The 115,343-nt window shown below is 36.4% G+C and carries 103 protein-coding genes and 3 pseudogenes (2 of these 106 cut by a window edge); 32 read left to right on the top strand and 74 right to left on the bottom strand.

Going from position 1 to position 115,343, the window contains the following annotated elements; translation table 11 throughout:
* Both rfbB and rfbD read left to right on the top strand, forming a co-directional pair.
* Window positions 1-213, top strand: the end of a protein-coding gene (gene rfbB / locus ACPUVN_RS00765) for a dTDP-glucose 4,6-dehydratase (protein ID WP_426369750.1). It extends 849 nt beyond the left edge of the window; the window shows 213 of its 1,062 coding nt (coding positions 850-1,062); its start codon lies beyond the left edge, outside the window; its stop codon occupies window positions 211-213.
* 90 nt (window positions 214-303) lie between these two features.
* A complete protein-coding gene (rfbD, locus tag ACPUVN_RS00760) occupies window positions 304-1,164 on the top strand; it encodes a dTDP-4-dehydrorhamnose reductase (RefSeq protein WP_426369749.1) in 861 nt (286 codons plus the stop codon).
* Between the two features lie 159 nt (window positions 1,165-1,323).
* Here the strand turns inward: rfbD and wecA are convergent, their stop codons facing one another.
* From wecA to ACPUVN_RS00595, 33 genes and pseudogenes are all read right to left on the bottom strand, one after another.
* On the bottom strand, window positions 1,324-2,382 hold the full coding sequence (gene wecA / locus ACPUVN_RS00755; RefSeq protein ID WP_426369748.1) for a UDP-N-acetylglucosamine--undecaprenyl-phosphate N-acetylglucosaminephosphotransferase: 1,059 nt from the start codon (window positions 2,380-2,382) through the stop codon (window positions 1,324-1,326).
* A 195-nt stretch (window positions 2,383-2,577) separates the two neighbouring features.
* Complete coding sequence (locus ACPUVN_RS00750) at window positions 2,578-5,235, bottom strand: SLBB domain-containing protein (RefSeq protein ID WP_426369747.1); 2,658 nt, start codon at window positions 5,233-5,235, stop codon at window positions 2,578-2,580.
* A gap of 172 nt (window positions 5,236-5,407) precedes the next feature.
* Window positions 5,408-6,169: an MlaA family lipoprotein gene (locus ACPUVN_RS00745; RefSeq protein WP_426358481.1), complete on the bottom strand. Its 762-nt coding sequence runs from the start codon at window positions 6,167-6,169 to the stop codon at window positions 5,408-5,410.
* 152 nt (window positions 6,170-6,321) lie between these two features.
* On the bottom strand, window positions 6,322-6,711 hold the full coding sequence (locus ACPUVN_RS00740; RefSeq protein WP_426358482.1) for a DUF2802 domain-containing protein: 390 nt from the start codon (window positions 6,709-6,711) through the stop codon (window positions 6,322-6,324).
* A gap of 83 nt (window positions 6,712-6,794) precedes the next feature.
* Window positions 6,795-7,289, bottom strand: coding sequence for a chemotaxis protein CheW (locus ACPUVN_RS00735; RefSeq protein WP_426358483.1), 495 nt, complete (start codon window positions 7,287-7,289; stop codon window positions 6,795-6,797).
* A 54-nt stretch (window positions 7,290-7,343) separates the two neighbouring features.
* Window positions 7,344-8,141 carry a chemotaxis protein CheW gene (locus tag ACPUVN_RS00730; RefSeq protein ID WP_426369746.1) on the bottom strand — a complete coding sequence of 266 codons (798 nt, stop codon included), beginning with the start codon at window positions 8,139-8,141 and terminating at the stop codon, window positions 7,344-7,346.
* Between the two features lie 7 nt (window positions 8,142-8,148).
* Complete coding sequence (locus tag ACPUVN_RS00725) at window positions 8,149-8,922, bottom strand: ParA family protein (RefSeq protein ID WP_426369745.1); 774 nt, start codon at window positions 8,920-8,922, stop codon at window positions 8,149-8,151.
* A gap of 85 nt (window positions 8,923-9,007) precedes the next feature.
* Window positions 9,008-10,093, bottom strand: coding sequence for a protein-glutamate methylesterase/protein-glutamine glutaminase (locus ACPUVN_RS00720; RefSeq protein ID WP_426358487.1), 1,086 nt, complete (start codon window positions 10,091-10,093; stop codon window positions 9,008-9,010).
* A gap of 11 nt (window positions 10,094-10,104) precedes the next feature.
* Window positions 10,105-12,252 carry a chemotaxis protein CheW gene (locus ACPUVN_RS00715; RefSeq protein WP_426369744.1) on the bottom strand — a complete coding sequence of 716 codons (2,148 nt, stop codon included), beginning with the start codon at window positions 12,250-12,252 and terminating at the stop codon, window positions 10,105-10,107.
* Between the two features lie 10 nt (window positions 12,253-12,262).
* Complete coding sequence (locus tag ACPUVN_RS00710) at window positions 12,263-13,006, bottom strand: protein phosphatase CheZ (RefSeq protein WP_426369743.1); 744 nt, start codon at window positions 13,004-13,006, stop codon at window positions 12,263-12,265.
* A 39-nt stretch (window positions 13,007-13,045) separates the two neighbouring features.
* Window positions 13,046-13,429 (bottom strand): chemotaxis response regulator CheY, encoded by a 384-nt coding sequence (cheY, locus tag ACPUVN_RS00705; protein ID WP_426358490.1) that lies wholly within the window; start codon window positions 13,427-13,429, stop codon window positions 13,046-13,048.
* A gap of 57 nt (window positions 13,430-13,486) precedes the next feature.
* Entirely contained in the window at window positions 13,487-14,206 is a 720-nt protein-coding gene (locus ACPUVN_RS00700) for an RNA polymerase sigma factor FliA (RefSeq protein WP_426358491.1), read from the bottom strand.
* Between the two features lie 27 nt (window positions 14,207-14,233).
* Window positions 14,234-15,076, bottom strand: a complete 843-nt coding sequence (locus ACPUVN_RS00695) for a MinD/ParA family protein (protein WP_426358492.1) — start codon at window positions 15,074-15,076, stop codon at window positions 14,234-14,236.
* A gap of 198 nt (window positions 15,077-15,274) precedes the next feature.
* Entirely contained in the window at window positions 15,275-16,840 is a 1,566-nt protein-coding gene (flhF, locus tag ACPUVN_RS00690; protein ID WP_426358493.1) for a flagellar biosynthesis protein FlhF, read from the bottom strand.
* Window positions 16,841-16,878: 38 nt separating this feature from the next.
* Window positions 16,879-18,985: pseudogene (gene flhA, locus ACPUVN_RS00685) on the bottom strand (flagellar biosynthesis protein FlhA).
* 114 nt (window positions 18,986-19,099) lie between these two features.
* Complete coding sequence (gene flhB, locus ACPUVN_RS00680) at window positions 19,100-20,230, bottom strand: flagellar biosynthesis protein FlhB (RefSeq protein ID WP_426358495.1); 1,131 nt, start codon at window positions 20,228-20,230, stop codon at window positions 19,100-19,102.
* Window positions 20,230-21,012, bottom strand: coding sequence for a flagellar biosynthetic protein FliR (gene fliR, locus ACPUVN_RS00675; protein ID WP_426358496.1), 783 nt, complete (start codon window positions 21,010-21,012; stop codon window positions 20,230-20,232). Before fliR ends, flhB begins: the two co-directional genes overlap by 1 nt.
* The gene (fliQ, locus tag ACPUVN_RS00670) at window positions 21,012-21,281 is read right to left on the bottom strand and encodes a flagellar biosynthesis protein FliQ (protein ID WP_426358497.1); all 270 of its coding nucleotides are present in this window, start codon (window positions 21,279-21,281) and stop codon (window positions 21,012-21,014) included. Before fliQ ends, fliR begins: the two co-directional genes overlap by 1 nt.
* Entirely contained in the window at window positions 21,281-22,003 is a 723-nt protein-coding gene (gene fliP / locus ACPUVN_RS00665) for a flagellar type III secretion system pore protein FliP (protein ID WP_426360593.1), read from the bottom strand. Before fliP ends, fliQ begins: the two co-directional genes overlap by 1 nt.
* A 58-nt stretch (window positions 22,004-22,061) precedes the next feature.
* The gene (gene fliO, locus ACPUVN_RS00660) at window positions 22,062-22,526 is read right to left on the bottom strand and encodes a flagellar biosynthetic protein FliO (protein WP_426358498.1); all 465 of its coding nucleotides are present in this window, start codon (window positions 22,524-22,526) and stop codon (window positions 22,062-22,064) included.
* 10 nt (window positions 22,527-22,536) lie between these two features.
* Complete coding sequence (fliN, locus tag ACPUVN_RS00655; RefSeq protein WP_426360594.1) at window positions 22,537-22,902, bottom strand: flagellar motor switch protein FliN; 366 nt, start codon at window positions 22,900-22,902, stop codon at window positions 22,537-22,539.
* A gap of 103 nt (window positions 22,903-23,005) precedes the next feature.
* Window positions 23,006-24,073, bottom strand: a complete 1,068-nt coding sequence (gene fliM / locus ACPUVN_RS00650) for a flagellar motor switch protein FliM (RefSeq protein WP_426358499.1) — start codon at window positions 24,071-24,073, stop codon at window positions 23,006-23,008.
* A gap of 98 nt (window positions 24,074-24,171) precedes the next feature.
* Window positions 24,172-24,726, bottom strand: a complete 555-nt coding sequence (gene fliL / locus ACPUVN_RS00645; protein ID WP_426358500.1) for a flagellar basal body-associated protein FliL — start codon at window positions 24,724-24,726, stop codon at window positions 24,172-24,174.
* Window positions 24,727-24,804: 78 nt separating this feature from the next.
* The gene (locus tag ACPUVN_RS00640) at window positions 24,805-26,850 is read right to left on the bottom strand and encodes a flagellar hook-length control protein FliK (protein WP_426358501.1); all 2,046 of its coding nucleotides are present in this window, start codon (window positions 26,848-26,850) and stop codon (window positions 24,805-24,807) included.
* A 140-nt stretch (window positions 26,851-26,990) separates the two neighbouring features.
* Window positions 26,991-27,431: a flagellar export protein FliJ gene (fliJ, locus tag ACPUVN_RS00635; RefSeq protein WP_426358502.1), complete on the bottom strand. Its 441-nt coding sequence runs from the start codon at window positions 27,429-27,431 to the stop codon at window positions 26,991-26,993.
* A 72-nt stretch (window positions 27,432-27,503) separates the two neighbouring features.
* Complete coding sequence (gene fliI / locus ACPUVN_RS00630; protein WP_426358503.1) at window positions 27,504-28,859, bottom strand: flagellar protein export ATPase FliI; 1,356 nt, start codon at window positions 28,857-28,859, stop codon at window positions 27,504-27,506.
* Between the two features lie 29 nt (window positions 28,860-28,888).
* Window positions 28,889-29,668, bottom strand: coding sequence for a flagellar assembly protein FliH (gene fliH, locus ACPUVN_RS00625; protein WP_426358504.1), 780 nt, complete (start codon window positions 29,666-29,668; stop codon window positions 28,889-28,891).
* Window positions 29,668-30,726 (bottom strand): flagellar motor switch protein FliG, encoded by a 1,059-nt coding sequence (gene fliG, locus ACPUVN_RS00620; RefSeq protein WP_426369742.1) that lies wholly within the window; start codon window positions 30,724-30,726, stop codon window positions 29,668-29,670. The genes fliH and fliG overlap by 1 nt, the downstream gene beginning before the upstream one ends.
* A complete protein-coding gene (gene fliF, locus ACPUVN_RS00615; RefSeq protein ID WP_426358506.1) occupies window positions 30,719-32,452 on the bottom strand; it encodes a flagellar basal-body MS-ring/collar protein FliF in 1,734 nt (577 codons plus the stop codon). Before fliF ends, fliG begins: the two co-directional genes overlap by 8 nt.
* A gap of 48 nt (window positions 32,453-32,500) precedes the next feature.
* Window positions 32,501-32,845, bottom strand: coding sequence for a flagellar hook-basal body complex protein FliE (gene fliE / locus ACPUVN_RS00610; RefSeq protein WP_426358507.1), 345 nt, complete (start codon window positions 32,843-32,845; stop codon window positions 32,501-32,503).
* 314 nt (window positions 32,846-33,159) lie between these two features.
* Window positions 33,160-34,503 (bottom strand): sigma-54-dependent transcriptional regulator, encoded by a 1,344-nt coding sequence (locus ACPUVN_RS00605; protein WP_426358508.1) that lies wholly within the window; start codon window positions 34,501-34,503, stop codon window positions 33,160-33,162.
* Window positions 34,490-35,713, bottom strand: a complete 1,224-nt coding sequence (locus ACPUVN_RS00600) for a sensor histidine kinase (protein ID WP_426358509.1) — start codon at window positions 35,711-35,713, stop codon at window positions 34,490-34,492. Before ACPUVN_RS00600 ends, ACPUVN_RS00605 begins: the two co-directional genes overlap by 14 nt.
* Window positions 35,714-36,032: 319 nt before the next feature.
* Entirely contained in the window at window positions 36,033-37,496 is a 1,464-nt protein-coding gene (locus ACPUVN_RS00595; RefSeq protein WP_426358510.1) for a sigma-54 dependent transcriptional regulator, read from the bottom strand.
* A gap of 644 nt (window positions 37,497-38,140) precedes the next feature.
* Here ACPUVN_RS00595 and fliS point away from each other — a divergent pair.
* Together fliS and ACPUVN_RS00585 are read left to right on the top strand one after the other, a co-directional pair.
* Complete coding sequence (gene fliS, locus ACPUVN_RS00590; RefSeq protein ID WP_426369741.1) at window positions 38,141-38,539, top strand: flagellar export chaperone FliS; 399 nt, start codon at window positions 38,141-38,143, stop codon at window positions 38,537-38,539.
* Entirely contained in the window at window positions 38,539-38,880 is a 342-nt protein-coding gene (locus tag ACPUVN_RS00585) for a hypothetical protein (RefSeq protein ID WP_426369740.1), read from the top strand. The genes fliS and ACPUVN_RS00585 overlap by 1 nt, the downstream gene beginning before the upstream one ends.
* On the opposite strand, the gene fliD is transcribed toward ACPUVN_RS00585, so the two are convergent.
* The 15 genes and pseudogenes from fliD to ACPUVN_RS00510 all read right to left on the bottom strand — a co-directional run bounded on the left by fliD (window position 38,881) and on the right by ACPUVN_RS00510 (window position 58,227).
* Window positions 38,881-40,389, bottom strand: a complete 1,509-nt coding sequence (fliD, locus tag ACPUVN_RS00580; protein WP_426370591.1) for a flagellar filament capping protein FliD — start codon at window positions 40,387-40,389, stop codon at window positions 38,881-38,883.
* Window positions 40,390-40,479: 90 nt separating this feature from the next.
* Window positions 40,480-40,851 carry a flagellar protein FlaG gene (locus tag ACPUVN_RS00575; protein WP_426369739.1) on the bottom strand — a complete coding sequence of 124 codons (372 nt, stop codon included), beginning with the start codon at window positions 40,849-40,851 and terminating at the stop codon, window positions 40,480-40,482.
* A gap of 157 nt (window positions 40,852-41,008) precedes the next feature.
* Window positions 41,009-41,599 (bottom strand): flagellin, encoded by a 591-nt coding sequence (locus tag ACPUVN_RS00570; protein WP_426370590.1) that lies wholly within the window; start codon window positions 41,597-41,599, stop codon window positions 41,009-41,011.
* A pseudogene (locus tag ACPUVN_RS00565) lies at window positions 41,573-42,478 on the bottom strand (flagellin hook IN motif-containing protein); the annotation flags it as partial. The gene ACPUVN_RS00570 and the pseudogene ACPUVN_RS00565, both read right to left, overlap by 27 nt.
* A gap of 464 nt (window positions 42,479-42,942) precedes the next feature.
* Window positions 42,943-44,415, bottom strand: a complete 1,473-nt coding sequence (locus ACPUVN_RS00560; protein WP_426358515.1) for a flagellin — start codon at window positions 44,413-44,415, stop codon at window positions 42,943-42,945.
* Between the two features lie 153 nt (window positions 44,416-44,568).
* On the bottom strand, window positions 44,569-45,780 hold the full coding sequence (gene flgL / locus ACPUVN_RS00555) for a flagellar hook-associated protein FlgL (protein WP_426358516.1): 1,212 nt from the start codon (window positions 45,778-45,780) through the stop codon (window positions 44,569-44,571).
* 9 nt (window positions 45,781-45,789) lie between these two features.
* Window positions 45,790-47,781: a flagellar hook-associated protein FlgK gene (flgK, locus tag ACPUVN_RS00550; RefSeq protein ID WP_426369738.1), complete on the bottom strand. Its 1,992-nt coding sequence runs from the start codon at window positions 47,779-47,781 to the stop codon at window positions 45,790-45,792.
* Between the two features lie 51 nt (window positions 47,782-47,832).
* Window positions 47,833-48,849 (bottom strand): flagellar assembly peptidoglycan hydrolase FlgJ, encoded by a 1,017-nt coding sequence (flgJ, locus tag ACPUVN_RS00545; RefSeq protein WP_426369737.1) that lies wholly within the window; start codon window positions 48,847-48,849, stop codon window positions 47,833-47,835.
* An 18-nt stretch (window positions 48,850-48,867) separates the two neighbouring features.
* Window positions 48,868-49,971 (bottom strand): flagellar basal body P-ring protein FlgI, encoded by a 1,104-nt coding sequence (locus tag ACPUVN_RS00540; protein ID WP_426369735.1) that lies wholly within the window; start codon window positions 49,969-49,971, stop codon window positions 48,868-48,870.
* Between the two features lie 40 nt (window positions 49,972-50,011).
* Entirely contained in the window at window positions 50,012-50,695 is a 684-nt protein-coding gene (gene flgH, locus ACPUVN_RS00535; protein ID WP_426358521.1) for a flagellar basal body L-ring protein FlgH, read from the bottom strand.
* Window positions 50,696-50,764: 69 nt separating this feature from the next.
* Complete coding sequence (flgG, locus tag ACPUVN_RS00530; RefSeq protein ID WP_426358522.1) at window positions 50,765-51,553, bottom strand: flagellar basal-body rod protein FlgG; 789 nt, start codon at window positions 51,551-51,553, stop codon at window positions 50,765-50,767.
* 19 nt (window positions 51,554-51,572) lie between these two features.
* Window positions 51,573-52,316, bottom strand: a complete 744-nt coding sequence (flgF, locus tag ACPUVN_RS00525; RefSeq protein ID WP_426358523.1) for a flagellar basal-body rod protein FlgF — start codon at window positions 52,314-52,316, stop codon at window positions 51,573-51,575.
* 230 nt (window positions 52,317-52,546) lie between these two features.
* On the bottom strand, window positions 52,547-55,666 hold the full coding sequence (locus ACPUVN_RS00520; protein ID WP_426358524.1) for an efflux RND transporter permease subunit: 3,120 nt from the start codon (window positions 55,664-55,666) through the stop codon (window positions 52,547-52,549).
* Entirely contained in the window at window positions 55,666-56,706 is a 1,041-nt protein-coding gene (locus tag ACPUVN_RS00515; protein ID WP_426358525.1) for an efflux RND transporter periplasmic adaptor subunit, read from the bottom strand. The genes ACPUVN_RS00520 and ACPUVN_RS00515 overlap by 1 nt, the downstream gene beginning before the upstream one ends.
* A gap of 357 nt (window positions 56,707-57,063) precedes the next feature.
* Window positions 57,064-58,227 (bottom strand): flagellar assembly protein T N-terminal domain-containing protein, encoded by a 1,164-nt coding sequence (locus ACPUVN_RS00510; protein WP_426358526.1) that lies wholly within the window; start codon window positions 58,225-58,227, stop codon window positions 57,064-57,066.
* 531 nt (window positions 58,228-58,758) lie between these two features.
* On the opposite strand from ACPUVN_RS00510, the gene ACPUVN_RS00505 reads away from it, so the two are divergent.
* Together ACPUVN_RS00505 and ACPUVN_RS00500 are read left to right on the top strand one after the other, a co-directional pair.
* On the top strand, window positions 58,759-59,427 hold the full coding sequence (locus tag ACPUVN_RS00505; RefSeq protein ID WP_426358527.1) for a FlgO family outer membrane protein: 669 nt from the start codon (window positions 58,759-58,761) through the stop codon (window positions 59,425-59,427).
* Between the two features lie 12 nt (window positions 59,428-59,439).
* Window positions 59,440-59,904, top strand: coding sequence for an LPP20 family lipoprotein (locus ACPUVN_RS00500; RefSeq protein ID WP_426358528.1), 465 nt, complete (start codon window positions 59,440-59,442; stop codon window positions 59,902-59,904).
* Window positions 59,905-60,065: 161 nt separating this feature from the next.
* On the opposite strand, the gene ACPUVN_RS00495 is transcribed toward ACPUVN_RS00500, so the two are convergent.
* The 3 genes from ACPUVN_RS00495 to flgA all read right to left on the bottom strand — a co-directional run bounded on the left by ACPUVN_RS00495 (window position 60,066) and on the right by flgA (window position 61,674).
* Complete coding sequence (locus ACPUVN_RS00495; RefSeq protein WP_426358529.1) at window positions 60,066-60,497, bottom strand: flagella synthesis protein FlgN; 432 nt, start codon at window positions 60,495-60,497, stop codon at window positions 60,066-60,068.
* 113 nt (window positions 60,498-60,610) lie between these two features.
* On the bottom strand, window positions 60,611-60,916 hold the full coding sequence (gene flgM / locus ACPUVN_RS00490; protein WP_426358530.1) for a flagellar biosynthesis anti-sigma factor FlgM: 306 nt from the start codon (window positions 60,914-60,916) through the stop codon (window positions 60,611-60,613).
* Between the two features lie 74 nt (window positions 60,917-60,990).
* Entirely contained in the window at window positions 60,991-61,674 is a 684-nt protein-coding gene (gene flgA / locus ACPUVN_RS00485) for a flagellar basal body P-ring formation chaperone FlgA (RefSeq protein WP_426358531.1), read from the bottom strand.
* A 171-nt stretch (window positions 61,675-61,845) separates the two neighbouring features.
* Here flgA and ACPUVN_RS00480 point away from each other — a divergent pair, with 171 nt between their 5' ends.
* From ACPUVN_RS00480 to flgE, 6 genes are all read left to right on the top strand, one after another.
* Window positions 61,846-62,778 (top strand): chemotaxis protein, encoded by a 933-nt coding sequence (locus tag ACPUVN_RS00480; RefSeq protein WP_426358532.1) that lies wholly within the window; start codon window positions 61,846-61,848, stop codon window positions 62,776-62,778.
* A gap of 29 nt (window positions 62,779-62,807) precedes the next feature.
* Window positions 62,808-63,638, top strand: coding sequence for a CheR family methyltransferase (locus ACPUVN_RS00475; RefSeq protein WP_426358533.1), 831 nt, complete (start codon window positions 62,808-62,810; stop codon window positions 63,636-63,638).
* 122 nt (window positions 63,639-63,760) lie between these two features.
* Window positions 63,761-64,159 carry a flagellar basal body rod protein FlgB gene (flgB, locus tag ACPUVN_RS00470; protein WP_426358534.1) on the top strand — a complete coding sequence of 133 codons (399 nt, stop codon included), beginning with the start codon at window positions 63,761-63,763 and terminating at the stop codon, window positions 64,157-64,159.
* Between the two features lie 2 nt (window positions 64,160-64,161).
* The gene (gene flgC / locus ACPUVN_RS00465) at window positions 64,162-64,581 is read left to right on the top strand and encodes a flagellar basal body rod protein FlgC (RefSeq protein WP_426358535.1); all 420 of its coding nucleotides are present in this window, start codon (window positions 64,162-64,164) and stop codon (window positions 64,579-64,581) included.
* 20 nt (window positions 64,582-64,601) lie between these two features.
* Window positions 64,602-65,291 (top strand): flagellar hook assembly protein FlgD, encoded by a 690-nt coding sequence (locus ACPUVN_RS00460; RefSeq protein WP_426358536.1) that lies wholly within the window; start codon window positions 64,602-64,604, stop codon window positions 65,289-65,291.
* A gap of 32 nt (window positions 65,292-65,323) precedes the next feature.
* Window positions 65,324-66,715 carry a flagellar hook protein FlgE gene (gene flgE, locus ACPUVN_RS00455; protein WP_426358537.1) on the top strand — a complete coding sequence of 464 codons (1,392 nt, stop codon included), beginning with the start codon at window positions 65,324-65,326 and terminating at the stop codon, window positions 66,713-66,715.
* A 141-nt stretch (window positions 66,716-66,856) separates the two neighbouring features.
* On the opposite strand, the gene lysS is transcribed toward flgE, so the two are convergent.
* The 4 genes from lysS to dsbC all read right to left on the bottom strand — a co-directional run bounded on the left by lysS (window position 66,857) and on the right by dsbC (window position 72,527).
* Entirely contained in the window at window positions 66,857-68,431 is a 1,575-nt protein-coding gene (gene lysS / locus ACPUVN_RS00450; protein ID WP_426358538.1) for a lysine--tRNA ligase, read from the bottom strand.
* Window positions 68,432-68,691: 260 nt separating this feature from the next.
* Window positions 68,692-69,790 (bottom strand): peptide chain release factor 2 gene (prfB, locus tag ACPUVN_RS00445; protein ID WP_426369734.1). Its coding sequence is split into 2 segments (ribosomal slippage): window positions 68,692-69,714 and window positions 69,716-69,790, totalling 1,098 coding nucleotides; the frame shifts between segments, so codons are not numbered across the junction.
* Between the two features lie 164 nt (window positions 69,791-69,954).
* A complete protein-coding gene (recJ, locus tag ACPUVN_RS00440; RefSeq protein ID WP_426358540.1) occupies window positions 69,955-71,691 on the bottom strand; it encodes a single-stranded-DNA-specific exonuclease RecJ in 1,737 nt (578 codons plus the stop codon).
* 71 nt (window positions 71,692-71,762) lie between these two features.
* The gene (gene dsbC, locus ACPUVN_RS00435; RefSeq protein ID WP_426369733.1) at window positions 71,763-72,527 is read right to left on the bottom strand and encodes a bifunctional protein-disulfide isomerase/oxidoreductase DsbC; all 765 of its coding nucleotides are present in this window, start codon (window positions 72,525-72,527) and stop codon (window positions 71,763-71,765) included.
* Window positions 72,528-72,745: 218 nt separating this feature from the next.
* Here dsbC and fldB point away from each other — a divergent pair, with 218 nt between their 5' ends.
* Window positions 72,746-73,273 (top strand): flavodoxin FldB, encoded by a 528-nt coding sequence (gene fldB / locus ACPUVN_RS00430; RefSeq protein WP_426369732.1) that lies wholly within the window; start codon window positions 72,746-72,748, stop codon window positions 73,271-73,273.
* A gap of 58 nt (window positions 73,274-73,331) precedes the next feature.
* Complete coding sequence (gene srmB / locus ACPUVN_RS00425; protein ID WP_426358543.1) at window positions 73,332-74,576, top strand: ATP-dependent RNA helicase SrmB; 1,245 nt, start codon at window positions 73,332-73,334, stop codon at window positions 74,574-74,576.
* Window positions 74,577-74,780: 204 nt separating this feature from the next.
* Here srmB and yaaA read toward each other — a convergent pair whose 3' ends face one another.
* Complete coding sequence (yaaA, locus tag ACPUVN_RS00420; protein WP_426358544.1) at window positions 74,781-75,557, bottom strand: peroxide stress protein YaaA; 777 nt, start codon at window positions 75,555-75,557, stop codon at window positions 74,781-74,783.
* A gap of 257 nt (window positions 75,558-75,814) precedes the next feature.
* Between yaaA and ACPUVN_RS00415 the strand changes: the two genes are divergently transcribed.
* Both ACPUVN_RS00415 and ACPUVN_RS00410 read left to right on the top strand, forming a co-directional pair.
* The gene (locus tag ACPUVN_RS00415; protein ID WP_426358545.1) at window positions 75,815-75,976 is read left to right on the top strand and encodes a DUF3545 family protein; all 162 of its coding nucleotides are present in this window, start codon (window positions 75,815-75,817) and stop codon (window positions 75,974-75,976) included.
* A 76-nt stretch (window positions 75,977-76,052) separates the two neighbouring features.
* Window positions 76,053-76,607 carry a DUF6942 family protein gene (locus ACPUVN_RS00410; RefSeq protein ID WP_426358546.1) on the top strand — a complete coding sequence of 185 codons (555 nt, stop codon included), beginning with the start codon at window positions 76,053-76,055 and terminating at the stop codon, window positions 76,605-76,607.
* A gap of 180 nt (window positions 76,608-76,787) precedes the next feature.
* Here ACPUVN_RS00410 and parC read toward each other — a convergent pair whose 3' ends face one another.
* From parC to ACPUVN_RS00380, 6 genes are all read right to left on the bottom strand, one after another.
* Window positions 76,788-79,115: a DNA topoisomerase IV subunit A gene (gene parC / locus ACPUVN_RS00405; protein WP_426358547.1), complete on the bottom strand. Its 2,328-nt coding sequence runs from the start codon at window positions 79,113-79,115 to the stop codon at window positions 76,788-76,790.
* Window positions 79,116-79,454: 339 nt separating this feature from the next.
* A complete protein-coding gene (locus tag ACPUVN_RS00400; protein WP_426358548.1) occupies window positions 79,455-80,669 on the bottom strand; it encodes a GGDEF domain-containing protein in 1,215 nt (404 codons plus the stop codon).
* Window positions 80,657-82,435: a diguanylate cyclase domain-containing protein gene (locus ACPUVN_RS00395; RefSeq protein WP_426358549.1), complete on the bottom strand. Its 1,779-nt coding sequence runs from the start codon at window positions 82,433-82,435 to the stop codon at window positions 80,657-80,659. The genes ACPUVN_RS00400 and ACPUVN_RS00395 overlap by 13 nt, the downstream gene beginning before the upstream one ends.
* Window positions 82,436-82,698: 263 nt before the next feature.
* Window positions 82,699-83,910 (bottom strand): organoarsenical effux MFS transporter ArsJ, encoded by a 1,212-nt coding sequence (gene arsJ, locus ACPUVN_RS00390; protein ID WP_426358550.1) that lies wholly within the window; start codon window positions 83,908-83,910, stop codon window positions 82,699-82,701.
* A 9-nt stretch (window positions 83,911-83,919) separates the two neighbouring features.
* Window positions 83,920-84,939, bottom strand: a complete 1,020-nt coding sequence (locus tag ACPUVN_RS00385; protein WP_426358551.1) for an ArsJ-associated glyceraldehyde-3-phosphate dehydrogenase — start codon at window positions 84,937-84,939, stop codon at window positions 83,920-83,922.
* 38 nt (window positions 84,940-84,977) lie between these two features.
* Complete coding sequence (locus tag ACPUVN_RS00380) at window positions 84,978-85,322, bottom strand: metalloregulator ArsR/SmtB family transcription factor (RefSeq protein ID WP_426358552.1); 345 nt, start codon at window positions 85,320-85,322, stop codon at window positions 84,978-84,980.
* 197 nt (window positions 85,323-85,519) lie between these two features.
* Between ACPUVN_RS00380 and fdhD the strand changes: the two genes are divergently transcribed.
* Both fdhD and ACPUVN_RS00370 read left to right on the top strand, forming a co-directional pair.
* Complete coding sequence (gene fdhD / locus ACPUVN_RS00375) at window positions 85,520-86,383, top strand: formate dehydrogenase accessory sulfurtransferase FdhD (RefSeq protein ID WP_426358553.1); 864 nt, start codon at window positions 85,520-85,522, stop codon at window positions 86,381-86,383.
* A gap of 11 nt (window positions 86,384-86,394) precedes the next feature.
* The gene (locus ACPUVN_RS00370; RefSeq protein WP_426369731.1) at window positions 86,395-88,704 is read left to right on the top strand and encodes an FdhF/YdeP family oxidoreductase; all 2,310 of its coding nucleotides are present in this window, start codon (window positions 86,395-86,397) and stop codon (window positions 88,702-88,704) included.
* A gap of 341 nt (window positions 88,705-89,045) precedes the next feature.
* On the opposite strand, the gene ACPUVN_RS00365 is transcribed toward ACPUVN_RS00370, so the two are convergent.
* The 7 genes from ACPUVN_RS00365 to ACPUVN_RS00335 all read right to left on the bottom strand — a co-directional run bounded on the left by ACPUVN_RS00365 (window position 89,046) and on the right by ACPUVN_RS00335 (window position 95,583).
* Complete coding sequence (locus tag ACPUVN_RS00365) at window positions 89,046-90,029, bottom strand: MDR family oxidoreductase (RefSeq protein ID WP_426358555.1); 984 nt, start codon at window positions 90,027-90,029, stop codon at window positions 89,046-89,048.
* A gap of 59 nt (window positions 90,030-90,088) precedes the next feature.
* Window positions 90,089-90,739 carry a TetR/AcrR family transcriptional regulator gene (locus ACPUVN_RS00360; RefSeq protein WP_426358556.1) on the bottom strand — a complete coding sequence of 217 codons (651 nt, stop codon included), beginning with the start codon at window positions 90,737-90,739 and terminating at the stop codon, window positions 90,089-90,091.
* A 332-nt stretch (window positions 90,740-91,071) separates the two neighbouring features.
* Window positions 91,072-92,961 (bottom strand): DNA topoisomerase IV subunit B, encoded by a 1,890-nt coding sequence (parE, locus tag ACPUVN_RS00355; RefSeq protein ID WP_426358557.1) that lies wholly within the window; start codon window positions 92,959-92,961, stop codon window positions 91,072-91,074.
* An 86-nt stretch (window positions 92,962-93,047) separates the two neighbouring features.
* A complete protein-coding gene (locus tag ACPUVN_RS00350) occupies window positions 93,048-93,629 on the bottom strand; it encodes a YqiA/YcfP family alpha/beta fold hydrolase (RefSeq protein WP_426358558.1) in 582 nt (193 codons plus the stop codon).
* Between the two features lie 10 nt (window positions 93,630-93,639).
* On the bottom strand, window positions 93,640-94,422 hold the full coding sequence (locus ACPUVN_RS00345) for a metallophosphoesterase (protein ID WP_426369729.1): 783 nt from the start codon (window positions 94,420-94,422) through the stop codon (window positions 93,640-93,642).
* 15 nt (window positions 94,423-94,437) lie between these two features.
* Window positions 94,438-94,893 (bottom strand): DUF1249 domain-containing protein, encoded by a 456-nt coding sequence (locus ACPUVN_RS00340; protein WP_426358560.1) that lies wholly within the window; start codon window positions 94,891-94,893, stop codon window positions 94,438-94,440.
* A gap of 48 nt (window positions 94,894-94,941) precedes the next feature.
* The gene (locus tag ACPUVN_RS00335; RefSeq protein ID WP_426369728.1) at window positions 94,942-95,583 is read right to left on the bottom strand and encodes an NUDIX domain-containing protein; all 642 of its coding nucleotides are present in this window, start codon (window positions 95,581-95,583) and stop codon (window positions 94,942-94,944) included.
* Window positions 95,584-95,968: 385 nt separating this feature from the next.
* On the opposite strand from ACPUVN_RS00335, the gene tolC reads away from it, so the two are divergent.
* A complete protein-coding gene (tolC, locus tag ACPUVN_RS00330) occupies window positions 95,969-97,294 on the top strand; it encodes an outer membrane channel protein TolC (RefSeq protein WP_426358562.1) in 1,326 nt (441 codons plus the stop codon).
* A gap of 129 nt (window positions 97,295-97,423) precedes the next feature.
* Here tolC and ACPUVN_RS00325 read toward each other — a convergent pair whose 3' ends face one another.
* The gene (locus tag ACPUVN_RS00325) at window positions 97,424-98,518 is read right to left on the bottom strand and encodes a glycosyltransferase family 4 protein (RefSeq protein WP_426369727.1); all 1,095 of its coding nucleotides are present in this window, start codon (window positions 98,516-98,518) and stop codon (window positions 97,424-97,426) included.
* Window positions 98,519-98,672: 154 nt separating this feature from the next.
* Here ACPUVN_RS00325 and lpxL point away from each other — a divergent pair.
* From lpxL to ACPUVN_RS00310, 3 genes and pseudogenes are all read left to right on the top strand, one after another.
* Window positions 98,673-99,612: pseudogene (gene lpxL / locus ACPUVN_RS00320) on the top strand (LpxL/LpxP family Kdo(2)-lipid IV(A) lauroyl/palmitoleoyl acyltransferase).
* A gap of 54 nt (window positions 99,613-99,666) precedes the next feature.
* Window positions 99,667-100,017, top strand: coding sequence for a hypothetical protein (locus ACPUVN_RS00315; RefSeq protein ID WP_426369726.1), 351 nt, complete (start codon window positions 99,667-99,669; stop codon window positions 100,015-100,017).
* Window positions 99,995-100,348 carry a TcpQ domain-containing protein gene (locus tag ACPUVN_RS00310; RefSeq protein WP_426369725.1) on the top strand — a complete coding sequence of 118 codons (354 nt, stop codon included), beginning with the start codon at window positions 99,995-99,997 and terminating at the stop codon, window positions 100,346-100,348. Before ACPUVN_RS00315 ends, ACPUVN_RS00310 begins: the two co-directional genes overlap by 23 nt.
* Before the next feature lie 100 nt (window positions 100,349-100,448).
* Here the strand turns inward: ACPUVN_RS00310 and glnE are convergent, their stop codons facing one another.
* Window positions 100,449-103,319 (bottom strand): bifunctional [glutamate--ammonia ligase]-adenylyl-L-tyrosine phosphorylase/[glutamate--ammonia-ligase] adenylyltransferase, encoded by a 2,871-nt coding sequence (gene glnE / locus ACPUVN_RS00305; RefSeq protein ID WP_426369724.1) that lies wholly within the window; start codon window positions 103,317-103,319, stop codon window positions 100,449-100,451.
* Window positions 103,320-103,665: 346 nt separating this feature from the next.
* Here glnE and ACPUVN_RS00300 point away from each other — a divergent pair, with 346 nt between their 5' ends.
* The 8 genes from ACPUVN_RS00300 (at window position 103,666) to ACPUVN_RS00265 (ending at window position 110,525) form a co-directional block, all read left to right on the top strand.
* Window positions 103,666-104,688, top strand: a complete 1,023-nt coding sequence (locus ACPUVN_RS00300; protein ID WP_426369723.1) for a hypothetical protein — start codon at window positions 103,666-103,668, stop codon at window positions 104,686-104,688.
* 23 nt (window positions 104,689-104,711) lie between these two features.
* Entirely contained in the window at window positions 104,712-105,614 is a 903-nt protein-coding gene (locus tag ACPUVN_RS00295; protein ID WP_426358569.1) for a DUF350 domain-containing protein, read from the top strand.
* A 115-nt stretch (window positions 105,615-105,729) separates the two neighbouring features.
* Window positions 105,730-107,442, top strand: coding sequence for a polyamine aminopropyltransferase (locus ACPUVN_RS00290; protein WP_426358570.1), 1,713 nt, complete (start codon window positions 105,730-105,732; stop codon window positions 107,440-107,442).
* Window positions 107,443-107,832: 390 nt separating this feature from the next.
* The gene (locus ACPUVN_RS00285; RefSeq protein WP_426358571.1) at window positions 107,833-108,246 is read left to right on the top strand and encodes a YjfI family protein; all 414 of its coding nucleotides are present in this window, start codon (window positions 107,833-107,835) and stop codon (window positions 108,244-108,246) included.
* A 29-nt stretch (window positions 108,247-108,275) separates the two neighbouring features.
* Entirely contained in the window at window positions 108,276-108,965 is a 690-nt protein-coding gene (locus tag ACPUVN_RS00280; RefSeq protein WP_426358572.1) for a PspA/IM30 family protein, read from the top strand.
* Between the two features lie 96 nt (window positions 108,966-109,061).
* A complete protein-coding gene (locus tag ACPUVN_RS00275) occupies window positions 109,062-109,703 on the top strand; it encodes a hypothetical protein (protein ID WP_426358573.1) in 642 nt (213 codons plus the stop codon).
* Between the two features lie 2 nt (window positions 109,704-109,705).
* Window positions 109,706-110,029 carry a hypothetical protein gene (locus ACPUVN_RS00270; RefSeq protein WP_426358574.1) on the top strand — a complete coding sequence of 108 codons (324 nt, stop codon included), beginning with the start codon at window positions 109,706-109,708 and terminating at the stop codon, window positions 110,027-110,029.
* 37 nt (window positions 110,030-110,066) lie between these two features.
* Window positions 110,067-110,525: a potassium channel family protein gene (locus tag ACPUVN_RS00265; protein WP_426358575.1), complete on the top strand. Its 459-nt coding sequence runs from the start codon at window positions 110,067-110,069 to the stop codon at window positions 110,523-110,525.
* A 61-nt stretch (window positions 110,526-110,586) separates the two neighbouring features.
* On the opposite strand, the gene ACPUVN_RS00260 is transcribed toward ACPUVN_RS00265, so the two are convergent.
* Window positions 110,587-111,072, bottom strand: coding sequence for a GNAT family N-acetyltransferase (locus ACPUVN_RS00260; protein WP_426369722.1), 486 nt, complete (start codon window positions 111,070-111,072; stop codon window positions 110,587-110,589).
* Window positions 111,073-111,230: 158 nt separating this feature from the next.
* Entirely contained in the window at window positions 111,231-112,736 is a 1,506-nt protein-coding gene (locus tag ACPUVN_RS00255) for a CYTH domain-containing protein (protein WP_426358577.1), read from the bottom strand.
* A gap of 230 nt (window positions 112,737-112,966) precedes the next feature.
* Between ACPUVN_RS00255 and ACPUVN_RS00250 the strand changes: the two genes are divergently transcribed.
* Both ACPUVN_RS00250 and ACPUVN_RS00245 read left to right on the top strand, forming a co-directional pair.
* The gene (locus ACPUVN_RS00250) at window positions 112,967-113,569 is read left to right on the top strand and encodes a TIGR04211 family SH3 domain-containing protein (protein WP_426369721.1); all 603 of its coding nucleotides are present in this window, start codon (window positions 112,967-112,969) and stop codon (window positions 113,567-113,569) included.
* A 114-nt stretch (window positions 113,570-113,683) separates the two neighbouring features.
* Window positions 113,684-115,177, top strand: coding sequence for a capsule assembly Wzi family protein (locus ACPUVN_RS00245; RefSeq protein ID WP_426358579.1), 1,494 nt, complete (start codon window positions 113,684-113,686; stop codon window positions 115,175-115,177).
* A gap of 36 nt (window positions 115,178-115,213) precedes the next feature.
* Here ACPUVN_RS00245 and ACPUVN_RS00240 read toward each other — a convergent pair whose 3' ends face one another.
* On the bottom strand, window positions 115,214-115,343 hold the end of the coding sequence (locus ACPUVN_RS00240) for a CDP-glycerol glycerophosphotransferase family protein (RefSeq protein WP_426360596.1). 353 nt of this gene lie beyond the right edge of the window; the window shows 130 of its 483 coding nt (coding positions 354-483); the start codon falls outside the window, past its right edge; its stop codon occupies window positions 115,214-115,216.

Genomic DNA, 115,343 nt, shown 5'->3' with positions numbered 1-115,343 from the left:
TTTAATGATCTCGTTACTTTTGTAAAAGATAGACCTGGACATGATGTACGTTACGCTATTGATGCATCTAAAATCAACAAAGAGCTAGGCTGGCATCCTGAAGAGACCTTTGAGTCTGGTATTAAAAAAACGATTGAATGGTATTTAACTTCGACAGAATGGTGTCAACATGTTCAAGACGGTTCGTACCAGCGTGAGCGGTTAGGTAACTAATTTTTTGTTAGCTTATATTTAAGCTCCCAAAGCCGTAGTTAACACTACGGCTTTATTTTAACTTTTGTTAAACAATTAAATGGTAATTCAGTGAAAATTCTTATTATCGGAAAAAGTGGACAGCTTGCAAATGAATTGCTTGTTGAAAAGCCACAACACTATGAAGTATTAACTTTAGGACGTAATGATGTAGATATTAGTGATCTAATAGCACTCGATAAAATGGTTAGTGATTACCAGCCTGCTGTGATTATTAATTCATCTGCTTATACTGCCGTAGATAAAGCAGAATCAGATATTGAAGCTGCTTATGCCATCAATCATATTGCGGTAGAAAACTTAGTTGCAGTAGCCAAGAAGTATTCTGCCAAATTAGTGCATGTATCAACAGATTTCGTCTTTAACGGTGAAAACACAACACCGTATAAGATTGATGATATTACATCACCTACAAGCGTATATGGAGCTTCTAAACGTGCAGGTGAATTAACTATTACTGATAAGTACCCAGAAAATTCAAGTATTATCCGAACTTCTTGGCTATATTCTACTTTTGGTAATAACTTTGTTAAAACCATGCTTAAGTTAATGGAAGAAAAAGAAGAATTAGGCATAGTTGATGATCAGATTGGCTCACCTACATCTGCCAAAGGCTTAGCAAAGTTTATTTGGGCTTTAATAGCTCAACCTAAAGCTGATTTGATCTATCATTGGTGCGATTCGGGAAGTACTAACTGGTATGACTTTGCTTTGGCTATTCAAGAGGAAGGATTAAAACAAGGCTTGTTATCCAAGAGAATCCCTATTAAAGGTATACCAAGCTCGTCGTACCCTACTCCAGCTAAAAGGCCTAAGTACAGTGTTTTAGATTGTATAAGTTCGCAAAAGATACTAGCTTCAACAGATTGGCAAGAACAGCTAAGTAACTTTATGGATGAATATAATAAATAAAGCAGAGTAGCTATTTAGTTTTACTTAATTAGTAAGCAAAAAAAAATAGCGAATATATTAAGTATATTTGCTATTTTTTTGTCTGTTTTTTTGTTCGTTTTTATCTACTTCTTAATAAATTCAATTTACTCTACATATCATATCTTAGCCTAGCTTAATTTAATCAGCTTTTAAGACTTTAGTAAATTTCCACGCATGTTGTAAGCCAAATGAATACACAACAAATAATGCAATGAATAATAAAAGCATAATCGACTCAGGTATTTCTAATAGCTCACCTAATATACCCACACTAGAAAAAACAATAGCAAGCAAACTTATAGCTAATAATGCTTGTCTCGACGTTAAGCCAAGTCGCATACAAATATGATGTAAATGGCCGTTATCTGCTTGAAATGGTGATACACCTTTTTTAATTCTACGTAACATAATCGCAAGCATATCAATAAGTGGCACAGCTATTATCCATAATGCCGTTACAGGCCTAAAAGCAGCTGTTTGTAATTCGTTGTCTTGTGAACCAATGGTTAATAACCATATAACCGTTAAGCCCATGAACATACTTCCTGCATCGCCCATGAAAATCTTTTTACCTTTAGTTTTTTGTCGTTTAACGTTATAAAACAAATAAGGTATGGTAGCGACCACTAAGATTAAAGGTAGTAGTATGTCTCTTTCGCCACCTGCAAGTAGTGTGAGAATTGCTATAGATAATACCGTAATAATACTCATAGAACCTGCTAACCCATCTATACCATCAATCATGTTAAAAGCATTAATAGCAGCAATTGCAGCTAACATAGTAAAAATAATACCAAAAGGACCTATATCTACATTACCTAAAGCAAAAACATTACCAAAGTCGCTAATATATATTCCACCGCCAAACACCATAATACTGGCTATAAGTGCTTGTGCTAGCATCCGTGGAGCAACTCTTAAATCATAAATATCATCCAAAGTACCAATAAACACTAAGATAGCTGAAGAGATTAAATATAAATTTAATAATTGGCTTTGCTGAATAAATAATGTAGAGGCAATTAATACGCCTGTAAATATTGAAATCCCTCCAATAAGAGGAATTGCACCATTATGATTTTTTCTATCGGTAGGGTAGTCAATCAATCCAATTTGTGGTGCTAAAGGAAGTAATACTTTTATTGTAAAAATAGAAGCTAAAAAAGCAACACACAATGCAGGAAGCAAGAAAATCATTCGAAATACCATTTAAATTTATAGTTTTTAGGTAACAAATACTTTTGTTACCTAAGCTCAGCTTCAAGGTTAATTTATTAAAATAAATCACTCTAAAGCTGTTTACGATTAAATATAACATCTATGTAAACAATACATTGCTAGATGAGTAAAGCTATAACCATATAGCTTTACTCATATAATTTTACCTAAATATTATAGTCCAGTTATTGCTGCAACGGCAATTGCCGATTGATATATAATTTGAGTAACAGTTTGCCACAAAGTTATATCTTCCATAAAGTAAGTATCTAATGGTACAACAACAGTATCACCAGGCTTTATTTCATTATTATTTGAAGCGAACCAGTTACTGCTCTCAGGTATATGCACTGCTCCATTAGCTTTAATGACATAAACACGGTCTTCATCCGCTTGAATTTTAAGACCACCGCTGAGCTTAATATAATCATTATGTGTTAAGTTATTTTCATATAAATGTGAGCCTGCTACTTGTACTTGGCCAACAACATTTATCGTATTTCGTTTACTAGCAACAAAAATACTATCACCATTTTCCATGGTTATATTGTTACTTTTTCCAGACAATAAACTAGGAAGGTTGATAACTAGGCGACCTATAGGTTTAACTTTAATTAAATCATTCAATAAATCATTAACTTGCTCATAATCAATAGTGCCACCACTACGTTGAGATAATGTTTTAGTTGCTATTTCACGTCTTAGTTCTTCAGTAACATCTAATATATTTTTACTTTCTAGCCGTTTTAAGCTTTCTCTCGTAAACAAGGTTGCATTAAGATCTGCATAATCAGTTAACCCACCAGCTCGATCAATAAGCTGTGATAAGGTTTCACCTCTGCGAACAATATACTTACCTGGAAACCTAAACTCTCCATTAAGGCTAACAACTTGCTCTTCTTGCCAATAAGGTATTTTGTTAACGTTTAATCTGTCTCTACTTTTTAGTAATATATTGTCTGTAGTGCTACTAAGAGCATCTTTTAAGTTAATAGCAATTAATTCTTTTCTTACTTCATTATGAGTTAAATCATTTCGTGATAATTCAGCATTACCTAAAAACGCTGATTCTGATAAACCACCAGCTGCCGCGATTAGATCTTTAATATGACCATTTACGGGTAAAGGATAAGAACCTGGATATTTTACTGCGCCAGCGACATCCACTATTTGAACAGAATTATTAGATGCAGCTTGTTGCGTTAGGTTGCGGATAACAGGTAATAATAGACGCTGTCTAGAGAAAAAGCTAAGTTCTCTCGGTTTAAGCTCATCTAATTCACTTTTTTCGTTTAAAGGATCATATTCATCGTCAAACTGTTGTTCACCAAACTCTAACCAAAATTCTTTATCACTAAACCTTTCTTTAGCTTTAGATCTCTCTTCGTTAAGAAGTTCATCTTCTGTCATAACTAAACTACTTAATGTATTAACTTTATTAGTAACGACATCTTGATTTGAAAAAACAAGGAGCTTATCAAGAGGCTTAAGTATCAAGTTATCTTCAGAGTTGTAATTAGCAAGCGCCTTTTTTAAACTAAATTGATGAACCTCAATATCTCTACCTAAGCCAGACTGTCTGATAACTAAACTATAAGTTAAGTCAGCATCCTCTAATAAATCAGCTTGGACGCTAGGTATTAAGTCTGAAATTCTTTGATTACTTTTCCACTGATAAATACCAGGTCGAGAGACAGCACCTATTATTGATATTGATTGTTGGAATGTTTCAGAGCTTTTCATAATACGAATTACATCGCCTGCTTTAACGTTTTTGCTTTTCTCTGAGCTTGACGATAAATCGACATTGATAATTGAGCGTAAACTTTTTTCATTGTAACGCTCAATAATTGTAGATGAAGCATAAGCTGAAGGTAACAAGCCCCCAGCCATAGATAAGACTTCTCCAATCGTTTCATTTGAAGTCAGTTCGTAGATAGCAGGCCTTTTCACCTCGCCTTCAACTGTAACTCTACTTCCTACTGACGCAACAAAAACCACATCGCCTGATTTAAGCATAATGTCTTTAGAAGAGTCACCTTTAATTAATAAGTCGTATAAATCGACTGTTTGTACAAGTTTGCCGGCACGCTTTACTTGAATATTACGTAAAGAGCCAATATCGCTAATCCCACCCGCTGTAAAAATAGCATGAGTGACTGTCGATAAAGAGTTTAAAAGATAATTACCTGGTTTGAATGCTTCACCTAATACAAAAACACGGATAGAGCGTAATTCACTTAGAGTAATTACTACTTCAACACCTATCACTTTCTTCTGAATTTCGTTTCTTAAATAAGCTTTAGCTTCAGAAAAAGTCATACCTGAAACATTGTAAGCACCTAACCTTGGAATTATAACTTTGCCTTCTCTTGAAACAGGCATTTCGTATTCATCATTTTCTTTACCGAATACTTTGATATTAAGTGTATCGCCGGTACCGATGATATAACTTTCTGGAATGGCTACATCGTTTATTGGAGCAAAAGAGCTAGGTGCATTAGCAAATACATCATAACCAAATGCTGTTACCTTTTTCTCATCCTTGATGTCGAAAGATGCTTTATCATTATTAGTTTCGCGAGGTGTGTATTGTTCAAGTTCAGTAGGTTCGTTTTTATTTGATGATGAAGATTTATTAATTTGAGATTGAATTGAACTTAGATCAACGCCCATACTACTTGCTAAAGCTTTTTGTTGAGTTGGACTTAAACTTTTAAATTGTTCTATTTGTGCTGACGAGATGTTACTAGGTAACTGTGCTGAAAATACTGAAAGTGAGGTACAAATAAAAAACACCGAAAGTGTTAATTTTTGAATAAAGTTTGTCATTAAAAGCCAATCCTAGTGTATTAATGTTTTTTAGGGATTGTAACTTTGTTTAGTTACAATCCTTTGATGCTGAATTCTAGCATTTTAGCAGCTCACCATAAAGTATCGATTTAATGCTTTACTGCTTAATACCTGTATTTAATTGATAGAATTTGTGTATTGAAGTTAAACGTTATTCGTCGATTTCATCGAGAAATGCTTCAAGAGCTGCTTCATCTTCTGCATTTACTTCAATAGGTGGATTACCATCATAAACTTTGAAGTTCATGTTTTGGAAGTATGCATTCTTAACAAACTCATATGAGTCGATAGATTCGTCAATAAGTTTTTCTTGTTGAGATAATGCCGCTCTTTGCTCCAGTCCTACCACTGCAACTCTAACAACGTTTGGCCAAAAATCTAATACAGCTAATGGCCAGTAATATTTATCAACATAATCACCCACCTCTTCTCTTACTGACGAAGGACCTAAGCCTGGAATAACGATATAAGGACCATCGCCTACACCATAAGTTCCGAGTACTTCACCAAACTCTTCTTGTTTTCTGCCCCAACCAAAGTCGCTAGCGGGATCAAAAAAACCTAATAAACCGATAGTTGAGTTGAGCAAGAATCGTCCTGTACTTTCAGCCGCATCAACAAATTTAGCTTGTAGTAAATTATTGATGATTGCTGAAGGTTCATTTAGGTTCATCGCCATGTTGTAAACACCAGAACGTAAGCCTGTTGGTACATATTCCGCATACGCTGAAGATGCAGGTCTAGCTACATACTTATCAGCGTAATCCCAAGTAAACGTCCAAAACGGTCTATTAATAGACTCAAGTGGATCTTTAGAATCACTATGGTTTGAAGGTGTTGAGGAACAACCTGAAATGAATAGCGTACAGAGCATAACTAAAATTAATGAGGATGTTTTTAATAAACTAACCATAAGACGTTCACTGTTCCAGAAATTAAAGGTTTTATAACACTTTATAAAGCGATATTTATATATCGCGGGATTTTAGCACAACAGGTATTTAAAAATAATAAATAATTTTGATATGAAATTGTTAAATAATGTAAAAGTGAGCAATAAAACAATTACAACGTACTTTGTTTTTGATGAATTGATATCAACATTTCGGCTTCTGCTCTCGGTATATCGCACTCTCTAACAAGTTCTTCCGCATCGGCACCTAGCTCAACCATCTTAAATGCTCGGCTATACAATTTGTCTTCAGGTTGTTGTGATTGGGTTTGTTGTAGTTTAGCAATGTCTTCTTGAATATTTTTGATTCTGTGCTCAAGTTGCTTTGTTACTTGATTCAATTCAGTACTTTCAACCACATGTTGGCTGTTTAATTCTTTTAAAGATTTATCTAAGGTAAGAAATAAGGTTTGTAACTGATTAACAAAAAGTTCGCCAGAAGCCATATTGGTTTCTGTTAAGCGAACTTTTTTTGATAATGAACGTACTGAATTAAACAGCACTATGATCACAAGGAATAGTAGTGTTATTACAATTGCGAGGATTAGAAATTCGGGTGAATTAAACATGGTTTATTATTAAGCAATTAAAATTGCTTAACTTCATCCCATTCATCGTCTGAAAGTAACTTATTAAGGTCAACTAAAATAAGTAATTCACCATCTCTATTCGTTACACCCTGAATAAATTTAGCACTTTCGTCGTTACCAACATTAGGAGCTACATCAATTTCTGAGGCTCTTAAATATACAACTTCAGCTGCACTATCCACTAAAATACCGATAACTTGTTTGTCTGATTCAATAATCACAACACGCGTATTATCCGTAACTTCACTTGATTCTAAACCAAAGCGAGATCGCGTATCTATCACGGTAACAACATTGCCACGTAAGTTAATAATACCTAAAACATATAAAGGCGCTCCAGGCACAGGTGCAATTTCACTGTAGCGTAAAACCTCTTGTACTTGCATCACGTTGATGCCGTATTTTTCCGAGTCTAACTTAAATGTAACCCATTGGAGAACTTCATCTTTATCGTTTTTAGCAGATGTTTCATTTGTTAATTCTTTAGACATCTAATATTCCTCAATTCTAAATATTTACTACTTTATAAAAGGTAAAAACAACTTCTATACTTGCTGTACATTAATGCCGTTATTTAATAATTCGATTAAGGCTTCAACATCTAAAAGTGCACACATTCTATCTTTAACTAAACCCGCTAACCACGGACGTTTCGAGGTTGCTTCAATCCATTTTACATCTTCAGGTTGCAAAGTAACCGTGTCTACTAGTGTTTCAGCTTGCAAACCCCAATTGCTATTACTTAACATGATAACAAATTGATAATTTAGAGATTCTTTCAATTCATCATTATATTTCTCTGGCATTACCCAAAGTGCTGTATCGACAACATTAATTTTTTCATCTCGGTGTAACATAACGCCATCAAACCAATCTGGTTTTCCCATTAAAGGCGTAGCTTTGGTAAAGTTATGAATACCACCTAGCTCAACCAAAGGTACTGCAATGGTAAGTCCTGCAACATCAAAAAACATGGCTTGAAAGCTACCTTTACGGTATTCAGCTGTATTACTTTTGGTTACTTTTTCGGTTTTAAGCTTAGTTGCCGATTCTATTTTAGGAACTGTAGGCTCTACTGTTGCTGTTTGTATTGGCGCTTTAGCTTTTAATTGGGTTTCAGTTATAACTTCTGGTAATTTGATATCGGCTGATTTAGTTGAAACTATAGTTTCTGGTTCAACATTCGTATTTTCTTCAGTAACGCTAACCGATTGTAGAAGTTTATTTAGCTTTTCAGTTTCTTCTGCTTTTTGTTCTTCTATTTGTTCGAAAGTCTCTTCAGTTAGAAGCTCTGATAAGTAACTTTTCATCAAGGTTTTGCTAGCAGCAAGCGGTTTATCCATTAACTTATCAACTCGTTTGTTGTGCATTTATTAAAGAATGTAGAAGCTTTTTATAAGCCACTACACCTCTAGAGCTACGTAAAAAATCTGAAGGAAGCTTTTGTGCTTGGCTAGCATTTCTAAAGTTAGTATCTATTGGAATAACACCTGACCAAACATTGCCAAAATATACATCTTGTAGCTTTCGATAAGTAATTAAAGACGCTTTAGTACGCTTGTCAAACATGGTTGGCACTATCGTATATTTAAACGGTTCAGCTTGCTCACCTTGCATTATATCTAAGGTGTTAACCATACGTTCTAAACCTTTCAATGCTAAAAACTCTGTTTGTACGGGTACAATAATTCGATCAGATGCCGCTAATGCGTTAACCATAAGTACACCTAAAACAGGTGGACAATCTATTAATACATAATCGTATTCGTCTGCTAATAGCTTCAGTGCTTTTTTAAGCACTAAGCCCATTCCACCCTTATTACCTAAAGCTCGGTCTAATGTTGCCAAGCCCATAGTCGCAGGAAGAATATCAATATGACTGTATTTAGTTGGGCATAGGCTTTGAAGTATTTGTTCTTTGGTAGAGGTTTCCATAAATAAATTATAGATGCTTAAATCAAGTTCTTCAGATTCAATACCAAAGTAATAGCTTAATGATGCATGAGGATCGGTATCAACAAGCAATACACGAAAACCTTGGTCAGCTAATATGCCTCCAAGGGTTATCGTGGTGGTTGTTTTACCAACACCGCCTTTTTGATTTGCAATCGTCCAAACTACCAATGAAATACCTTATAAACTGTAAAATTAGTTATTGATGTAAAAACACTGCTATTTAATGCTAGCGTATTTTTACGTTTTTTATGATTTAATTTAAGTTCAGTTCTTTTAAAATTGAAGACGCTATGTCATCTAAAGGTAAAGATTGATGTGATAAACCTGCATTAACTACAGATTGCGGCATACCATACACAACACTTGAGTCTTCATCTTGTGCCCAAATAGTTGCCCCTTTATCTTTTAATAAACGACAACCTTCCCTGCCATCAGAGCCCATTCCCGTTAATATAATAGCGAGAACATTATTATTAAAAATCTTAGCGGCTGATCCAAAAGTAATATCAACACTTGGCTTAAATGAAATTCGATCTGTGTTGTCTTCAATAATCTTTAACTTATTATTACTTCCTAAAATCATTTGTTTACCACCAGGCGCTACATAAGCACAACCTGGTTTTATTTCATCACCATTTTCAGCTTCTTTTACTGATATTTCACAAAGATTATTTAATCTATTAGCGAATGCTTTTGTAAATGATGCAGGCATATGTTGCACAATAAGAATGGGTAATGGAAAAGTTTTAGGCAGTTTAGTTAATACTTTTTGTAATGCCACAGGTCCGCCAGTAGAGGTACCTATGGTTAGAATTTTGTAATCTTTATTTGATCTTCTTATGATGGTTCTTTGTGGTTGAAAACTTGGCGTTACTTCTCTTTTGATCAGAGTAGGCTTAACTGGACGTTCACGTTCAATAACCCGACTTCTTAATCGAGGTTTTTTACGCGCTAACGTTATAACTCTTTGACGAAGTAAACTACCTGCATCAGATGCGTCTGATGCTATTTCGGTAAACTTTTTAGGTAAGAAGTCTAATGCTCCAGCATCTAAGGCTTCTAACGTTTTTTGTGCACCAGCATGAGTTAGAGAAGAAAACATAATGATAGATGTTGGCGCATATTTCATTATCTGTTTTACCGCGTCAATGCCATTTAATTGAGGCATTTCTATGTCCATGGTAATAACATCAGGCTTAAGTAATTTAGCTTTTTCTACCGCTTCAATACCATTTACAGCTACATCAATAACATTTAGCTCAGGATCAGCATTTAAAATATCGGTTACACGACGTCTAAAAAAACTTGAATCATCAACTACCAACACCTTATATGGCATTAATTCTCTCTTTATCTTGTACGCAATTTATTATGATTAATGCTAGATTTTTTTGCGTAGTACTTCAGTAAATTAGGAACATCAATAATTAATGCAATGCCACCATCACTTGTAATTGTTGCGCCTGCCATGCCTGGAGTACCATGTAAAAGTCGATCAAGCGGTTTAATAACAACTTCTTCTTGACCTATTAGGTTATCAACAACAAAACCTACTTGTTGAGCGCCTACTTGAACAATAACAACATGCCCTGCATCTTTTGTTTCATTAACTGGGTTTCTGACTAACCATTGATCTAAATAGAATAATGGAATAGCTTTTTCTCTAACAATAATCGTTAATTGCCCATCAACAACGTTAGTTTTTGTTAAGTCTAGATGGAATATTTCATTTACGGCTGCTAATGGTAAAGCAAAAGTTTGTTTGCCAATAATAACCATTAACGTAGGTAAAATAGCTAAAGTAAGTGGTACTTTAATCTCAAGTACTGTACCTATGCCTAATTCAGAATCTATGTTTACGGTACCGTTAAGCTGAGTGATTTTAGTTTTAACAACATCCATCCCTACTCCACGACCCGATACTTCAGAGATTTCTGTTTTAGTTGAAAATCCTGGAGCAAAAATAAGATTAAATGCTTCATTATCTGTCATGCGAGAAGCAGCATCAGCGTCTAATACACCACGTTCTATTGCGATTTCTTTCAGTTTTTCAGCATTCATACCCGCACCATCATCACGAATGGTTAGTAGAATGTGATCACCTTCTTGTGAAGCTGAAAGTATAATTGTACCTTCACGCTCTTTGCCGTTACTTTCACGAGAATCAGGGTCTTCAATACCATGGTCTACCGAGTTTCTTACTAAATGCACTAACGGATCGGCTAACGCTTCAACTAGATTTTTATCTAAATCGGTTTCTTCACCTTCTAGAATCAGCTTTATTTCTTTATTAAGGCTACGTGCTAAATCACGTACAACTCGAGGGAATCGACCAAATACCTTTTTAATAGGTTGCATACGCGTTTTCATAACCGCGCCTTGCAGATCAGTAGTTACTGCATCAAGATTAGAAACTGCTTTGGTAAGATCTTCATCATCTTTAGTAACACCTAAACTTGTTAAACGATTTCGTACAAGTACGAGTTCACCTACCATGTTCATAATTTGATCTAAGCGTTTAGTATCAACTCTTACTGTAGTTTCAGCTTGCGATACAGGAGTTGGAGTTGCTTTCTTTTCTTTTACTGGAGCTGCAGGCTTTGGAACAGCTTTAGCTACAGGTTGCGCAGCTGGCTTAGGAACGGGTGCTGGCTTAGGAATTGGTTTAGGTGCTGCAGCCGCTTTTGGCTCAACTTTAGGAGCAGCTTTAACGATAGAATTTTGAGGCGCTTTACCTTGGCCATGAAGCTCATCTAATAAGCTTTCGAATTCATCGTCATTTATTTCATCTGAGTTACTTGGGCTACTCTGTACTGGCTTAGCAGCTGCAGATTTAGCTTTGCTTGGTGACGAAAAAGAACCTTGTCCATGTAAATCATCTAATAACGATTCAAATTCATCATCTGTAATTTCATTACTGTCGTTTGATTGTACTGATGGTGCTGGAGCACTAACGGGAGCAATAGACTTAACCGCTCCTCCGCCATGTAATTCATCTAATAGTCTTTCAAATTCATCTTCAGTCATTTCTTCTGATGAGTCTGCAGCTAGCTCTTCTTGAACTTGTGCTTGTACAACAACTTCAGGTTGAGCAGGTGCATCTTGAGATTCTGGTACGCTTAAACGTGCTAATTCAGAGAGTAAGTCAGCGTCTGCAGGAATAAGTGCTTCGCCAGCTTGTACCAAAGCAAACATTTCATTAATAGAGTCGGTTGCTTGCAGGATAACGTCCATTAAATCAGACGTGATAGAACGTTGGTTAGTTCTTAGGAGATCGAATATGTTTTCTGCGCCGTGACAAACATCTACAAGTCCGGATAATGCTAAAAATCCAGCACCACCTTTTACCGTATGAAAGCCACGGAATATGGCATTTAATAAATCGGCATCATCAGGATTATTTTCAAGCTCAACTAATTGCTCAGATAAAGCTTCGAGAATTTCACCTGCTTCAATTAAAAAATCTTGTAAGATTTCTTCATCTTGTTCAAACGACATTAAATAACTCCTAGAACCCTAAACTTGATAAAAGATCGTCAACATCATCTTGATCTGAAACAACATCATCACGTTCTTTACTATTAACAATCGGACCTTCAACTAAATTGTCACCTACTGAAGGTTTAGCTTTAGTTTGAGTTGTATTTGAAGTTATATCGAATGCTGTAAGCATTCCAATCAAGCTATCTTCAACTTCTCTTACTAACTCAATAACTTTACGAATAACTTGACCTGTTAAATCTTGAAAGTCTTGTGCCATCAAAACGTCAGTCATTAATGTTCGTACAGTTTCGGTATCATGTTCAGTTGATTTTAATAATTTATCTATGTCTATACAGAGCGCTTTAAATTCAGGCAAAGCTAATTGATTATTCATCAATTTTGACCATAGAGGATTAACAGTTTCAACTTGTTTTTGGAGCGAGTCTACAACAGGAAAAATTGCTTCAACGGCATCCATTGTTTTATTAGCAGCATCTTCAGTACGTTCTATAACGTAATTTAAACGCTCTTTAGCATCAGGTATGTCAGCATTCGCTAGATCACTTAAACGCGGATCTATATGGAAATTATTTAATGAGTCATGCAACTGACGAGTTAACTTGCCTATTTCTGCAAAAAGCTCAATATTTACTGGGCTTTGAATTTCGGCAATAAGCTCATCAGCTTTTTCTTGCTGATCTGATTCTAAATATTCAACTAACAATTTAGCCTGTTCCAGCGTGACGCTGACTGTAGGTAAATTACTCATGAAAAACATCCTCTTTTAGGCTTGAAAAGAAAATTTCAATTATCCTAAACGTTCGAATATTTTATCGAGTTTAGTTTTTAATGTAGCAGCAGTAAAAGGTTTAACAATATACCCATTTACACCCGCTTGAGCAGCCATCACGATTTGTTCTTTTTTCGCTTCTGCTGTTACCATTAATACAGGAATGTGAGATAAAGTGTCGTCTGCACGTATTGCTCTTAATAGATCAATACCTTGCATTCCTGGCATATTCCAGTCAGTTACAACAAAATCAAATTCACTGGACTGAAGCATAGGTAAAGCTGTGCTACCATCATCTGCTTCTTGAATATTAGTAAACCCTATATCTCTCAACAAATTTTTAATTATACGTCTCATCGTTGAAAAATCGTCAACAACAAGAACTTTCATATTTTTATCCAAGGCACCCTCCGGTGAGTACATTAAAAATTTAAATTATTTATATTTAATTTTTTACTATTAGTGTTGCCAAGTTTGCATACGAGATTTTAATCGATGCATCGCTTGGCTATGAATTTGGCTAACTCTTGATTCACTTACATCAAGTACTTGACCAATCTCACGTAAGTTAAGTTCTTCATCATAATACAGGGAAAGCACTAAACTTTCTCGTTCTGGTAATGATGAAATACATTCTGCTAATGACTTTTTAAACACAACTTGTTCAATTTGGTCGTAAGGTTCGTCTACAGCATTATCTTTACTGCGACTGAAAGCATCCTCGCTTACACCTAAGTCATCTATTCCAATAATTTTACCTGAGCTAACATCATTAAGAATTTGATGATATTCATTTAAAGATAGTTCAAGTCTTTCAGCAACTTCTATATCGGTTACATCTCTGCCAAGTTCAGCTTCTAATGTTTTTATTGCTTCACTTATCATGCGACTGTTTTTATGAACAGACCTAGGCGTCCAATCACCACGTCGAATTTCATCTAACATGGCACCGCGAATTCTTATTCCAGCGAAAGTTTCAAAGCTAGCGCCTTTTGAATGGTCAAAATTACCTGAAGCTTCAAGTAAACCAATCATGCCCGATTGAATAAGATCGTCCACAAGCACGCTTGCAGGTAATCGAGCTAATAAATGATAAGCAATACGTTTAACAAGCACCGTATGCTGCTTGATTAACGCAGTTTTATCTATTTGAACACTGTAAGCATCTGCTTTTGACAAATCTATACACTCACTATTATGAACATATTAATGTTCTAATAATTGTTCAATAAAAAATTCTAAATGACCTGAAGGTTGATGTGGTACTGGCCATTTTGTAATTTTATTCGCTAAGTTTTTAAAACCAATTGCTGCTGGAGAATCAGGATATGCCTCAACAATTGCTTTTTGCTTGCGCACAGATTTTCGAATATTTTCATCGAAAGGTACAACGGCAACAAGATCTAAACTTACATCTAAAAATCGGTCACTCACTTTTGATAACTTTTCAAATAATTGCTGCCCTTCTCTTGGGCTTCTTACCATGTTAGCAACAACTTTGAATTTGAATATGCCATGATCTCGACTAAGAAGTTTCATCAAGGCGTAACAATCAGTAATAGATGTTGGTTCATCACAAACAACTAACATGACATCTTGAGAAGCTCGACAAAAGCTTAGTACCATATCGGAAATACCTGCAGCGGTATCAACAATAAGTACATCAAATTCGGTTCGCATATCACTAAAGGCACGAATTAGCCCAGCATGCTCACTAGGTGTTAAATCAACCATAGATTGTGAGCCAGAAGTAGCAGGAATAATTTTAATACCTGCTGGGCCTTCAACAATAATATCGTCTAATTCACACTCACCAGAAAGTACATGTGAGAGATTACGTTTAACGCGAAGTCCTAGCATAACGTCTACATTTGCTAAGCCTAAATCCGCATCTAAAACTAAAACCTTTTTACCTAATTGAGCCAATGCAATGGATGTGTTTAAAGACACGTTAGTTTTACCCACGCCGCCTTTGCCACCAGATACTGCTATTACTTTAATTTGTTGTAATTCATGCATTTTACGTAAACCACTCGCTTGGTCTATCATTTAAATCATCTCGTCACTATTACTTGCACCACGTCGAAAATATTTCGAATTATATGTATTATAGCTCAGTACATTTTAACTAGTGAAATTATAAGCGTTTTTTTTCAATATTGTTCAGTTCAACTAATTTAATTTAACTAATTTAATTTAACTAATTTAATTAATTTAAGCTAGCAAGATTTACCAATCACAATCAATTTATACTGTGGTTGCCTCTTTTTTAGGCATTGGACGCCAAGTACTTGCGTGTTGGTGATTTATTCTACTTGTCATCTTGTCTGCTAATGCAACTAATTTCTCAGCATTTGCAACTTTAATATCTTCTGGAACTCTTTGTCCGTCTGTTAAATAGCCAATAGGTAAACCGTTTTGGATTGACGTTGAAATGATTTCGCCAATACTAATACTTTCATCAAGCTTAGTATAAATACAGCCAGCAAGTGGTATTTTTTTGAAACGTTCTACATTCTCTTGCATCACTCGTTGTTGAGTATTTGCAGACAATACAAGGTAGTTACGAATTCTCACTCGAGCATTAGCAATTAAGTCTGTTAAATGCTGTGCTAAACGCATATCTCTTTGGCCCATACCAGCGGTATCAATTAAGATAAGTTTCTTATGACCAAACTGCTCTAGCAATGAATCTAAGGCTTCAGCATCGTTTGCCAGTTTTACTTGGCAACCGATAATACGACCGTAAGTAGCGAGTTGTTCAAAACCACCAATTCTAAAGCTATCAGTAGAAATTAATACTACTTCATCTGCGCCATGTATTTGAGCGAATCTAGCCGCTAACTTGGCGATAGTTGTGGTTTTTCCTACACCTGTAGGACCGACTAATGAAATAATTCCACCATGGTGAATAATATCGTTATTCGTTGTGTTTAATTGCTGAGTGATGAACTTTTTAGCTTGTTCCCACGCATCCTGTTCATTATGTTGAGGAGGAATAAAACCAGCAATTTGATCAGCCATATGGTCAGTTAATCCAAGCGCTACTAATTTATTTATTAATAAAGCTTTTTGTGGATTTTTTTGCGCCATATCTTGCCACATCAAACCCGATAACTGATGTTCTAATAAATGACGAATGGTGTGCATTTCTTTTTTCATGTTTTCAAATTCAACTGAGCTATTTTCAGCTGATGCATTGATTTGTGCTGCACCGTGATTTGTTGAATGCTTAGTTTCTTGAAATGCGCCATCATCATGTATTGATTGAATTGGAGAGCTAGTTTGTTGTTGCTCTTGCTCTGTATTTCTTTGTTGAGTTGTTTGCTGTAAACGGTCTGTGAAGTTTTTGAATTGTAATTCAATATCACTATTAGCAGAGGTACCTGTATTTATTGTACCGTTATCTACAGCTTGTGAAATTGATGACTCGTTAATAGACTCATTTTTTATTTCACTCTCATTAAAAGATTCAACTTTTGGTTCTTGTTGAACTTTACGGTTAAGCAATGCTGATAAACTATCAGGTGCTGCAGCTTCGTTACTTTCACTCGGCTTAACTTGTTCGGTTTGCGCTTTAGCATGTGAACTTAAGCTAACAACATCATTATTTAAATCTTCAGAAGCATTATTTGTTTGCTCAGGGGTCGCCTCAGTTTTAGTTTGTGAAGGGTAATAGTCGATAGCTGCCATAATTTCGACACCTTCAACAATCTTTTTATTCGACATAATAACGGCATCCGCACCTAACTCTTCTTTAATTTGAGCTAGTGCAGTTTTCATATCTACGGCAACAAAACGTCTGATTTTCACAATGGACCCCTTATTTTCTTTATCGCGACTGGCTAATCTTATGTATTGCCTATCACGCTAATGATCTTTATTTGTTTGTCGTCTGGTATTTCTTGATAAGAAATAACTCTTAAACCTGGAATCGTATATTTAACAAACTTTGATAATACTGTTCGTAAAATACCTGATGTTAGTAAAACAGGTGTATCACCAGCCATTTCTTGCTTTTGCGCACCTTCAATAAGTGAAGTTTGTAAACGCTCTGCTAAGCCTGGTTCAATACCGGCACCATCATCTCCAGCCATCTGCATAGACTGGTGCAACATCTGTTCCAACTCTGGTGACAATGTTATGACAGGTACTTCATTTGCTGATCCAATAAGCTCTTGAATGATGAATTTGCGTAAAGTAATTCGTACTGCAGCCGTTAGTACCTCTGGGTCTTGGCTCTTAGGTCCATACTCACAAAGTGTTTGAACAATACTGCGCATATCTCTTACAGGTACTCCTTCATTCATCAAGTTTTGTAATACTTTAACTAAACAGCCTAAGGTTAATGTGTCAGGAATAAATCCTTCTACTAACTTAGGATATGATTTAGCCAATATATCTAATAAGTTTTGTACTTCTTCATGACCTAACAGTTGAGAAGCGTTATTCGTTAATATTTGGCTTAAATGTGTCGCAAGTACCGTTGCACAATCAACCACGGTGTAACCCAAAGATTGCGCGTGTTCACGTTGAGATTGATTGATCCAAACTGCATCTAGTCCAAAAGCAGGGTCTTTAGTTGACGTACCTTCTAACTTCCCAAAAACTTGTCCTGGGTTTATCGCAAGTTCGTGGTCATGTCTTATCTCCGCTTCGCCTATCGTTACACCCATTAATGATATTTGGTAAGTATTAGGATCTAAGTCTAAGTTGTCTCGTATATGAACGGCTGGTACTAAAAAGCCAAATTCTTGTGATAGCTTTTTACGCACGCCTTTAATCCGATTTAATAATTCGCCGCCCTGTGCTTTATCAACTAACGGGATTAAACGGTAACCAATTTCTAATCCGATAATATCGACATGATTAACATCATCCCAACCTAAGTCTTTTACATCGGCTTTAATTTGTTGGTTTTCAACTTCTACGGCTTTATCTTTTTCAATAAGCTCAGCTGCATTTTTCTTTTTCAATTTTGAACCAAAAAATGCTCCAGCTAAAATAACTACAGCAAACGTTAAAAAAGCGAGATGAGGCATTCCAGGGATAACACCCATGATGAACATAACCCCGCCCGCAATATAAAGAGACTTTTTCTTGGCCTAGCTGAGAGCTAACTTGCTCACCCATATCTTGAGAAGTGTTTTGGCGAGTCACTACAATTGCAGTACCTACTGATAATAATAAACCAGGTATTTGAGCTACCAGGCCATCACCAATAGTTAATAAAGTATAAATTTCAACAGCGCTATCAAATGACAAGTCGTGTTGCACCATTCCAATAACCAACCCACCAATAATATTGATAAGTAGAATAAGAATACCTGCTATCGCATCGCCTTTTACAAACTTACTTGCACCATCCATCGAACCATAAAAATCAGCTTCGCTGGTCACTTCAATACGACGTTCTCTTGCTTGATCCGCCGTAATAAAGCCAGCATTCAAATCGGCATCAATCGCCATTTGTTTACCTGGCATAGCGTCTAAGGTAAATCGCGCGGTTACTTCTGAAATACGTCCCGCACCTTTAGTTATTACCATAAAGTTGATAATAATAAGGATTAAGAAAACCACTAAACCAACAGCATAATTTCCTCCGATAACTACAGAACCAAAGGCTTCAATTACCTTACCCGCAGCATCAGGACCTTCATGACCTTCAAGTAATACAATACGAGTACTGGCAACGTTAAGGGCTAAACGCAGAATAGTGGCGATAAGTAAAACCGCAGGAAAAGAGCCGAACTCTAAGGGCTTTAAAGTATATACCGTGATTAAAAGTACAATTAAAGACAAGGCGATATTAAAGGAAAAAAGCACATCCAGTAAAAGTGCAGGCATAGGAAGAATAACCATTCCTAAAGCTGCCATGACTAAAAATGGCGTACCAATACCTTTTAACTGGCTGAATTTTAATTGTTTTACTTGATTAATAGTTGATGATAATTGCATCTAAAGGCTGTTAATTAATTGACACATGCTAGTACTAGAGCAATATCCAGACCAATATAAGCATTAATTTACAACTGAGATAATTTAAATAACTTCAGAGCAGGAGAAATAGGGTTAATATTTGAATTCGTCGGGGATTGGAAGGTTTTTAGCAAGACCAGTAGGACGTTTACCCTTACCTTTTTTATGCTCATTTAATTGATAAATAAAGGCTAAGACTTGCGCAACAGCAGCAAACAACTCTTCAGGAATATTCTTATTCACTTCAGCCGTATAATATAGAGAGCGAGCAAGAGCCGGCGATTGTAATATTTCAACATTATGCTCTTTAGCTATAGTACGAATATGTATAGCCATTTCGTCTATACCTTTCGCTACTAACGTTGGAGCTCCGCCAGCAGCTGCATCATATTTAATAGCAACGGCATAATGTGTAGGGTTAGTAATAACAACGTCTGAATCGGGTACATCTTGCATCATTCGACGTTGAGACATTTCATATTGTGCTCGTCTTATTCTGCCTTTAATTTCAGGGCTACCTTCGGTATTTTTAAACTCATCTTTAACTTCTTGCTTGGTCATTTTTAATTGACGGTTATGCTCCCAAACCTGATAAGGCGCATCGATAGCCGCAATAATTCCAATTGAAAGAGCTAACGCTAAAAACATCCATAAAAGCATTGAAGTCGCGTGTTCAAAATTAATAGGCGTAGCTTCTAAACTTAAGCCTAATATTTCCTCGAACAAACCAGCCAGCAAAATATAAGCAACAATAAATACTACAAAGAATTTTAATAAAGACTTAACAAATTCAACCACAGCCTTTACGCCAAACATTCTTTTAAAGCCTTCAATTGGCGATAATCGGCTAGCTTTAGGTGCCATAGCTTCTGCTGAAAAGCTGATACCGCCTAACATGGTATTCCCCACAAAAGCAGCGAACACTATAATGACAAAAATCCACATAAGAGGAGCAATAATATCGGTAAGAGTTCCTTGTAATACACCAAACAAGGCATTCATATCTAAAGACTCTTCACGCGATAAAGTGAAAAGGCGTTTCATAATATGACTGAGTGATTCGACTAACGCGCTACCTACAACCATAAGGGCTACCGCACTACCAACCAGCACAAACATAGTACCTAAATCTTTAGAGCGTGCTATTTGACCTTTCTTTTTAGCATCGTCGAGTTTTTTCGCCGTGGGTTCTTCGGTTTTTTCACCACTATCAGACTCAGCCATTAGATCACCTGACAGTCTATAAGGTAGCAGCTAAACTCAAGCGCCCGCTGCCACTGAATTTGAAAGTGAGTAAAAAAGTTACCCATGGTTAGCCACATAATAAGTAAACCCGCACACATGGTTACTGGAAAACCGATAGCGAATATATTCAACTGTGGTGCTGCACGAGTCATAACCCCGAAAGAAAAGTTAATTAATAACATAGCAGTAAGCGGTGCGATAGAGAGCGATAAGGCACTCGCAAACATCCAACCGCCCCACTCAACCAGTTCTCTAAACTTAGTGCTATCGAAGCTTTCAGCAGGGATCGGTAGAGTGTCGAAGCTCGCGACAACAAATTGTAAATAAGCTAAATGACCATCCATTACCCAAAAAAGTAATGATGAAAGAATAAGAAAGAATTGACCAACTGCAGGAACATTCATACCACTGGCGGGATCCACCAAAGACGCGAAACCTAAACCTGTTTGCATCGCAATAATTTGACCTGCTAACACAAAGGTATTAACCACTAAGGTTGTAACAAAGCCCAACATAATGCCAATAATAACTTGCTCGGCAATTAACAGCCCAGTACCAAGCGAGAAAATATTCCCCACATTAGTTGGTGGAATAGCTGGCATTACCGCAACGGTAATCACAACAGATAAAGCTAATTTAATTTTGGTAGGAATAGTTCTAGCACCAAAGCCAACCATACTCATGATCAAAGCTGAAATGCGTGTAAAAGGAAGAATAAAATCTGCTATAAATTGATTAACAACAAGGTCGGTATATTCCATTAGCTGACCACACTGGGAATACTACCTATTAAGCGAATGGTATAATCCATTAATTGTTGTACTAGCCAATGACCGCCAATAATCAGAGATAATAAGGTAACCACTAAACGAGGTAAAAAACTTAAGGTTTGTTCGTTAATTGACGTTGCGGCCTGAAAAACAGCAACCAGTAAACCCACAAGTAAACTCGGTATTATTACGGCACAAACCAGTATAATAACCAAAAATAAAGCATCACTTAGAATGTCTACAAAAACCTCAGGATTCATCAGCCAGCTCCCATCCCATAGCTTGTCGCAATCGTACCTATAACTAAATTCCAACCATCCACTAATACAAAGAGCATTAACTTAAAGGGCAGAGAAACGATCATGGGTGACAACATCATCATACCCATTGCCATTAATATACTTGCCACCACTAAATCGATAATGAGGAAAGGTATAAAAAGCATGAAGCCAATTTGAAAGGCGGTTTTTAATTCGCTGATCACAAATGCAGGCACTATAACCGTCATCGGTAAATCAGTAGGTTCGTTAACTTGTTCAATCCCCGCCATCGCTGCCAAAGTATCTAAATCTTTTATACGCGTTTGCTCAAGCATAAAAGCTCTTAACGGTACTTTAGCTCTATCAATAGCTTCAACTGAGGTTAACTGATCTTGCAAATAAGGCTGTATCGCGCGCGCATTAATTTCGTTATAAACGGGGGTCATAATAAATAACGTCATAAATAAAGTTAAGCCAACAACCACTTGGTTAGAAGGTGTTTGTTGTAAACCTATGGCTTGTCTTAAAATTGCCATAACCACGAGTATTCGTGTGAAAGAAGTCATCATGATCACCGCAGCAGGAATAAAGCTGAGGGCGGTCATAAATATTAGAATTTGAAGGGTTACAGAATATTCTTGAGAGCCATCTGGATTAGTGGTCAGCTTTAAAGCCGACATACTTAGGTCTTCTGCATAACTAACGCCACTAAAAACCAGCATAGAGATGAGAACAACTACAAATAAAGCTAAACGTTGATTGAGCATTTTTGTCATAAGTTTAATCATTCTTTTTTAGGCTATTTTTTATCATTTTGAAAACAGACTTATCAAAAATTTCAGCAGTGGTTTTGCCTGTGTCTAATGGTGTGTCTAAGGTATCAAGTAAATTAACTTGGTTTGCAGTAACACCTAAAACCAGTTGTTTTTCTCCAACTTGTACAACAACAACTCGCTCTTTCGAGCCTAAATGAACGCTAGACACTACTTTTAAAGCTTGTTGACCGCCTTGAGCTGTTATTTGAAACTTTTTAAGAATATAAGCACTAACAATAACAACGAGTAATACGATCAATAATGACAAAATCATGGTAGCGGCATCAGTACTTGGAGAAACATGTTTCCCCACTTGTACTGTTTTTTCTACCATAGGTTCTACTATCTGTTCAGTTATCTGTTCTGCTGCTTCTTCAGCAAAACTAATCGCTGTAAAAAATAGGCCTATAAAGCCAAAAAGTGCTTGCATCAATAATCCATTATTTAAGTTTTTTAATACGCTCTATTTGACTGATAACATCGGTTAATCGAATACCAAACTTGTCGTTTACCACAACAACTTCACCATGAGCAATTAAGGTTCCATTAACCATAACATCTAATGCTTCACCCGCAACACGATCTAACTCTACAACTGAACCTTGGTTTAATTGTAGTAGATTGCGAATACTAATATTACTGCGCCCTACTTCCATTGAAATAGTAACAGGAATATCTAAAATAGCATCGAGTTTACGTTTTTCATCGCCTGTAATAGGCGCATCAGATTCTAATTCATCTAACTCAACAGGTTTGGCGCCAGCCGCTTCTGACTCTGCTTGCTCTTCCATTGCTTCGTCCCACATTCCTAAGTCTTCATTGTCATCGCTCATCGCCATTGACCTCTATAATATTTTTATTTAATTCTGTATTTACAAGTACATCAACATACGTGATGTACATATAAGGTTAATAATCTAAATCGTCTTCTAACAAGTGAAGCTCAGCATCACTATCTAAACGTTTACCACCCTTGGTTAGAATGGTTAATTCATTTTTAACTGATTCTGGACGTTTAATTTTAGATTCAATTTTTAAAGCTAGGTTTTCACGGCTACGACCGAGTTTAGCTCTAAAGCTTGGTAAGCTTTCTACTAATACGGTTACGTGCTCTGGCATCTCGATAGGAATAATGTCACCCGCTTCAAGTTCCATAATTTGTGATAAGGGTAAGTTTACTTCGATAAATTTAGTAGATATTTCAATTGGCACATCCATAATTTCATCACGTAATGCTTTAGACCAACGCATGTCGGTATCTTCTTTATCACTTTGAACACCAGCGTCTAACAGCTCTCGAATAGGTTCAAGCATGGAGTAAGGTAAGGCAACATGAAAATCACCTCCACCACCATCTAGTTCAATATGAAATGAGCTAATAACAACAACTTCTGTAGGGCTGACTATGTTCGCCATTGATGGGTTTACTTCTGAATCTAAATATTCAAAAGAAACATCCATAACAGGTGACCAAGCTTCTTTATAATCTTCAAATATTAATTTAAGTAACATTTGAATAATTCGACGTTCAGTTGGAGTAAATTCTCGACCTTCAATCTTTGCATGATAACGCCCGTCACCACCAAAAAAGTTATCAACTAAAATGAAAACCAATCGAGCTTCCATGGTAATTAACGCGGTACCTTTTAAAGGACGAAAACGCACCATATTTAAGCTTGTTGGAACAAATAAGGTATGAACATATTCGCCAAACTTGATCATTTGAATACCGTTAATTGAAACCTCGGCAGTTCTACGCATCATGTTAAATAAACTAATACGCATATGACGAGCAAAGCGTTCATTAACCATTTCAAGCGTAGGCATACGCCCACGAACAATTCTATCTTGTGATGAAAAATCGTAGTCAGACATACCGTCTGATGCGGCACTGTCCTCTACTAGCTCTTCTTCTTCAACGTCATCAACACCATGTAATAGCGCATCAATTTCATCTTGCGATAATAAATCACTCACTCGATAGTCTCTTTATAGTTATCATATTTTTTTAGCATAATCTTCGGATATTAGTTATTTGCTCTCGCAAATTATAATCAGTGACAAATAATCAATCACTATTGCATTACAAAACCAGTAAATAGTACTTCTTCAACTATTTTCTTGTCTTCAATATCCATTAGTACCGTTTGAATTTCAGTTGACGCTTTTTGTTTTAATGATACTTTACCAGCGCTTGTTGCTAGATCATCAGCATTTGCTTGAGAGAATACACCTAACAAAGTGCTTTCAATTAAAGGAATATGTATTTTAGCGGTTTCTTCATCGTCACCACCACGTACTAATAATTGTACTCGTATTTCAACAAAGCGGTCTCGAGCTGCACCAGGAACATTAAATCGAAAAGGTCTAGGCATAGGAACATAAATAGCGGTGCCAATTTCTGCACTACCTGATCCTGAACTAACAGTCGCTTCAGCGCTATCGCCTTCGCCACCATTTAATGCAGCTTCAATTTGCTCAGGAGTAGGCTCATCACTACCTCCCATAAAAAGAAAAGCACCTGCGCCTGCCGCAGCTAAAAGAACAACTGCAGCAATAATGATGATTAATTTCTTTTTGCCACCACCTGCATTATCCAGTTCTAACTCTTCTTCTTTATCATCAGCCATTTTTGATCCTTAAGCTTATACATACCAATGGTTTAACTATAGCCTTGAATGGCTGTCTAGCCAATGTGTTTTATACAATTAAACATAGTAATCAACACCAGTTGATGAAGCTTTAAGCACTTTTGCGTGTTCGCTATTCATAGCGCCCTCTAAAGAACCATCTTCGCCATTCTCACCTTGACCACCTGAACCTTGATTGCCTTGTCCATTCATAGCCGATTGATTAGAATCTTGCTTAACATTAGCATCGCCAACATCAACGCCATTATCAGCCATCATTTGTTTTAATCTATCCATATTTTGCTCAAGCGCTTCTTTAGCTTGTTGATTTTGTACAACAAAACTTACTACCGCTTGTTCATTTTGCATATTAATACGAACTTGCATGCTGCCTAGCTCTGGTGGATCTAACTGAATGTCAATTTGTTGGATTTTCTGACTGATCATCACCATAACTTTGTCTTTTACAGCATCAGTAAAATCTTTGCGCATAATGGAAATAGTTTCAGCTTGCTGAATAACCGTATTCTTTTGCGTTTGCGCTAAATCAGCAGATAAGGTCTGCATAACATTGTCAAAAGAGTGTTCGTCTTGCATATAGCGTTCGCCATCTACAGCGTCATTTACTTCTCTTTGAGACAGGGTATCGAATAACGGGTTAATCGCTTGATTTGGTTTTGCACTATTCGTTGAATTGTTGAGTGAACTATTCGCTGACTTTACTTCTGCAGTTAATAATTCATCCTTAGCTAATTCAGTAGCTGCAACCTCATCCGAAACCTCGCCTGAGCTATCAAGAACTTTACTTGAAGCACTATCAGCAACTACAGCTTGAACTGAGTCTTTACTTTTTGCGCTGACTTGTTCTGTTTTAAAAGCAGCTTGATTAATGCTATTCAATTGATTTTCTTTAACATCACTTTTTACAGTATTTAATTGCTCAGATTCAACTGATTCTGATGTACTTTCAGCAAGTGACTTCGCAACTTCTTGCGCATTATTTAAGGCAGTAGTTTTACCATCTACTTTGGTCACGTCTTTATTAAGTTGGGGCTCTGATGCTTGAGGTTTTAATTGTGCTACGACTTGTTCGGTCGTTATGTTCTTCTCATTCTTTGCGGCTTCGCTAGCAGATACTAAAGAAATGGCTTTATCACTCTCCACATCAGTAGCTTCATCTGATAATTGAACACCGTTATTTGCTTTATCGATAACAGATTGCTGGTTAGCTTTAGCAGCGAGATCGTTCTGAGCGACTGAAGCTAATTTGTCTGTTGTAACATCATCTTTAGCGGCATCACCTGAAACACTACTAGCACCTGAAACACCATTGGCACCTGCTAACTTCGTAATATCAGCTAATTTTTGTTGGTCGCTACTTGCGTCAGTTTTAGCGTTTTCTAACTTAACTGATTCATCACCATTTTTAACTAAAGTATTTGTACTTTCTGAGGCTTTTGATTTAAGTAATTCGTTTACTTTATTCAGTATTACAGAATCATCAGTACCTGTTTTGGATTTTTCACCTGAAGTAACAGGAGTCACAGGGGTTACTGGATTTTTTTCAGCATCTTCAGAGCTTGTCCTCTCTTTACCGCTTAACACTTTTTCTGATGCGTTAAGGAAAGACAATAACTGTTCAGGATTAGTAAATAGACTGGCGTTATCTGACTCGCTAGTACTAACAAGTAATAACTCAGCAGAGCTTTCCTTTTTAGCCTCTGCAGCTTCGGCTTTACTTAACTGTGCTTGAGTATATAAATCAGCGTCGCTGCTATTTTTAGCTTCTGCGGCGAGGTTTTCGGTATCTGATTTTTGGCTTTCTATTTTTTTATTATCGGCGTGAGTTGTATCTTCACCATTAATATTAGTGACATTACTCGCACTATTATTGTTTTCTGATCCTGCTTTTTTCTCAGAATGTTGATTACTTTGGGCTTGAGTTTGCTCTTCATTGCCGACTTTGGCTGCATTGTTGCCGCTTTGTTTCGGCGCTTTGTGCTGCTCCATTAAATTAGAAAACAATGCTGAACCATCTTTTTTAGATTCAGACGAGTTACCACTAAGCACTTTACTATCAGTAGCTTGAGATAATTCCAAAGTTAAGTAATTCATATTAGACATAAAATTTCCTGCAAATAGATGCTGCTATTATTTTTATTCATCACAAATAAAAAGCCACGAGACTAAAGTAAAGCAAAACACGTTCCAATCGTTACTCTATCTATATATTCTTTATACGCTCTCTACACACTTTCTATAGATTATCGATTTCTCCGAACAAATTGTTGAGTCGCTATTTCATCAAACATTTTCTGTTCTTTTTTATTCTCGATCACAACTAAAGCTTTCAATTTTTTATTACGTAATAAGTCAACGGCTTGGACTTTTTGTCTTTGTAATAGCCATTCTCTTTTACGCTTTTCTACCATAGATTTCGCTTGCGTTAAGGCTATTTCAACTTGATGTGATGCATTATCTAATTTTTTTATAAAGGCATGAAAATGACTAAACGTATGACTATTAATACCTTCTTGAGAACGTTGTTCTAAACGTTTCATATATTCTAATCGGTAGTCACTTACACTATTTAAACGTTGTAAATTCTGTTGATAGTCAGTTTCTGCTTGTCGTAAATTTTGAGCCGCTTTATCTACTTTGTCTTGTTCGTATTTGTGTAATGTATTCAGTTGTTTCATCGGCATAATAAACCTCCTTTAAAAACGAAAGTAAAAGCAACAATAAAAATGAGACCTTTCATAAAGATAGACATACGTTTATTGACCCTGTTGAGCATGAGCTTGTGCTGCTGCGATTATTTCTTGTAACTGACTTAAGCTTTGTTCGTATGGAATAATTTCTGATGTTTTTTGCTGTAAGAAGAAGTTAATCACTGGCAATAAGGTAATGGATTGATCAATACGAGGATCACTACCTTTGCTGTAAGCGCCAATCGAAATAAGATCTTTGTTTTGCTGATATAAGGAATAAACTTGTTTTAATTGTCGTGCAAGTTGTTGATGCTCAGGTGAAGTCACCATGGGCATTACACGACTGATAGAAGCTTCAATATCTACCGCTGGATAATGACCTGAGTCAGCTAAATCTCTTGATAGAACAATATGACCATCTAAAATAGCGCGAGCTGCATCAGCAATCGGATCTTGTAAATCATCACCTTCTGTTAATACGGTAAAAAAGGCGGTAATTGATCCTTGCCCTTCTCCACCATTACCTGCACGTTCAACTAATTGCGGTAATTTTGAAAACACCGAAGGCGGATAACCTTTGGTCGCAGGTGGCTCGCCTACGGCAAGTGCAATTTCACGCTGAGCTTGTGCATAACGTGTAATTGAATCTATCAGTAATAATACATTTAAGCCTTGATCACGAAAGTATTCAGCAATTTGTACTGAGGTTTCACAACCTTTTAATCGCATTAACGGTGAATTATCTGCAGGTGCAGCGATAACTACTGAGCGCTTACGTCCTTCTTCACCTAATATTTCTTCAATAAATTCTTTAACTTCTCGTCCACGTTCGCCAATCAGTCCAACAACAATAACATCGGCTGTTGTTCCTTTGGTCATCATGCCTAAAAGTACACTTTTACCAACACCAGAACCTGCGAAAAGTCCCATACGTTGACCTGTACCTACCGTTAAAAAACTATTAATAGCACGTACACCAACATCTAAAGGTTCAGTAATGGCACGGCGCGATAATGGATTAATGGGTTTGCCGCTGTATTGATAAGATTCAGGTTGTTTTATTGGACCTTTGCCATCGATAGGTTTACCAACACCGTCAATAACACGTCCTAATAATTCCATTGAAAAAGGTAATCGCGCTTTAGTTGCTAATGGAACTACGCGTGCGCCAGGTAAAACACCTTGCAGGCTTTCTTCTGGCATAAGATAAGTTTTGTCTGCTTCGAAGCCAACAATTTCAGCAATAAGGTCGCCATTAGACGTTTCAACTAAACATTGGCTGCCAACGGGGGCTTTAACACCAACGGCTTCAAGGGTTAAACCAACAACACGCACTAATCTACCCGCAACAGAAACCTTGTGCGGTTTGATCATAGTTTGGCAATTTTTAAGTCTTTCGGTGATGCGGTTATAGTCAAGCATAATAGTTTTTTGACGTTATGACCTTTTACTTATTGATGTAGTGCATCTTGCAAAAATGATTCCAATACGTCTGTCATGCGTGATTTAATGCTGAGATCAACATTAGATGTGCTGTTTTCTATTTGGCAGCTGCCTCTTTCTAACTGAGGTGCAGCAAGTAACTTCCAGCCTTGTTCAAGGATATAGTCACTACCAAACTGTTCTTCAACGATTTTAATGTCGTCAGGGTGAATAAGTATTTGGGTTTTTGCTTCTTGGCTAGGTAATATTTTTATACCTTCACCTATAGCCGCAGTGATAATATCTGGATTGGTTTTTGCTTCTTGCAAGGTGATTGCTTGAGTCAGTTGCACAACTAAATGTAACAGCTGTTCTTCTATGTTTTTTTCAACATTAGCTAATGGGGTATGTAATTGCTGAACAAGCACTTTCCATTCTTCAGCTAGAGTATCTATAACTTCTTTGCCTTCAGTTAATCCTGTTTCTTTACCTTCTTCATGCCCTGTTTTTAAGCCTTCTTCACGGCCTGAGCTTAAACCTTCTTCGTAACCTTTTGAGTAACCTTCTTCTTTGCCTTGATTAAAACCTTCTTCGTGAGCGGCTTGACGAATTTCTTCAATGTCTTCTGCCGTTAAAGGTGTAGGTTCTTCAATATGAACTTCTTCTGGTGGCTCATATTTCCAGGTACTTTTTTTACCAAGCGCATTGGTTTTGTTTTCATCGTTAGTCTGCTGAGTTTTTTCAACATGTGGAATAGACCAAAGGTCAGTCTTTATTTCAGTCGATCCTTTTACGATTTTTTGGCTCATTATAAGAACTCATCTCCGCCGCCACCGCCGCCCAGCATAATTTCGCCAGCGTCAGATAGTTTACGTGCTACAGCAAGAATTTCTTTTTGTGCAGCTTCTACTTCAGTAATTCGAACAGGACCCATAGCTTCTAAGTCGTCTGCCATCATTTCAGCAGCACGTTTAGACATATTAGCCATAATTTTATCTTTAAGGGCATCATCTGCACCTTTAATCGCTTTCATTAACGAATCTTGTTGAACATCTCTAAGTATAGCTTGAATACCGCGATCATCAACATCAGCAAGGTTTTCAAATACAAACATAAGATCTTGTATTTGTTGGCTCATCTCTTCGTCATGTTCACGAATAGCATCCATTAATGCGCCTTCTACGTTAGTGTCTAAGAAGTTCATAATGTCGGCAGCAGCTTTTAAACCGCCCATTTTCGCTGATTGCGCGCCAGCTTGACCCGCAAATTGTTTTTCCATTATCTCGTTTAATTCTTGCAATGCTGCTGGTTGAACTTCTTCAAGGTTAGCAATACGCATGGTTAAATCTAAACGTACTTTGTCAGCAAATTGACTTAAAATTTCAGCCGACTGATCGGGTTCTAAATAAGATAAAACGATAGTTTGAATTTGAGGATGCTCATTACGAATAATGTTAGCAACTTGCTTAGAGTCCATCCATTTTAATGAATCTAAACCTTTGGCTCCGCCACCCATAACAATTTGGTCAATTAAATTGCCCGCTTTGTCTTCACCTAATGCTGCGGTTAAAGCTTTACGTACAAATTCTTCACTTTGAAAACCGATAGTACTGAAGTTTTGAATTTCTTTAATAAATAACTTATGAACTGCTGTTATTTTTTCTTGGGTAAAGTCTTGCATAGCGGCCATGCTAGTACCTACTTGCTGTACTTGCTTTGGCTCTAAGTGTTTTAATATTTGCGCGGCATCTTCTTCTGACAAACTTAATAGCAAGATAGCGGCTTTTTCTGTTCCATCTAGTTTATCTACATCAAATCCCGCTGGGGCATTTGCCATAGGTGCTAGCTCTTGTGATTCATCACTCATCTTCAATCAACCAACTTTTAACTACTTGAGAGGATAATTCAGGTTCATTTGCAACCAGAGCCCGAACCGCTTTTAAAATGTCTTCGTCACGATGTAAGTCTGGTAATTGTAAACTACCATCAGAGGCAAAGCCTACTGCGCCTGCATCGAATTCTGTGGTTAACATATCCATAGTTTCATCACCTAAATCAATATGGCTATCAAGTGATTTGTCACCGTAATCTTCAGGTGATTGGTCTGGATAAATTAAGCGTTTAAGCATTGGACGAACCACTGCCATAATCAAAACAATAATAACAATAGCGCCAAGTACTAGTTTTAATACCTTTAAGAACCAAGGCTGTTCATACATAGGTACGGCAACTTCAGCAATAATGTCTGCGCGTGAAAACGGTAATGTAAGCACTTCTAAAACATCGCCACGTTGTAAGTCAAAACCTACGCTACCTTGTAATAAACGACGAATATTAGCTATTTCTGACTCGCTTCTTGGTGCATACGTAATAGCGGGAGTGGTACCTTCTTCACCATCAGCATTTGGTGCAGCTGGAGCTGTTGTTGATAAATAGTCTAGTGCAACTGAAACACTTATGCGACGAATAACACCCGTTTGTTGTTTAGTGTGGCTAATGGCTTCGTCTAATTCATAGTTTTTAGTAGATTCTAAGTGATTACGGCTCGGCATTGATTTAGCTTGTGAACCGCCCGTCGCATTTTCTGGAATGTCCGACTCTAACGGTGGTTGGTTTGATAACGCACCAGGAATACCACCTAACATACCGCCAATAGTTTTATCTTCTACTTTCATTTCACTACGTAGTGCAGGTAAGTCAGAGTTATAACGACGTTGTGTTTCTTCTGTATTCGTAAAGTCCATGGTTACATCAACTTGCGCTGTGTAATTACCTAAACCTACAACAGGAATAAGAATTGAATCTATTTTGTTCATGTATTCAGATTCACGTTTCTGCTCTATTTCAAACTCTTTACGTGAGCGAGATGAAAGCGAACTTTGTGAACCTGAGTTTAGTAAGCGACCGTTTTGGTCGGTAACCGTTACTTTATTAGGGGTTAAACCTTGTACGGCTGAGGCAATAATATCGACAACGGCATCTACTTTCTCTTCAGGTAATTGACGACCTTTTTGTAAGGTAAGTACTACGGTTGCAGATGGAGATTTAACACGTTTAGCAAAAATATTATCTTTAGGGATAGCCAGTAACACTTTAGCGCGAACAATGGATTGTAGCTCTTCAATCGTTCTTGCAAGTTGTTGCTCGCGTGAATGTTTAAGACGTTCGCTTTCAAGACGTTGGCTTACACCAAAGCCCATATCTTCCATAATAATTTCATTACCTTCTACTTTCTCGTTCGTTAAGCCTTCACGAGCCAATAGTAATTTAACATCTTGGTAATCATCAGTAGGTACTGAAATAGAATTGTTTTCTTGAATGTAATCAACTTTATTCGCATCAAGGTAATCCATTGTTGTGATAAGTTGTTGCGTTGGAAGCTTAGCAATTACGCGGTATTCAGCTTGATTTGCCCACATGATCACAAAGATCGCGATAACTAAACAAATAGCCAATGCCATGATTAGCGTAAGTTGTCTTAGTACATCAACGTTACCAAGTGCTGATGCAAAGCCTGACTTTTGCTCTTCTGAAATGCTATCTGAGTTATCGTCAGCTAGAATCATTCCTGTGTTATCAACTGTATCAGCCACTTAATTTCTCCGCCAATTTCGAATAAGGATATGAATAAAGGGAAATGCCTAAACAGGCATATTCATGATTTCTTTGTAGGCTTCTACAAATTTATTACGTACTTGAACGGTAGCTTCGAACCCTATACTGGCTTTTGATGCTGAGATCATTGTTTGTGCAAGTGTTACGTTAGGATCTCCCATTTCAAAAGCAGTTCGTTCAGCGCCTGCGGTTTGCTGAATATCGTTTACTGAATTTACGGCATCTTTTAATAAATCACCAAAACTACTGCTACTTGACTTGTTTACAGACGGAATTGCGTTGTCTGATGTAATAGCTTGCGTATTATGGTTCATTGCCTCTAAAGACATACTTTGCATTTGTGCAAATAAAGAATTTGATTTGATATCCATAGTATTCTCGCTTGTGTCAATTTCTTGATGTTTATTCTGATACTAGGGATAAAGCAATCATAATGCCAAGGTAGAAATATAAATTTACATTTATAATAAGTGCTTTATTTTCAATAAATTAAAGAAAATATTATTTCGAGGAAATTAGATAGTATGCAATAAAAAACCCAGCATATAGATACTGGGTTTATGGATTTTGAACTGAGTTGATAACCTTGCTAATGCTCTTATCTTAATCTGATGTTTAATCTGATATCTTAATATAGATATCAACATAAAATATTAAGCACTCAGTTATCTAAATGCTTGTAATATTATGCAGGTATTTGAATACCTGAATCGCGCATTTTTGCAATTTTATAACGTAATGTTCTTGGGCTAATACCTAAACGTTCTGCAACATTTTTACGGCTACCTTGACATGCATTTAAGGTATCTAAAATAATTTGATGTTCTTGAATTTTTAGCTCGCTACCTAACTTATCATCAGAAACCACATGCATTTCATTTGCTGTTGGTAAAGTAGTTGTTTCAAACTGCTCAATTAATAGATCCGACGCATCAATCACATTATCACTATGTAAAATTAATGCTCTTTGTAATACGTTGTCTAGCTCTCTTACATTTCCAGGCCAATCGTAAGCAATTAATTTACTACGCGCTGCAGCGGTAAATTCAGGAATTACATCTGAACCTTTTTGTGCAATGCGTTCAACCAAATGTTTAGCTAAAGGTAAAATATCATCTCGTCTTTCTGCAAGAGCTTTCCAAGTCAGTGGAAATACATTGAGTCGATAATATAAATCTTCTCTGAATACACCCTCGCCAACAGCTTGTTTTAAATCGCGGTTACTTGTGGCAATCACTCTTACGTCTAACTTAATGGTTTTACGACCACCTAAACGTTCAACTTCTCGCTCTTGCAATACACGTAATATTTTAGCTTGTAAGCTTAAGTCCATTTCGGTAATTTCGTCTAACAGTATAGTACCGCCTTGCGCTTGCTCGAACTTACCAGGAGATGCTTGAATAGCACCTGTGAAAGCTCCTTTTTCATAACCAAATAACGTTGCTTCTAACATGTTTTCAGGAATAGCCGCACAGTTAATCGCTACAAAAGGGTTTTCACTACGTTCTGAATTGTAATGAACATATTGAGCAAGAACTTCTTTACCTGAACCACTTGGACCTAAAACCATCACTGAAGCGTCTGTCGCTGCCACTTTTTTAGCAAGTGACAGTAATTCGATACTTTTAGCATCAGCAACTACAGGTTCAAATGGGTTAGTCACTTCAAGAGGAACATATTGATTAACCATATTGAGCAATACTTCAGGCGAGAATGGCTTAGCCATATAATTACTCGCACCATCTTTCATTGCTTGAACCGCATCATCGATAGTGCCGTATGCCGTCATAATCAATACAGGCATTTGCGGTAAATTGTTTTTAATGCTTTTTAATAATGTTAAGCCAGACATACCGTCCATCTGAACATCGCTTACCACTAGATCCACTTTATGTGTTTTAAGTTGTAATAACGCGACTTCACCCGACTCAGCTTCAACACACTGAAATCCTGCTAGCATCAATGTATCAACTAAGGCTTCTCTTAATCCTGCATCGTCTTCAACGACTAAAATCTTACTTGTGCTCATTAGCTTTCTCCATTGGTGAAGCATGAAAACTGCTGACTGTTGAACCTTGTTTAGCTGTACTTGCTTGAGCTGGCTTTTTATTAGGGCTTTGTTTAATCGTGGTTTCAAGCAATGGGATATGAATGCAGAAATGCGCACCCTCACCTGCTTTGCTCACTAACTTAACATCACCTTGATGTGCATTAGCTACCGATTTCACAACCGCTAATCCTAACCCCGTGCCTTGCGAGCGCGACGTATAGAAAGGTTCGAATATTTTATCTGCGAGTTCTTTATCAATGCCTTTGCCGTTATCTCTAACACTTAATAAGGCATAACCGTCTTTACAATAAGAAGTTAGCTCAATTTGAGCACCTTCTTTAATCACTTGAATACTATTCAGTACTAAATTTTGTATTGCACCTGTTAGTGCACTTTTATTACCTAAAATTTGGCAATCGGTTTCACATAACTTAAAAGTAATTTTTGCATTTTCTTTCTTAACAATGGCATCTATAGATTGAGCAGAACTCGTTAACAAATCATTAATTGATAAAGGCTCTACCACTTGCTGTTTACCACTTTTAGCAAAAAGCAGCATATCGTTAACTTGTTGCTCTAAATCTTGTAATCGAGACATCAACTTATCTTGAAAGCTTTCTCTCGACTCAGGTGTTATTTTTTTATTTTGTAAATTTGCGCCATATAACATAGCAGCAGAAAGTGGTGTTCTAATTTGATGAGCTAAAGTTGATACCATTCTTCCTAAAGAAGAAAGTCGCTGTAGCTGACCAAGTTTGTCTTGTAGTAATCGAGTTTCGGTTAAGTCGGTGATCATGATAAGTTGACCGGGTTGATCACCTAATGCAGTAATTTCTAACTTAACTCTGCGACCATCATTTAATGACACTTCATGCCAATCATCCGCACGAGGTTTAAAAGAGCGTTTAATAACATTAAACCAAGCTTGACCTAAAATAGGCTCATCAAGTAATTCACGTGCAACATCATTAATTTTTACAACAACGCCATTACCATCAAGAATAATCATGCCTGTTGGCATTACATCAATCACTTGATTCAGTTGTTTGACTTGTTCTTTTAATTCGGATATTTCATCAGTATTAGAATGCAATTTTCTATTCGCAGATGATTCACCTGCATAAAAAGAAAACGTGCTTTGTTCAAATGTATTATTGATGTTTGTTACTGCTGAAGTTGCATATGTCATAATTGATCACTCGATTATTGATTACACATACAACAAAGCATTTACCGTGCCAAATAATAAACACTTAAAATACATAGTGATAGAGACAACAAAAGGATAAAAGAGAGAGTTTTCAAAGGTCAATTTTTTGGCTAGAAACTAAATTACTTTCATTTATCCATTAATAATTTCATATATGAACGTTAGCTGCTGAAAGTATCGACACGGTAATGAATTTCCCTAGTTATGGGGATGTTTATAGGTATAAAAAAAGAGATAACTTAATCCTGCGAAGGTTACGTTATCTCTTTTATGAAGATTATTTGGGAATAATTTAAAGCTATTTCTGTAAGCTATATTTACGCATTTTCTCAACTAACGTTGTTCTGCGCATACCTAAGGTTTCTGCAGCTCTTGCTACAACCCAATCGTTAATATCTAATGACTGAGTCACTAAAGAAACTTCAAGCTCAGCTAAATAATCTTTTAAGTTAAAACCTTCGGTAGGTAAAACTGTAATATTTTCTGTTCCATTAGGATCTTCTGAGTCTGAAGATGCTCCTTCGTCATCATCGTCATAATTAAAACCGGCAAACATCTCGTTAATTGCATCACGTTCTTGCAATTCTTCAGGGTAATCAGGTTCATAATCATCAACTTCGATATGACGATACTTAAACGGTAACTGCCCAACATTCACCACTTGTTCGCCATACATAATGATCATGCGTTCAATCAAGTTAGAAAGTTCTCGAACGTTACCCAGCCATTTATGTTCTTTTAACGATTCAATGGCTTTTTCAGTAAAACGAACCGTATGTCCTTGCTCAGCAGTAAAACGCGAGATAAGTTCATTCATTAACAATGGAATATCGTCTTTACGTTCTCTTAGTGCTGGAGTTTCAATAGGGAAAACATTTAATCGGTAATAAAGATCTTCACGAAACTCGTTGGTTTTGATCATTTCTTCTAAATGTTGATGCGTAGCGGCAATAATACGTACATCAGCTTTTAAGCTTTTACTTCCGCCTACACGCTCAAAAGTACGTTCTTGCAGAACACGTAACAACTTAACTTGCATCGGTTGAGGCATATCACCAATTTCATCTAAAAATAAAGTGCCGCCTTCTGCCATTTCAAAACGCCCTTTTCGGGTAGAAATAGCCCCTGTAAAAGCACCTTTTTCATGACCGAATAATTCACTTTCTAATAAGTCTGGAGGAATAGCGCCACAATTAACGGGAACAAAAGGCCCTTTCGTGCGGTCAGACAAATTATGAATATTACGGGCAACAACTTCTTTACCTGTACCCGACTCGCCTAAAATTAATACATTAGCGCAAGTACTTGCAACTTGTTCAATTAAGAATCGAACTTGCTGCATAGGTTCGCTGGTTCCAACTAAAGAGCGGAACAGTACATTAGGACAATTGTCTCGGCGTTTGTTAGGTAAGTTATTATGATAATGATGGCTGTGATGAATAAGCTCAGTTAACTGGCTATAATTTAATGGTACCGACAACTCGCCGATAATATTATTAAACCGTGAAACTTGAGCTTTATCGATTAAGTCATGATAAATAAATGGACAAGCAGGATGGGATTTTATGATCGCAGCAATTTGATCCGAAATTTCTCCGCATACAACTACTGCGAGAATATTTGGAACATCAACGAGGTATTTAACAATGTCAGATTCTGGAAACACATGAAAGTGCTCACCGACAAATGCCAATACAGTCTCAATTTGATTTCTTCGTGCCGAATCGTTGTCGACAACTAGAATATATTTCTGCCCTTGCATAACTTCCTGAAGCTTATTTTATTATTAATATACATTTAGTATTAACGCGCTTTAGTGAATAATCAATAAAAAATTGACACTTGTTGTCAGTTATTTGACTTGTGTTAATTTGTTATTTTAAAGATGTTAATTTATTGTTATATATAATTATTTTAGTTTAAAAAAACATCATGGCATTTATTTTATTAAAAATAAGTCATGAACAAAATCAGATAAAATATAGAGATAAATACAGTTAATAACGCAAGGTTCTTAAGTAAAACAGATTACTTGCCGATATAAAGTAAATAATAAAGCCACTTAACATCTCAATTAAATCAATTAAAAATCAATTAAAAATTAATTAAAAATTAATTAAGGCATAAAAAGTGCTTATTAATTTTTGACATAAGTTATTGACATAAATTTATGACGTGAATTTGTGACATATAATTATGACGTAAATTTAACCTTAATAACTTAGTACTCAAATCATAATAGTGAATGCTCTACTCATTAATAAATAAAAGATGAATGAGTAAAATTAACTAAGTTGTTTACTGTATTTTAAATAAAGCATTATTAAGTACAATTCAGACGTTTTTCGTTTGATGATATATACTGATAACTTGCTTGTTAGTTAAAAGTAATAATTGGAATTTCCTATGACACATATATCTCTTAAAAAATATAAACAAACCAAAGTTAGCTCAGCTAAAGAGGCTTCGCCTTATCAACTTGTGGCTATGCTTTTTCAAGAACTGCTTGGTAATATTGCTTCTGCCAAAGGTGCTATTGAACAAAAAAACTTAGCTAGAAAAGGTGAGCTTATTTCAAAAGCGATTACGATTATTTCAGTATTAGAAGGCTCTATAGATTTTGAACAAGGAGGAGAAATTTCTAATAACCTTGCCGCATTATATGTTTATTGTTCAGAACAATTGCTTGAAGCAAACCTAAATAACAACGCAGAAATACTTGATGATGTTATCCAAATTTTGTTACCTATAAAAGCAGGTTGGGATGCTATTCCTGCTGATGCGCAAACAGCTGTAAGTTTCTAATGTCTGACACTTTTTCACAACAACTGAATCAGATCATTACTTTGTCAGAAAATATTTTATTATGGCTAAGTAATGAGTTTGAGCAAACAAATAATCAAGAAGAAGAATTAAATACAGAAGAGTTGTTACAGTGGAATAACGAGCGTGATCAGTTAATAAAATTAACCCTTAATGAACAAGAGTCTGAAAATTATAGTAAACACTTACCTTTAATTAATAAGATGGTAGCGCTTGATCAACAATTAACTCAGCAATCAGCTCAAAATAAACTCGTATTAAAAACGAGTTTACTTAAAATGAAAAAAAATCAAAAAGCAGCAAATACCTACAAAAAATATTAATTAGTTATCTAGAACTACACCGGGCATATTATCTAATTGCGCCTGTAAATAAGTACTTGTAGAGTTTAAATTAGCAACTAATAAATCCATCGCATTAAACTGTGATAATAAACGAGCTTCTAAAGCATCCATTTTAAGAAGAAAGCTAGCGTTATCATCTTCGAGTTGAGTTAATTGTGATTCTTTACTGTCAATACGTCCTTCAATAAGACCATCACTCGCCGTATAAAAATTAAGTAAATCATCCATAGATTGAGCAAAGCCGAGTGATGTAATTGAAGATGTATTATCGCCAGTAAAAAATTGCTCTACTGCATCAACATCACTATCAATAAAGTCATTGAGAATATCGCTATCTAATGATAATACACCATCAATATCTCCTGAAACCCCCAAAGCTGAAAGAGATAAAGTGTTTCCGCTCCCTGTATCAAACGAATTACTAATTTCTTGCCTTAGTTTATTCAAAACTCCTCGTAAAAGAGCATCGCCGGTCATAACACCTACACCATCATCACCTACGCCAGCTAAATTATCAGCTAATTCAATTAATGTATTGTAGCTAGAAACAAAACTATCTAAGCCGCTTTCAATATTACTATTATCTTCTGTAACGTTAGCACTGCTAGAATCATCGTCATCGTTATGGATTTTATTTACAGTTATATCGATACCATCAATAACATTAGTAAAAGTATTACTAGAACTGGTTGCAACAATATTTCCATCAAGAGTAATTTGAGCGTCTGAGGCAGCAGTAACTTCGGTCATGTTGGTTGAAAAACCATCTTCTTCACTGTTTGGTTGGTATGCTAGTCTTGAAAGGCCAATATTATCAACATTGTTAGCGTCATTACTGGTATCAGGTTCAGTTTCTTCTTCACCACCAATTATTCCACCGCCTAAGCCGCCATCATCCGTACTTCCATCATCATTTCCACCTGCAGCATCAACAGACTCATTAACGGTAATAGATATACCACTCTCTAGTCCTGTTTCGTTAGAGGTTAAAACTAAATGCTGACCTTCTACACCAGTAACAATAGTGGCTGTTATAGAGTCGTTATCATTACTATCGTTAATGGCGTCTCTAAGGTCTGCAAGAGTGTCGGTATCTGTTGTAGTAATATCAAAACTATTACCGCCAGAGTTAAAGGTAATGGTGCCTTCGCCAACGGCATCTGTTGCTTCAAAACCAATAGAAGATAATTTATGTTCTGTCGCTAACGCATCTACTTTAATAGCGTAACTTCCGACCTCTGCTGTTTCATCTGAAGATAAAGAAACAAAATCGTCTGAACCTGAAACACTACGTTGCTGATAATTATCTGCATCTGCCAAGCTTGCCATAGAAACCTGTACAACCTCAAGAGCCGACTTTAAAGCACCTACTGCGGAAATATCGGTAGTCAACGTTTCAGCTTTGGCTGTAGCTCTACTTTCATAAGGGGTTCGTTCTGCACCTACTAAGGCATCAACAATTTCAGAAACCTCTAGCCCTGAACCTATTCCTGTAAATGATATGATAATAATTCTCCTCGAGCTGAACTTAGTAACACTTGCTAGATAAACATAAAAAATAACGTTGTGGTATTATAATTAAACTTCTTCATTAACAAAAGAACCTGTCGCTTCAGAAAGCTTAGACACTAAGCTTAGCACTTCTTCTGAGGGATATTGTTTTAATATATCACCACTTGTTTTGTCTATAACTTTAATCACATCGCGGCCTGAATCTTTATCGACTAAAAACTCTAAACCTTTATTCATACCACCAACAAATTCCTGCAATTGTTGCGCCACCATTTCTAGTTGCTTAACGGTAATATTTGCAGGTTCTTCCGTTTCGACTTCTTGAACTTGAACGCTTTTAACTACTTCTTGCTCTATCTGTTTATTCGCGATGTTATTTTTAGTATTAACATCGTTAACGGTTAAGTCGACAGCTGAATTATTTATCATTGTATTCATTATAATCTCCTTCGTTTAATCCCAACATATATTTAGGGCTTAAGTAGAGTAATATAAAACGAAAAAAGGAAGACGCTATCTTAGATAGGCCTTCCAGTTTATTTGAGCTACTAACGTTAACGTTATTTATAACTCAATTATGCAGAAACGCTACCTATTAACCTAATAAGCTTAATGCTGCTTGAGGTAATTGGTTAGCTTGCGCTAAAATTGATGTACCTGCTTGTTGTAGTATTTGGTTTTTAGTCATAGTTGCTGTTTCTGTAGCAAAGTCAGTATCTTGAATTCGACTACGTGATGCTGATACGTTTTCAGATATATTAGCTAAGTTACTAAGTGTATGACTGAAACGATTTTGAACCGCACCTAAATCTGCTCTTTGGCTATCAATTTGAGCTAATGCACCGTCAATAACATCTATAGCTGACTGAGCACCATCTTGCGTGGCTAAATCAACATCAGATATTTGCGCTAATGTTGATACACCATCAATTCCTAAATCGCCATCTGTAGCTGTTACGGTAGAAAATGAATCTGTTGAGCTAAGCTTAATACTACCGGCAATAGTCGTTGAATCTGCCGCTGCAAGTTGGCCATCTAAACTTATAGCTACGGTTTGAACTGTACCATCATGATCAAGCCCTTGTACATTTAGATCTCCGGTTGTTGATGTAACATCAGCAATGCTAATATCGGCACCACTTTCATCTGTTAATGTAACCGTACCACCATCGTTAAATGCTGTTATACCCGTATCACCCGATACCGCATTTATCGCTTCTGTTAACTCTGACAAATCAGTAATATCTGAGTTATTTGCTGAGACAGTTGTTCCATTTAAGTCAAAAGACATAGTACCTGTTGCTGTAACAGAAAGTTGAGCTTGTGTTCTAGCATCTGCGGTAACACCTGTTTCAGTTCTAACCGCGTTAATTTTAGTTGCTATTTCTTCAGCGCTATCAGCAGCGGCTGGCGCTGTTGTTAAAGCTGTACCATTAAGACTTAAAGCACCACCTGTAACACCGTTATTCGATAGTGCGTCAGTATCTACCGCAGCAGAAGCACGTCCTAAACCTAAAGCTGAACCAGCTGCGCCAGCTAAAGTAAGTTGAAAAGAACCAATATCAGAAGCGGCTACACTTTTCAGGTTAACATTTATAGTTTCATTTGCATTAGCACCCACTTGGAAAGATCTAGAACCAAAAGAGCCATCTAATAACTGTGTATTACCAAAAGACGTAGTGTCTGAAATTCGCGTTAACTCTGTTTGTAAAGCGGCTACTTCTGTTTGTAAAGCGGCGCGATCTTCATCTGAGTTAGAACCGTTAGCCGATTGAAGTGCTAAATCACGCATACGTTGTAAAATACTTGTAGATTCTTGCATTGCGCCTTCAGCAGTTTGTGCCATTGAAATACCGTCGTTAGCATTTCGTTGTGCTACGCCTAAACCATTTATTTGTGACGTTAAACGGTTTGAAATTTGTAGACCTGCGGCATCATCTTTTGCGCTATTAATACGCATACCTGATGATAAACGTTCCATTGACGTTGCTAAAGCGTCGCTTGAGCTTGAAAGGTTACGTTGAGCGTTTAATGATGCTGAGTTAGTGATTACTGATAAAGCCATGGTGATACTCCTAAGTACAAAATAATATGTGGTTAATTTTAAACTTCGGAGCTTTAAATTTACAACTTCAGCCCCGTGCTAATTACAGTAACGGCAGCGCTAAAAATAACTTTAATCTTTTTTACTAAATAACTTATCTTTGAGGTTAAACCATTAAAATAAAGAGAATTTAATATGAATATTTATTTTTATTACCTTAATTTTTTATTACATCACTTTAAAATAAGTAATTAAACGCTCTTAGCTAATGCATTAATACCATTCTATAAGCCTAATTAGACTTTAAACAAGCTTAGTAACATTTGTATGTTTAGTTCTCTTCAGTCTGACTAAATAAAACACCTCGCTTTATACTTAATCTTTACTTTATATAACAACAGATGTAAAAAAGGCTGATGTGATATCAGCCTTTCTTACATTAAATATTTTTAATATTTAGTTGAACTAAATTAAAACATTAATAATTAACCACCTAGCAGGCTTATTGCTGCTTGTGGTATTTGATTCGCTTGCGATAAAATTGACGTGCCCGCTTGTTGTAATATTTGATTTTTTGTCATCATCGCAGTTTCTACTGCAAAGTCTGTATCTTGAATTCGACTTCGAGAAGCTGACACATTCTCAGAAATATTAGCTAAGTTACTAATAGTATGACTAAAGCGGTTTTGTATTGCACCTAAATCTGCTCGCTGCTCATCAATTTGAGCTAATGCTCCATCAATAACATCAATAGCTGATTGAGCACCAGATGCTAGTGATACATTAATTGTAGATACTGAATTTAATAACGAAGTTTCGTCAGCTCCAAAATCTGCATCTACAGCCGTTACGGTAGAGAATGAATTAGTTGAGCTTAATTTAACACTACCCGCAACAGTTGTTGAATCTGCAGTTGTACCTTGACCATCTAAAGATATAGGTGTGCTTTGGGAGCCACCATTTTGATCTAACCCAGCTACCGTTAAATCGCCATTCGCAGATGTAACATCAGCGATACTAATATCGGCACCACTTTCATCCGTTAATGTAACCGTACCACCATTATTAAACGCTGTAATGCCTGTATCGCCCGATACCGCATTTATAGCTTCTGTTAGCTCGGATAAGTCTGTAATGTCTGAGTTATTGGCAGAAACAGTTGTTCCATTCAAATCAAAAGACATAGTACCTACAGCACTAACTGCTAGTTCGGCTTGTGTTCTAGCATCTGCGGTAACACCTGTTTCAGTTCTAATCGCATTAATTTTTGTTGCTATTTCTTCAGCGCTATCACCAGCGATTGGCGCTGTTGTTAAAGCTGTACCATTAATACTTAAAGCACCACCTGCAACACCGTTATCCGATGCTGCGTCATCATCTGCCGCAGCAGATGCTCTACCAAGGCCTAAAGCTGAACCAGCTGCACCAGCTAAAGTAAGCTCAAAAGCACCAATATCAGAAGCAGCTGTACTACTTAAGTTAACATTAATTGTTTCATTAGAGTTCGCCCCCACTTGAAAAGACTTAGAACCAAACGACCCATCTATAAGTTTTTGATCACCAAAAGAGGTTGTATCTGAAATTCGCGTTAATTCTGTTTGTAAGGCAGACACTTCTTTTTGTAAAGCGGCGCGATCCTCATCGCTATTTGAACCATTTGCGGCTTGTAAAGCTAAATCACGCATACGCTGTAAGATATTGGTAGATTCTTGCATTGCACCTTCAGCTGTTTGTGCCATTGAAATACCATCGTTAGCATTTCGTTGAGCAACACCTAAACCATTTATTTGCGAAGTTAAACGATTTGCAATTTGCAAGCCTGCGGCATCATCTTTTGCGCTGTTGATACGCATACCGGATGATAAACGTTCCATTGAAGTAGCTAAAGCATCGCTTGAACTAGATAGGTTACGTTGGGCATTCAATGATGATGTATTTGTTACGACAGATAAAGCCATAATATAAACTCCTAATGTTTAAATAATTGCTTAAATAAATTTTATGTAATTAGAAGCTAATAAAATTAAAGCCTCTTACTTTCCACATTTATGCGGAACTAACTTTTAAAATGCAAAACACTTGCCAAAAAGAATATTTAATAAATAAAAAGGTTAAATATAATTAAATAAACTCATACTTTGTATTTGTGTAAACGTTTGCTGCGCCGCTTGTAAAGCCAGCTGAGATTGTTCGAAAGCTGAAACAGCTTCAGCATAATCTAAGTCTTCAATTTGACTTCTACCTTGTTCTAAATAAAGTGCGGTATCTAAATGGGTATTTTCTTGACGCTCTATTTGTTGAAGGTTTATACCCGCTTCAGCGCGTTGGTAGGTTATATGGTTCAAGGTGTTGTTAAATTGATCTAATATGGTATTAAAGTCGACTTGCCCTTGCTCTGTAGATCCTGAGTCGCTACCTGCATTTAACCAGTCAATTGCATTTTTGATGTTAGCAAACAGGCTTACTTCGCTTTCAGGGGTGATAGTAAATTCGTCACCCGGTAAAGGATTGCCGTTTAGCTGTACTTCAATACCTTCAAAGGCAATTGTTTGCCCTGCAACATAAGGTGTTGAATGAACAACATTAGCTGGTGTTGCCGAATCAGTAACGGTTAATACATCAGGTTCTGAAAAAGTAAAGGTATAATCTTGCGGGTTATTGCTCGCATTATTATATGCTTCACGATCGGTAATGTTTGCCGAGGTCAGTGAAACGCCCGACTCATTTGTTGTATAGTTCGCTGAAAAGTCGCCTGTAGCATTGGCTATATTTTGAAAAACTTGTTCGCCCGACTGATTTATAGGAACAAAAATGTTTGTAGCTATTTGTAGTTCGCGTACACCATTGTCGCCGTTATAATTAACGCTGTTATCGGGTTCTACAGAAAAAGGCTGCGTTTCAACTTGGTAACCTGAAAATATATACGTACCCGTTTCATCTTGGGTATTGGCAATGTCGAGCATTTCTTCTAAACCTTGCTCTAACTGTTGAGCAATGGAATGTAGATCTTCGTCTGAACGAGCACCGTTATTTGCTTCTAACATTAAGTCGCGTAGCTCATTTAGCACATTGGTGCTGCTACCTAATAACGTATCTTGTAATCCATTTCGGCTTTCCGCTTGTACAATATTACTTTTATAGCGTTCGATTGAAGCTAGTTCTTCTTTATAACCGGCTAAAGCACCGTAAGATACAGCATCGTCTTTTGCAGTAAGAACTGCTTTACCACTTGATATATAAGCTGACTGGTCGTTTACCAAAGATTGCGTTTGCGACATTTGCAAACCATTTTGATAATAAAATTGCGCTGTAGAAACTCTCATAAAATACTCCTACCTTACGGCTGCAAGTAATGTGTCAAAAATGGTATTTGCGGTTGATATAATCTGAGAAGCGGCTTGATAAGCTTGTTGATATTTTAATAAGTTAGCGGCTTCTTCATCGAGGTTTACACCTGATGTAGATTGATTTCGATTATAGGCTTGCGTGAATAGAGCTTGAGCTGTGCTTTCGGTTAGCTCTGCTGATTTAGCGGCTGAACCTACTGTTGCAGTTGATATACTTAAGCCTTGGGTAAATGAGTTTTTACCGCCATTAAGAATGCCTTGCTCTTGCGTTAATCCTAAAGCTACAGAATTACCGTTATTACCCGTTCCAAAAGCATCAGCTATAGAGAATATTTCTGGTGCTGCCGCACTTGACCCAGAAGGAAGTCCATCAACTTCTATTTCAAAAATAGCTGTTGCTGGTGACGGTGGAATTTGCACCGTTGTACCTGAACCTGGGACGTAACTCTCTGCAGGTATAATGTCTGCTGATGTTACTGAGTTATAAACACGGTATTCAAATGAGCCTGAAGTCGTTTCATAAATTTCTACGGCTAAGTTATTATCTATCGCATATTGCTGAGCGTCTGTAGCACTACTAACATTGGTAATTTCAACTGATGCGCCACCTTTATTTGTATTAGATGCAGTAACCTCAATTGCTGAACTGGCTGCAACACCAGAAGCTTGAGTTAAAGTAACTCCCATAAGCGCAGCACTGTTGTGTGCTGGTTTTATGATAAAAACATCACCGGCTTGTGGTGTACCTGACTCTTCATTAAATTGAAAACCGTAAGTATCCATTGCATTGCTATTAATAGATCCTTGTGTACCTAAATCAAGCGTTGAATTATCTGTTAGGTTGGTCATGATGTAATTAGTACCATTGTATTCGACCATAAATTCATCGGTGGGTATTTTACTAATATCTGTAATGGTTACGGTAGCTTCAGAATTACCTGAATTTTTAGAAGAAGCGAATACTCGTGATTGTTCTAAAAGCGGTGTATTAATATCAGTAAAGAAGTTTTGCCCTTCTTCATTATTTAAATCTAAACCTGAATGCTGAGCGTCATTAATAGTGCCCGATATTGCCATAGCAATTCGGTTCATTTCGCTTTGCACTTCAGCTACATGCTCGTCTCTAAATTCGTATTTAGCCGCTAAAGCACCGCCAACACTTGAACCATTAAGATAAACGGCACTGTTAGGACCTACGATACTAAGAACGGTTTGATTTGGATCGGGATCACCGGCTTGTACACCCACTGATAATGAAGTGCTACCGGCAACTAATGTCGCGCCATCGCCAATCATTACCGTCATAACACCCAAACTGTCCACTATTGTATTTACGCTAGTGTATTGACTTAACTCATTAACTAAGTTGTCGCGGGCGTCTAATAAATCGTTCGGCTGACCCTGTACTGAATGCTGACTAAATAAAATTTGTTCATTAATGTTGCCAATTTGTACCGATATATCAGAGATATGGTCTGCTATTTCAACGATTTCACCATTGGTTGATTTAACCATTTGGTTTAAGTCGTCGTTAATTGCATTTAAATCGTCACTCAATATTTTAGCTTGGCTAATTGCCATGTTGCGTAAACCCAGATCACTTGGATTATCACTAATGCTGTTAATTGCTTCGTAAAAACTTTCGATGGATGAATTAATTGCTCCGCCAGAAAAGGTCATTACCTGATCTAACTGGCCTAAATCAACATTTAATGAATCAGCATTGCTTAAGCTGGTTTGACTTAATAGTTGTTCTTTATAAGAGAATTGGTCGTATACGCGGCTAATATCTTCAATATAAGTGCCGCTACCAATAATGTTGCCACCTGAATATATACCTGTGGTTGCATTTTGTTCGGCACGTTGGCGGGTATAACCTTCGGTATTTACGTTTGCGATGTTGTTACCGGTGGTGGCAAGTTGTTGCTGAGAAGCTAATAAGCCGCTAACACCTGTATTATATAAATTAACAGTCATAAGATCTCCTCCAGTAAAACAGCATCATAAAAATAGGTAAAACATAAATAATTATTTGTTTAATAAGCTGGATACTGTGCGTAAGGTTCCCATGATTTTTTTTGCGTAGTTAGGATCAGTCGCATAGCCAGCATCTTGTAATGTATGCAGAAACTGTTCCACATTTGATGTTTGTTCTAAGGCAGGTTGATATCTTTCGCTGGTAGATAAGAAATTAACGTAATCGTTAACGCTTTCAGCTATTGATGAATACACTCGGAAAGGCTCACGCTTTTTGATCATGGTGCCTTGTTCAAACTCTAACGTTTCGGTTGTGGTTTTATCACCTTGCCAACGCGAATCAGCCTTGATATTAAACAAGTTATTAGAGCTTTCACCTTGATTTGTTTTAATTATTTTTTGTCCCCAACCTGTTTCTAATGCGGCTTGCGCAATAACCACTTCGAATGGAATATTAAGCTTAGCTTCAACCTGTTTTGCGGGTTGTGTCATGGCTGTAATAAAGTCTGCAGGGTTATTAAATTCAGGTTGTAATGGGCTACTTGCAGTAATGTTGTTATCGTTATCTGTCGTAGTATTTTTTGACAGATATTTTGGTACTTCGCTGTTGATTTTGTCAGTTGTTTGACGATCCTCGTTGATCGTTTTAACTAAAGGATCTCTGATATTCTGTAAATCGAATACGTTTTTACCACGAGAATCTAAGTTACCGTCATTTCTTAATACGCTATGAGGTGTGAAGTTCTCGCTGTCTCCGCCAAGTTGTCTAACGATCAACTCTGACAAACCTAAAGCACCGTTATCTGATAGCTCTAGCGACATTTGTTGATCGTGCATTTGACGGTATGATTTTGAGGTTTCTGAATTGAATGGGCTGTCTGACTCTAAAACATCTTGCGCACTTCGCATACTTTTTAACAGCATCTGCATAAATATAGCTTCGAACTGTTTAGCGGCTGTTTGAAGTGCTGCTTCTTTCTCGCCTTCATCGGTTGATTTAGACTGTTGTCTAACCGAGTTTAAGCCATTTACATCAAGAAAGTTTTGCGCATCAGTGAGTTTAGTCATAGTGTTATTGGCTGTTAATTAAATAACAACCAACTCCCCACGTAAGGCACCAGCTTGATCTAATGCTTCAAGAATTGCCATTACATCACCTGGACCAGCGCCTACTTCATTAATCGCTCGTACTAAGGTATTTAGTGTAACGCCTGGATCAAATACGAACATACGATTATCGCTTTCGTTCACATTGACAGATGAGCGCGTAGTAATAGCCGTTTCGCCTTCTGCAAAAGCATCAGGTTGTGAAACCTCTTGCACTTCATTAATGGTCACTGTAATTCCGCCATGTGTGATGGCAGCAGGTAATAAACGCACGTCAGACCCGATAACAATAGTGCCTGTTCTTGAGTTAACTATAATTTTTGCTGATGATCTATCTGGTTCAAACTCTAAGTTTTCTAGAGTTGATAAAAAGCTTACTCTGTCAGCTAAGTCGCGTGGAGCACTTACTTGAACTGAAGTAGCATCAATAGCACGTGCTGAACCTGCAATAAGATCGTTAATGGTATCTGATAATCTTTTCGCTGTAGTAAAATCTGATCTGTGTAAATTAAAGGTGATGTGATCGCCACTACCAAACGGTGAAATCACTTCACGCTCAACCATAGCGCCATTAGAAATACGACCAACCGTTGGTGTATTTACTAGTATTTTAGAACCATCTAACCCGCCAGCACCTAAACCACTTACGATTAAGCTACCTTGAGCTACGGCATAAGCATTGCCGTCAACACCCATTAATACGGTTTGTAATAATGTACCGCCACGTAAACTTTGAGCTGAACCCATAGAAGATACGGTTACATCTATTTTTTGACCCGATTTTGCAAAGGCTTCAAGTTCTGCATGTACGGCAACAGCCGCAACGTTTTTAATTTTAGGCTTTAAGTTAGCTGGCATAGTAATACCAAAATTACTTAGCATGGTTTTAAAACTTTGTTCTGTGAATGGGCTTTGCTCACCTGTACCAGGTAAACCAACCACTAAACCGTAACCTAAAAGTTGATTAGATCTTACGCCAGCAACGTCGGCTAAATCTTTAATACGTTGTGCATTTACTGAGTGAGTAAATAAACACACGAAAACAACACTGAACTTACATAATTGTTTGATTAACTGCTTCATAGTATTACCTTATTTATGGATGATTTTATAAAGCTAGGCTTTATAAAGGCCACCATGAGCTACCGAAAAATTTAGACAACCAACCTTGTTCTTGTGCGTCTGCAAAAGCACCTGTACCCGCATATTGAATACGTGCATTGGCGACTTTACTTGAGGTTATTGTATTGCTTGAGCTGATATCTTGTGCGCGAATAATGCCTGTTAAGCGGATGTATTCGTCGCCATTGTTTAACGACATCCATTTTTCACCACGGATCATTAAGTTGCCGTTAGGTAACACACGTAGAACATGAACTGAGATGTTCCCTGTTAAACTGTTACTTTGATCTGATTTAGAGTCACCAGAAAAATCAGAATTTTGGTTGTAGCTAAACTCTAACGAATCACCACCCAATGTTATTGGTGCTCCGCCTAACCCGAGAACAGAACCAAGAGATGAAGAATTATCTTTACTCAATTCTGTTTTAGCATTTTTTTGTGCTTGTGTATTTTCACTTAGTAAAACAGAAATAATGTCGCCAACACGATGAGCTTTAGAGTCTGAGTAAATATTGTTTACGTAGTTTTCTTTAAATAAAGACCCTGTAGGAATAACCGGCTCTTCTTCCATTTCAGGTAAGATTGGAGCGAAATCAGGATCATTCGGTAATATTTTTGCCTGTTCTATACTTGCACAACCCGATAGTTGAATAAGTAAAACACTCATTAACATTAAATATTTCATGGCCCTCTCCTCTCTTACTTTAAATAAATGTGAGCACGGTAAATGTGTGCTCTGTAAAATATGAAAAACTTATAATTGTTGATTGATATAACTAAGCATTTCATCAACGGCTGAAATAACTTTTGAGTTCATTTCATATACACGTTGGCTTTCAATTAAGTTAACAAGCTCTTCGGTGGTATTAACGTTCGACGTTTCTAACGCACCTTGTACTATCATGCCGAAACCTTCTAAACCTGGAACACCTTGTTGAGGGTCACCACTTACTGCGGTTTCAACAAACAAGTTTTGTCCGATAGGCTCTAACCCTGTTGGGTTAATAAAGTTAACGGTATTAATTTGTCCTACAACGGTTGGTTCAGGTTCACCTTGAAGGGTTACTGATACTTCACCATCTTGTGAAACGGTAATAGATAATGAATCATCAGGGATCGTAATTTGTGGCTGCATTAAATAACCTGCGCCTGGCGTTACGATGTTACCTTCATCATCCATGGTAAATTGCCCGTTACGGGTATAGCCTGAGCTACCATCTGGCATTAATATTTCGAAAAAACCTTCGCCTTGGATCATTAGATCTAATGCGTTATCGGTGTTTAACATATCGCCTTGGGTATGTATTTTTTGTGTAGCAACGACTTTAGTACCCGCACCTAACATTAAGCCTGAAGGTAATTCAGTATCTTGCGCTGATTTACCACCTGGCTGATTGATTGTTTGATACAACAAGTCTTCAAAAACCGCTCGGCTCTTTTTAAAACCAACAGTACTTGCGTTAGCTAAGTTGTTAGATATAACCGCAATTTCTTTGGTTTGTGCGTCTAAGCCAGTTTTACTGATCCATAATGCTGGATTCATAAATCACCTCAAAATTCATTTAGAAAGCGCGTAATAAAGAAGATGCACTAGAATCTACTTCTTCAGCGGTTTTCATTAGTTTCAATTGCATTTCAAATTGTCTTTGTAATGCGATCATCTCTGTCATTTCCCCAATAGGGTTTACGTTGCTTGATTCAAGCATGCCGCTCATAACATTTACGTTTACATCAGCTGCTTCAATCTGACCATCTGTTCTTCTGAACAAACCATCGGTACCTTTTTCAATCGCACGGTTGTTAGGATTAACTAACTTAATACGTGCCACCTCTTCTTGTGTTGTAACAGGTGCGCCTTCAGGCTGAACCATGATGGTTCCATCACGGCTTATTTGAATATTTGTTACAGGTAAAGGAAGAAAAATAGGACCTGAATCGCCGATCACTAACTCCCCGTCTGAGGTTTCTAATGCACCTGTTTCAGTTAAACGTAAATGACCGCCGCGTGTGTAAGCTTCTGAACCATCTTTTGTTTGAACCGCTATCCAACCTGAACCTTCAACAGCAATATCTAAATCTCGACCTGTTGATTGTAAAGCCCCACTGTCAAAGTTTTGGCTGGCTATTTCAGTCATAGAAAAAACACGAGAAGGCATACCTTCACCGAAAGCTTGCATTGATCTTGCTTGCGCTAGATCGGCCTTAAAGCCTGTGGTTTTAGCATTCGCCAGGTTGTTTGCATTCACAGCCAGAGCGTTCATATTTTGTTTCGCCCCACTCATGGCGATATAAAGCATTTTATCCATAACGAATCTCTATCAATTAAATCTGATATTAGAAATGCAATTAGAGTGCCATAAAAAACAGGCACTGGATAAAAAGTGATGAATAAAAGAACAAGGATGGAAGGTGTTTTACTAAGATGAGGTTACTAATAGATGATTTTTATATAATAAATGAGAGGATTAAACACTCATCTGAAGTGAAAAAGAGGTTAAAATATAACGTTTTCCACTTCAGGAGAGATTTTATTTAATTATGACACTTCATGTCCTTTAGCCATTTGAGATTTATTATATGAACCTCGCATGACTAGCTGATATAAAGCCGGTATAGCAAACATGGTTAATGTTGAAGAAAACAATAATCCCCAAACTATAGAAGTAGCAACAGGTGACCACATTAGTGAGTGCCCACCTAAGCCCGCAGCTAAAGAGAATAAACCAGCCACGGTAGTTAACGTTGTAATTAAAATAGGTAACATGCGTCGTCTAGCTGCATAAAAGGTTGAGTGAGTTAATGTCATGCCTTTGATGATATTTTCATTCGCTGTAGAAATTAAAACAATAGATGAGTTAACTGCTATACCTGCTAGTGCAACAACGCCGTACATGGTAAACAAACTTAAAGGATCTCTTGATACTAACAATCCTAAAATAACGCCCACAAGTGCCAGCGGAACCGTTAATAAAATCATTAAAGGCTGAAAGTAACTTTGGAACTGTGTACTTAAGATTAAATACATTAAGCCAATACCAAAAAGAAATAATAAGCCCAGTGCATCTAAGCTTTCTTGAATGTCATCAAGCTCGCCAGTAAAGTCTAATGAAACATTAGGGTATTCTTCTGCAACACCCGCCCAAAAATCAACAATCAATTCGTTAGCTTCAACGGTATCGATAAGCTCTTTATCAATATCTGATTCTATGGTGATAGTGCGTTTAAAGTTGTAATGCTTTAAGTTGCTTTTAACTTGCATGGTTTCAACATGAACTAAGTCTCTTAATTCAATGTTTGTACCTGAACTTGTAGGCACGGTAAGTTGCAATAACGCATCTATATTGTCAAATTCGTTTAACGCTGCAGCCGTTGATTTAACACGTAATGCAATTCGATCGCCTTCGTTTTGCACATAACTAACAATTTCACCATCAACCAACATTTTTACTGAACGTTGTACGTCGGTTGGCGATACGCCTAAACGGTTAATCGCATCGTTATTTAAGGTAAGTTGTAAGCCGAAGCGACCTTTATCATCGTCATCACTTAAGTCGGTATAGCGTGAATCTTTCTTTAAGAATCCTGTTATGGCATCGGTTGCTAAACGTAATTCTTGGTAGTTATCACCTCTAACTTTTACGCTAATGGCTCTACTCGTTGGAGGCCCACCAGCTAGTTTCAAAAATGAAATATTAGTAGGACCTACCACTTCAGATAAAGCCGTGCGGGTATGTTCAATAAGTTCTTCAACCGTTCTCATATCACCTTTTTGAGGATTCAGAGACACTAGAGTTTGACCTAAATGATCACCAAACACAGGCGCTTCGTCAGTAAAGGTTTGTCCTGCATAGCTTACTACCGAGCGAACTTCATCATCTTCTAAACCTTGACGAGCGATGACTTCTATCTCTTGAGTTTTCTTCATGGTGGCTTGCAATGAACTTGTCGCTGGCATTTCCACATTGATATAAAACAAACGTACAGTATCTGCAGCAAAGAAGTCTGTTTTAACTAAACCAGAAAGTAATGATACTCCCGCGAAAGCCAACATTAATAACATACCCGCTAAGGTTTTCTTAGGATTACGCATAACTTTGATCAAACCAAAGCCGTACTTAACTTTAAGTTTTCGGATTTTTTTTTGGCGGAACTCATCAATTTTACTGGGTTTATCGAAGTTAACTTTTGCAGCAAGAATATGCCCTGGTAGCATCCAATAAGCTTCGACTAAACTAAAAGCTAAAGCGACAGTAACAACTAATGGTATCACCATCATAAATTGCCCAATAAAACCGGGAAGCAACATAAGGGGTAAAAACGCAGCCATAGTTGTAAGCACTGAAGCGGTTACAGGTTTAATTACGCTTTGTAACCCACCCCAAGCCGCATCTATACCTCTTTTACCTTGACGTAATCGATAATAAATAGATTCAACCACCACAACGGCATCATCAACTAACATACCTAAGGCAATAACAATGGCTAACAATACAGAGGTATTAAGGGTTTGATCTAAAAGCTTAAGAACAATAAATGTTCCCGCTAATGTAAAAGGAATTCCTATGGTAACTAGAGCACTGACTCGAGCGCCTAAAAAGAACCAAGTCACGATTAATACAAACAGTAAGCCGTAAATAGCATTAGTTTGCATAATGTTAAGGGCATTTTTGGTGATCTGAGTTTGGTCATCAACTAAAACAAATTCAACACCGAGTGCATCACTGACTTTGTTTTTTTCTGCCAAAAACTTTTCAATACGCTCAACTAACTCTAACGTGTTACTACTTTCTTGTTTCATGACTGAAAATAGTACTGCAGGTTTACCTTGAAAACTCACAATTCTGTCAGCTTTAGCACGTGTTCTAACAACTTGAGCAACATCAGTTAAACGCAATTCAGTGGTCATTCCGTTAGCGGTTAAAATAGGTAATTGAGCTAATACTTCAGGATCTGTTGTTGTGCCTTGAACTCGCACTAGCCATTGGTCTTGAGCAATACGCGCAGTACCCGCAGAAATATCAGTAAAAAATGTTCGAATAGAGTTAGCGATGATAACCGGTGAAATACCTAAATGTTGAATTTTATCTAAATCGAAACGTACCTGTATTTCAGGCTCACGCAAGCCTGTAGCATCAACGCGATCGACGCCAGCAATACGTGCTAAATCTTTTTCTAACGCACGGGCTTGTCGTCTTAAGTTTTCATCATCAGATAAGCCAGAAACAACGACAGTAGCCGAGGGGAAAGCATTGGCTGTTGTTATTTCAAATATTCTTGGTCTTTCAGCCTCTTCAGGCATTTGGTCTTCTACGTTACTAATTTCGCGACGTAAATCAGCAACGCGTTTATCAAACTGTCTATCATCCATTTCATGAAAACGAACGAGAATACTTGATATAGCTTCTCTGCTGGTACTTGATACAAATTTAATATCTTGAACTTTTTCTACCGATTCTTCGATAACATCAGTAATTTTTTGCTCTACATCTCGTGCTGATGCACCAGGTAAAAAAGTAGTAATTTGCATCCAGTTAAAATTAACGGTTGGATCTTGCTCTCTCGGTAGCTGGTTATAAACAATAAAGCCTACTACCAAGATCAGCACAAAAACTAGATTTGTGAGTACATGATTTTGAATTAAATTACGTAACCACATTATGATTTACCACTTTCAGCTCTAGCTTTATTACTTGGGTTAGCTAATTTAACAGCATCACCATCTTCTAGCCCTTGTCGTCCTTCCGTAATAATTTGAGTAGATGGCGCTAACTCGTAAGTTATTGGCCGCCCTTCTTCTGCCTGTTCAACAGTAATAAATTTAGCTTTATTATTTTCAACAACAAAATAGCCACTTTTTCCTTTTCGCTTTTGTAATAAATAAGCAGGCAAATATGGCAGTGGATTCTCCCAACGTAAACGACCTGTATCGCCAGCTACTGCTTGTTTATCAACAAACAAAAAACGGGCTTCACGACTACGTGCATTTTCTTCAATAAGAGGTAAGTATGCGCGTAAAGTTACAGGGTAGAATTCTCCATTAATGTCTACATTATAAATTTTAGCTTGGTGAAAACTTTCGGCATCGCTTGAGGCTATTTTTGCAGAAACTTCTAAGCGTTTATCTTCTATTAATTCAACAAGTGGCCTGCCAAAATCAATCATTTCACCCAAGTTGGCAACGCGTTTGGTTACTACACCATCGTAAGGTGCTTTAATATTACATCGCTCAACATTTAATAAGGCATTGTCTACCGCTGCTTTTTTAGCTTGTAATAAACCTCGAGTATTTTCGACAGCATTATTTAGTCGGTCTAATTCAGCTTCACCAATATTTTTTTGTTTTAAAAGACTTCGCCCTCTAACTAACTCGCGTTTTTTAAATAACAATTCCGAGTAGAGTTGATTGTATTGAGCGAATTCTGAATTATGATTTAGCGTGTTTATTTGACAATCTAAGGTGGCAAGTATTTCGCCTTTTAGTACTTGATCGCCCACATTCACCATTAACTTGGTTACTACACCCGATGTTTGTGCGGGAATAACACTATGATTTAAGGCTATGACGAGAGCAGGTGAACTTCGAGTTGGATGCAGAAGTAATTCACTTGCCTCTTGGGATAAAACAAAAGTTTCGGCATAACTAAAATGGGAAGTTAAAATAAAAGTTAGTGAAATCAATGAGGAAACGAGTTTCATGTTATTCCTTGTGCTATTTTTATTAGACTCAATGTACCTTGAGCAAAGATTTGATCAATCAGTTAACTATATCGGCATATCATTAGAATAGATGATTTTTTATTTAAAGTAATAGAAGTGTAGACAATTTATTGTATTCAAAAGCAATGATTTAACCAATGAGTAAGTTTATTTAGTTGTTAGTTAAATTTTACAGAGATATGTAAAAATTCAATTATACGCAAGTCAATTTATGGGTTTTGTTAAAGCTGAAGCCAATAGATTCAACATTCATAGCGATATTTAATAGGGAGTAAGTGCTTAGGCTATGACTTCGCTAGCCACCAAGAGAAGATAGCTAGCGATAACATAAGTAACTTAATACCTAACAGCGATATCGTTTATTTGAATATTGCCGAGTAAGTTTTTTTCTAACGTTATGGCTTTAGCGCTTTCTCTTGAAGTACTTATGACTTTGACTTTATAAGGACTTATATTAAAGCCTGAATAAGTTTTGCCAGAATCAGCTATAAAGTTATTCGCATGTAACAATGAAAACTCGTCACCGACTTTAACACCTTGGTTTTCGCCTAAGTTAAATAGAATCGTATCACCATCAACTTTAACAATTCTTCCGCGTGTAGGTTCGCACATCATATTTTCGTCAATATCGCTGATCATGGTTTCTAGCGTATGGTTGATCATTAAACCATATTCACTTTGCCAAAAATTATTACTGGTAATATCTACGCTTTTTCTTTTATCAAAGGTCCAAGGGGCTTTATTTTGATACTCTTTATCAAGTATAAGTTCACCATTACTACCATTATATATATACAAGTTCATTTTAAAGTGACGATCTAGGTGATCCTTTTGCCAAAACTTTAACTCGCTATTTGTACGTTCGGTTAAAGACAAGTCAGGTATTTCTGCAAACATAATAAACTGAGTGTCGGTATGATCGGATAATGACATGGTCAGGTTTTTAATTTTTTCGTATTGCATGCTGTTATTTAAACGTGAAAAGCCCGATTTGTTTTTTATGGCAAGCTTAGTATCTAAATAGTAGCCTTCACTATTAATTTTTCCGGCAAGCTTTCGCATCACTTCACTGTCTAACTTATATATTTCACCTACGCTTGCTTGCTCGCGATAAATAATATTACTGCGAGTTAATAACACCGATTTACGATAATCGGCTGAAAAGCATTGTTTGTCTTGAGGGAAAATATCAGCACGAATTTTTACTGTGACCGTATCGTCACTATATGTTTCTTCAATAAGTTCGAATGAATTAACTGTGCCTGATGCACGAATACTGATTTGGTCTTGTGTGAGTACGCCATTGATAACCTGTTGAACACTCGACACTGACGCCCCTGCCACTAATAAAGCTCGTTTAAGTGCATTTTCCATGGCCTTTACACGGGCAGCTTCATTGTCGCCATTAGCAACATGCGCTTGACCTTGGGTTTCATACCACTGTGTAAAAGCCGAGAAGCTAGTTAACATCAGGCTTAACAGTAATAAGAGTATACGCATGTTGGTTCCTACTTTATTAGGGTATTTATTAAGAAAGTTTATCTGTGCAGTAAATTAAATAAGTAACTACACTAGGGTCTGTTGAACTTTCAGGATTAAATTTTATTCAATTTAAAACGGATTTAATCGCGATGTGAGCTTTGTCTAATAGTTATTCTATTAAAAAAGCGAACAGCAATGAGTAAATTCGTTTTAAATGAACCCAAAGGGCAACATGTGTTTGAAATTTATACCACGTTATCGTCTGTTCGAGTAGCTAGCTACACGTCACAGTCTCCGCCTTGTCTAAATATCAAACACCTTGCTGTAAAAACAATCTCGAAAGATCAACAGACCCTCATATAACTTTAGTTTAAATATGACTTAAATATAGTTTTTGATGTATGCACTTTTTATGCCCAGTGTTTTACTTTAAAGGCTTTACTGTAAATTCTCTTCTTAAAGCATCTAAGTTCTGGATAAATTATTTTATATTGGCTTGAATTATGCTTTGTTTTCATTAGAAGTAATGATTCAACTGAGGAATACACAATGAAAAAGTGGCTTATTCTATTACTGTTACCGACTTTTTTGTCGTGCACAAGCAATAACAACCTGAGCAACAATAATGAAAAAGAAAATTTTTATAAAGCGACTCAAGTAGATAAAGGCGAAATTGATAGTTTCGCACTTCCTAGACATGCGATTAACGATGTAGTTAAAGGTTTAGCGTATCAAATGATGGAGAGTAGCTCTTTCGTTAACCCTAAGACGCCTATAGCGATTGCTTCTTTTGTTAATTTAAAAGATTTAGAGTCTACTAATTGGCTAGGTAATCAGTTATCTGAAAGCTTTATCCATGAGTTTCAAAGACATGGACTGATTGTTGTCGACTTTAAAACCACAGGTCATATTCGTGTGACTCCAGATGGCGATTATACTTTTACCAGAGATTGGAAAGAGTTACCTGAACGCCAGATAATTGACTATGTTGTGACAGGAACCATGATGGAACAAGATGGTGGCGTTATGGTTAATGCTCGTATGATTGGTATGCAATCAAGAGTGGTCGTAGGCAGTGCGCAGTCTTTTATCCCTGCTTGGGTGATTGGCGAGAAGCTAAATCATAACGATGCAATGGTTAATATGAAAGACGGCTTAATTATTCGCGACAGTAAAATGTTGGAATCAGATAAAAGAGCTGTTGAAATTCAACAATAACAGGAGATAACGATGAATAAGCCTTATATTACGTTATTCTTTAGTGCCTTAATACTGTGTTTAAGCAGTTGCTCTATGGTGTTTGATAAACATGTAGAATGGCAAAAATCTAAACCCGAAAGCTTTCCGGTATTGCATGCTGTTGGTCAAGCGCCTATCAGTTTACAAAAGTCTGAACATAAAACTCAGCGCATGCTTATGGCAATAAATGCCTCTAAGCTTGCCGCTTATGCCGAATTAGCGGAACAAGTTTACGGTCAACAAATTGATGGTAGAACAAGTATGTCTAATCTACTTATTAATAACCAACAATTAGATGCGTCAATCAAAGGTATTATTCGCGGTGCTAAAGTTATTAAAAGTTATCCAGTTGGCGATAGTTACACAACTGAACTAAGCTTAGACTTTAAAGACGTTTATGAATTGTATGTTGCTTCCACGAGCGGCAATACAATTAAAGAAGTGAAATATTATTAATTAACCTGAACTAAGGATCGGCTCGGGTACTAGCTTATTAATGATAAATATCCACACTAGAACAAAAAAACCTGCTTATTTAGCAGGTTTTTTATTTTATATAACACGCTGAGCGACATATTCAGATTAGATATCTAATACCTATTATTTACTACCTATCTTTAGGCTTTTAAATCTAAGCTACTTAAACCACCACTTGTTTTACCTTTATTGTCGTAGGTGAGTGTTGATTTAGTATGATTTTCTAATAGTGTTGTTCGCATACGTTCTATTGATAATTGTGATTTATGAATAATTTCGCCATTCACTTTGTTCAAACTTTTACAATTAATGAGAATGTTTTCTATTGCTTTAAGCTGGTCGCTATAATTGCCATTCTTCTTATCTTCAACAAATTGCGCATTAGCCGCCAGCAACTGATCGGTTGCATCTATTTTTACAAGCAGCTCGTTCTTTAATTTGTTTATTGCAACAAGCTTATCTGGACTGTGCAGTTTGAGGATCTCATATTCATCTTTTAATAGCTGTTCTAATTCAACCAGCTGATTAGTTTGTTGCGCTAATAATTCAAAAATATTTGTTACGTCTGTCACAGCCTAACCACCTATATATAATAATGGGATAAGATTATGTGATTGACGAACAAAAGTAGTTAACCTTGATAAAGGTAAATCAGTTACTACTGTTTATTTTGAATATTCAATCACTAATCAATACTAAATTCAAAGTCTGCAATGCTTGCTGCAAGCTTTTCAGGATCAATTTTGTATTCACCTGAAGCAATAGCAGTTTTTAATTGCTCAATCTTTTTTTGATCGACTACAGGTGCATCTGCTGCTTTCTTCTGTAGTTCAGACATTTGTTGTGCCTGAGGAGTTAACGACACAGAATCTTGACGAGCAGTTTTAGTACTAGCACTGTCTGTCGCAACTTGTTGTTTTATCTGTGTGTGTTGATCTGTATTTTGTTTTACTTGACTTGTACTATTCAAGTTATTGATATTAATAGCCATAATAAATTCCTGATAACAACATGTTATAATCTCAGCCTATATATCGGCACAGTGTTATTTTTCTTTAGAATAAATTATAAATTAATTCTAACTTGATTCACAGCTTCCACTCTAGCATTTATCGTTCTGCCTGACTTGCTATTTCTGATCTGAACTTGCTCACCTTTACTACCATCAGTGAGAGCTATTCCTGCGGTTTTAATGGTGAAGCCATCTGACTGAGCAATAATAGTGACAGACTCTCCTTCGCAAACTAAGCAAACATTACGTGGTGACACTACAGCGCCTTTTGATAAACGACGCTTAAGTCGTCCACCGGTTATTTGTGCAACATTAGTTATAGTTTCGCCACGCACGCTATTTATATCGGTATATTCTGTGATCGTATTACTTTGATTTATTACAGTGCCTTTTGCTAAAACATTTTGAGTAACTAACACTAAAATCTCTTGGCTGATTTTTACAGGAATATACATTTGCCAAGGAATTTCATCCTCACAATAAATTTTAACATTGATGTTTCTACCATTATGGTTTTCAGGTATATTCGCTTGAAGCGGTGCTTCGCATGGTTTTATGGTAAGTCGAGGATCTAGCTCAGGTAAGCTGATCTCTAATTTCCCATCACGCGGTGAGTCGATATTATTTTTAACAAATAATTCAACAAACTTAACTAAATTGTCTTTATCTATCGTGTTGCCTGCACTATGAAACGATATCAGTGAAAAAATAAAGAACAAAGTTGGCAATATTTTCATATAAATCATAAATATTGTTTTCTTTTTTTAAGTAAATAAAAATAGTCGTCTATGCTTAGGATAAGACAAATATGTAAATTAATGTCAAATAGTCGACAGTAAGTTTACTATACTAAGCTACCATCAAGAAGTGTGCCTAAGTAAATTAGCACAACGTAATATGAGGTTTTTATGGCAAGTATTCTAGATTCAGTTAATCAACGTACTCAATTAGTCGGTCAAAATAGGCTTGAGTTATTGTTATTTAAATTAGTTGGTCGCCAACGTTTTGGCATTAACGTGTTTAAAGTAAGAGAAGTTTTACAGTGTCCTAGATTAACTCCTATGCCTAAACAAGATAAATACATTAAAGGCATTGCTCATATTCGTGGTCAAACAATTTCAGTGATCGATTTAAGTAAGGCAACGGGTGGTCCTGCCATCGAACAAACTGAAAATTCGTTTATTATTATTGCTGAATATAACCGTAGTGTTCAGGGGTTCTTGGTGGCGAGTGTTGAAAGGATCACAACTCTTAGCTGGAAAGATGTTATGCCGCCGCCTGAAGGTGCAGGTAAATCAAGTTACTTGACTGCGGTGACTGAAATAGATAACGAAATGGTGTCTATTTTAGATGTTGAAAAAATATTAAATGAAATTAACCCTGTTTCTACCGAGTTAAGTGAAGGTGTTGCAGACGTTACGGTGGGTGAACAAGTAGGTGACAAATTAGTCATGATTGCTGATGACTCAGCAGTAGCGAGAAACCAAGTAAAACGTGCTCTTGCACCTTTAGGGTTAAATATTATATTGGCTAAGAATGGCCAAGAAGCTTTAGACCAGTTACAAGAAATTGCTGAAACATGTGAAAACAGCATTACAGAAAAAGTCGCCTTAATGATTTCAGATATTGAAATGCCTGAGATGGACGGCTACACATTGACTGCAGAAGTTAAAGCGACTGAAAAAATGCGTGCGCTACCTATTATTTTACACACATCATTAAGTGGTATTTTTAACAATGCTATGGTTGAAAAAGTAGGTGCTGATGACTTTATTCCTAAGTTTAATCCTGATGAATTAGCTACTGCAGTAAAAAAATGGTTAAAGATTAATGATAAATAAATTGTCGTTTTATAAAAAGGAAAGTATACGTGCCACATAGGCTACTTGATGAAAGAAACTATTTCGAGTTTAGAACATTTCTAGAACTGCAATGTGGCATTGTCTTAGGTGAAAATAAACAATATTTAGTTAAAAGCCGATTATCTCCTCTGCTTTCAACCTTTAAAATTGATAGTTTAACAACCTTAGTAAAACAAACTCAAAATCCTGCTGAACGACAACTTCGTGCTGCCGTTATAGATGCTATGACAACGAATGAAACCTTATGGTTTCGTGACGACTACCCTTTCGAGCTATTTAAAAATAAGCTATTGCCAGAGTTGGCTGAAAGTAAGCCGTCTTTAAAAATATGGTCTGCAGCAAGTTCTTCAGGTCAAGAACCCTATTCTATTGCTATGGCAGTACAAGAGTTTTTACAAACGAACCGCAAAGCATTTCCACGAGGAGTGCAGATTACAGGCACAGATATATCTACAACCATGCTAGATCATTGTAAGGTCGGCTATTATGACAGCTTAGCCCTTTCTAGAGGTTTGTCAGAGGAGCGTAAGAAAAGATTCTTTGTGCCGAGTGACAAAGGTATGTGGCAAGTAAATGATGCAACCAAAAAGATGGTTAACTTTCGACAATTAAATTTACTCAATAGCTATAGCTTGATGGGAAAGTTTGATTTGGTGTTTTGTCGTAATGTTCTTATCTATTTCTCACCCGAAATTAAAACTAAAATCCTTACTCAAATACATGGTATTTTGAACCCTAACAGCTATTTATTTTTAGGTGCGTCTGAGTCAATATCTGGGCTTAGCCAAGACTTTTCTATGGTTCGTTGCAACCCAGGAATAGTTTATCAGAAGCAGTAAACCTCCAACAATCCTTTATAGAACAATCACGTACAACTCCCTTTCTTAAACCCCATAATATTGACACTTTTGCTTGGCATAATACTTGAATATGTCAGTTTAATTACAAAAGAGGTGATGTTATGGCTATTAGTTTTGACAAAGCATTTGGAATACATCCTGAGAGTTTAGCGCTTCGCTCTAAGCAAGCGGAAGTTGTTGCCGGCAATATTGCGAATGCAGATACGCCTGGTTATAAAGCTAAAGCGATGGATTTCGACAAAATGCTATCCCAAGCGGCACAAAAACAACAAACAGGTATGTCTCGTACTCATGAAAAGCATCTAGATGTTAGTATTCAAGCGAGTAGCGGACTAGTATTTCGCATGCCAAATCAACCAGATACCGGTGATGGCAACACAGTAGATGTACAGTTGGAACGAAACTTGTATTTAGATAACTCTATGCGTTATCAAGCTAGCTTACAATTCCTTACTGGAAAAATTCAAGGCTTGAAAAAAGCAATAACTGGAGCGCAATAATCATGAGTCTATTTAACGTGTTTAACATAAGTGGTACGGGCATGAGCGCTCAGTCGGTACGTTTAAATACTACAGCAAGTAACATTGCTAACGCAGATAGCGTAAGTAGCAGTATTGATGAAACGTATAGAGCAAGACATCCAGTTTTTGCCGCAGAGATGCAGAAAGCTGCCGCAGGGCAAGAAAGCTCAGTAGGTGTTCAAGTTTTAGGTATAGTTGAAAGTAACAAACCTTTAAACGTTGAATACTCTCCAGAGCACCCGATGGCAGATAAAGACGGCTATATTTATAAGCCTAATGTTAATGTAATTGAAGAGATGACTAATATGATTTCAGCATCTCGTTCATATCAAACCAATGTGCAACTGGCTGAGTCAGCTAAAAACATGTTGAATAAAACATTAACATTGGGTCAACGCTAATTACTTTTTAGGAGTAGGAAATGGTTGATACAGTAACTGGTGGTACAGCGTTAGACTCTTTACGCTGGCAACAAGAAAGCTATACCGAAGCTGACAACGGCAACGGTATGCTTACGCAAGAAGATTTTTTCTCATTGCTTACTGCAGAATTAGCACATCAGGATCCTACAGAGCCGACAGATAACAATGAGATGATATCTCAAATGACGGCATTCTCGACTACTGATGGTGTGGCAAACTTAAATGATCAGTTTACGTCGTTCGCCTCGACCATGTCTTCAAGCCAAGCGTTACAGGCTTCATCTCTTGTTGGAAGAAGTGTATTAGTTGATGACAATGTATTTGGTATGACTGAAGGCGACGAGGTTATTGGCAAAATTGTAACTGATGAAAATGCCAGCAACATTAACATTTACGTTGAAAACACAGCAGGCGAAATTATTCAAACAGTTGCTGTAGGAGATATGGCAGCTGGTGAAGCAAGTTTTACTTGGAATGGATTAGACGGTAACGGAGACCCTGCACCAACGGGTGCATATCGTTTCAGAGTTGCTGGGCTGGTAGATGGCCAAGCATCAGAACTTCAAGCGATGACCTACCGTAAAGTTGATAGTGTAACTTTAGCTGGTGCTGGTGGCGATATCGTTTTAAATCTAAATGGTGGTACTTCTATGGCGTTACAAGACGTTGTTGAAGTGTCTGAAGGTTAACCAACCAACAAATTAATTTATAAGGTGGATATATGTCTTTTAATATCGCATTAAGCGGCTTAAACGCGGCTCAGAAAGATCTTGATGTTACTTCAAATAACATTGCCAACGTAAGCACTGTAGGCTTTAAAGAATCTCGTGCTGAATTTGTTGATGTTTACGCTGCATCTTTACTTTCTGCAGGTAAAACAAAAGTTGGAGACGGTGTATTAACTTCTGAAGTAGCACAACAGTTTTCTCAGGGTAGTATTCAGTTTACTGAAAACTCATTAGATTTAGCGATTACAGGTAACGGTTTTTTTGCTGTAGTGCCTGAATTAAATAGCTTAGAATTTTCATACACACGTGCAGGTCAATTCAAGTTAAACGATGACAACTTTGTAGTTAATTCTGCAGGTCAGCATTTACTTGGTTTTCCAGTAAATACAGATGGAAGTTCATCTTCTGTAAGTTTAAGTACGTCAGAACCTATTCAAATACCTACAGCGTCAGGTGCTCCTGAAACAACAACTGAAGTAGATGTGCGAATGAACCTACCCGCTGGTGACTCAATAATTACAGGTTCACCAGGTACTTTTGACTTAACAGATCCATTAACTTACAACCATTCAACGTCAGTAACTGTTTTTGATTCGTTGGGTGATAGTCATATCATGACCTATTACTTTATTAAAGAAGCTCCTAATGCTGCTGTTGCTGAGGATCTGACAGCCACACCTCCTGTTGCTGCTTCACCAGCTTCTAACCCTTGGTTAGTACTTGCAGCTGTTGATAATGAACAAGTTAGTTTAGACGCATCAGATGGTACAACAAATACAGTAGGTGCGAATGCAGGTTTTACAGGTGCTAGATTAAGTTTTAACTCAAGTGGTGACTTTGTTGCTCAAGAGCCAGCAGGTGGCTTTCAAACGGCAGCTTTAGGTGCATCTATACTTACAAATGGTTCAGATGCAGCTCAAACGATTATAATTGACTTTAATTTAGATACTGCTGGTGTAAACAGTAACGAACCGACTCAATTTGCTTCAGGTTTTGAAGTAACATCATTAGAACAAAATGGTTTGCCTGTAGGTCGACTTACTGGTTTAGACATTGGCGCCGATGGACTAGTGCAAGCAACTTATAGTAATGGTACATCTCAAGCATTGGCTCGTGTTGCTTTGGTTAGCTTTGCAAATGATCAAGGCTTAACTCAAGAAGGTAATACTAACTGGAAAGAAAGTATTTTATCGGGTGAAGCATTAGCAGGTGAAGCTGGAGTCGGTACTTATGGAACCATTAACTCGTCAGCGTTAGAGCAATCAAATGTTAACTTAACAACAGAGTTAATTGATTTGATTTCTGCTCAACGTAACTTTCAAGCGAACTCGAGATCGTTAGAAGTAGATAACCAGCTGAACCAAACAATTTTACAAATCCGATAAATTCTAATAGCTCGGTAATCTAAATAACCTCCGTCAAGATTATTAAATAGGTTATGTAAAAACTCTAGTGACATAGCTCTTATAAGTACCCAATAAAAAATCCGCTAATTAGCGGATTTTTTGTTGTCTGAACTAAGCTAATTATTCAGCTTCTGGACGCATATGCGGGAACAAGATAACGTCTTTAATCGTTGGTGAATCAGTAAATAACATTACTAAGCGATCAATACCAATACCTTCACCAGCTGTTGGAGGCATACCGTATTCTAATGCATTGATATAATCAGCATCGTAGTGCATTGCTTCATCATCACCAGCATCTTTTTCTGCAACTTGTTTTTGGAAACGTTCTGCTTGGTCTTCTGCATCGTTAAGCTCAGAGAAACCATTCGCTAATTCACGACCACCAACAAAGAACTCGAAACGGTCAGTGATGAATGAGTTGTCATCGTTACGACGAGCAAGTGGTGAAACTTCCCATGGGTATTCTGTAATGAATGTTGGCTGGTCTAATAAATGCTCTGCAACTTCTTCAAAGATTTCACAAATATATTTACCTGGACCCCAAACTTTAGACGCTTCATTCTCTTTAACACCAACAGCTTTTGCCATGGCTTTAATTGCGTCAAAGTTATTTTCTGGGTCACGTAAAGCTGCTTCATCAAGCTGCTCAGCACCACGATGATCTTTACCATATTGTAAAATAGCATCAACCATTGATAAGCGTGCGAACGGCTTACCAAGATCATAAAATTTCTCTTCTACTACTTCACCTTCAGCGTTCTTAACGGTATTTCGAATTGTTGTAGTACCTAATACATCTTGTGCAATAGTGCGTAACATTTCTTCAGTAGTATTCATCAAGTCATGATAATCAGCGTAAGCTTGGTAAAATTCAATCATGGTGAATTCAGGGTTATGACGTGTTGAAATACCTTCGTTACGGAAACTACGGTTAATTTCAAACACACGATCAAAACCACCTACGACTAAACGCTTTAAGTTAAGTTCAGGTGCTATACGTAAGTACATATCAAGATCAAAAGTATTGTGATGTGTCATAAAAGGTTTAGCCGTAGCACCACCTGGAATTATTTGTAACATCGGTGTTTCTACTTCCATAAAATCACGTTGTTCTAAAAAGTTACGAATACCAGAAACTATTTTTGAACGAATTTTAAAAGTATTACGTGTATCTTCGTTGATAATTAAATCAACGTAACGTTGACGATACTTAGTTTCTTGATCTGATAAACCGTGGAATTTTTCAGGTAATGGACGTAAAGATTTAGTGAGTAATGAGTACTCGTCCATATTCACGTAAAGATCGCCCTTACCTGATTTATGTAAAATACCTTTAATACCTACGATATCGCCAATATCTAATGAACCCCATTTTTCACGTATTTCTTTTTGAACAGTCTTTTCAGAATAACCTTGAATGCGACCTGACGAGTCTTGTATGACTAAAAATGGACCACGCTTTGCCATAACACGACCAGCAATAGCATAAGTTACTTGTAATGCTTCAAGCTCTTCTTTGGTTTTTTCACCATGTTCAGCCTGAATATCAGCAGCTAAATGTTCACGGTTAAAATCATTTGGAAAACCATTCGCAGAACTATTAGAGCGAATTTTTTCAAGTTTTACACGGCGCTCAGCAATAAGTTTATTTTCATCTTGTGCTGCAGGTGCATTATTAGCTTTATCTGTCATTTTATTTCTCAAGGTTATCTTTAATTTTGCAATGGGTTGAAAGAGTTCATAAGGATTTATAAACCTGACGTTAAACTGGCTTATAAAAACTTATCTAAATCTCCATCTAATACGGGTTTTCTGTAAGTTATGTTTTCAATGTTTTTGAAAATAACCTACAAACTAGACTTTAAACTGGCTTCTAAAAATTTATCTAAATCGCCATCTAATACGGCTTGCTTGTTTTCTATAAGTTCTATTTTCAATATGTTGAAAATAGTTTACAAACCAGACTTTAAGCTGGCTTCTAAAAATTTATCTAAATCGCCGTCTAATACGGCTTGAGTGTTTCGATTTTCTACACCCGTTCTTAAATCTTTAATACGACTGTCGTCTAATACATAAGAGCGGATTTGACTGCCCCACCCAATATCAGACTTACCGTCTTCTAATACTTGTTTATCTTCATTTTGCTTTTGTATTTCCATCTCGTAAAGCTTGGCTTTTAAAAGCTTCATCGCTGTTGCACGGTTTTTATGTTGCGAGCGATCCGCCTGACAAGCCACTACTGCACCTGTTGGCTCATGCGTAATACGAATAGCTGAGTCAGTTTTGTTTACATGCTGACCACCTGCGCCTGATGCACGGAAGGTATCGATACGTAAATCAGCTGGATTGATATCAATATCAATATTGTCGTCTATTTCAGGATAAATAAAAGCAGAAGCAAATGATGTATGGCGTCGACCACTTGAATCGAAAGGTGATTTACGTACTAAGCGATGTACACCTGTTTCGGTACGCAACCAACCAAATGCATATTCACCTGAGTATTTGATAGTACAGCCTTTAATACCTGCTACATCACCATCAGTAACTTCGATCAATTCAGTTTTGAAGCCTTTAGCTTCTCCCCAACGCAGGTACATTCTCATCAGCATTTCAGCCCAATCTTGAGCTTCTGTTCCGCCTGAGCCTGATTGAATATCTAAGTAACAACCGTTTTCATCGTGATCGCCTGAGAACATGCGACGGAATTCTAATTTTGCGAGTTTCTTATCTAACTCGTTAGCTTCAGTTTCTGCATCGTTGAAAGTATCTTCATCTTCTTCTTCAACGGCTAACTCAACTAAGCCCTCAACATCTTCACAACCTGTATCTAAATCATTAATGGTTTCTACTACCATTTCAAGTGATGCTCTTTCTTTACCAAGGGCTTGTGCGCGCTCGGCATCATTCCAAACATCTGGAGATTCTAACTCCCGTGAAACTTCAACTAATCGCTCTGATTTCAGATCGTAGTCAAAGGTACCCCCGTAAAAGGTCGGTACGTTCACGCATTTCTTTGATTTTATTTAATACTGGATTTACTTCTAACATGAGTTATTTAGCACTTCTAAACGAGAAAAGATAAAAAATAGTCGCGCATTATACCGTAATTTAGAGGGTAAATAAACGTTACTATTTATGTTGATTTTCAGAAAGAATAAGTAGAAAGGTTATATAGATAAATATGAAATATAACCCTTCTAATACAGAGAGATTTAGTTGATAACTTGTATGTCTTCTATCATAAATTGTACGCTTTGCTTACCTCTAAATTCATTCACATCAAGTTTATAAGCGACATGTACTTGGTTAGCTTTTTGATTAGGCCATTGGCTAACATCAACATTAAAAGCTATGCCATCAAAGACTTTGTTGTTTTTCTGTAATACAACTTTTAGGTGTTTTTCACCCACAATTCGCTGTTGAATAATTAAAAAGCTATCATCAAATACAGGTTCGGCAAAGTTCTGTCCCCATGGACCTGACTCTCTGATCAATTCGGCAAAATCTAAAGTCAGCTCAGGTAAATTTAGCTCTCCGTCTGACAATAAAGTCCCTTGTAAATCTTCTTCAGCAATCCATTGACCTGCATATTGATTAAATAACTGCTGGAAAGTTTCAAAATGTTCTACTGGAATAGAAAGCCCTGCCGCCATAGCATGACCACCAAACTTTATAATTAATCCTGGATGTTGAGAATCAATATGTTCAAGTAAGTCACGAATATGTAAACCAGGGATTGAACGAGCAGAGCCTTTAATATCACTTTTTGGATCGTCAATATCTGCAGCGGCAAACACGATACTTGGACGATGATATTTTTCTTTTAGCCTGCCAGCCACTATGCCAATAACACCTTGGTGCCAATCTTTTTGAAAAAGTGATATCGCATTAGGCAAATTGCCTTCTTCGTAGTTCAAAGCTGACATGATTTTTTCCGCTTCAAACTGCATGCCTTGTTCAATAGAGCGGCGTGCTTTATTCAGCTCATCTAGTTCTGCAGCCATAGTGCGCGCTGTAGCTAAATCTTTTGCTAATAAACAGTTAATGCCAAACGACATGTCGTCTAAACGCCCTGCGGCATTTATTCTAGGACCCAAAGCAAAACCAAAGTCACTTGCAACAATACGCTGTTGATTTTTGCCTGCAATTTCAAGTAACGCTTGAATACCTGGACGGGTTTGACCTGCACGAATACGCTTTAAACCTTGAGAAACTAAAATACGGTTATTGTTATCAAGGGTTACTACATCGGCAACCGTACCTAAAGCAACAAGATCAAGTAATTGTGCAATATTCGGTTCAACCATTTGTTTAGTTTCAAACCATTGTTGCTCACGTAAATGTTTACGCAGCGCTAGCATTAAATAAAAAGCCACGCCAACACCCGCAATAGACTTACTTACAAAGGAACACTCATGTTGATTTGGGTTAACAATAGCATCAGCATTAGGTAATGTTTTACCTGGTAAATGATGATCAGTTATCACCACTTGTAAACCTAACGACTTCGCATGTTTAACACCCGCTAAACAACTAATACCGTTATCAACCGTGATAAGAAGTTGTGCGCCCTGCCCAGCTGCCATATCAACAATTTCAGGCGTTAAACCATAACCAAATTCGAAACGATTAGGGACAAGAAATTGATGGTTATGATAGCCCAACATAGTAAAAGCTTGGGTCATTAACGCAGTACTTGTTGCGCCATCTGCATCAAAATCACCAATAATACATATATTTAAATCATCGATAAAAGCTTGATGTAATATTTGTGAAGCAAGGGTGATATCTTTTAAAGAATCAACAGGAGCTAATTGACCAACATTTAATAACAATTCGTTTTCAGCAGAGATCCCACGATTAGCGTAAATCTGTTTAATAATAGGATGAAGAGAGCTAGGTAAGTTGCTTGTGGAATGAGTTGGCCTACGTTGGATTTTTTTTTGCATCACGTTGCCTATAGAGTATTTAGATAAAAAAAGAGCTACTTATAGTAGTAGCTCTTTTTTATAACATAGTTTTATAAATTATTTAATATTTGAGCAAGTTTTTCAGGTGGTTGATAACCTGGCATCATAAAACCATTTTCAAAAATAATAGCAGGTGTACCGTTAACACCAATTTGACGACCAAAATCAAATTCAGCTTCAATCGGTTGTTCACAAATACGTTCAGCTACATTAGAACCAGTCTTTGCATTGGTTAATGCTGTTGTTGGTGTTTCATGACACCAAATAGAACGTAAATCTTTAAAGCTTTGAGAATAGTTACCTAGTTGATCTCTAACACCCGCACGAGGGTAAGCTAAATATCTAACTGTAATACCTAAATCATTATAATCTTGCATTTGCTCGTGTAATTTACGGCAATAGCCACAAGTGATATCAGTAAAAACAGTAATCACATGTTTTTCATTTTTAGCAGGGTAAGTGATCATATTATTATCGAACTTTTTAACACCACTCAGCCTTACATCAGCCAGTGCCGTTTCAGTTAAATCAATAACATCTTTTTCTATGCTATATAACTTACCTTGAAGAATGTAATTACCATCAAAGCTTACATAAAACAAACCTTGCTTAGTAACAACCTCAGCCATACCGACCATTGATGAAGCTTTTATTGACTCGGCTTGTAAACCTAATTTAGACAATAACTTAATGGTAATAACTTTACTATCAAAAGCAGTTTGACCATTTTTCGATCCGCCTTCGCTTACAGCTAATACTGATGTATTAACAAATAATACAGAAAATAACACTAATATAAACTTAAAAACTTTCATTTATTATATCCAAAAAAATTAACAATCAGCCATAAGACCGCTTTCAATCATTTATAATTGCACGTAACTAATACATTAAAATTATAAAACAATTACTTATAATAAACCTTAAATAAAATGTTAGAAATTATTAAAACTAACGAAATTCAGATTAGATCTGATAAACTAATCGCAAAAATTTAACCCTCAAGTCATTAAATATTCACTAAGGCTTATCAATGAAAATTGGTTTATTTTATGGTTCCACCACTTGTTATACCGAAATTGCAGCAGAAAGAATTCAAGAAGCATTAAAGTCCTTCACTGTAGAACTCCATAACATTAAAGACACGCCTTTATCTGAAATAGCTAATTTCGATATTATTATCTTAGGTATTTCTACATGGGATTATGGCGAGTTACAAGAAGATTGGGAAGCGAAATGGGAAGATATAGCGGATCTTAATTTAGAAAATAAGATTGTTGCTCTTTACGGCATGGGCGATCAAATAGGTTATACCGATTGGTTTCAAGACGCTTTAGGCATGCTGCACGAACAAGTTCAGATGGTTGGCGCTTATGTTATTGGTCATTGGTCAAATGAAGGATATGAGTTTGCGCAATCGAAAGCGTTAACTGATGATAAAAGCCAATTTGTCGGATTATCGTTAGACGAAGATAATCAATATGATTTATCTGAAGCTCGTATCGCTCTATGGTGTGAAAATCTAGAAAAAGAATTAGAAAAAATATTCAATAGTATTTAGGATCTCATCCCATTTAGCATTATAATGCCGCCATATAAATTCAATATTAAGAGTAACTATGTTTGAGCAGTTTGACCTAGATTCTGAACTTCTAGGCGGTATCCAAAATGCAGGTTTTAAAAAACCAACATCAATTCAAGAACTTGTTATACCTGAAGCGATGCAAGGTAAAGATATTTTAGCCTCTGCACCAACGGGTACAGGTAAAACAGCTGCATTTTTACTTCCTGCTGCACAACACTTACTTGACTATCCAAGAAATAAACCTGGGTTTCCTCGTGTATTAATTCTATCTCCTACACGTGAGCTTGCTTTACAAACTCATGAACAATGTGAGTTATTGACGTCTCTTACCCATTTAAAATCAGGTGTGATCACTGGTGGCGTTAATTACGGTAGCCATAAAGAGTTACTAACCACTAATCTTGATATGTTAGTTGCGACTCCTGGTCGTTTAATGGAATACATTGAAAGCGAACAGTTTGATGCCCGCGATATTGAGATATTAATACTTGATGAAGCTGATCGCATGTTAGACATGGGGTTTTCTGAAGTTATCAATCGTATTATTGCTGAAGCACGATGGCGCAAACAAACCATGCTATTTTCTGCAACATTGGAAGGTGCTGGTGTTATTCGTTGTGCAAAAGAAGTATTAACAGAGCCTGTATTCTTAGAGTCGAATCCTTCTCGAAAAGAAAAAGCTAAAATTCATCAGTGGATCCATATTGCTGATGACTCTGATCATAAGTACAAGTTGCTAGCCAATATTCTTAAACAAGAAGACGTTAAACGTGCTGTAGTTTTTGCTAATAAAAGAGAAACAGTACAACATTTATCAGGTAAGCTTTATGCTGATGAATTACCTTGTGCTTGGCTTGAAGGCAAAATGCCACAAGACAAACGTAACAACTCGGTTGACCGTTTACGCACAGGCAAAGTAAATATTTTAATAGCAACTGATGTTGCTGCTCGTGGTTTAGATATTGATGACATTACTCATGTTATTAACTTTGATATGCCAAGAAAAGCCGATATTTATATACATAGAATCGGTCGTACAGGCAGAGCTGGAAACAAAGGTACGGCGATATCTTTAGTTGAAGCACATGATATGGCGGTTATCGGTAAAATTGAACGATACGCTGATGAAAGACTTCAACGTCGTGTAATCGAAGAGCTACGCCCTAAGCATAAAGAAGCTAGAGTTGCGGTTAAAAAACCGAAAGTTAAAAGAACAACAGCTCAGAAAAAAGCTAAAGCTAAAAAAATAGCAAAAAGATCAGCTAAGAAATCTAAATAATCATAAGACTCTTATCTAATTTTTATTTAAAGGCTTTTATCTAAACGGTCTGTTATTTTTTAAAGCTCACAAAAAAAGCACCATAATCATGGTGCTTTTCTATTTTAATTTTCGCTTAATTATTCATTTGGTTTTTATGAATACCCAATGAAATAATAAGCTGAATACCTAGCTGAAAATTTATCCTTAAAATTGGTATAAGATCTAATCCATTTCTTTACGGGTAAAGACCCAATCATTACCTTTCGATAAGTCTTCACTGTATTCATAGCCTGCACTACTAAATTTCTTCAAGTCATCTAACTTAGAAATTTTATTTTCAATAATGTAATTGGCCATCAAGCCACGAGCTTTTTTCGCATAGAAGCTGATTATTTTATATTGACCATTTTTCCAATCTTTAAAAGCAGGAGTAATAATAGTCGCCTTTAACGCCTTCTTATTAACTGACTTAAAGTATTCGTTAGACGCTAAGTTAACTAGAACATCATCACCTTGCTCAGCAATTGCAGCGTTTAAGTTTTCTGTAATGATATCGCCCCAAAACTGATACAGATTAGTACCTCTATCGTTATCTAGCTTAATGCCCATTTCTAAACGGTAAGCTTGAACCAAGTCTAAAGGTTTTAATAAACCATATAAGCCAGATAATATTCTTAAATGTTGCTGAGCAAAATCAAAAGACTCATCGCTAAAAGTATAAGCTTGTAAACCCGTATAAACATCACCACTAAAAGCTAATACGGCTTGTTTAGCATTGTCAGTGGTAAAAGGTAATGACCATTCACCAAAACGAGCAGTGTTTAGCCCCGCCAATTGATCACTAATATGCATTAATGACGAAAGATCAGCAGGCGTTAACTTTACACAACGATTGATAAGCTCCTGACTATGCTCCAATAAATTTGATTGAGTGAACTTAGGGGTTGGTGATGGTGTTTCAAAATCTAATTTTTTAGCAGGAGATACAACAATTAACATGATAAGACCTTGGTTTTAAAGCGTTTAAAAATAACTAATATTAATCACTATAGCATAGCTACAAGCTTATTTTTATTAACTTTAAGTAAAAATTGTTACTTCTCATTTAATAAAGTTAGTCAACTTATACATCATTTTATAACTAAAAATAAAATATGAATAAAATTCAAACAGTTAAATCAAACTGAAAATTAAAGATTCCACTTATTAAAAACTTATGATATTAAAAAGGTGCTGTTGTAAACAAGGAGCATTTCATGAGTACACATCAAGAAGTAGTAGATACGCAACCAAAATCAAATAAAAACAATAACAAAAGAAAATGGCGTGAAATAGAATTACTAAAAGATCAACACCAGCTAGAAAAAGAGCTCAGAGCATTAGATAATCCATTAGATTACATGCTTGATGATTATTAGCTTTTCCATATGTAAATAATCACTCTTACTAAAACTCGGTTTATCCGAGTTTTTTATTGTTAAAAAAAGACTCATCATGCCTCATAAAAATCCCCCTTCTCATCTTAAAAATCAATTCGGATTTGGTGCGACTAACGCCACAATAAACGTTTATATTGAAAACATACCGCCATTACCTGAATACCAAGAGTTAAGCTCTGTAAATGCTTTACAGCCAGGTGATGTAACAAGAATAGGACAATTAACAGGTAATCATTGGCGTAAAATCTTTAATGTTTTTGCTAAGCTATTATTTGAATATTCAACACATAACTTTACTTCTTGGCAGTTACTTCGTGATGAATATTTACTGCAAGCACATGGTAATGAGCAGCTATTATTTTCAGCCGTTAGTTTTGATGAGCTAAAAGAAAAGCAAGATGAGGATAAAGCTAATCATACTATTAGTTTAATTATGGGGAAAACCTACGCCAATAAGTTAGGTATAGATGAACACTGTTATTGGCTTTCTGAAAGTTTTGCTATTAATACGAAGAGCAGAATTATCATTTGCCCGTATTTTGATTACAGGCAGTTATCAAATATTAAAATAACTCAACTAGTTCAGCTAATGAAACAATTAGAAGCATAGAGAATAAATCTTTAATGTCGTTTTAGTTTTTAAACTTCAAACTTATTTTACGGCTGAGCTATTTATAGATTAAGGTTAAGTTAAGTTAAGTTAAGTTAAGTTAAGTTAAAGCGAAGCCAAATTTAATACAGATATAAAACGAAACTATCCCTGAAATATATTCAGGGATAGGCTAACTATTTAACCTTCTTCAGGTGTAATTGGGTTGATTGGCTCTATTTGGTCTATTGAATCTACCGCTTCATCCGTTGCATTAGGACATTCTATTTCAATACGATCTACGCGTTGTAATCCTCTTGGAAGCTTACTACCACGACGACCACGCTCACCTCTGTAATGTTCTACATCTGAAGGCTTAAGCGTTAACTTACGTTTACCTGCATGTAAGGTAATAGCACTAGTTGGTTGTATTACTTCAATAATCGTCAGAAATTCGTCTCTTACTTTGGCTCTTGCTGAAGGAATATTAATAACCTTGTTGCCTTTACCTTTGCTTAGTACAGGAAGATCTTTGATTGGGAATAAAAGCATACGCCCTTCACTTGTTATTGCGAGAACAAGTGCAGTATCAATATTATTTATAACCTTAGGCAACATAACTTTAGCTGCAACAGGTAAGCTTAATAAGGCTTTACCGTTTTTATTTCGGCTAAGCATGTCTTCAAATGAACCTACAAAACCATAACCCGCATCACTACTGAGTAGGTATTTACAGTCATCGTCTGCCATCAAGGTATGTTCGAACGTAACACCTGAAGATATACTAAAGCGTCCTGTTAGTGGTTCACCTTGGCTTCTCGCTGTAGGTAAACTATGCGCTTCAGTGGCATAAGAGCGACCCGATGAGTCAATAAATACCACAGGTCGATTACTTCGTCCTTTAGCAGAACAAAGATAAGCATCACCTGCTTTGTAGCTCAAGCTTAATGGGTCAATATCATGACCTTTGCCACATCGAGCCCAACCTTTTTCTGACACCACAACAGTAACAGCTTCGCTTGGGACTAAATCTTTTTCAGTTAAGGCTTTAGACTCTTCACGCTCTACAAGTACAGAACGACGATCATCACCGTACAATTCAGCGGCTTCAAGAATTTCTTTTTTCATTAATGTATTCATACGAGCTTTTGAATTTAACGTTTTTTCTAAGTATTCACGCTCAATATTTAATTCATCTTGCTCAGCTCGTATTTTAATTTCTTCAAGCTTAGCTAGTTGACGTAATTTGATTTCAAGAATTGATTCAGCTTGGCGATCAGACAACTCAAAGCGCGACATTAACTCAGCTTTAGGGTTGTCATAGCCACGAATAATTTCGATAACTTCATCAATATTTAAATAAGCTACGAGTAAACCATCTAAAATATGTAATCGCGCTAAAACTTTGTCGAGTCTGAATTGCAGTTTTCGTCTAATAGTTTCACGACGATACTCAATCCATTCTTTTAAAATGGTCCCTAAATTCTTAACGGATGGATTGTTATCTAATCCGATCATATTTAAGTTAACACGGTAGTTCTTTTCTAAATCGGTTGTGGCAAATAAATGCTGCATTAATTGCTCAACGTCAACACGATTTGAACGAGGCACAACAACCAAACGAGTTGGGTTTTCATGATCCGCTTCATCACGTAAATCAACCACCATAGGTAGCTTCTTAGCTTGCATTTGTGCAGCTATCTGCTCAAGAATTTTACCACCAGAAGCCTGATGCGGCAGCGAAGTAATAACAATATCACCTTGCTCTACATCATATACAGCACGCATTTTAATACTGCCGCGCCCTGTTTCATACATTTTAGCTATTTCAGCTTGCGGCGTAATAATTTCGGCATCAGTTGGATAATCTGGACCTTTAACATATTCAAGTAAATCAACCGTTTCAGCTTTTGGTGTATCAATTAAATGAATACAAGCTGCAGCAATTTCTCTTACATTATGTGGTGGAATATCCGTTGCCATACCTACAGCAATACCCGTAATGCCATTAAGCATAATATGAGGTAAGCGAGCTGGTAGGGTTTTAGGCTCTTTCATCGTGCCGTCAAAGTTAGGTACCCAATCAACAGTACCTTGCCCTAACTCACTTAATAACACTTCACTAAACTTAGATAGTCGAGCTTCGGTATAACGCATCGCAGCAAACGATTTAGGATCATCTGGCGCACCCCAGTTACCTTGACCATCCACTAAAGGATATCGGTAAGAAAAAGGTTGAGCCATTAATACCATAGCTTCGTAACAAGCAGAGTCACCATGAGGATGAAATTTACCTAATACATCACCTACAGTACGTGCAGATTTTTTGTATTTGGCTAAAGCTGATAAACCCAGTTCAGACATAGCGTAAATAATACGTCTTTGTACGGGTTTTAAGCCATCTCCGATATGTGGTAATGCACGATCCATAATGACGTACATTGAATAGTTTAAATAAGCTTCTTCGGTAAATTCTCGAAGGGGTTTTTGTTCAACACCGTCAAGACTATAATCGAGCATATCGGACATGAATGAGTTTCCTAAAAAGTTGCTAAAGCTGGATTAACCAACTCATGATGAACTTAAATTATTATTTTGATCTAATGTGTACTGGATTTTCTGATATTTAACTCGTATTTCTATCATATCTTATTGATAGTGAGTAAATAAAAGCTTAAATACCTGATTTGAATTTGAATGATATTTCACTGTGTAGATTTTAATATGTTTTTGAGTAAAACCTTACGATGTTATTTAACAAAGCACTTACCCCAAATTCAGATCACCTGACTATGTAGCTTATATGATTATCGACAATGGGAAAATACTTGATTGAGTTTTTAATACATTAAGGCTAATTTTATTGAGCTATTGAGCGTCTTGTTGATAAATTTTGATTTGCTTACCGCCGCCATCCTTAATTTCGTATAAAACATTCATTGCCGTATTGAGTAATAATTCAAAATTATTTAACGATTCACTTAACTCAACAATACCTACACTCATACCAAGCTGTTGATCTATCCCTACGTAATCAAACTTATAGGCCGCAACTTTTGCTTTTAAATGTTGAGCAATAGCTTTTGCTTCATCTATAGATGCTTCAGGTAATACGGCAATAAAGGTCGCATCTTCTAGTCGACCTAAAATATCACGTGTTCTCATAGATTCAGTACTTAATAGAGCGAACTTCTTTAAGAGTTCATCACCTATATAATCACCATGAATATCATTTAACAATTTAAAATTATCAATTTTTATAGCAAATAAACACAAACCAGAACGCGCTTCAGTGCAGCGTCTAATCGCACTTTTTCCATGCCTGAATAATGTTTTTCTGTTTCTGATACCCGTTAAAATATCTTGCTTAGAAAGTTCATGAAAATGTTTATTCGTCGCCAATAGTCGCAATAATAAGCCGATAAACAAAAGCACTAAAAAGCTCACAATATAAATATTGCGACGTTGTAAAACTTCATTGTTTAATGACTCGTCAATTTCGAGCGCTTTTAATTCGGTTTGATTATTAAGTAAGGTATTAATGTCTTTTTTGCGGTGAGTTTCATATTTCTCTTCTAAAGAAAAAATATGTTTGGCTCTTTCGTGTATTAAATAAGCGTCGTACTTAGCTATAAAAGTATTTTTGGCATCATAAGCTTTTTGAAACTGACCTATACCTGCATAGCTGTCAGCTAAAGTTTGATATAAATTAATAAACGCCAAACGACTGAGTTGATCTGAATTAATCTTCGGCTCAAGAGATTTTGCCTGTAATAAGAAATCAATCGTTTGATGATGTTGATTAATACCTTGGGTATTATTAGCCTGAACCACTAAATACAAATACTGTTCGGCAGAGTTTAGTTTATCAAAGTCAGCTTTGAGGCTTTCAGATAATGAAGTTGCTGTTGCTGATTTCAGTTCATTTAATTCAATAAGCTTTTCTATTTTTGCATTGAGAGAGAAAATAGGAATATAAAAAGCTTCTTCCTCTTCACTTGCCAATGCTCCCATCGAAAAGAAAAGCGTAAAGAATATTGTAATAATTAGAGCTAATAAGTTTCTATAATTTATGAGATGCATACTGTATTACCACCTGAAGTTACAGCTTGCTGTTTTAATGCTTTGGTTTCTTTAATTAATGACTCATAAGAGGCAGAACCTTTATTACTCATACCAATACTTACTGAAACAACTTTTAATCCGTATTTTTCCCAAGACTTTCTATAAATACTGTTATGAATTCCGTTTGCGACACTTTCAGCTTTTGCTGCACTGCAATGGGGTAAAAACACAATAAATTCATTACTTGAATATCGACCACAAAGTGCGCTTTCACCAACAAGCTTCAAAATAATTAATGAGATTTCAATTAATATATTATTACCAACTTCATAACCTTTAACTTGGTTTATATTGGTAAAATTATCTATTTTAATAATCATTACGCTAAATTCATTGTTAACCGCTTGATTGTATTCTCGCGATCCTGCCAATAATATGTTTTGACGATTAGGTATATCTGTTAAATGATCTGAACCTCGACTCTCAAGCAATTTCTTTCTATTTTTCAGATTTATAGAATAAAACCACGCTAAGCTCAACATAGTAAAAATACAAATGGTGATAAAAAAAGTTCGTTCTTGATAGTTCTCATTAACTTCTTTTAGTGCTAAAGATTGTACAAGGCGTTTATTTTCTAATATTTTAGCTTGGATCTCATGTTGCTTACTTTCATATTCGATACGTAAGCCTTCAAGTGCATATAAATTATTACGACTATTTATTGCCAGTATATTCTCATGGTATTGATTTTGAGTTTGGTAAGCTTTTTGATAAAGCCCTTGGTTATAAAATAAGTCTGATTTTATGCGGAGAATATCTAAAGTAGTATATATTTGAATATCAAGAGGCTCTAAAGGCAGCATACTTTCAGCCCTTGTAATTAACTCAAGTCCTTCTTGGTAGCGCTCTAAGTGATTTAACACATCGGCTTTATTTACTATAAAGAATAGTTCCCAACCAGCTCCATTAACGAATTCACTATACTTTTCAGCAAGTATAATATAGCTATAAGCAGTTTCAGGTTCACTAGAAGTTTTCTTTATGTAAACCTCAGCTAGTTTCGAATAAGTATGAAATAAATCGGAAATGTTACCCGATTTTTTAGCAAAAACAATTACCTTTTGATAAAACTCAATGGCTTTTAGATATTGTTTACTTTTCAAATAATGTGCCGCAGATATTCTGAGTAAAGTCATCGTTGCTTTATGAAGTTTGTCCGCTTTTTTAAAATAGTATAAAGCTTTATCATTAAACTCTACCGCTTTATTGTCTAACTTTAAATAGCTGTAGAGAATACCTAACTCCATATAAACCAAGCCTAATGTTTCATCGTCGTTTAAATTCTGTGCTTGGATTAAGGCATCATTTAATACAATAATAGAATATTCATATTTATCTTGAACATAATAAATGGCACCTAAATTAGTTAATGTATGTATAGCAACTTTACGATCATCTAACGACTCTGCTATTTCTAAAGCAGCCATATAATCTAAAAGTGCAGCTTTATAATCCCCCCTTCTTTCAGCAGCAAAGCCTCTAATATTAAGTAACTCTGCCATGTCAATGCTTGGATGTGTTAGCTGTTTAGTTAGCTCAAGCCCTTCATTCGCGATAGCTTCAGCTAAGTTATATTCTGTTTGATCACTATAAAGCTCTGCTTGAAGCTTTTTAAAACGAATACGCTCTTCAATTCGAAAATCGGGAAGGCGTTTTTCATAGAATTTGGCGAGTTTAATTGCCATTAATAAATCATCTTTTTGCAATAACTCTATCTTTGTCATGATTTCATCAAACTTTACATCTGATAACTCATTAGAGAAACTTTGAAGAGGGATCAACAAAAAAGAACACAGTATGAATATAATATGTATTCTTTTTATCAATTTTATTTTGTTTTTTACAAAAGAGTGAAACAAATATAAGGCTATTAACAAGTAAACCAGTTAGTTAGTATAAAACGAATTAGGATATACAAAAAGTGCTTATTTGATCTGTTTAGCTTTCCATATAATTTTATTAATTGCTTTCTTTAAAAATAAGATATTTATATCGCTACTTTTCGAATAAATATACCAGAGATAAGCACTAACAAAGCAGACACCAACAAACAACTTTCTATACCATAAAGCTGAAACACTACACCCGATAAAACAGTACCTAACAAACGTCCCATCGCATTCGCCATATAATAAAAACCGACATCCATAGAAACACCATCACTGTTTGCTAACGCTATAATAACGTAACTATGTAAGGATGAATTAACAGCAAATACCGCAGCAAAGGCTAATAATCCGATAACAATGACCATACTCGTTAATGATAATAAATAACCGAGTGACACAATAGATAAGATCACGCCTACCAACAAAAATGCCCAAAACGATAACATACCTGAACTGGGCAACGTCCCTTTTGATTTCCCTGTAATTTTAGGCGCTAACGTTTGAATAATCCCATATAAAATAACCCAGCAAGCCATAAAAGTACCAATAAAGTCATGTTCCCAATCCAGGCTTTCGGCCAGAAATACAGGTAAGGCGACAACAAACCATATATCTCTTGAAGCAAACAAAGTCATTCTTGCTAACGCGAGGTAATTTAATGATGATGAATTAGAGAATAGCTGTTTAAATTTAGGCTTATATGAAGTTTTTCCCAAGTCTTGTTTGAGTAGTCGAATACTGCATACTACAACAATAAAAAGCATGATTGCCATTATCAGCATCGCACTTTTAAATCCCACTGTACTTAATAAGAAAGCTCCTAAAAAGAAGCCCACACCTTTAAGTGCATTTTTAGATCCTGTTAATAGTGCGACCCATTTAAATAGCCCAGCTTTTTCCTCTTCAGGAACAAGCATTTTAATACTACTTTTTGCCGACATTTTATTAAGATCTTTAGCAATACCCGACAAAGCTTGTGCCAACATCACCCACCAAACCAATAAGTATTGCTCGGGTACAGTTAACATCACTAACGCAGCTATTTGCAAAACCAAACCAATATTCATGGTTCGGTTTAACCCTATCTTTGCACCTAACCAACCTCCAACTAAATTAGTAATAACGCCAAATATCTCATAAAACAAAAACAACATGGCTATGTTTAAAGGCGAGTAACCTAAAGCATAAAAATGCAAAACCACTAGCATGCGCAATGCGCCATCGGTTAGCGTAAAAGCCCAGTAATTGGAGGTAATTAAACAATATTGCTTAGTGGCTTCAGGTAATGTTTTTAATGAGAATGTTGTCATGGGTTATTTTTAATTTGCTAAGCCTTGATCAGATTTCCCTACCATTAATGCTAATTCAACCACTCGATTTGCGTAGCCCCACTCATTGTCGTACCACAGGTACATTTTAAGTTGGGTATCATTAATTATCATGGTTGATGGAGCGTCAACTATGGCCGAACGTGGATCGGTTTTATAATCGATAGAAACCAAAGGTGTTTCTTCGTAACCTAAAATACCTTTTAAGTTAGTTTGTGAGGCTTCTTGCATCCAAGCATTAATTTCTTCAATGCTCGTTGCTCTCTTCAACTCAAAAACACAATCAGTAATAGAAGCATTTGTTAATGGAACACGTACAGCATGCCCATTTAATTTCCCTTTTAATTCAGGAAATATATGTGTGATAGCCGTTGCTGATCCTGTAGTTGTTGGGATCAAACTTTGACCACACGATCGCGCTCTGCGTAAGTCAGCATGTGGTGCATCGATAATAGTTTGAGTATTGGTAATATTATGAATCGTCGTCATGCTACCGTGTTTTATACCAATTTTATCTTGTAATACTTTAACCACTGGCGCTAAACAATTGGTTGTACACGAAGCAGCGGTAACAATAGGATGAATATCAGCATCATATAAATCGTGATTTACCCCCATCACAATATTCAATACACCTTCTTCTTTTACAGGTGCAGTAACAACAACACGTTTAACATTCTGATCTAAATAAGGCTGAAGTTTAGCTTTTGATTTCATCACACCAGAAGCATCAATAACAAGATCACACCCAGACCAATCAGTTTCAGCAATAGCTTTATTCGATGATATAGAAATTGATTTCCTGTCAATTGTCATAGCTTGTTCATTCGCTAGCGCTTTATGTTCCCAAGTACCGTGAACAGAATCATAATTAATAAGATGGGCTAATGTTTTAGCATCGCCTGCAGGATCATTTATGTGAACAAATTCAATTTCAGGCATATTCCAACCCGCTCTAAAAGCCAGTCTTCCCATTCTGCCAAAACCATTAATACCTACTTTGATTGTCATATTACTTCCTCAGTATTTTATTCATTTAGAGCCATTTACTAGCAGCATTCTTGTTGTCTGTTAGGTCGACTACCCCATTCATGTAACTTAGCTTGATAAGGTTTTATATAATCTTGATTATTCGCTACACATACCGAAAGGCACTCTTTTTGCCATTGCTTTAAATCAGGTGATATTGAATAAAACACCCATTTGCCAGATTTTCTGTCAGTTAATAATCCATGTTGTCGTAATTGAGCCAAATGCCGAGATATTTTAGGCTGAGACAATTCCATTGCCTGAACAAACTCACAAACACACAATTCAGTTTCAACAAAAGTCATCATTAGAATACTTAATCGAGTTTCTTCAGCTAGGTTTTTAAAAAAGGTGACTGGATCCATAAAACAACCTACACATATGATATTCCATATATGTTAAAGTTTTATGAAAATTTACACAAGATTATTTACATAAAATTATGATGCTAAAAATTTAACTCTGATTTTCGAGGTGTATACTGTTGCAATAAAACATCATATTCAGCATTCCGCCTCTTATTTATTTGAGGTCCTCAAAAAAATGGTTTAACAAAATTGTTATGAAAGAAATAGGGTTAAAGAAAATAAATCAACGCCACTTTGCGCAAAAAAAACATAGTGCAATTGAAGATTATGCCATTATTGAAGAGCCTTTATTAATCTCCTTATACTACCTAGATGCTGACTCAAATGGCTATAAAACTACTGATTTGACGATAGTTATGCGAACGCCTGGTGAAGATACCCAGCTCATCATTGGTTTCTTATTTAACGAACAAATTATTAATTCAGAAAAAGATATTCTCAACATAAAAATTAATGATGAATCACAAAATAATAATCATGTTATCGTTAAATTAGCAGAGACAGTTAAACCCAATTGGCAAAAAATAACTCGCTCTTTCGCCAGCCAATCCAGCTGTGGAATTTGTGGTAAAACCTCTCTAAATAGCTTAGCAATAAATGTTAACAGTATTATAAATAACGAAAACGCTTGGCTAAAAAGTACGGATATTATAAAGCTTGCTAACGATCTTAAATCTCACCAACCGCTATTTCAGCAAACAGGCGGAGTACATGGTGCGGGCTACGTTGTAAGCAATGTGTGGCGTTGTGTTTATGAAGATGTAGGTCGTCATAACGCGGTTGATAAAGTGATTGGCGATATGATTATTAACAATAAACGTGATGAAAAATCGATACTCGTTTTAAGTGGCCGTATTAGTTTTGAATTAATGCAAAAGGCAATTACCGCCGCTATACCTGTAATTGTAGCCATTGGTGCTCCATCTAGCTTAGCTATTTCGGCGGCAATACAATTTAATATCACCTTAATTGGCTTTACTAAAAACAATCAATTTAATGTTTACCATGGCAACCATCGCATTGATTACGATACCTCTGCGGTTGATGCTATTAAATAAGGTAATACCAGATGACAGTAAAAAAATATACAGGTCACGCAGGTGGTTGGGGTGCTTTAAAAAGTACAGCAACCCATTTACTAAAAAGTGACAATATTGCTAAAAACATTAAAAACCTTCTTAAAACCAATCAAGATCATGGTTTTGATTGCCCTGGCTGCGCATGGGGTGAAAAGGATGAACCAGGTAGATTCCGTTTTTGTGAAAATGGCGCAAAAGCCGTTAACTGGGAAGCAACCTCTCGTAGGGTAGATAATTCTTTTTTCAAAGAACATTCAGTTAGCTGGTTAAGAAAGCAAAGTGGTTACTTTTTAGAATACCAAGGTCGATTGGCTGAACCTGTTATATACAATGCTGAAACAGATCATTACGAAGCTATTTCTTGGGGTGATGCTTTCTCTATTATTGCCAAGCATTTAAATGAGCTAGAAGATCCAAACCAAGCTGAGTTTTACACATCAGGTAGAGCCAGCAACGAAGCTGCCTTTTTATATCAATTATTCGTGCGAAAGTTCGGTACTAACAACTTTCCTGATTGCTCGAATATGTGTCATGAAGCCAGCGGAGTTGCATTAAAAGAATCTATCGGCATTGGTAAAGGCACAGTAACAATAGATGACTTCGAACACGCTGACGGTATATTTGTTTTTGGGCAAAACCCTGGAACTAATCACCCTAGAATGTTAGATACCCTTAGTCATGCATCTCGTCGAGGTGCAAAGATCGTGACTTTTAATCCTTTAAAAGAAAGAGGATTAGAACGATTCGCCAACCCGCAATCAGCTATAGAAATGATTTCTGGTGGCGCAACTACCATTTCTCATCATTATTTCACCCCAAATTTAGGTGGTGATATGGCCTGTGTGCGTGGCATGGTTAAAGTATTATTAGAACGTCATAACCTTGCTCAAAAAAACATGAATAAAACTGAACAAAGGGTATTTGATCTCGACTTTATACAAGCACATACCCAAGGCTTAGATGAATATTTACAACTAGTTACTGAAACATCATGGGAACATATTACCGAACAATCAGGCCTAACTATTGAACAAATAACATTGGCAGCTAACGTTTATCAACAATCAAAAAATGTCATTATTACCTGGGCAATGGGTATCACTCAGCACAAGCATTCTGTTGCTACTATTCAAGAAATTACCAACTTACAATTACTCTTTGGGCAAATAGGAAAACCTGGTGCGGGTTTATGTCCTGTTCGAGGTCATTCGAATGTTCAAGGTGACCGAACCATGGGCATTAATGAAAAGCCTGACGATAAGTTCTTAGATAATTTATCTAACGTGTTTTCATTCACTCCGCCGAAAGAAAGTGGTCATAATGTGGTGGAAGCCATTGAGGCGATGCTTTCAGGTAAAAGTAAGGTTTTCATTGCATTAGGCGGTAACTTTGTTTCAGCCACACCCGACACTTCATTCACCGAGCAAGCACTCACTAACTGTGAACTTACTGTAAATATAGCAACAAAACTGAACCAAACACATTTACACCCAGGTAAAACCTCTCTCATTCTGCCTTGTTTAGGTAGAACAGATATTGATTTACAAGGCAGTGGTGAGCAATCAGTTACTGTTGAAGATTCATTTTCTATGGTACATAAATCAAAAGGTGTGGTTGAGTCTAATACTGAAAACATGCGCTCTGAACCTGCAATTATTGCAGGCATTGCACATGCAACCTTAGGTAATTCACCTGTTGAATGGCTTCGTCTTGCTAGCAATTATGATTTGATAAGAGACTATATTGCGCAAACATTTCCAGAGTTTAGCAAGATGAATGAACGCCTTGCTCATCCAGGTGGATTCTATTTAGGTAATAGCGCCGCAGAATTATCATGGAATACTGTTTCTCAAAAAGCTCAAATTAGCTCGAATCCATTACCTGAAGATATTATATCTGCCTCAATTAGAGCACTAAGCAATAATCGAATATTCTTACTACAAACTCTCCGTTCCCATGATCAATACAACACCACAATTTATGGCTTTGAAGACAGATACCGAGGTATTAGTGGTGAAAGAAATATTATATTAATGAACCCAAGCGATATATCCGACTTAGCATTAGCCAATGAAGATCTAGTCGATGTGGAAAGCTTATGGCCTGATGATGTAGAAAGAAAGGTTTATGGATTTAAATTGGTATCATACGACATTCCAAAAGGTAATATAGCTGCTTACTTCCCTGAAGCTAACCCTTTAGTTGCTTTGCAAAACAAAGGTGATAGAAGTGATACGCCAGCGTCAAAGTCTATTGCCGTGATCATTAAAAAAGCAGAGCAATCGGATAGGATCATTTAGTCAATAGTCAGAACTGGATAAATAAGGAAATGGGGTATCTATAACTATTTGATATTCCCTTAAGCCTCTGTGATCAAAGCAGATAAAGAAACATTTGTGATAATTTCGTATCCTTTTAGTGTATCTGATTGATATATAAGGTTCACAGTTGGTTAATGAAAACTTGGCGGAAAGTGAAAATTTACAGCCTGATCATGTAGTAAGAAAGTGTACAGATTTACACTAATACTAAAAAGCTATTTTTACCTACTGCCGTTATTCTTTAACCAACTGCCATCATGGTGATCTTAAAAATATAATTCTACTCATTGATATGAGAAAGAAGAATGTAACCTTTCTTTCTATCGATTGATATCAACAACTACGCGACCACGAACGGTACCTGCCATTAACGCTTCAGCGGTAGAAATGACTTCACTCAGTCCTATTTCAGTAGAAATATCGTCAAATACTTCTGGGTCTAAAATATCGGCAAGGCGTTTCCAAGCTTCAATACGATCTGCAATAGGTCGCATCACACTATCAATACCAGCTAACGTAACACCACGTAAAATAAAAGGTGCAACTGAAGCGGGTAAATCCATACCTTGAGCTAAACCACAAGCAGCAACTGTGCCGCCATATTGCATACTGGCACAAACATTCGCTAAGGTATGACTTCCTGCAGAATCAACTGCGCCAGCCCAACTTTCTTTTGCAAGTGGGCGACCAGGCTCGGACAAGGCTTTTCTATCGATAACGTCTGAAGCTCCTAATTTTTTAAGGTATTCTGCTTGGTCGACTCTACCCGTTGAAGCAACAACGGTATAACCCAATTTTGCTAAAATCGCGATTGAAAAACTACCTACACCACCGTTAGCACCCGTCACTAAAATTTTACCTTTGTCTGGCGTAACACCATTTTTTTCAAGAGCAATAACACAAAGCATTGCGGTATATCCTGCTGTGCCAATAGCCATTGCTTGGCGTGGTGAAAATTCTTTAGGCAATGGAATTAACCATTCACTTTTTAAACGTGCTTTTTGAGCCAAACCACCACAGTGAGTTTCACCTACACCAAAGCCATTAAGTAGCACTTGATCGCCCACGTTAAATTTATTACTTTCGCTGTGTTCAACGGTACCCACTAAATCAATACCCGGAACCATAGGGAATTTTCTTACTACAGGTGCTTTGCCAGTGATTGCTAACGCATCTTTATAATTAATGGTGCTATGGGAAACATTAACGGTAACATCACCTTCAGGTAATACGCTTTCATCAATATCTTTAACAGTGGCTCGGTAACCTTGGTCATCTTTTTCGATTAAAATACCATTAAACATGTTGCTCTCCTTATTTAAACTGATCGTCTATAAATAGTAAAAAAAAATCTCAAGGCTACTTAAGTAACCTCAGTTCGTTTTAGAGGTAAAGTCGCCATGAAGTGGTTAAAGTAATTTTCTAATGGCTTAGTATCTTGGACCAGCTTTGCTCGACTAACAGCCCCTTCCCAGCCAATCCAAAAACATTCTGCTAATTGTTCACAATTTGCCGTATTTGATATCTCACCTAACGACTGCGCGGCTTTAAGACAGTTTGCTATGCTATGTTGCCAGCACAAGAATATATCAATTAATTGCGGTCTAAAGCTTTCAGGTAGTAACTCAACTTCTTGTCCAAGGTTACCCACTAAGCATCCTCGTTTAAATTGGTGGCGGATCATGCCCATTTTGGCATCTTCCACAAAGTTACTGATGCGTGTTAAAGGTGAGTACGACTCATCTAACAAAAATACGTCTAATTTATTGGAAAAATAATTAGCGTACTCTTCAATAACAGCCTGACCAAATGCTTCCTTGCTAGCAAAGTAATGGTAAAAAGAACCTTTAGGCACTCCAACCTTTTTCAAGATTTGATCAACCCCTGACGAGGCAAAGCCGTTTTCTGTTAATTGTTCCAAACCACTGCGGATCAAATCTGCTTTAGTATCATGATTTTCTCGCGATACTTTGGGTGGTCTGCCACGACGTGGTTTTGTTATGGGTAAGTTCATATTTACATAATAGACCGATCGTCTATTTAATTACAAGTCTATTTAAAAAGTGCTGAATTAAGTCAATTAGAAATGATACGCCAGCGTGAAATCAATGACTTTAAGTATTAACCTTTAGTCATTAGCTCACAGGGAAGTTTGATAGGATTACTTATACCAAACGGATTAATACTAAGTTGATTAAATTAAAGTACAAAAAAAAGGAAATAATGTAACAACATCATTTCCTTTTTATTTTCTTAATAACTAACTTTAGCGGCTTCTAGTCTTCCTAATAAAAGAAGCTAACTTATGAATAACGAATATCCATCAAGCACAAAACATTAAAACGACTATGACAACTCAACCATATTACCTTTGTCTTGTAGCCATTCTTTACGGTCGCCACTACGCTTTTTAGATAACAACATATCCATCAGTTCCATGGTGCTATCAAACTCATCAATCGTTAACTGTACTAAACGACGAGTATTAGGATCCATGGTTGTTTCACGCAATTGTAATGGGTTCATTTCACCCAGACCTTTGAAGCGTTGTACATTGACTTTGCCACGTTTTTTCTCTGCTTCAATACGCGCTAAAATAGAGTCTTTTTCAGCTTCATCTAATGCATAAAACACTTCTTTACCCACATCAATTCGGTATAGCGGCGGCATAGCAACGTAAACATGACCGGCTTGAACTAAAGGTAAGAAATGTTGAGTGAACAAAGCACATAGTAATGTTGCGATATGCAGTCCATCTGAATCGGCATCGGCTAAGATACACACTTTACCGTAACGTAATTCAGATAAATCATCAGAGTCAGGATCAATTCCTAAAGCAATTGAAATATTATGTACTTCTTGCGACGCGAGTATTTGACCAGAATCAACTTCCCACGTATTAAGAATTTTACCTCTAAGTGGCATAATGGCTTGTATTTCTCTGTCTCGTGCTTGTTTTGCACTACCACCAGCAGAGTCACCTTCCACTAAAAACAGTTCGGTTCGCGTAATATCTTGGCTACCACAATCAGTTAACTTACCTGGTAAAGCGGGACCTTGTGTTACCTTTTTACGAATGATTTTTTTACTTGCGCGCAAACGACTTTGTGCATTTGAAATACAAAATTCAGCAAGGGCTTCCGCTATTTCTGTATGTTCGTTTAGCCATAAACTAAAAGAGTCTTTTACTACGCCTGTAATGAATGCTGCACATTGACGAGACGATAAGCGCTCTTTGGTTTGTCCTGCAAATTGTGGATCCTGCATTTTTACAGACAGAATGTATGAACATTTATCCCAAACATCATCAGGTGCTAACTTAACACCGCGTGGTATTAAGTTTCTGAATTCACAGAACTCACGCATAGCTTCAAGCAAACCTTGTCTTAAGCCATTTACATGTGTACCGCCTTGTACCGTAGGAATAAGGTTTACGTAACTTTCACCGACACCCTCTCCACCTTCTGGTAACCAAGTAACCGCCCAGTCAGCCGCTTCTTGTTGTGATGTAAATGTTCCTACGAAAGGTTCTTTTGGTAAGGTTTCATTGTCTTTAGTTGAGTCTTTTAAGTAATCGACTAAACCGTCTTCATAAAACCAGTGGTATTTTTTGTCTTCGTTTTTATCATGAAATTTAATCGTTAAGCCAGGGCATAATACGGCTTTAGCTTTTAATAGATGTATTAAACGACGCGATGAGAACTTAGGTGAATCAAAATATTTAGGATCAGGCCAAAATTTAACACGAGTCCCTGTATTACGTCGTCCTACTGTGCCAGTTTCATGTAACTCTTCAACTTTATAGCCATTTTCAAACGCCATTTCGTAAACTTTACTATCGCGTCTTACCGATACATCAACACGTGTTGATAAAGCATTTACAACTGAAATACCTACACCATGTAAACCACCCGAAAATTGGTAGTTTTTATTTGAAAATTTACCACCAGCATGTAACTTACAAAAAATAAGCTCTATGCCAGTTACACCTTCTTCAGGATGAATGTCAGTTGGCATACCTCGACCATCATCAATAACTTCCAACGACTGATCTTTATCTAATATTACGGTTATATTTTGCGCATGACCCGCCAAGGCCTCATCCACAGAGTTATCAATAACCTCTTGTCCTATGTGATTAGGGCGAGATGTATCGGTATACATACCTGGACGATGTCTTACTGGGTCTAAACCACTAAGAACTTCGATAGAATCAGAATTATATTGTTCAGTCATTTGAGTCGTCTATTCGTTATATTAAAAAATACAGAAGGATGTTTGTTTTTTACTTTGGTACATTTGTTATCTTAATACCTGCCAATTTACTCTTTTAACTGGAGAAATTCTACAATTTGCGGCAGCATATTTTTATAATTAACAAAGCTGTGATCGCCACCTGGTTGAACTATAACCTGACTGCCTTGGAATTTATCAACAGCTTGTTGAAAATTTAGCACTTCATCACCCGTTTGAACCATTACCATGTAGTGATCTTTAGAAACTATTTTCTGCTCTAAGGCTATCAAATCATTAAGATAATTACTTTCTACCTGATAGTGTTCTTGTGTATATGGATTAACTTGTTCGCCTAGATAACCCGATAATAGTTCGTAAGGTTTAATGGCTGGATTAATCAGCACAGCCTTTATGCCATAAACTTCACTAAGGTAAGTAGAAAAATAGCCACCTAAAGAAGAACCAATTAATGTCCATGTTTCTGTAGATGATTTATTCACCGTTAAATATTGTTCGAGTTGCTCAATCGCTGCTTTAGGTGTTGTCGCAACTTGAGGACAATAAAACTTAACCTCAGGTAGGTGTTCAGCCAAGTAGCTTTTAGTTAACTGAGCTTTTTCTGATAAAGGCGAAGAGTTAAAACCATGGATAAAAAGTACGTTATTCATCATCTTTCCCTTAAGTTAATTCTATGGCGGTTTTTGTAGCCACAAAATGTGTACGAGTTATAAAAGTATGATCAGCAAACAGTTCAAATATTCTATAACCTGCGCCTTGCCCATTACAAGCAGACGTATCTTTCGTTTGATCAAATTGAATTGAGGTTGCTGGACAAGCGTACAAAGGAATGGGATAGCCTGACTGTTCGGGAAGTATCGCTAAGTTGTTGTGAACATGACCGCACGCTAAAAGCTTTATTGTTGGCTGTTGAGTTATAGCATCCCAGAACATAGTTTTGTTCTCCAGACCATGTTTATCAATAGAATAACCTACATCAATGGCATGATGATGCATCATCACTAGTTGCATTTTACTCGCTTCAATATTATCAGTTAATTCATCTAAACTTAGTTGAGAAACATAACCCGCTGGTGTTGCACTTTTGCTATTGATAAGCAATATTTGCCAATAATCATTACTCAACTCTTTTGCTGAATTGAAAGGAGTACCCGTTAAGTAGTTTTCTAGCTGCGAAAACTCGTCATGATTACCTGCAATAAAATGAACAGGTATTTCTATATTCTGCTGTTTAAAAATATCAACAAATTGCTGATAAGAAGCATCTGTATGATCTTGAGTTAGGTCGCCTGTAAAAATAATCGCATCGGGTATTTCTACAGATGTTATATGGCTAAGCACCTGAATGAGATTTTGATGTACATTCGCACCACAGTGCAGTGCGCTTTCATCAGAAAACAAATGTGTATCGCTAATTTGCGCTATTTTTAAAGGTTTATTCATGCGAGTTTTATATGCTTATTTTAAATTAAGTGCGACTTTAACTTGGCCAAGTTCATGACATAGCTGTAACCATTCTTTTAAAAACATATTAATTTGTTGTTTTTCATCAGGTAAATGCATTTTACTGTTTGGGTAATCGTATCGCGGTTTTACTTGCCGAATATTCTGAGATGTAATCACTTCAGCCATACGAGCATCATGATATAAACGAATCACCATTTTAGGTTGAAACAGTTGAGAGAGTTCCTTACCCATTTCTATCGTATCTTGGCTCATGGTAATTAGAGTCGTGTAGCGAGTCACTTCAGTTACAGTAACCACATACGATAAGAAGTCTGAAATAAAAAACTTACCCGCTTGCCCAACTTCTTCTTTGTCTGCCAGCAGTTTTATTAACAGCATGTAGTTCACGTCACATAAATTCATTAATGTGGCTAATTGCGGTTTATATTTTTTTGCATGTACTTTCATTGAACAACCTGAACTTTTGAAAATGGATTTTGTTTTATCTAAGAAATACTATGATGACCAAGACTTTTGTAAACGAGCATAATTTAGCTGCAACCATTGTAACCCAATTACTGTAGAGGCATTGCTAATTTTTCCTTGTGCGAGTAAATCTAAAGCCTCTTCTCTACTCATCACATGAACAAGAATATCTTCACCCTCTTCTTCTAATCCGTGCACACCACCCACATCCGTTACATCGACTTTTGCCGCGAACATATAAATACATTCACTCGTGCCTCCTGGGCTAGTAAAAAATCGACTTACTTCAATAATATCTTCTTTACTGATGTCTAAATTTGCTTCTTCTTTGGCTTCTCTAATAGCAACGTCGATTGGGTGTTCATTTTCACCAAACATCCCCGCAATAAACTCTAACTGCCAAGGTGTTTTATCATTCATTGCCCCTAAACGAAACTGCTCAATGATAACAACCTTATCGGTAACGGGATCATAAGGTAAAAGCACAACGGCATCACCTCTTTCAAATATTTCTCTTTTTAAAGTAATACTTGTACCGCCCTGATATAAGCGATGATTAACATGAACTTCATTAATAGAGAAAAAGCCTCTAAATTTTTTCTCTACTTTTTCAATAGTCATATCTTTATGACTGAACCTTAAAATATCAGGAGATGTTTTTTTCATGTTCATGAGTTTTTTCCTTAAGAAAATTAAATATTAAGTAACTGCTTGAGCTGTTCTCAAAATAATCACTGATATAATGTTAATGTTTTGAAAGAAAAAGAGATACAAGATCGCAACTTTAAAAATATAAAAACCTTAAAAGCTGTACAGATAGAGGTATAAATATCAAGAGCATTAATCAAGTTTCAGCTGACTAAATTCATAAAAATTAGACTGTTTTGAGTGTATCGCTACCAATAAATATTTTGTTACACTAGAATAGATTTATAACGACTTTTTTTCGTTTGGCTAATAACCTAAGTTGAGCAAAATAAGTATAATAGAATGCTTAAATCTGGGCCTTAATAAAATGAATACCCAGATAAAAAATACCTAAAGGGATTGTGCATCCATGCAAAAAAAACTTATATCTTTCATTGTTGGCTTAAGCGCTATGGCAACATCTCAGTTATCATATGCTGAAAACTTAGTTGATGTTTACCAACAAGCACAAGCGAATGATCCTGTTGTATTAAGAGCTCAAGCGCAATTTAATGCTTCTGAAGAAGACATTATTCAAGCGCGTGCGGTGTTACTACCGCAATTATCTGCCTATGGTAGTTATACATATTCTAAAAGTGAATTAGACGACCTAGATTACGAAGATGATAGAATTACAACCATTGGTGCTAGTTTATCAATGGAACTTTATAATCATGCTTCATGGTTAAAGTTAGGTACCGCTAAAAAAAGTGCTCATCAAAGCGACATTGCATTTCAAGTAGCTCAGCAAGAATTAATTATCAGAGTAACGAAAGCTTACTTTGACGTATTAAGTGCTAAAGACGATTTAGAATTCGCTAAAGCAGAAAAGAAAGCGGTTGAACGTCAATTAGACCAAACAAAACAACGTTTTAATGTAGGTTTAACTGATATTACTGATGTGCACGAAGCTCAAGCTCAATACGATAACACTATAACTGCCGAAATCAGTGCAGAAAACGATGTGTATAGTGCTGAAGAAGCGTTACGTGAAATCACTAATGTGTACCCGCGTAATTTAGATGAATTAAATACAACACGCTTTAGTGCATATCGTCCATCACCTGATAGTGCCGACGCTTGGCAAAAAACTGCTGAAGCGAAAAACCTGAACTTAATTTCTCAGAAAATATCTTTAGACGTAGCTAAAGACACTATAAATATTTCTCGTGCCGGCCATTATCCAACAATTGGTTTAACGGGCTCTTATATAAAAACAGATACTGAAGATAGATTACTGAGCAGACAAGATGCTAACTACAACAACCAATCTATTGGTATTGAAGTTAATGTACCTTTATATTCTGGTGGAGCAATTTCTAGCTCAGTTCGTCAAGCACAAAGTAACTATGTTGCTGCTAGCCAAGATCTATCGCAAACACATCGCAGTGTTGTAAGAAATACACGTAATGCTTACAACACAGTAATTACAGCGGTATCTGCGATTAAGTCTTTAGAGCAATCGGTAATTAGTGCAGAAAGTGCTTTACGCGCAACACAAGCGGGTATGGAAGTAGGTATTCGTACCATTGTTGATGTATTAAATAGTACACGTAATTTGTATAACGCTAAGCGTAACCTTTCATCTACACGATATAGTTACATTCAAGCAATTTTATCGTTAAAACAAGCTGCCGGTACTATTACAGAGCAAGACTTAATCGATATTAATAAAGGTTTATTACCTTCAGTTTAAGTAGGTAAATAACACTTATAAAATAAAAAAGAGATATTTTAGTAAAATATCTCTTTTTTTGTTATTACATTTTATTAGCTAATCTAAAAATAGTACTCTTCCCTTGCTAAGATTCATCTTACATTAGCCTCACATTAGCGTTCGGTAAAATGCGATTAACTCGTTAGCTTCTCTTTCTACTGAATAATGCTCAAGTACTCTTTTTCTTCCTGAAATACCCATTTGTTTTAGCTTTTCAGGATCACTCAATAACAAGTCCATTTTCTCAACCACTGCAGGCAAGTTTTTCGTTGGAACAACATAGCCTTGTTCACCTTCTTCTACAACTTCTGGCCAAGCTCCTGCTTCACTTGCAAGTACAGCAGAACCGCTACTCATCGCTTCCAATATTGTTAAACCAAAACCTTCATTATCACTTAAGGCAACAACTAAAGATAAAGAACGAAAAATATTAGGAATATCGGAAAAATTTTGTTCGCCAGCAAAAATTATTCGATGGCTTAAACCTGCTGCTTCTATTTTTTCTTTCAGCGAAGTAACAAGCTCTTCATCACCACTTCTGATAGCGCCCACTACAACCGCCGTATAATCCGGATGTTTTTCTAATACTTGAATACAAGACTCAACAAAAAGATGCACGCCTTTTTGCTTTCTTACACGCCCTAATATAGCTATACCGTATTTACCTTGTTGTGCAGTTTCAGGTAATAAGTTTAAAGATTGCCAAGCATTTTCTTTATTGACGGGTGGTGTATACATATCGGTTTTAACACCATGATAAATAATAGCATCTGGTGCTTTGTGTAAATAACTAGCCGAGGCTTTACACATAGCTAACACCGCATCCATTCTATTTGTAAGCCACTTGGTAAAACCCGCACGTTTACGCTGTGCCGCAGAACTAAAAATCATTTTGATTTTTGCGCCAAACACATATTTAAGTAATAGCGCTTGGATCATTTCATCTACACGACGAGCATGAAAAATACGGAATCGACCATCACTTAATGGCTTACGACACATTTTAACCACTTCCCAAAAGCTAATATTTAAAGATTCGTCGCTCAGGTGATGTTTTCCCATAACACGTAAATTAATTAGCTTTTGCTGCTCCGACAAGACTTGTAGCATGGTTGAGGTAACACCTGAAAAATTTGGATTTGAGTTACCAATAATTAACTCAATTTCTTCTGAACTACCCGACTGCTTTGTGTTTGAACTCATCGACTTTATAAACCAATATATTTAAAAATATGCCCGTATTCTACGTTAAAGAATAGTTGATTTAAATAACTTAAAAGGCAATAGGTTACCTATTTCAAAATAACTTGGGTATAATTGTTTTTGCCTAATAACACCTATAATTAAGATCTTTATCGTGAGTAAAAATAAAGTTTTACAACCAGATTTCAAACTATCATTTTTGTTACCAAAATACTGGTTAACTTGGATAGGTGTACTCATCATGTACTCTATCAGCTGGTTACCTTATAAATTGCAAATATTCTTAGGGCGTCAAATTGGTAAATTATTATTTAAGATAGGTTTGAGTCGAAAAAAAAGTTGCCGCTCGTAACTTAGAATTATGTTTTCCTGATATGCCTGAGCCTGAACGCGAACAATTGTTACGTAAAAACTTTGAAAGCACTGGTATAGCACTATTGGAAACAGGTATGGGTTGGTGGTGGCCAGATTGGCGTATAAAACGAAAGTTTACTGTCACTGGTTTAGAACATATTGAAAAAGCAAAAGCAGATGGCGATCACGTCTTTATTTTAGCAATGCATTATTTATGTGCTGAAATTATTGGTCGAGGTTTTGGTCATAGCCATCCATTGGTTATATTCTACCGCCCTCATAATAATCAACTTATGGAATTTTTTCAGTTCAGAGGTCGTGGTAGATCAAATAAATACATGCTTGGCAAAAAAGATGTTAAAGGTTTAATTAAAGCGATTAGAACGGGTGAGTCTAGTTTATATTTACCGGATCAAGATTATGGTCGAAACCGTAGTGTATTTGTTCCCTTTTTTAATGTTAAGGAAACAGCGACTACTACAGGCACCCTTATTTTTGCGCGCCAACCTAAAACTAAAACCTTTATGTTAATTCCACAGCGTAAAGATGATGGTAGTGGTTATACGGTTGAAATTACGCCAGCTTTAGATAACTTCCCAAGTGAAGATGATATTGAAGATACCACTCGTGTTAACCATGAAGTTGAAAAGGCAATTCTTCGTAAACCTGAACAATACATGTGGTTACATAGACGTTTTAAAACACGTGCTAATGAAACAGACCCAAGTTTGTATAAATAAAATTTGTTGGTTAAGGTATGACTTATCTAACGTTATTAATAAGTAAGGTGTTTTATGGGCTTTTGGATACGTAATATTATTTTTGGCTGCATTCTAGCCACTCTGGCCTATTTCTTTTTTTCCAATCAAGATTTACTTCTCTCCTTTGGCGATGACACAACAGCAAGCGCTAGCACACCGGTGGAAAAACTTGATACAGTTGCGACTGCCCAGAACATAGAAAAAGCACCTGAGGAAACACAAAAGAAAGAAAACAAAGCAGCAACAGGTTTATCTAAGTTCTATGCCAATATTAACGGCGATCCAAATGTAAAAAAACGTACCATACGTAACAATATTGTTTATTTACCTGAGCTTGAAAATGATTTAGAACTTTTGTTAGATGCTAGACAAAAGAATCGTTAGGCCTTATCCTAAAAATTGGCAAGGCTCTATTGAGTCACGTCCATTCAGGTTAGGTGAAACAATTGAAGAAAAGTTATCTGAATATGCCGAAAAAGAAAAGCTAGAAGTGTTTTGGCGACTTAATCGTGACTATGTTGTGAAAGATGCTTTTAGAATTAACAAAACTATTTTAAAAACAGCATTACAATTAGGACAAGGTATTAGCGGACACTTTCAAAATGGTGTATCTATCTACTTTTGTTATAGCTCTCGTTCTATTGTTGTTATTGAAGGAACAAAGTCGTATTTAAATGACCGTTGCTCTTTATTAAAGTCTAATTCAGGTTATTAATCCCTTAAGCTTTAAGTAAATCATTTCTTATAAAAAGCACTTAACTCAGCGAAACTAAATGCCGAACTAAGTGCTAAAATAACTAAACCCTGCATAAAAACTACAGTAAATATTTATTTGTAATTAACGATATATGTTGAGTAGTCTCTGAAAAATCACTCGATGTGAGCAAAGCATCCATACCTTGTAGCGTTGCTTTATGACCAAAGTCTCGTAAATGACAATAAGCATGGATCAAAGCATCTTTCTCTTCTTCAGTAATTAAAGAAAGTTTAGACAGCTCATTGAAAATATTAATATTATCTGAATAAAGACTTAAGCTTGGATATTCATTAGCGTTTAATAGTACTAAGTACTGCGCTAAGAATTCAATATCAACTAATCCCCCTTCTCCTTGTTTAATATCAATAGCTTCAGCTGTAGACTTATCTAAATGATTTTTCATCTTCTGACGCATACCAACAACATCTTTTTTAAGGCTGATGGGATCTCGTTTAGTTGAGACTATATTGCCTTTAATTTCGTTATAGCGTTTAACAAAAACATCGGTACCATAAATACATCGTGTGCGAGCAAGTGCTTGATGCTCCCATGTCCAGGCTTCTTTTTCTTGATATTCTTCGAAAGTATTAATATTCACAACCAACAAACCCGAATTACCTGAGGGTCTTAAACGCATATCTAGCTCGTACAACATTCCACTCGCCATATTGGTGTTACATATATGCATAATGCGTTGCGCGAGCTTGCCGTAAAATTGGCTAGCAGGTACTTCTTTACTACCGTTAGTCATATCGTTAGCTAAGCTGTTATGTAAGAAAACAAGGTCTAGATCTGAACCGTAACCTAGCTCTATACCGCCTAATTTCCCATACCCCACTACTGCAAAACCTTTATCATCAGAGCCTTCTGTAGAAAGTGGCTGACCAAAACGTTGAGTTACTTGCAACCAAGCGACATTAATCACTTCAGTTACAATACTTTCAGCAATAGCCGTTAAATGGTCACTTACTTTAGTAATAGGTAAAGCCCCAGATATATCAGCAGCCGCTAAACGTAAATGCTGTACTTGTTTGAACTGACGCAGCATGTTCATTTGTGCTTCAAGGTCATCTTCAGGAATACGCAGCATGGCTTCTCTTAATTCTGCACCATAGCTTTTCTCTGAAGGTGGATTATTTAAAAGCTCAGGATCAATTAGTTCATCCAGTAGAATCGGGTATTTAGCAATGTGCTCTGTAACCCATAGGCTTGAACGACATAATTTTATAAGATGCTTGAGTGCGCCTTCATTCTCATTCAATAATTCAAGATAAGCAGTACGAGTAATGATCTTATTGAAAATAGATAACACTCTGTCCAACGTGGTATCGACTGCATTTTCTTCATTTAAAAAATACAGTAGCAAAGGCATCAATTTATCTAAGGTTTGACGACCTCGATTACCAATACCTTTTTTCGTTAAGTCATCTCGAAAGTGACTAATTTGCTTCCACACGTTTTCTACTTGCCACGTGTTATTCACTTGACTGATCCAAGCACAGCTTTCTTCATGATCCCAATCACTGTCCCACAAAGTTACCCAATGAGAATCTTTGATATGATCATGCGAACTTTCCTCGCCAATAAGTGCGATAAATTCTTTATGAACACCATACATATGCACTTTTAATTGTGCTAAAAATAGTGGCCATGTGGTTAAACTGTCTTGTTCTAATGCGGCCAAAATTCGCATTCTATCGAGTTCAGAGTCAGGTAATGTTTGTGTTTGTTTATCATTAAGTGCCTGAATAATATTTTCAACGCGTCTTAAAAACACATAAGCTTCTCGGAGGATTAACATACTACTTTCAGGTACTTCGCCCTCCTCTACTAATAAAGGCAATACAGTGAGCACATTACGCTGTCTTAATGTTTTAACTTGTCCGCCTCGTATCAATTGAAATACTTGTACAATAAATTCAATTTCGCGAATACCGCCAGCACCAAGCTTAATATTATTAATAAGTTGTTTGCGTCTAACTTCTTGCGCGATCATGGTTTTCATACGTCGTAAGCTGTCAATAACACTAAAATCAATATAACGACGATAAACAAAAGGTTTAAGCAGCTTGTCTAATTGTTCTTGGTATTTACCTTCCCCAATTAATCGCGCTTTGAGCATGGCATAACGTTCCCAATCTCGACCTTGCTCTTGGTAATAGTCTTCCATTGCACTGAAGGTTAAAACTAATGGCCCACTTTCACCAAAAGGTCTTAAACGCATATCAACACGATACACAAAGCCATCGGCTGTTTTTTGATGAAGCGCAGTGATCAGCTTTTGACCTAAACGTGTAAAAAACTGCTGGTTGTCGATTGAGCGTCTTACACCTTTAGTTTCACCTGACTCAGGGTAAGCAAAAATTAAATCAATATCTGACGAAAAATTTAGCTCTTTTCCACCAAGCTTACCCATGGCGTACACGAGTAAAGGTATCGTTTCATCTTCACTGTTTTTAGGTTCGCCCCATTTTCCATAGCAAAATGTACTTAACCAATTTAGCGCGCCTTGTACTAATGCATCAGCCAATTCTGATAAGCGTTTTAATGACTCGGCTAATGGAAGATTTAAAACCAGATCTGCGGTTGCAATAGTAACCATTTCACGCAATCTAAATACTCTAAGTACGCGATGTAAATCATCTTCAGTAATACACGTTGCCGTTAGCTCGCTAAGTTGAAAGGCATAATTAGGCGTAGCTTCTTGATAAACATAATTTGATACAAATACATTAATAACAATGTCAGGGGCTTGTATTGCACTTGTTAAAATATAATCACTTAACATGAGTGCAGTTTTAAAGTGTTCTAGCTGATAAGATGTTAGTGGTTGTGTAGCATCGGGATGCTGAGAAGAAAATTGTAACCAACTTTTTTCTTGTTGCTCTATTAAACAGGTAGAAGTTACTTTTTTTACATGGCTATGCATCATATACTCCATCAATAAATTGCATATTTTTATCGAGTTATTTAAATCTAATGGATTAAATCTATTTGAACTTAGATAAAATTGAAAGTTAAAAGTGATTGTTTTACACGGTTGTTGATTTCTCGATATTATTTTTACAGTTAATTGGTTGAGTATTTATACAAGGTAAAAGTTTTTATCTTGTCATTAGCTCAAATAAAAGCTGAGAGTATTGAGCCAAATAAACATTAACAACAAGTCATTTTTGATAATTACAGATACTTGCTATGCGTTATTTATAAGCAGAATGAGAATAAACAATTCAAGTGCTTTATATTAGCATTAACATCTAAGTGATGGACATATTATGTCTAAACTGATATTAATGTACAATAACCATAGCACTTTTGAGGACCCTATGGCAGGAATGCAATACATAAAAACACTACTACTAGTACTCACTATTGGCTTAGTAGGATGTTCTGATCCATTAAACGATCAAATAATCCAACAAACAGCTATTTCTGAGGAACGAGTTGAGAAACTAGGTCAAGCATTAACAAGTGGTGGCGTTAGAAACGCGACACTTATTAGTCAATATGCTGAAAAAGTTCAACAACTAAAACCACAATTATCTCCCCTAATTAATGAGTTTAAAAAAGACGCTACCGTCAAAGGTCCAATGTACCTTGCGTTACTTGACCGATTAAACACCATTAAAACACAGCCTAATATGTTTGCTAGCAAACAAGCTATTTATGATGAACTACTTAATATTTATCAAGCGGCAGATACGACTTTATATTCAGATGCTTTGAGTGATCCTTTAAACGTATTAGCTGATATGTCTGATGGTCAGTTACCACGTATTAATTCCCTATCAAAAAATCAAAGTGCGCAAGCAAATAACGCACAAGATTTTGGTACAGGTGAGCAACTTATTGGTAATCCGAACTATGGTCAATGGAGTACGGGTAGCAATGGTATGTCATTTTGGGCATGGTATGGCATGTATTCTATGATGGGTGACATATTTGGTTCGCGCCGTACGTCATACAGTGATTGGGGTCGTAACAGAAACTATAGTTACTACAATGATTATGGAAGAAAGCGTTATAGCTCGCCTAGTCAGTTAAGTAAGCAAACATCGGTAGAAAACCGTACACGCAAAACATTTGAAAGCCGTGGACAAAAATTTACCAGTGCTTACAGTAAAAACCGTACCGGTTCATCTTCACTGTCTAGTCAAAGTAGAACTGCGCAAACCAGTGCGAATAAATTTAAGTCTACGAGCGCAGCAAAAAGCTCGTATTCAAAAAGTTCATCTAAAAACGCCAGTTTCAGAAATAGCTCAAGCTCTACTTCTCGTGGCTTTTCACGCGGTAAATAACGAGTAGAGAATAGGGAAAAATAATGAATACATTAATTGATATAACCAATCTAAACCAAGATTTACTTATTTACTTAGCCATTGATATTACAATCGCTATTTTATTACTGGGTGCTATGCGCTTTCTTTCAGGCTTTAGTGCGAAAGTAAATTCTACCGATGAACTATCTAAAGAAGATAACTTTGCTTTTGGTATAAGTGTTGCGGGTAGTGTCGCTGCTATGGGTATAGTATTAACGGGCGCAATTACAGGTGAAAGTGCTAGTAGCTATATGCTTGAAGCTGTAGGTATGTTGTCTTATGGGCTTTTTGGTTTAATTCTAATCAAAATTGGTCGTGTTGTTCACGACCGTATAGCGCTTAATCAAATTGATAAAACGGCACAAATTAAAGCTCATAATATTTCAGTAGGTATCGTTGATGCTGCGGGTGCAATTGCTACTGCGATTATCATTAAAGCGGTTTTACTTTGGGTACATGGATTAGATATAACGACTTTTGTGGCTATTGCTGCAGGTTTTGTTGTCTCTCAAGCCATGCTAGTGCTTGTTACACGTATTAAAGAAAAACAGTATGCTAATAATAACCAAGGTGATTGCCTACAAGAAGCTTTTGCTGATGGCCAAACTGCCTTAGCTATTCGTTATGCTGGTCAAGTGATTAGTACAGCACTAGCAGTTACAGCAGCAAGTCACTTTTTAACTTACTCACCTGACACTATCATTATGAATCTTCTAGGTTGGTTAGTGTTCAGTGTTATTATGACGGTATTAGTTTTTATACTAACAACCATAGCTAAAAAACTTGTTTTATGGGGTATTAACTTAGTAGAAGAAGTTGATCAGCAACATAACATTGGTGTAGCAAGCGTTGAAATGGCTATTAGTATTTCAATTGCATTGATCATGACAGGATTAATGGCATAGCAATCAAGCCTACCATCTAATAATGATAACCATGTCATCAATAAAGCCGTGTACAACTCACATTAATGTTGAGTTTATGCGGCTTATTTTTTTAAAAAACTTTATATAAGCCTTCATGAAACCTAATAAATCTTCTCTATTTTGGCACGACTCTTTTCTCATATTAGCTATGGCGATTCTTGCTGGTTGTGGACTGATATATGAATACCTACTCTCTCATTACGCTGGACGTGTATTAGGCGCGATGGAAAGTACTATCTATGCAATGATAGGTTTAATGATAGTTGCTATGGGTTTAGGTGCGTTTGCTGCTCGTAATATTAAGTGTGCTTTTAATGGTTTTGTATGGCTTGAATTAACTATTGCCATATTAGGTAGTTTATCGATTCTAATTATTGGTGGCTTTATCGCTATCACTCAAACCTTCCCGCTTATTATTTCTGATATGTTTTCACTACCACCTGATGCATTACCTCGTGGTGGAATATTCAAACAACTCAGTTTCGTCGCTTTTAACAGCCCTTATTTCTTTGGGTTTTTACTCGGCTTTTTTATTGGTATGGAAATACCGTTGATCGCACGAATACGTGAAGAGATACATGAAAAACATTTAAAAAATAACATAGGTACTATTTACGGAGCTGATTATATTGGCGCGGGTATTGGTGCAGCTATTTGGGTGTTATTTTTATTAACAATAGATATCAGTAAGGCCAGTGCCTTAACAGCAGCCTTAAATTTACTTGTAGGTACAATGTTCATCGCCTATTACTGGCATAAACTCAATTGGAAAAAAACAATTGTTAGCTTACATATCATATTGTTTATTATTGTCGGCGTTGTTTATCAGCAAGGTAACACTTGGTTAAATCAAATGAGTAACCTGCTATACATAGATAAAGTCGTTTATACCGACAAAACCCGATTCCAGCAATTAACATTTACACAGCGTTATATGGGTGCAGAACAATCAAACGTTATCAGCTTTTATCTTAATGGGCGTTTGCAGTTTACCTCTTCAGATGAGTTTATTTATCATAGTTATCTAGTTACTCCTGTTCTCGCTGGCTCAGCCAGACACGACAATATTTTAATTGTAGGTGGTGGTGACGGACTAGCCTTGCGTGATGTACTGCAATGGTCACCAGAGCATGTAACACTTATCGATTTAGACGACGAATTAATTGATATATTTACAACACCAGAAGACAAGCTACCTCCTAAATTAGCTAAGCATATAACCGAGCTTAACCAAAAAAGTTTACAAGATAAAAAGGTCAATGTAATAAAAAGTGATGCCTTTATTGCGATAGATGAGTTACTGGCTCAAGGCAAAGTATTTGATGCCATTATTGTTGATTTACCCGATCCTAGTCACCCTGATTTAAATAAGCTCTATTCAGTTAACTTTTATGCGCGACTGAAACAAATGCTCGCTGGGGATGGTCTTATTGGTGTTCAATCGACGAGTCCTTATCACGCAAAAAATTCTTTTATCTCTGTATTGAAAACATTAGAAGCAGCCAACTACTCTTCTGTTCAGCAATATCATGACAATGTACCCAGCTTTGGAGAATGGGGTTGGACCATAGCAAGTAAAATGGGCGCTAGTCCTCTGCAACGATTACAGGCTTTAGATACTTTACCTGTAGAGCATTTTTGGCTAACGTTACCTATGATTAAGAGTTCATTCGAATTTCCACATAATTTTTATCGTGAAAAAGAGACCATTCCGATCAATTATTTGGGAAGCCACGCTATTTACCAGTTACATCAGAATGCATGGCAAGATCAGCAAGGTTTGAATAACTCACACCTGCAGCAATAATTTATAAAATTAAAGTAATATAACCCCAGTTCGGGTTAAGCTATTTTACTCAATAATACTATTTAAGCGTTTATCTGCGTTATTTTTACGCCCAATAGCCAGCTATTGGTTTATAAAAATGCCTTGATAATCACATAAATCTCATCATTGAGAAGATATTTATGTTGCTAATCTGTACTTTTATTGAACAGATTTAGGTGATGACATTATAAATCAATAAGTTATAAAACCCATTAACCCGAACTGAGGTTAATATATTAAAAATAGTAAAAAACATGCTTGACATATTATGTCGAAGTGTTAAATTAACCTCATTGACATAATATGTCGATAGCAAAATCGTCTACTAACAATTCGATATTGCAAAGAATTAACATGAAGAGGAACAACATGAACATTCATACGATAGCAAACCACTTGAATACGATGGCCGACAATTCAGATACAGGAATGGTTTTTGATTGCCAACCTATTTCAGGTGAAGTTGATGTTTTACAAATCTCAGTGGTAGATCGTGAAGAATTACCTATTTTTTTATCAATATCAGATGATCAAGTTCTTTGCATTACCTACCTTTGGGGCGCAGAAGAAGTTAAGTCAGACAAGTTACACGAAATGCATGAAAGCATGTTAGAGATGAACATACCTATGCCATTATCGTCATTTTCAAAAATTGGCGACAAATATGTAATTTTCGGGGCTTTGTCAATTAACTCAACCTACGACGATATCGAGCATGAGCTCGCAGTTTTAAGTAATAATGCTGTTGAAATAATCGACGACATGAGTGAATTTTTAATTTAAACGACCACCTTATTATTAGGAGTAACAAAATGAGTATTTTCAAAAAGGTAATGACCGCTATCCGTGGTGGTGCGTCTGAAGTAGGTGAAGCTATTATCGATTCAAACGCTACACGCATTTTCGAACAAGAAATTCGTGACGCTGAAAATCACCTAACTAAAGCTAAACGTGATCTTACGGGTGTAATGGCACAACAAATGTCATCAAGCCGCGAAGTTGACCGCCTTAAGCGCGAAGTTACAGAGCATGAAGGTTATGCTGTTCAAGCACTTGATAAAGGTGATGAAACATTAGCACTAGCAGTAGCTGAGAAAATAGCATCTTTAGAAAGCGAATTAAGCAGCCAACAACAATCTTTAGATAGTTTTGAAGGCAGCGCTAATCGTTTAAAAGAATTAGTTAAGAAAAGTGAACGTCAAGTTGCTGAGCACAAACGTCAACTTTCTATGGTGAAAACTACTGAAAGTGTACAAAAAGCAACATCTGCAATTACAGATAACTTTTCGTCAAGTAACTCTAAATTATTAAGTGCTAAAGATTCTTTAGAACGTATTAAAGCAAAACAGCAAAAATTTGATGATCAAATGAAAGCCGCTGAAATACTAGAGTCTGAAAATTCTGATAACTCGCTTGAAGCTAAGTTAAAAGAAGCAGGTATTGGTGCAACTGATGCAAGCGCAAATTCAGTACTTGATCGTTTAAAAGCGAAACAAAAATAGGCTTAATACGTTAGCGTAAAATAAAAACGTAAATTAAGTAAATACTGAAACAATCGCTTGTTATGAAAATAACAGGCGATTTTTATGGTGGTGAGTATGGGATTTTTTAAGAACATTTTTAAAACTGAAAAAGAAGAACAACGTAAATTAACACACGCTAGTCAACTCAAAGTTAAAGATATTATTGTTCTTAGTGATAGCTTTGGTTTACCAGAAGCATTACGTGGTCAAGAGCTTCAAGTGTCGGCTATTAATAGTTATGAATATGAAAATAAAACAGAAACTGAATGGGTACTTCAAGGTACAAACAGTATTCAAATATTCCTAACATTGGATATTGACGACGAAACCTACCTTAAATTTTCATTAAAAATACAACATGCTGACGTTGAAACCCTATTTGTTCTAGATGACTTTTCAGCTATCTTTGACGAACCAGGCAATGCTTTTCTTGATAAGCAATCTGACAGCTTAACAACCTCTTCATGGAGTAGTGAACAATATCAACAGCACACATTTGCTCAAGTTGGCTATTTTCACAGAAAAGATAATCGAGTAGAATCACTTTCAGAGTATGAAGGTAAAGACGCAGGCGAACAGTTTGAGCTCTATGCGTTATTCGATAAAGACGAAAGCAGAGGTATTGATATTGAAGTATGGCAAGATGGCGATACTGAAGTATTTTTAACTTTATTTAGACCAACAACCGATATTACAGATATGTATCCAGGAAGCTAATTGTGGCGCGTAAAATACCTGAAAAATGGGAATCATCACTTAAAGCAGTAAAGGCCGTACAGGTCGCTTTTGACATGGATGAGAAGATCCAACTTGCCATTCGAAAAGAAGCATTAGAGGCAGGTTTTAGCCCTTCAGATCAAATACGCGACATTCTAGGCTTACCTACAAATAAACGTCCTAAACGCCCTCGTTTAACCGTTAGTTTAGCGCCTGCTGACTATGAATTGCTTGCAAAAAAATATAACCTATCTCCTGAGCAACAATTAGAAATCAAAAAAAGATTGATGGACGATCTCGTTACTCACGTTAATAATGATAAATAACTTATAGATTTAGGCGTATAAAAGAAGGTAATAAGCTGTGCTAATATTCGAATCAGTTATGGAAAAAACGCATTTATACCAAGTAGATAACTTTGGTGTTAAAAATTATAATTTTTTAGTATTAACTTTATTTCTTTTTTTAGTAATGGCCTGCCTTACGCTTTCATTGGGTCACATTACCTATATATATGAAATTGAAAATGCGAATTCTCCAGTAAAATCTTACGGTGATGCTATTTGGCTCATGGTAATGTCTGCTTCAACAATAGGTTTTGGCGATGTTTACCCTATCACTCTTATAGGTCGTATCGCTGTTTATACTATGTTTTTATTGGGTGTAGGGACATTAGGTACATTAGGTGCTATTTTTGCTAATCGTATTTTCGGCTTTGCAGATACTAATATTAAAAATAGAGAATTGCGTAAGCAAAATGCTGATATTTACGCTAAATTACTAGAGCTTGAAAAGAAAATTGATGAAATGAACAAACCTTAGGCTTCAATTCATTTCATCAAATAATGGGAAATGCGGTGAGATAATAAAAATACTCGAAGCGTTATTTCCCAGCAGCAAAGTTAACTAAGGTTTCATCAGACATTCTATAACCTACCCATTCATCTTGAGAAATAGCCCCGATAGATTCATAAAAATCACGCGATGGCTTATTCCAATCTAAACAACTCCATTCAAAACGACCACAACCTTTATCTAAAGCAATTTTTGCCATTTCTTGTAGGAGTAACTTACCCGCACCTTTACCTCTAGCATCGGCAGATACATAAAGATCTTCTAAATAAAGCCCTGGTTTTGCTAACCAAGTAGAGTAATTATAGAAATAAACAGCAATACCAATAGCTTTACCATCAAGCTCACAAATAAGTGCATTTACATGGCTATCATCAGAGAAAATACTCTCTGTTATAGTCGCTTCAGTAGCTAATACTTCATGCTCAGCTTTTTCATAAATAGCGAGCTCTCGAATAAAAAATAAGATAGTTGCCGCATCGTCTTTTACAGCAGTACGAATAGATAAATTACTCACACTATTACTCCTTTAATTAAAAACATTTATATAACTTAAGCTTTTTTAAAAATAACAAAATCATAGGAATAAAAAAGCATTTAAACGAGTTGTATTATATTACTCATCTAAATGTTTTTTAAATTAATAGATTATATTTCTATCAAACGTTGTTCAGGCTAATACAACCAATACGGTTCAGTAGACATGGCACTTTGCTTAGAGTGATCTAAGGCGTGTAATAAATTATCAACTTTGCTACTTTGCCAATTCACTAATTTTTCAGGCTGCTCTGGTAAACGTTTAAGTTGTTTTTGAATAAGCCACAAAACCTGTAGTTCATTAATTCCTTCTCGAATATCTAACCAAGGCGCTCTATATTTAGTACGCTCTTCTTCTTCAAATAAACCAGCAAACCAAATTCCAGTATGTAATGTGGTATTCAGCAATGGAGCATGTTCTAAATATTGATCGCTCGTTAGGGATTTAGCTTCAGACATTGCTTCCACTAACACATCTAAACTTTTAGATAACTGTTGAGTCGCAAAACTAACCATACGCGTATCATCAGCATTTTTAGTAAACAGCTTTTGATTAGGCATTAACATTTTAAGTATAGAAAGTTGTAGTAAATTAAAGCGTTGTGAATGAAAAATCTGTTTCACTTCATCAATATCAGGAAATCTTCTTTTTTCTAACTTTAATGCAGTAACCAAATCTTCACTGTAATTAATTTTTTTCCGGTAGTTACCTGTTTTATTCACTATCTCTTTCAAATAAATAAGATGTTCTACCCAAGAAAAAACACGTGAGAAATAAGCTAATTCATTTTTAACGTCAGTCAGCTCAGCGACGAGATGGTCTTCAAAAAATAAAAAACCATGCTCCATCAAAGAAAGTGTTTCTTTAATGACGGCTAATGCAGATAAAGCAGGTTTATCAATATAATAGTCAACTGATTTTTGTAAATGCCCCAAGGTATGAGTGAGTCCGCCAATAAAAGCATCGCTAATCTTATCACTACTCTTTATTGGTAATAAGGTAAGAGGAGAACACTTTGGTGTTGCTTTTACACCGCCCCATAAACCATAACCTCGTGCCGCTTTACTTTTTAAACCAGGTCTTAAATCTAATTCGGTTAGAAATAATTCAGCTAATTCAAATAGCTCAGACACATCACCACGAACAAGCTCTAGTTCAATCTCGCATATTGGATCAACTAAACCATTACTCGATACTTCACCAAGATCAAAAACAACTTCAACAACACCACTTCTAGCAGTATTAATCAGCCAAATGTGTCTTTTAAAGTCAGTTGTGAATAAAGAAACCAGCTGAGACTGAATACTTTGATGTTTCTGAGTAGGAGCCCATATTTCCGCAGGAAATAAACTTAGATCTGGTTGCTTTACTGTGATGGGAATATTGAATTCAGGTCTTTGATGTAAGCCACCAACCACCTTCCCTGCAGTTTTAATTGTTTGTTCGAGCAATCCGTCTTTTTCACGAATACGCAAACCCATATCATGTTTTCTTAGGTTTAAATCTGGGGTATCAAAATAACAATTACCAAGTTGAGTTGTACTTTCTATAAACTCAATATTATTTTTTGATAATAAAGATGAAATGATTTCTGTCGTGTTATTACTAAAAACTAAATATTTTAGCTCTATCTCTGTGGCCATGATGTCTCAAGTTAAGTCTTTTTAGTCGCTATATTGATCGATTTACATTAAAAACAAATCAAATAGCTCATGAATGACTACAATACAAAAGCTTGTACACATAGGCAATCTTTTTAAAATTGTAACCATATATTAAAATAGCCGAAAATAATTGTCTTTATACTTGCTATCAAAGTGGCAAAGCCCTAATATTTTCAGCCATTCTCGTTAAACTAAACTTTGGTTACCGTATGACATTGTCAAAACCTGTATTAACTTTCTTATTACTGATCATTTCATCAAGTATTTATTTACAAACAAACGCTCAAGCTAATACGACTCAAGGCTACATTTCTGATGAGCTTCCTATCTTTGTTCATTCAGGTCCTGGAAAGAATTATCGAATTTTAGGAACTGTTACTTCTGGTTCTGAAATTCAAATCACAGGTAACTCACGAGACGATTATTCCGAAGTGATTGATGATAAAGAACGTACGGTATGGTTAGAAAGTAAATATGTGTCATCTGAACCAGGCTTACGCGTTATTATTGCTCAGCTTAATAGTAAATTAGCTGATTTAGAAGGCAACTCAAGCTCAATATCAGAAAGCTTATTACGCGCAAATAAAAAAGTTGATCAATATAACAGTGAAAAAACACAGCTAAATAACGAAATATCTTCACTAAATAAAACCCTTAGCGAAGTATCATTGAAGCTTAAAGATCAAGATACGAGTATTAAGAAAGAATGGTTTTTTAATGGTGCTATCGTTTTATGTATAGGTTTGGTTTTAGGTTTAGTATTGCCAAGATTATCATCAAGTAAGAAAAGTAACATGGGAAGCTGGAAGTAAAAACCTTTCCCTCTACCCTACTGAGATAGAATACAGATCCTAATTACTGTATTCTATCTTCAATAAATAGGTAATCAAATTCCTTACCTCACTCATTTAAAGACTCTATTCACATTGAAAAAATATCTCTCTCTTATTGCATTATTATCTCTTCCTACTGTTGCTGAACCTTGGGTAGATACTTCAAATATATTTCTTAGAGCACAAATTCAATATTTGTCTGATGTTGGTATTATTAAAACACCAACGACTACCTATCCATTAATGTGGGGAGATATAGCAAAAGATTTGAGTAATGTGCCATATAGATCATTAAATGAAAATAGTGAAAATGCTTATCATTATGTAATGAATCAACTCAGATTAGCTAAACGTAATCAAAAAACGGTTGAATTGAATGCTGCATTAGAAGATAAAAGATTTACAAGTTTTGGTGATGATTTTAGAGATAAAAATAACATCAGCATCCATACAACATGGATGACAGATTCATTCGCGGTTAAGTTATCTACAAGCTATAACGCCTCACCTATTGATGGTGATAAAGTTCGTTATGACGGAAGTTACCTTGCTGGGTATATAGGTAATTGGGTTGTCTCTGTTGGTATGCAAGATCGCTGGTGGGGGCCAGGTTGGGATAGTAGCTTAGCTTTATCAAATAATGCCCGTCCTATTCCTGCTGTAGCACTATCACGTAAATCAGCTGAACCTTTTGTTATCCCATTTACTGATTATGGTATTCCATGGACAGTGACTTCTTTTATGGGGATGATGGATGATGATCGCGTTATTGAAGATACGCTTTTATGGGGCTTTCGTCTCAATTTCAAACCTTTCGAAAATCTAGAAGTAGGAATTAGCCGTTTAGCTCAATGGGGTGGTGAAGGTCGTCCTCAAAATGGCTCAACCTTTTGGAATGTATTCTTAGGTAAAGATAACTGTGGTGCTGGTGGTTTAGACTGCTCTGACAATCAAGAACCTGGTAACCAACAAGCTGGTTATGACTTACGCTATTCATTTAATATTTTTGATACGCCATTATCACTGTACGGACAATATTATGCAGAAGATGGTGATAATAATTCTTCGTTCGGCTTTTTAACACAACCTGTTACCTTAGTGGGTATAGACAGTCATATACGTCCATTTAATACACCTACTACCGTGTACATTGAATTTACAGATACATTCTCAGATTGTAATGATAATGATACTTTGAATATAGGTAATTGCTTTAATGAGCATCATATTTACCAAACAGGTATGCGTTATAACTTAAGAACAATTGGGCATATTTATGATAATGATGCTAAAGCTCTTGTATTCGGTGCTATGTCATCATTAGGTAAAGATACGCATTTTGAATTAAAATTACGAAAGTTACAGCTTAACTACGATAATTTAGATAAAGCGCCTAATAATCCAATAATAGGTAACCCTTTAAGCGCTATTGCAGAAGATATGTTCATGTTGTCAGCCAAAGTGCAACACAGTTATAAAAATTGGCGCTTTACGGTAGGTAGTTCATATAGCCAATCAACTTTTGAAAATAATATTGAAGACGATACAGATTTTAATGCTTATCTGAATATTGAATATAACTTATAAGTTAATAAATCATTACTTATTAAAGCTTCCAATAATCTAGTTTTTTCGCATCTTAAATTGTCTTAACAAATTCCAAGGATTTTTAATCGACTTTTGAGGTTGAGATATAACCTCATCAACAGCATTTAAAACTCGTTCAGATGAACTACCATCCTGATATGGATGT

Origin of the sequence: Pseudocolwellia antarctica, assembly GCF_049933045.1 — a bacterium.
Taxonomy (GTDB): Bacteria; Pseudomonadota; Gammaproteobacteria; order Enterobacterales; family Alteromonadaceae; genus Pseudocolwellia.
Note: the sequence above shows the minus strand (reverse complement) of the source record. Positions and strands in the feature narration are given on the sequence as shown.

Bases quoted from the DNA above. Each gene is read 5' to 3' on its own strand.
- ACPUVN_RS00735 (WP_426358483.1), bottom strand. From the start codon at position 7,289: ATGTCTAAAGAATTAACAAATGAAACATCTGCTAAAAACGATAAAGAT.
- ACPUVN_RS00315 (WP_426369726.1), top strand. From the start codon at position 99,667: ATGGGCTTTTGGATACGTAATATTATTTTTGGCTGCATTCTAGCCACT.
- ACPUVN_RS00395 (WP_426358549.1), bottom strand. From the start codon at position 82,435: ATGACAAAGATAGAGTTATTGCAAAAAGATGATTTATTAATGGCAATT.
- fldB (WP_426369732.1), top strand. From the start codon at position 72,746: ATGAAAATTGGTTTATTTTATGGTTCCACCACTTGTTATACCGAAATT.
- fdhD (WP_426358553.1), top strand. From the start codon at position 85,520: ATGAAAGAAATAGGGTTAAAGAAAATAAATCAACGCCACTTTGCGCAA.
- fliS (WP_426369741.1), top strand. From the start codon at position 38,141: ATGACACATATATCTCTTAAAAAATATAAACAAACCAAAGTTAGCTCA.
- glnE (WP_426369724.1), bottom strand. From the start codon at position 103,319: ATGCATAGCCATGTAAAAAAAGTAACTTCTACCTGTTTAATAGAGCAA.
- ACPUVN_RS00695 (WP_426358492.1), bottom strand. From the start codon at position 15,076: ATGATAGACCAAGCGAGTGGTTTACGTAAAATGCATGAATTACAACAA.
- fliH (WP_426358504.1), bottom strand. From the start codon at position 29,668: ATGAGCCAAAAAATCGTAAAAGGATCGACTGAAATAAAGACTGACCTT.
- fliQ (WP_426358497.1), bottom strand. From the start codon at position 21,281: ATGAATCCTGAGGTTTTTGTAGACATTCTAAGTGATGCTTTATTTTTG.
- ACPUVN_RS00300 (WP_426369723.1), top strand. From the start codon at position 103,666: ATGTCTAAACTGATATTAATGTACAATAACCATAGCACTTTTGAGGAC.
- flgM (WP_426358530.1), bottom strand. From the start codon at position 60,916: ATGGCTATTAATATCAATAACTTGAATAGTACAAGTCAAGTAAAACAA.
- ACPUVN_RS00325 (WP_426369727.1), bottom strand. From the start codon at position 98,518: ATGAGTTCAAACACAAAGCAGTCGGGTAGTTCAGAAGAAATTGAGTTA.
- fliR (WP_426358496.1), bottom strand. From the start codon at position 21,012: ATGGAATATACCGACCTTGTTGTTAATCAATTTATAGCAGATTTTATT.
- ACPUVN_RS00720 (WP_426358487.1), bottom strand. From the start codon at position 10,093: ATGCCATATAAGGTGTTGGTAGTTGATGATTCAAGTTTTTTTAGACGT.
- ACPUVN_RS00575 (WP_426369739.1), bottom strand. From the start codon at position 40,851: ATGAATACAATGATAAATAATTCAGCTGTCGACTTAACCGTTAACGAT.
- ACPUVN_RS00290 (WP_426358570.1), top strand. From the start codon at position 105,730: ATGAAACCTAATAAATCTTCTCTATTTTGGCACGACTCTTTTCTCATA.
- flgB (WP_426358534.1), top strand. From the start codon at position 63,761: ATGGCTATTAGTTTTGACAAAGCATTTGGAATACATCCTGAGAGTTTA.
- flgE (WP_426358537.1), top strand. From the start codon at position 65,324: ATGTCTTTTAATATCGCATTAAGCGGCTTAAACGCGGCTCAGAAAGAT.
- ACPUVN_RS00275 (WP_426358573.1), top strand. From the start codon at position 109,062: ATGGGATTTTTTAAGAACATTTTTAAAACTGAAAAAGAAGAACAACGT.
- ACPUVN_RS00350 (WP_426358558.1), bottom strand. From the start codon at position 93,629: ATGAATAACGTACTTTTTATCCATGGTTTTAACTCTTCGCCTTTATCA.
- ACPUVN_RS00365 (WP_426358555.1), bottom strand. From the start codon at position 90,029: ATGTTTAATGGTATTTTAATCGAAAAAGATGACCAAGGTTACCGAGCC.
- tolC (WP_426358562.1), top strand. From the start codon at position 95,969: ATGCAAAAAAAACTTATATCTTTCATTGTTGGCTTAAGCGCTATGGCA.
- flgH (WP_426358521.1), bottom strand. From the start codon at position 50,695: ATGAAATATTTAATGTTAATGAGTGTTTTACTTATTCAACTATCGGGT.
- ACPUVN_RS00250 (WP_426369721.1), top strand. From the start codon at position 112,967: ATGACATTGTCAAAACCTGTATTAACTTTCTTATTACTGATCATTTCA.
- recJ (WP_426358540.1), bottom strand. From the start codon at position 71,691: ATGCAAAAAAAAATCCAACGTAGGCCAACTCATTCCACAAGCAACTTA.
- ACPUVN_RS00560 (WP_426358515.1), bottom strand. From the start codon at position 44,415: ATGGCTTTATCTGTCGTAACAAATACATCATCATTGAATGCCCAACGT.
- ACPUVN_RS00380 (WP_426358552.1), bottom strand. From the start codon at position 85,322: ATGGATCCAGTCACCTTTTTTAAAAACCTAGCTGAAGAAACTCGATTA.
- ACPUVN_RS00280 (WP_426358572.1), top strand. From the start codon at position 108,276: ATGAGTATTTTCAAAAAGGTAATGACCGCTATCCGTGGTGGTGCGTCT.
- fliE (WP_426358507.1), bottom strand. From the start codon at position 32,845: ATGGATATCAAATCAAATTCTTTATTTGCACAAATGCAAAGTATGTCT.
- ACPUVN_RS00255 (WP_426358577.1), bottom strand. From the start codon at position 112,736: ATGGCCACAGAGATAGAGCTAAAATATTTAGTTTTTAGTAATAACACG.
- ACPUVN_RS00400 (WP_426358548.1), bottom strand. From the start codon at position 80,669: ATGCATCTCATAAATTATAGAAACTTATTAGCTCTAATTATTACAATA.
- ACPUVN_RS00510 (WP_426358526.1), bottom strand. From the start codon at position 58,227: ATGCGTATACTCTTATTACTGTTAAGCCTGATGTTAACTAGCTTCTCG.
- fliG (WP_426369742.1), bottom strand. From the start codon at position 30,726: ATGAGTGATGAATCACAAGAGCTAGCACCTATGGCAAATGCCCCAGCG.
- fliO (WP_426358498.1), bottom strand. From the start codon at position 22,526: ATGCAAGCACTTTTTGGCTTTATAGGCCTATTTTTTACAGCGATTAGT.
- ACPUVN_RS00505 (WP_426358527.1), top strand. From the start codon at position 58,759: ATGAAAAAGTGGCTTATTCTATTACTGTTACCGACTTTTTTGTCGTGC.
- fliL (WP_426358500.1), bottom strand. From the start codon at position 24,726: ATGGCTGATGATAAAGAAGAAGAGTTAGAACTGGATAATGCAGGTGGT.
- ACPUVN_RS00640 (WP_426358501.1), bottom strand. From the start codon at position 26,850: ATGTCTAATATGAATTACTTAACTTTGGAATTATCTCAAGCTACTGAT.
- lysS (WP_426358538.1), bottom strand. From the start codon at position 68,431: ATGACAGATAAAGCTAATAATGCACCTGCAGCACAAGATGAAAATAAA.
- ACPUVN_RS00585 (WP_426369740.1), top strand. From the start codon at position 38,539: ATGTCTGACACTTTTTCACAACAACTGAATCAGATCATTACTTTGTCA.
- ACPUVN_RS00605 (WP_426358508.1), bottom strand. From the start codon at position 34,503: ATGAGCACAAGTAAGATTTTAGTCGTTGAAGACGATGCAGGATTAAGA.
- ACPUVN_RS00285 (WP_426358571.1), top strand. From the start codon at position 107,833: ATGAACATTCATACGATAGCAAACCACTTGAATACGATGGCCGACAAT.
- parE (WP_426358557.1), bottom strand. From the start codon at position 92,961: ATGACTGAACAATATAATTCTGATTCTATCGAAGTTCTTAGTGGTTTA.
- ACPUVN_RS00750 (WP_426369747.1), bottom strand. From the start codon at position 5,235: ATGACAAACTTTATTCAAAAATTAACACTTTCGGTGTTTTTTATTTGT.
- ACPUVN_RS00745 (WP_426358481.1), bottom strand. From the start codon at position 6,169: ATGGTTAGTTTATTAAAAACATCCTCATTAATTTTAGTTATGCTCTGT.
- wecA (WP_426369748.1), bottom strand. From the start codon at position 2,382: ATGATTTTCTTGCTTCCTGCATTGTGTGTTGCTTTTTTAGCTTCTATT.
- flgA (WP_426358531.1), bottom strand. From the start codon at position 61,674: ATGAAAATATTGCCAACTTTGTTCTTTATTTTTTCACTGATATCGTTT.
- ACPUVN_RS00715 (WP_426369744.1), bottom strand. From the start codon at position 12,252: ATGTCGTTTGAACAAGATGAAGAAATCTTACAAGATTTTTTAATTGAA.
- ACPUVN_RS00600 (WP_426358509.1), bottom strand. From the start codon at position 35,713: ATGACATATGCAACTTCAGCAGTAACAAACATCAATAATACATTTGAA.
- ACPUVN_RS00515 (WP_426358525.1), bottom strand. From the start codon at position 56,706: ATGAAACTCGTTTCCTCATTGATTTCACTAACTTTTATTTTAACTTCC.
- ACPUVN_RS00520 (WP_426358524.1), bottom strand. From the start codon at position 55,666: ATGTGGTTACGTAATTTAATTCAAAATCATGTACTCACAAATCTAGTT.
- ACPUVN_RS00345 (WP_426369729.1), bottom strand. From the start codon at position 94,422: ATGAATAAACCTTTAAAAATAGCGCAAATTAGCGATACACATTTGTTT.
- yaaA (WP_426358544.1), bottom strand. From the start codon at position 75,557: ATGTTAATTGTTGTATCTCCTGCTAAAAAATTAGATTTTGAAACACCA.
- ACPUVN_RS00385 (WP_426358551.1), bottom strand. From the start codon at position 84,939: ATGACAATCAAAGTAGGTATTAATGGTTTTGGCAGAATGGGAAGACTG.
- fliN (WP_426360594.1), bottom strand. From the start codon at position 22,902: ATGTGGGACGAAGCAATGGAAGAGCAAGCAGAGTCAGAAGCGGCTGGC.
- ACPUVN_RS00310 (WP_426369725.1), top strand. From the start codon at position 99,995: ATGCTAGACAAAAGAATCGTTAGGCCTTATCCTAAAAATTGGCAAGGC.
- ACPUVN_RS00710 (WP_426369743.1), bottom strand. From the start codon at position 13,006: ATGAGTAATTTACCTACAGTCAGCGTCACGCTGGAACAGGCTAAATTG.
- dsbC (WP_426369733.1), bottom strand. From the start codon at position 72,527: ATGAAAGTTTTTAAGTTTATATTAGTGTTATTTTCTGTATTATTTGTT.
- fliI (WP_426358503.1), bottom strand. From the start codon at position 28,859: ATGCTTGACTATAACCGCATCACCGAAAGACTTAAAAATTGCCAAACT.
- ACPUVN_RS00415 (WP_426358545.1), top strand. From the start codon at position 75,815: ATGAGTACACATCAAGAAGTAGTAGATACGCAACCAAAATCAAATAAA.
- arsJ (WP_426358550.1), bottom strand. From the start codon at position 83,910: ATGACAACATTCTCATTAAAAACATTACCTGAAGCCACTAAGCAATAT.
- ACPUVN_RS00540 (WP_426369735.1), bottom strand. From the start codon at position 49,971: ATGAAGCAGTTAATCAAACAATTATGTAAGTTCAGTGTTGTTTTCGTG.
- flgG (WP_426358522.1), bottom strand. From the start codon at position 51,553: ATGAATCCAGCATTATGGATCAGTAAAACTGGCTTAGACGCACAAACC.
- fliJ (WP_426358502.1), bottom strand. From the start codon at position 27,431: ATGCCGATGAAACAACTGAATACATTACACAAATACGAACAAGACAAA.
- ACPUVN_RS00360 (WP_426358556.1), bottom strand. From the start codon at position 90,739: ATGAACTTACCCATAACAAAACCACGTCGTGGCAGACCACCCAAAGTA.
- flgK (WP_426369738.1), bottom strand. From the start codon at position 47,781: ATGACTGTTAATTTATATAATACAGGTGTTAGCGGCTTATTAGCTTCT.
- ACPUVN_RS00460 (WP_426358536.1), top strand. From the start codon at position 64,602: ATGGTTGATACAGTAACTGGTGGTACAGCGTTAGACTCTTTACGCTGG.
- srmB (WP_426358543.1), top strand. From the start codon at position 73,332: ATGTTTGAGCAGTTTGACCTAGATTCTGAACTTCTAGGCGGTATCCAA.
- ACPUVN_RS00595 (WP_426358510.1), bottom strand. From the start codon at position 37,496: ATGCAAGGGCAGAAATATATTCTAGTTGTCGACAACGATTCGGCACGA.
- ACPUVN_RS00340 (WP_426358560.1), bottom strand. From the start codon at position 94,893: ATGAAAGTACATGCAAAAAAATATAAACCGCAATTAGCCACATTAATG.
- flgJ (WP_426369737.1), bottom strand. From the start codon at position 48,849: ATGACTAAACTCACTGATGCGCAAAACTTTCTTGATGTAAATGGCTTA.
- flgF (WP_426358523.1), bottom strand. From the start codon at position 52,316: ATGGATAAAATGCTTTATATCGCCATGAGTGGGGCGAAACAAAATATG.
- flgL (WP_426358516.1), bottom strand. From the start codon at position 45,780: ATGAGAGTTTCTACAGCGCAATTTTATTATCAAAATGGTTTGCAAATG.
- ACPUVN_RS00500 (WP_426358528.1), top strand. From the start codon at position 59,440: ATGAATAAGCCTTATATTACGTTATTCTTTAGTGCCTTAATACTGTGT.
- ACPUVN_RS00295 (WP_426358569.1), top strand. From the start codon at position 104,712: ATGAATACATTAATTGATATAACCAATCTAAACCAAGATTTACTTATT.
- ACPUVN_RS00335 (WP_426369728.1), bottom strand. From the start codon at position 95,583: ATGAACATGAAAAAAACATCTCCTGATATTTTAAGGTTCAGTCATAAA.
- flgC (WP_426358535.1), top strand. From the start codon at position 64,162: ATGAGTCTATTTAACGTGTTTAACATAAGTGGTACGGGCATGAGCGCT.
- fliP (WP_426360593.1), bottom strand. From the start codon at position 22,003: ATGCTGGTTTTTAGTGGCGTTAGTTATGCAGAAGACCTAAGTATGTCG.
- ACPUVN_RS00730 (WP_426369746.1), bottom strand. From the start codon at position 8,141: ATGGATAAACCGCTTGCTGCTAGCAAAACCTTGATGAAAAGTTACTTA.
- ACPUVN_RS00370 (WP_426369731.1), top strand. From the start codon at position 86,395: ATGACAGTAAAAAAATATACAGGTCACGCAGGTGGTTGGGGTGCTTTA.
- ACPUVN_RS00410 (WP_426358546.1), top strand. From the start codon at position 76,053: ATGCCTCATAAAAATCCCCCTTCTCATCTTAAAAATCAATTCGGATTT.
- ACPUVN_RS00480 (WP_426358532.1), top strand. From the start codon at position 61,846: ATGGCAAGTATTCTAGATTCAGTTAATCAACGTACTCAATTAGTCGGT.
- flhB (WP_426358495.1), bottom strand. From the start codon at position 20,230: ATGGCTGAGTCTGATAGTGGTGAAAAAACCGAAGAACCCACGGCGAAA.
- parC (WP_426358547.1), bottom strand. From the start codon at position 79,115: ATGTCCGATATGCTCGATTATAGTCTTGACGGTGTTGAACAAAAACCC.